Source organism: Enterobacter sp. HSTU-ASh6 (genome assembly GCF_026319105.1).
GTDB classification, from domain to species: Bacteria; Pseudomonadota; Gammaproteobacteria; order Enterobacterales; family Enterobacteriaceae; genus Enterobacter; species Enterobacter sichuanensis.
The window spans coordinates 173,015-288,357 of record NZ_WSPD01000003.1 but is presented as its reverse complement, the minus strand read 5'-3'; the positions used below and the strand labels follow the sequence as shown (position 1 = coordinate 288,357).

Genomic DNA, 115,343 nt, shown 5'->3' with positions numbered 1-115,343 from the left:
GGCAAAGAAATGGATGAAGTCAGAGGAGAAACGCGCGGCCCGCTGACGCAGTGTTGCACAACGCGTTGGATCGACATCGACCATGAGCTTCGCGTAGATCAGGCCATAGAAATGGAAGCCCATCGAGATGTAATAGTCGCGCGGCCGGCCCGGACCATCGGAGTACCAGCCATCGCCGAGATAGTAGTGCTCCATGGCAGCAAAATGGTCTTCCAGCGCCTGCGGGTTGGTGGGCATGCCGCAATAATGGAAGCCGACCTGCACCAGAATCGGAAAGAAGTGCCAGTTGTTATCGGGGATTTCCTGGGTCTCGCACTGCTTTAGCCAGCGCCATAAATTCACTTTCTCCGTCTCAGTGAAGTGTGCCAGTACGGTTTCCCCCGCCAGCGCCAGCAGCAGCCCGTAGGCCGCCATCTCGACAATTCGCTGATCGTAAGGCGCGACGTCGCCCCAGTAATCGGCATGCTGCGGATCAGTGCCGTTTTTTATCGCCTGTAAATAGAAAGAGAAGTGTTGTGGCTCACTGCCGCCAGCCAGCAATGGCGTCACGCCCCACAGCAGGCGGGAAAATGTTTCCATGCTCGCGACCTGCTGGCCGTAGTGAGCGGTAAAGTTCGCTAAATCAATGCGGCTGGCGTCTTTTTTAAAATAAGGCGCCACCGCGTTCAGCATATCGTTGACCAGCCGTAGTACCTCTTCCCGGCTTGTCAGTGGGTTATCCAGATGAATGTTTTCAGGTTGCACAGGGTCCTCCCGCATAACACGAGGGTAGAGATAAGTTATTGTTATTAGGCTTTTTATAGCCACGAGTGCGACGTCTGGATGAAGAGTAACTGCTTTTATTCACGGTGCTGAGTGAGCAGAATCACAAAATTGAACCGCCATTTCATTTTTTCTGGATTTTGTCGACCGCGAGGGGGATAAATTACAAATGGTGGCCTAAAAATTTAAATCTGTTGTCCTGGAGGTAAAATGGGTGAAACGCAGCTGCTGGAACGCATTATGCTCGATCAGCAGGCCATTTCTTTTAACCGCATGTACGCCACCAGCGCGATTTACTACCACTGGCATCAATGTGTTGAATTGCTCTATATTTCCAGCGGCTACGGCATCGTGGTGGTGGATAATCAACACTACACCGCCCGTCCGGGGCGATTATTTATCTTCCCGCCCTTTCGTCTGCACAAAGTGCAGGTCGATCATAGCGATAAGAACCCCTATCACCGCACCACCATGCACATTGAGCAATCGGTCGTCGAAAGCGCGCTCAGCGCCTTCCCGCGCCATCAGGCCCGGTTCGCCGCGCTGGCGGCCAGCAATCTGCCCGCGCAAATATACGATCTCAGCGAGCACGCGGCATTTATCGAGAGGATCCTGGAACAGTTTCAGCGCCTGGAGGGCAACGAGCAGACCGAGGCCTGCGAGGTGGCATTTCTGGTGATGCAGCTCATGACCTTTCTGCCCGAGCAGCCGCAACCCTACCCGCCGCGTCAGCAGACCGTCGCCTCGCGGATCATGAGCTGGGTCGAAGCCCACTATGCCAGCAAGTTTTCGCTCGACCAGCTCGCCCACGACCTGGGGCTCTCACGCAGCTATACCTCACGCATTTTCCGTCAGCAGACCGGCGGTTGCATCCAGGAATATTTGCTGACCCGGCGGATCAAAAGCAGTTGCGATCTCTTGCGGTACAGCGATGAGCCTGTTGACACCATTGCGCTGGCTGTCGGGTTTAGCGAGGTAACCTATTTCATTACCTGCTTTAAAAAGATGATGCGTCAGACACCGCTGCAGTATCGACGTAGCCTCCGCTGCAGCAGAACGTCTGACGGGATCACCTTGCAGTGATCGGACTGCAAGGTGGCTTTAACAAATCAAACGTATCGCATTCCGTCACGCCGGAACCGGCAACTCAATGCCGCTTTGCGCCAGTAGCCCCATCTCGCAATACATCGCGCATGCCGCACTGACGATAGACATTGCCAGCGCGGCACCGCTCCCTTCACCAAGACGCATGTCAAGGTGGATAAAGGGCGCCAGCCCAAGGTGCTCCAGCGCACGTCTGGCCCCTTTTTCGGCGGAAAAATGAGAGGGAATACAGTAGTTCTTAACCTCTGGCGCAATCTGGCAGGCGGCGATGGCTGCGGCATACGAGAGAAAACCGTCCAACACAACGGGCAGTCCGCATGCGCCAGCGCCTAATATCACCCCGGTCATACCCACCAGGTCATAGCCGCCAACTTTGGCCAGAACGTCAACCGCGTCGCGCGCATCCGGCTGGTTAATGCGTATCGCCTGCCGAACAATGGCTTCCTTATGCTGTACCCGGTCCTGCGGCAAATTTGCCCCAATCCCCACCACCTCATGCGGATCGCTGTCGGTCAGTACGCTGATGATTGCCGAGGCCGGCGTCGTGTTCGCAATACCCAGCTCGCCAACGCCAAAGACGGAAATCCCCTCCTGAGCGCGTTTTTTAACGAGGCTGGCGCTCGCCAGCAGCAGGTGTTCGGCATCCTGACGGCTCATCGCAGGCCCCTGGGCGATATTCCCGCAGCCACGAGACAGTTTAAGGCTGAGCATATTGTCAACAGGCTCACCGTCAATGCCGATATCAACGGGGAGTACCGACGTCTGGCTATTGCGGGCCAGCACACATACCCCGGTCAACCCCTTTTGCATATTGACGGCCTGAAGCCTGGTCACCACTTTCGGCGTCACAGCCACGCCTTCATCAAACACGCCATGGTCGGCGCACATCACGATAATCTCTTTTTGCAGATTATCGAGCCTGTCGATTCCCCACATTCCCGCAAGCTGTATTGCCAGACTCTCCAGCCGACCGAGGCTATTTGTCGGCTTGATTAAGCCATCAACATGCCGCGAGGCCGCCTCGATCTTCTGTTTATCAAGCGGTCTGATGGCCGCCGCCAGCGCCTTCACTGTCCCCATCCTCATCACCCTCACTCTTCAGTTTGCCAAACGCTTCTGCCATTAAATACGCGTAATACCCAATGCCCGGCCCGATTTTCAACGACCGTGTAGGCATCATGACTGAACGGGAAATGCCACATCGCTGCCGGGGGCATCCCTAACCAGGTTGCCAGCAGCAGGCTCAGCACACCCTGATGCGCCACAATGAGCATCTCGTCGTGCTGCTGCAGTTGACTCATCTCATCCGCCGCCGCCCTGACTCGTGCGGCGAAATGCGGGAAGGCTTCGCCACCGTCGGGCGTGGCGTTTTGCCAGTCATCCAGCCAGCGCTGCCACGACGCGGGATTTTCTTTTTCAATGTCGCTGTAGTGCCGCATCTCCCATTTGCCAAAATCCAGCTCGTTAAGACGCGCATCCACTTGAACATCATGGGCAGTTGGCACGATAAGCCGCGCCGTTTGCTGAGCACGCTGCAGCGCGCTGACGCGCGTCTGCCCGAACGCGACCCCGGCCAAAAACCCGGCAACACGCTGGCTTTGCGCAATGCCCTGCGGCGAGAGCGACAAATCGGTACTACCGTAAAATACACCGCTGAGGTTAGCGGTGGTTTGACCGTGCCGGACCAGAAAAATACGCATACGTCAGACCCACAGAAGCGCCAGAAGGAAGACCATTTCGCCTATCTCCTCCATCGCACCCAGGGTATCCCCCGTTAGCCCGTTCAGTCGGCGGCTTAAAAAAGTCTTTACCGCGTTGACGACAATCCAGGCGATGATGCTGGCGACAAGCCCCTGCATCCCCGCCATCAGCCCCACGAGCGCTACGCCGATGCAGAGGGTGATGATGGTCTCTTTGCCGCTGATATGGCCGAGATAGGCGTTTGCCATGCCTGCACCCTCACGCGCATAGTGCTGCCGGTACATGGCCAACACCATTCCCGTGCGCCCGACGATCGGCGCACACACCAGCAGTGCAAAGAGGGTATTAACGGGAAGCTGAGCCAGGGAGATCGCCGTAGCGACTTTGATAAGGATGCAGAATACGATGGCCAGACCGCCGTAAGTCCCCAACCGGCTATCGCGCATAATCTCCAGCATCCGTTCACGGGTGCGGGCAGAAAAAACGCCATCGCAGGTGTCCGCCAGACCGTCCAGATGAAACCCGCCGGTCAGCAGCACCAGCGCCAGCACCCAGGCAACCGCACCGATAATGATGCCCCCGCCGGTCTGGCTCACCGCCAGATAGCTTACGGCGGCCAGGCCACCAACGATCAAGCCCACCACGGGGAACCAGGGAACGCCACGGCCATACTGCGAAAATTCAACGCCGTCGCTCCATTTTTGCGGCACCGGTATACGGGTAATAAATCCCAGCGTCGCCCACAACATTTTTAACGACATTTAATCTTTACTCCAATTCCCGAGACAACCAGCCACACGTCCTGCGCCGCCCGCGCCAGCTTCTGGTTCGCGCGCCCGGCAATATCAACAAAATGACGCGCCAGCCGATTCTCTGGCGTGATGCTCATGCCCAGCTCATTGGTCACAATATAAACCGGCGCCGCCGACTGCTGACAGGCCGCTATCAGGTCGTCCACCTGCTCTTGCAACACCGCCTCAAGCGCGGAAAAATCGAGAGTTTCTGGCGACGCGCCGCCGCTGGCGTCATAGAGCAGGTTCGACAACAGGGTGGTGACGCATTCCAGAACAACGCCTTCGCCCGGCTGCACCTGGTGGCGAATCACATCGCCCAGATCGCGATACCCTTCCCAGGTTCGCCAGTGCGCAGGACGCTGGGCGCGGTGCTTGTCAACGCGCAGCGCCATTTCTTCATCGGTAATCACTGACGTCGCGATATACAGCACGCGTTCGCACTGCTGCGCCGCCAGTTGTTCGACGTGCGCACTTTTCCCGCTGCGCGCGCCTCCGGTGACTAATATCATGCGACCTCCTCCTGATGCTCCCGCATAATTTGATAGATCTTTTTAATATCAATATGTTCTCGCATCGCGCTCGCCAGGATATCAAACTGTTGCGCTTTATAAGCTGCGTAATCTACCGCAACGTCTAATGGCGCCAGTCCTTTGCGCTGGCGTAAGCCATCCACCATGGCGCGCGTGAACGCATCGTTATCGAATAACCCATGGAGATACGTTCCTATCACCTTCCCGTCAGCGCTGATGGCACCATCCGCTATGTGCGTGCCCCCTTTTTCCAGAAACAGCGCCGGGTCACCGTCGGATATCAGCCGGGTCTCTCCCATATGAATCTCATAACCCTGCACCTTCATGTCTGATAACGGGGCAAGCCACGTCGGCAGCGCCGACGCCATCCGCCCGGAAACCTGCGTCGTGGTTTTTCGCTGCGCAAAGCGAGTCACGGTATGAAGTAGACCAAGCCCTGGCTGGGTTCCCATTCCCGATTCCACCTCATCAATGATGGTGTCGCCAAGCATCTGGTAACCGCCGCAAATGCCCATGACGGGCACGTTCTGTTGGTGGGACTGCAGCACCGCGTGCGCCATGCCGCTTTCCCGCAACCAGGCCAGATCGCCCAGCGTATTTTTACTGCCGGGGAGAATCACGAGGTCAGCCCCCGCCAGCTCCTGGGGAGAGCGAACATAGCGCACGCGCACATCGGGCTGCGCCGCCAGGGCGTTAAAGTCGGTGAAGTTGGAGATATGCGGAACCTGCACCACGGCAATGTCGATATCACGCGGCGCGGTTCGCAGGTATTTTCCCTTTTGCAGCGCCACGCCGTCCTCATCTTCCAGATCCACATCCAGCCACGGCATAACCCCCAACACCGGCACGCCGGTCAGGTTTTCTATCTGTTCAATGCCCGAACAGAGCAGCGCAACATCGCCACGAAATTTATTGATGATGACCCCTTTCACGCGCGCCCGCTCGTGGTCGTGCAGCAGCGCCAGCGTCCCGTAGATGGCGGCAAACACGCCGCCTCTGTCAATGTCCGCCACGAGGATCACCGGGCACTGCGCCATTTCGGCCATCCCCATATTGACGATATCGCGATCGCGCAGGTTAATTTCCGCCGGGCTACCCGCGCCTTCCAGCACCAGCACGTCATACTCTCTGGCCAGGCTGTTGTAGACATCACGGATCTGCTCCCGCAGACGCGGTTTGTACGCGTGGTAGCTGACCGCGTCCATATCGGTCGCCACCTGCCCCATCAGCACCACCTGCGCTTTACGGTCACTGGTCGGTTTTAACAACACCGGATTCATCCGTACGTCCGGCGTGATTCCCGCCGCCTGGGCCTGAAAAATCTGCGCGCGGCCCATCTCTTTTCCCTCCGGGGTGATACCGGAATTGAGCGCCATATTCTGCGATTTAAACGGCGCGGTACGCAGGCCATCCTGATAAAAAATCCGGCACAGCCCTGCCACCAGGACGCTTTTACCGACGTCAGAAGCGGTTCCCTGCAACATAATTGCCTGCGTCATGAGGCCTCCTTCATTACGTTTTTTTGTCGCATACGGCTGAAAAATTCATCTTCGGTTTTGCATAACGGCAGGCCAAGTTGCGCATGCAGTTTGACGAGCCAGGGCTGCGTTAATCCGGCCCGTTCAATCAGTTCGCTGCGGGCAAACACCTCGCCCGGCGCACCGTGCGCCAGCACTTCTCCCTGACGCAGCACGTAGACGGCATCGCTGACATCGTAAATCAGGTCAATATCATGACTGGAGATCACCACGTGGTTCCCCTGCGCCACAATACGTCTGATAATCTCGATCATCTGCGTGCGTCCTGAAGGATCAAGCCCGGCCGTGGGCTCGTCCAGCAGAAGATAGCGCGCCCCCAGTACCAGTGCCCCAGCGATGGCGACTCGCTTCTTTTGCCCATGGCTCAGGCACTGGATCGGCTGCTGACGAAAACGCTGCGCGTCGACCAGCGTCAGCGCATCGTCGACGCGCCGCGCGATCTCCGGCTCAGCCACCCCCAGGTTGCGCAGGCTAAAGGCGATGTCGCTATCAATATCGGTATAAAAGATCTGCTGATCGGGGTCCTGAAACACCGTTGCGACCTGTTGACGGAGCGCCAGCAGTCCGCGTTTGCTGTAGTCCAGCGGCTTCCCCTGCCACAGCACCGCTCCCTGCTGCGGCCTCAGCAGGCCGCTCAGGTTCATAAATAACGTCGACTTTCCACAACCGTTAGCCCCGACCAGCCCGGTGACGGCATGGGTCGAAAAATCCAGCGTCAGCCCTTTAAGTACCTGCGCCTCCTGATAGCGAAACCAGAGATTGGTGGTGGTCAGCATGGTGCGATTCCTTACAGGGGAAAATCACCCTGGTAGAGTTTAATATCCAGCGTGGTCGCCATCTGCTGATAGCGAATCAACACCCGGGTAAACAGCAAACCGACCAGCATCGCCAGAGAGCGATAGCATTTTGGCAGGCTGCAATAGCCAAAACGCAGGGTCTGCGCGCGATGAATCGCCAGCGCTTCGTCCAGCAAAATAAAAATAAAGCGCCAGGTCAGCAGAATCTGTTCGGTAAGCAGACGCGGCACGCGTGCCCGCTTAAGCAGTACAATCAGCTGCGGAAACGGCAAATTCAGTACCAGCCAGAACGTCGCCGCCAGCGCGGCAAGGCTGCGCCAGAAGGTTTCACTGGCGGCGGTCATCCCGGAAACGGTGATCCCCAGCCAGTAGTGCCCCACGGGGACGCTGACCATCAGCGTGTGCGGGTCTCGGGTGACGCTAAAGAGGATCGTCAGTACCCCGACCAGCAGAAAGCCAAACGGCAGCGCCATCCAGCGGCACCAGCGCCAGAAGCTCATACGCAGCAGCCAGCAGGTCAGTCCCGCCGTCAACGCCACTACGATCCCCTGTCCCAGCGGCGGCAGCACAAACGCCAGCATCATCAGCGCCAGCCAGAGCAGAAACTTGCGTTCCGGCGCAACGTGAGCCCAGCGGCTCTGGTAGCTAAGCCTGTCAAGCCCGGTCATCACGGCGCTGTCTGCCTTTCGTGTAGCCCAAAATATAGAAAATCACCGCTGCGCCAATGGAGCCCTGGAGCGTAAACAGCAGACTTTCAATTTCGCCGCTGGCGGGCTCATAGAGCGGCGTGAACCATGGCGTGTACTGCGGCGCCACCACCTGGATTTGATTTTCGGCTTCACCATCCGAGCCGCCAAATTCCCCCCCGTGATCGATAAAAAATGGCAGTACGATCAGGGCAAGCACCATCGCCAACAGCATCAGCGTTTTTTTCATCTCAGTATCCTTGCGCGGTAATCAGCTGACGTTTGGTCAACTGGTCATAAATCATGACGGTTAACAATCCCTCTGCGATGGCGATGGGGATCTGCGTCAGGCAGAAAATGCCCATGAATTTCACCATCGAGCCCGTGGTACCCGTCGCCGGGTCCGGGAACGCCGCGCCAAGCTGAACCGAAGTCACAAAATAAGTCACCAGATCCGCCAGCATCGCGCACAAAAATACCCCGACATCACGACGGAGCCCGGCACGGCAGGCCATCTTCCACACCATATACCCAACAACCGGCCCAATCACCGCCATCGACATGCCGTTCGCGCCAAGCGTGGTCAAACCGCCGTGTGCCAGCAGCAGCGCCTGAAACAACAGCACGATGGCGCCGAGGATGGCGACGACCCCAGGCCCGAACAGAATCACGGCGAGTCCCACGCCGGTGGGATGCGAGCAGCTGCCGGTTACCGATGGGATCTTCAGTGCCGACAGCACGAAAATAAATGCCCCGCACAGCGCCAGCAGGACTTTCTGGTGGCTATCCTCCTGCACGATACGGCGCAAGCGCACCAGTCCGTACCACAAACACGGTAAGAAGAGCAGCCACCACGCCAGCGCCCACATCGGCGGTAAAAACCCTTCCATGATGTGCATTGCGAACGCCTGCTCCGGCACCACCATCAGCAATAGCGCCGCCGCCAGGCCACCAAATGACAGCTGTTTAAGCTGTTGTTCGAGTTTCATTACGCATACTCCCACTGTTTGTTGACCAGAATGGTCGAGAAATAGGGTAACGGCTGGTCATCAGCAACCTCATCCAGATGCCGCCAGCACTGCTCGCCAGGGAGCGTGGCCTCTGACATCATCAGTGCGCAGTTCAGCAGCCCGGCCTGCGCCAGCAGCGCTTTGATGCGCGCAAACCGGCCATACACCTTCATCAGCACCAGACTGTCGTGCTGCTGCAGCGCCTGTGCAATCTCCGCTTCCGGCGCGGTACAGGCGATCACAGCCAGCGACTGCTGTTCCATCGCCAGCGGCGTTTTGGACCGCGCGGCAATCGCGGCAAACGACGTCACCCCGGGCACAATTTCCAGCCAGTCCGGATTACCGATGCGTCGCAGTAAGAACACCCAGGTGCTGAACAGCATGGCGTCGCCCAGGGTGATAAAGCCAACCTGTTTTCCGTCGTTCACCGCCCTGACTAACGCGTCGGCCACCTCATCCCACACCGCCTCTTTTTCAGCATCGTCGGCGCTCATGGGAAAGTGGCAGCAGCGGATGTCGGTCTGTTGGCCGATAAACGGCCGGACGATAGAGAGCGCCAGGCTATCGCCGCCTTTGCGACCGGCCGGGGCATAGAGAATATCCAGCGAACCGAGGATCCGTGAGGCGCGCACGGTGATAAGGTCAGACGCGCCCGGACCGGTACTCAGGGCATACAGTTTGCCGCTCATGCTGCCTCCTCCATCGCGACGCTCAGCGCCTGCTGCAGATGGGCGACGAACATCGCGCGCACCGCCAGGTTTTCTCCCAGCCCGCTCAGCCACGGCGTCGCCGCGATCCCGGCTGCGTTAAACAACGTCTTCCAGGAATCCTCGGCATCAGAGGCCATATCATTAATGGCGTGATCGCCTGCCACCAGCATCAGCGGCATCAGATGCACGGCGGTGACGCCCTCTTTACCGAGGCTCTCAATCAGGATGTCGACTTCCGGGTAGCTCTCCACCGCGCCGACGCGGGCAGGGAAACCCTGGACCATCATCATGTGGTCAAGGCAGGCATAGGCCGCAAAGGCGTGATGGCTGGCGCCGTGGCCCATAAACACCACTTTTTCCGTAGCCCCAAGCGCTGGCATCTGCTGTTGCAATGCGCGTATCAGCTGCGCGTAATCGTCGTGGCTGCTCAGGAGCGGAACCCCCAGCGTCAGGCGGGTGAACAGCGGGCGCAGGCTCTGCACTTCACGGACGATTTTCTCGTACTCATCGCCGTTGATGATATGCAGGGACTGAATCGCCACATCCTGATATCCCTGAGCCGCAAGCTTTTTCAGCGCCTGCAGCGGCGTATCGATCTCAATGCCGTCACGCTGTTTCAGCTTGCGAATAATCATCCCGGAGGTGAATGCCCGAAAAAGCTCACGGTCAGGGCAGCTTTCTGCCAACGCACGCTCGCAGGCCACAATGTTCTTCTCGCAGGTATCGTGGTAGCTGGTACCAAAGCTGACCACCAGAAGCGCCTTTTTCATCACTATCTCCTTAAGCAACGGCCATCCAACGCGCTAAACGCCCGGCGAATGCGGCCTGACTTTCCAGTAACTCGTCTCCCGTCACCAGCGGTGCCGGGCGTGTAATCACGATGCAGGGAATGCCCGCATCCAGACAGGGTTGAACCTTTTCCCGATAACCGCCTTCCGCCCCGGACGCTTTGGTTATCATCACGTCAGCCCGGCACTGACGATAAAACGCCGCGTTAAACTCAGCGCTGAATGGTCCGCACAGGGCGAAAATCTCGGTAACACCAAAGCCAAGCCCGGCGCATTGCTCAAGGACCTCGGGCACCGGCAGTACCCGGGCCAGCAGCGTTTTCTCCGGCAGCGCGGTACGCCAGCGCGCAAGATCTTTACTCCCGGTAGTCAGCAGCACGCGTTCGCCAAGACGCCGCGCGATGTCGCAGGCCTCTTCAATTCCCGGCACGCTGTAGAGCAGCGGATGCGTCAGCTCGCTAAGCTGTTCAGGGCGCTGATAGCGGCTAAGCAACACGCCCACCGTTTCACAGGCCGTCAGGATGTTGCGGCTGACCACTTCAGCGTAGGGATGCGAAGCGTCAATCACCCAGCGGGTCCTGTTTGCCGTAAGCCAGTCAACCATCTGTTGCGGCTCCAGACGACCACAGCGCACGCGCCCCTTAATGTCGCCCGCCAGCCGCTGCCCGGTGGGCGTCGCCACCGACAGGGTGTAGGCCACGCCAGCCGCATCCAGCTGGTGGCAGATCGCGCGGGCATCGCTGGTGCCCCCCATGACCAGCACGTCGCCATATTTCACAGCACATAACCCCGCGGTGTGATCATCAGCCCCTCCTGCACATACGTGGCTTTATTTCCGACAATCACCAGACTCGTCATATCGACCGGCTCAAAGTCCATGTCACCCAGCGTGGTTAGCCACTTCTCCTGCTTTTTACGCCCGGCAGATTTCACTACCCCTACCGGCGTTTGCGGACTTTTACTGGCGCGCAGCAGCTCAAATGCGCGTGCCAGATGGCCCTCGCGACCCCGGCTGCGCGGGTTATAGAAACAGATGACAAAGTCCGCTTCTGCCGCGGCGACAATGCGTTTTTCGATGACGGGCCACGGCGTCAGCAGATCGCTTAAGCTGATGTGGCAAAAATCGTGCATCAGCGGTGCGCCAAGCAGAGAGGCAGCGGCGATACTGGCCGTCATCCCGGGGATCAGGCGAACCTCAACGTCCAGTTTCTGTTTGCTGACCAGCTCCAGCACCAGCCCCGCCATGCCATAAATACCGGCGTCGCCGCTGCTGATAAGCGCGACATTATGCCCGGCCTGCGCCAGCTCAATCGCCGCCTGGCAGCGTTCAATCTCCTTACACATACCGGTTTTGATGACCTGTTTGTCGCCCGTGAACGCCTTCACCAGATGGGTGTAGGTTTTGTAGCCAACGATGATTTCTGCCGCCTGTAACGCGTCTACGGCTTCCATGGTCATCATGGCCTGCGAGCCCGGGCCGATTCCAATTACGCTTAACATCAGTGTGAAACTCCCAAAGTGATAGTGACGCCCTGTTCGCGCAGGGTTTCTCCTCGTAGTTGCCCATGGCTCAGCAGCCACGCTGCCGGACCCGAGACGCTCCCCACCCCAACCGTCTGGCGTACAAAGGGTGAGGCCGCAAAGCGATGTTCGTGCTCACGCAGCGCGTCAGCGGTAAAGGTTTCAAAAGGAACACGCCAGCAGGCGGCAAGCTGAAGCAGGCCCGCTTCGTCTTTTTTAAGGGAGACGCTGCCAATCGCTTTCAGCGCCAGCGGATCGAACTGCTGCGCCTCAAGCTGACGCGCCAGCAGCGTCGCCAGTAGCGAATACGGCGTGTTGCGTCGACAGCCGATGCCTGCCACAACCCGCTGCGGGACCAGCTTCCAGTGCGGCAGCGGCAGTTCCGGCAACGTATTTCGCAACGTAATACACACCAGCGCATCCAGTTCAGGGAGGTGCTGCAGGTCGCTCACGGTAATAAATCCGCGCCGATCGCACTGACTGACGTCGCTATCGAGTTCGACATCCCACCACAGCCCTACCCGCTGGTGGCTCACCAGCATCTGGTTGACGATTTTTACCGTCGTTCGGAAATCGCGCATTCGGGCATTGAGCTGAATGGCAAGGGTATCCAGCGCGGCCATCTCGTTGACGTCCGTGGCGGTGGTTATCACCGGGTCAGCCCCCAGTATTCCCGCCAGGTAGCGAGTCAGCGCATTCGCGCCGCCGGCATGGCCGGAAAGCAGGCTAATCACGTGCTGCCCACGCTCATCGATCACCACCACCGCCGGGTCGCTCAGTTTGTCGTCGATCAAAGGCGCCAGGACGCGAACCGCAATGCCGGTTGCGCCGATAAAAATCAGCGCCGGGTAGTGCGTGAACGCCTCGCGAAGCGCCGGGGCAAAGCCGCCGTTGAAGGAGACAAAGCCCTCTTCCTGCAAATGCTCGCTGGCAAAGCAGGTTACCGGCAGCATCAATGCCAGGCGTTTCGCCAGCTGCACGCCACCCGGCGTCAGACAAAACAGCGCGATGGACTCAGGCCTGGCGGTATTCATGGCTAAAATCCGCAGCATAGAGTTTTGAGTAGTGATACTCCTCGCCCAGGAACTTCCCGACCAGAATGAGCGCCGTTTTGCGGATCCCCGCCTCGCGTACCTTGTCGGCGATATCCGCCAGCGTGCCGCGTACGGTGTGGCTTTCCGGCCAGGTCGCTTTATAAATGACGGCAACGGGCGTGGTGTCCGGGTAGCCACCTTCTATCAGACGTTCCGCCACCCGGTGAATACGCTGGACCGAGAGATAAATCGCCATGGAGGTCTGATGGCTGGCAAATGACTCCAGCTGTTCTCGCGCCGGTACCGGCGTACGGCCTTCGAGGCGGGTAATAATCAGGCTCTGTGAGACTTCAGGAACGGTGTATTCGACCCCAAGCTCCGCCGCGGCGCCGAGGAAGGCGCTGACGCCGGGCACCACCTGCCAGGCGATGCCGCGTTTGGTCAGCTCTTCGCCTTGCTCACGGACGGAACCATAGAGCGAGACATCACCGGTTTGTAAACGTACCACCGTTTTTCCGGCCTTCACGCCTGCCGCCATCAGGTCAAGGATCTGTTCTAAATGAAGTTCCGCGCTGTCGTGGCATTCGGCCTCCTGCGGGCAATAGGCCAACAGTTCGGTATTGATAAGCGAGCCGGCATAGATAACCACCTGCGCCTGCTGCAGCAGCCGATATCCCTTGAGCGTGATGAGTTCACGATCGCCGGGACCTGCACCGACAAACCACACACAACGGGAATCAAACGTCTCAGACATGGTGTTCTTCCTTCTGACAGGCGATAACATAAACAGGATTATTCGGTTTGAAATAGTGGCCGCTGCCGAGCGGGGTCAGCGCGGAGCTCTGCATTTGCAGGCAATCAATGTCCTGCACGCCGATCTGCTGCAAATGGGTCAGCGCGGTGGTGAGGTTTTCCATCAGGATAAAGGTCATGACCAGACGTCCGCCTGGATGTAACTGCCGCATGGACCAGTCAATAAGCGATGTCAGATGGCCACCGCTGCCGCCCATAAATACCGCATCGGCCTTATCCGCCACCGGTAACGGTGCAACGCCCGGCAAAATCGTGATATTGCGACAGGCAAAATGCTGGCAATTTTCCGCAAGCAGTTGCAGAGCCGCAGGGTTACGCTCAATGGCCGTTACGCGCAGAGAGGGAAACAGCAGCGCAGCCTCTATCGACACGCTCCCGGTCCCCGCGCCTACATCAATCAGATGGCTGACGCGGTGCAGTTCCAGTTTCGCGAGGGCAAGCGCGCGTACCGCCTCTTTGGTCATCGGCACCGTTTCGCCGCGCAGAAACAGTTCATCTTTCATCGAGGATCACCAAAGCATTCATCTCATAGTCAGCGCTGACCTCACTGACGGGAAGCCAGTGGATCCGTTCGTTTGCCATCGCCAGGTTTTCACCAATCACCATCCAGCGATGCCCCTTACCACGTGCGACCAGCTGCGCGGCAATCTCTTTCGGCCCGCACTGGCTATCGGTGACCATTGCCACTTTGCGATGCCGTACCAGTTCATCAATATTCACGCTGCGGCCATGGCTGCTGGTGAGCCATATCTCATTCATATCAATGCCCGCCTGCGCGCACAGGTACTGCACCGCGCTGATGCCGGGAATCACGCGCACGCGCGCAATACCAAAATGCGCCACCATCCGCGATCCGATGCCGTAAAACAGCGGATCGCCGGAGGCGACAATCACCACCTTTTTCTCCTGACGCGCCTCAACCCAGGCCAGCAGCTCCGGAATGTTGGCGCCGAGGACAAACGTCTCGCCGCCAAACGCCGGAAACGCCTGCAGGTGGCGTTTTCCGCCAACCAGCGCATCGGCGCGCTCAACGGCGTCTCGCGCAGCGGGCGTCATCAGGGAGAGTCCCGCTGGCCCCATTCCCACGACCGTTAACATTGCAGCTCCCGGGCTATCGCCTCGACCGGGCGGTTGCTGCCCAGCACCTGGTTATCAAAGGAAAACAGAATGGCGTCACAGGCCGGCGGATTTTTGGTAAAGCGCAGCATCTGCATCACGCGCAGGCAGATACGTTCGGCAAGGTGGCTGTAAAGAACCTGAAAACCCCAGGTTTCGATATGTTCCATCGCCGCTTCGGTGGTATCGCAATCGCTGACGGCGGTCAGTAATTCCAGCGGCGCGCCGAGTAGCGCCAGATGCGCCACCAGCGTTTCCATGCGTGCATCAGCGATATGGCTGTGGGTGTGGAAAATCCCGGCGGCAACTTTGATCAGTTTGCCAGGATGGCCGACCAGCACTATCTGGCGAAATCCCAACCGCACCGCCTCTTCGATCATGTAGCCGACAAAATTGCTCATGGTGACCACGACATCTTCATCGATGCCCATCTGCTCACGCACAAAACGCTCGCCATGATTGCCCGGTACCAGTACGACCCGTTCCAGCCCGGCCGCGCGTTTAATCTCCAGATCAAGAGAAAGCGATCGTTTCCAGCTCTCCTCTGACATCGGAGTCACAATGCCAGTTGTGCCGATGATCGAAATGCCGCCCAGGATCCCGAGGCGTGAGTTGTAGGTTTTCCGGGCCCGTTCTTCCCCTTCAGGCGCAAAAATTGTTATGTCGGCCCCGCGGGTCGGGCCAATCGCCTCACGCACCGCGGCTTCAATGGTGTGACGCGGTGTGCGGTTGATCGCCGCGCTGCCGAGGGGCAGGCCAATTCCTTTGCGCGTCACGATCCCTACGCCTTCGCCGGCCGACAGCGTAATCTCGCCGCTGTCGTTGAGCGTCACGCGAGCAAAAATCAGCATGCCGTGCGTGGCGTCGACGTCATCACCGCCGTCTTTGCGGATGGCGGCAATCGCCTGCTGTCCTTCAATGTGCGGCGATTCCACGTTCAGACACAGCGTAACGCCGGAGGGCGTGACAATGGAGACCTGATGAATGAGGTGCTGGCGCAGCACCATCAGCGCGGCGACTTTCGCTGCCGCGGTCGCGCAGGAACCGGTGGTGTAGCCTTTGCGTAACGCCTTCCCGTTATGCCATACCGGGGCATCGAAGGTTGAATCGCTCATCGCGCCCCCTGCAGGTAATAGAGCATGGCGTTCACAATCGCTGCTGCCACATTGCTGCCGCCTTTGCGCCCGAGTGCCGCAATAGCGGGCAAATGGCTGTGCGTCAGCGCCTCTTTCGATTCCGCCGCCCCCACAAACCCCACCGGGACGCCCACCACGCCACTGACGGCAACATCATGCTCAAGCAGGCGAAACAGTGCCGTTGGCGCATTGCCAAAGACGAAGACCTTCTCACTCTCTTCCGTCACCGCGATATCAACGGCCGCCATCGAGCGGGTGATTCCCTGTGCTTTTGCCTGTGCTACCACCCGCGGGTCGCTGATATAGCAACGACATTCGCCCCCGAATGTGGCCAGCAGCGTTTTGTTGATCCCGGAGAGCGCCATCGTGGTATCGGTATAGATGACGGAGGGGCGACGGAGCGCCGCGCAAAGCTGCTCTATGGCGTCATCTGAAAACCAGAGAATATCCAGCCAGTCAAAATCTGCAGTGGTATGGATTACCCGCTTGACGATCGCCTCATGCAGCGGGCTGGCGAACCGGTACTCCGGCCGCGTTTCGCGAATGATCTCGCCAATGATGTCGAAACTTTTGGCTTCAATCGCCTGGGGTTGCTGGATGTATTGCATTGTCTCTTGTCCTCAGGCCACGCCAACCATCAGCCAGCGTGCTGCGATAAACAGCACCAGCGCCAGGGTGGAGGAAACCCACATCAGTCGAATCGTTCGGGAAATATCGTCTACTGCAATCGGGCGCAGCGCGTCGCCAATCCAGGGCTTTTCCACGCGCTGACCAAAATAGGTGTTGGGTCCGCCAAGCCGGACGCCCAGCGCGCCGGCAACCGTCGCTTCAGCCCACGCGCAGTTGGGGCTGCTGTGGTTGTAGCGGTCGCGCCAGCCGACGCGCAGCGCGCGGGAGGGTCCCTCGCGGCATAGCCACGCCGCAATGCTCAGCAAGAGCCAGCTCAGGCGCGCGGGAATTGCGTTCGCCACGTCATCCATACGGGCGCTGACCATGCCGATCGCGCGGTATTTTTCGTGCCTGTAGCCCACCATTGAATCGAGGGTATTCACCGCTTTATAGGCCATCGCCAGCGGCGCCCCGCCCAGCAGAAGGAAAAACAGCGGGGCGATAATGCCGTCGACCGTGTTCTCCGCGACGGTCTCCACCACCGCCCGGTTGATCTGTTCCGGCTGAAGCTGAGAGGTATCGCGCCCCACTATCCAGGAGAGTTTTTCGCGGCTTTCATCAAGGTCGCCCGCTTGCAAAGGGCGTTGAACGTCCCGTGCGGCGTTTGCCAGACTGCGTCCGGCCAGCACGGTAAAAATCATCCACACTTCAATGGCCCAGCCCAGCCAGGGATGTACCATCCGTCCGAGCGTCAGCACGCCCCAGGCCACGCCCCAGGTCAGCCCCACCACCGCCAGCCACATTACGCCGCCGCCAATGCGTAACGCCGCGTCACTATGGCAGCAGTGGCGTATGCCGCGCTGCACCGCATTAATCAGGTTGCCTATCCAGCGCACCGGGTGCGGCCAGTTTTGTGGGTCGCCGATGATGACATCAAGCAGCCACGCGACGCACCATGCCAGCAGAGTCATCGCGCCCCCCTCGCCGCCGCCAGCCAGCGGCTGAGCATCATGGGACGTTGGGCAAAGTGGAGGTGCAGGTAGCTTGCGAACGTGTTGCCAACCTGCCAGCCGCCCGCCCATTCCTGCATCGTCACGCCATCGCGCACTTTTCGGCACGCCAGCACCGCTGGGGTATCGGGGAAGAAGTCGGAATAGTGGAATTCATGCCCACGCAGCACCTCCCCGCCATCGGCCAGCAGCGTGGGCTGGCGCGCCTGCGCCTCACAATAGCCAAAACGGGTCAGCCGTTTACCCATCCGGCTGTAGCCGGGGAGAATGTCGGCCATCCGGTGGGTCACTCCCTCGCTATCTTCCAGCGCGCTGCCGAGATACATCAGCCCGCCACATTCGGCGTAGATCGCCACGCCGCGCCGGTGCGCCTCCTGCAGGCTGGCGAGCATTGTGGTGTTTTCCGCAAGCCGTGCCGCATAAAGCTCCGGGTAACCGCCCCCGAGCCAGACCATCTGGCAGTCAGGTAAACGGCTCTCCCGGAGCGGACTAAAGCGGATTATCTCGACCCCGGTACGTTCGAGCAGCATGATGTTATCCGGGTAATAGAAGTTGAAGGCGTCGTCGTCAGCCATCGCGAGCGTTAACCCGCGCCCGGCGTCCCCATCAGGCAGCGCAGGCCAGGCACCCTGCGGCAGCGACGCCATCTGGCTGAGTGCGAGAAGTTGTTCGATATCCAGCGTACGTTCGAGAAGGGCGGCAAAATTCTGCCAGGTCTGCGAATCCGCAACCGACTCCCGGGCGGTGACCAATCCCAGATGGCGCTCGGGTAAACTGACACCCTCAACGCGAGGCACATAACCCAGGACGGGTACCGTGCAGTAGTGTTCAATTGCCGCTTTGAGCAACTGATAATGTGATTCGCTGTTAACCCGATTAACAATCACCCCGGCAATATTGAGGGTGGGATCGAATCGCTGAAAACCCATTATGGTCGCGGCAATCGACGTAGAAACCGCCTTGCCGTCTACCAGCAGAATCACCGGACAGCCCAGCTGTTTTGCCATCGCGGCGGTGCTGCAATAATTCGGATCGGTGCCGTAGCCGTCATACAGCCCCATCACGCCTTCAATGACCGCGATATCCGCCTGCTGCATATGCTCGCAAAACAGCGCGTTGAGGATCGGTTCAGGCAGCATGAAGCTGTCGAGGTTGCGGGAGGCGGTACCGCTGACTTTGGTATGCCAGCCGGTATCAAGATAGTCAGGGCCCACTTTGTACGGCTGGACGCGTAACCCACGCTGTTTTAACAGACTCAACAGGCCAAGCGTCACCGTGGTTTTACCACAACCGCTTCCTGTACCTGCCAGAACAAACGCGTACTGCTTTGGCTCCATGACCCTGATCCTGTTCAGGGTGGATGAGTGGTATAGATACACGTCGCCCCAGTCTTTCGACTGTATGCATCAGTACAACCCACTTCCCACCGAAGTTGTTGAACGTTCCCGACAGGCAGGTCTTCTGGCTTAGCGTCCTCCTCGCCCGTCCTTCCCAATCTCACGATCAGTGGTCATTACGGGGTCGTCAGCATCACAGCAGCGGGGGCTGCGGGGGATTGTCACCCCCTTCCCTGCCACAAATGTGGCAAACCTGTCGGCTTACATTATGAGAAAGAAAACAGCAATGCTATTTACGGCGTTTCAATTCACCTTAGGTAATTACTTAACCGTAAAAAAAATACCTGCTGAGTAAAACGTGGCATCAGAGTAATTGACGCCTTTCTCAATAACTCAACGTTTTATCACAAAAAATAAAAAGCAAAGATAATTACGCTTAAAATCTCGATATTTATTGCGCTACGACAAGTTATTGCATCACTTGATATTTTTTCATTTTATCGTGATCAAAATTCATTAAGATATTAAAAACTGGCAATAACATAATATGGCTGTTAAACGTAAGCCCGTGCGATTTTATTGATGCATTACGCGTTCAGCGGGATCGCAGAATAATATGTAGGTTATCCAGAAAGGGAATTTGCGGTATATCAAGGTAAGAGGATTATCCTCATGACACTATGTTTCAGAAATGACTGACCAGAAAGGTGAGAACGTGGCTGTTGCGCAATGCCCCGCGTCGTGCGGTGAGCTTATCCAGGGCTGGATTTTGGGCAGTGAAAAGCTGGTCTCCTGCCCTGTCGAATGGTACAGCACTGTTGAGGTGAGCCACGGCTCACCTCTGGCGGATGAACGCCCGCTGTCGCGCGCGATGGTTGAACGGTTATTGCAGTACTGGCACTACCCGGCGCAGTTGAGCCAGGATATTCGCATTGATGTGCACTCGACCATCCCGATTGCCAAAGGGATGGCCAGCAGCACCGCAGATATTGCCGCCACCGCCGTCGCCACCGCTCACCATCTGGGGTATCAGCTCGACGAAAGCGCGCTGGCAACGCTTTGCGTTTCGCTCGAACCCACCGACAGTACCGTGTTTCGCCAGTTAACCCTTTTCGATCATAACGACGCCTCTACCCAAATTCCCTGTGACGCCCAGCCCACTCTCGACCTGCTTGTTCTGGAAAGTCCGCAAACGCTGCGCACGGCCGATTACCACCGCATCCCGCGTCAGGCGGGGTTACATGCCGGTGCGCCAGCGCTGAAACGCGCATGGGAAAAGGTACAGGAAGCCTGTATGACGCAAAGCCCTTACCGGCTGGGCGAAGCGGCCACCCTCAGCGCCATCGCCAGTCAGACGCTGCTGCCGAAACCGGATTTTGACGCTCTGCTCTCACTGGTGGAGGAGTGCGGTATCTACGGGGTCAACGTGGCGCACAGCGGAAGCGTCGTGGGGCTAATGCTGGACAGAAATAAAGACGATGTCGATTATGTGAAATGGCTGTTAGCGAAAAAACAGCTCACCCGCCACTGGCCTGAACAACACCTGCTGCGGATGGTAAAAGGCGGCGTGACGCTACTCTGAGAGCAACCTGTGCTGAATGAGCCACTCCACCTGCTGCCTGACCTCGTGTTCGTGTTCCTGCGCCAGGGCCTGTTGCAGCGGAACATGCCGGAAGAACGCGGCCCAAAATGCACGCTTGCGCTCCCGGTCACTGCACACACCGTTTACCCTTTCACGAAGCGCTCCCGCCAGCCGCACGCTTTCCTGCATACCTGGAGGAAGATGCGCGGCGACATGCGCTTTGAGGATCTTACTATACACCGGCGCGTTGCCCCCACAGCTGAGCGCAATAATAACCGGTGAATGGTCAATAATGGCCGGTGAAATAAAGGTGGCGGCAGAAAGGTCGTCTGTGACATTGCAAAACAGATGCCTCGCGCTGGCAGCCCCGGCGACCTGACGGTTCACCTGCGGATCGCTGGTCGCGGCGATGACCAGCCAGCAGGCGTGCAGATACTGCGGCGCAAACGTTGCCGGGAACCATTCGATGTCACCGCACGCGTGCAGAGTGGCAAGTTCTGGCGTCAGGGTGGGGGCAACCAGACGCAGCACTGCCCCGGCTGCCAGCAAACTCTTCGCCTTATGCGTCGCCACCTGCCCGCCACCGACGATCAGGCAGCGTTTACCCTTCAGGTTGCAAAAAATCGGGAAATAGTCCATCGCCTTAGCCTTCTAAAACCTGACTCAGCGCGGCAATAAACCGGCGGTTCTCCGCTTCGGTACGCACGGCAATTCTATAGTAGTCACGATCGAGCCCTGGGTAGTTTTCACAGTGGCGGATAAGGATGTGATGGCCGAGCAGCGCTGCCTTCAGGTTGAACCCCTGACGCAGGCAGCGGAAGAAGATAAAATTGGCTTGCGGCTCCCAGACCACCAGCGATGAAAAGCGCGTCATTGCCTGCAACAGGAAATCCCGCTCCCGGGCGATACAGGCATGGCTGCGAGAAATATAGTCCTCATCCAGTAACAAATGCTGCCCCACCAGCGCCGATAACGCATTCACGGACCAGGGTTCACGGGTGCGTTTCATCTGGCGAATAGTGTGCGTATTTCCGCTCAGCAGATATCCCAGGCGCAGTCCGGGAATGGCAAAAAACTTGGTCAGGGAACGCAGCAGGTAAAGATAGCGTGACTCAGCCAGCCGTGGGGCCAGCGTCGAGCCCTGCGGCATAAAATCGATGAATGCTTCATCAACAATCAGCGCAATCTGCAGCGCTTCGCACAGCGAGGCCAGGCGGTCGAGTAGATCGGCATCAGGCATTAACCCGGTAGGGTTGTTCGGGGTCGCGATGAACAGGCAATCGGGCCGGTGCGCGCGAACGGCATCCAGTAGGGAAAAATCCACCTGGAACCCGTTCGACTCACTCAGTACATAATCGATTATCTGGCATCCCTGCTGCTGCAATGCCCGGCGATACTCGGCAAACCCCGGCACCAGCAGCATTGCCCGGCGAGGGGCAAGCGTTCGCACCAGGCCATAGATCAACTCCGTTTCGCCATTCCCGGCAATCGTCTGGTCATACTCACACCGACTGGCGCTGGCCAGCGCCTGGTGAAGATGGCGGTATTCAACGTCCGGATACTGCATGATGATATCCAGATGGGACACAATGAGCGACCTGACGCGCTCGGGTAGCCCTAACGGATTGATGTTCGCGCTAAAGTCCAGCAGCAACCCGGGATCGATCCCCAACTGCAGCCCCGTTTCCAGAACGTTACCACCATGCTCACTCATTCGTTTCACTCGGCTATTTCGCTAGATGTGAGGATAACATCAGACAGCAACCTCATTCAGCGCAAGATGTGATGCGGAAAACGCCAGTATCTCCTGCAGGTTGACGACCTCACCGACGACAATAAGCGCAGGGGCATGCAGTTTTTGACGTTCAACCTCAAGATGGATATCGGTCAGCGTACCTTTGGCGATCTGCTGACGAGACTGGCTGGCATACATCACTACCGCCACCGGCATCGCAGCGGACATGCCTCCCTCGATCAGCTGCTGGCAGATTTCCGTCAGCCAGGTCATTCCCATCAAAACGATCAACGTTCCGTTGACTTTCGCCAGCGCATGCCAGTTTTGCGGGTCGTTCCCCTGGCACATATGACCGGTCACTATATGAAAACTGGAGGCGTAATGACGGTGCGTGACCGGGATCCCGGCATAGGCCAGCCCGCCAATCGCAGAACTGATCCCCGGCACAATTTCGAACGACAGGCCGTCTTTCGCCAGCTGCTCGGCCTCTTCACCCCCGCGACCAAAAACGTAAGGGTCCCCGCCTTTCAGGCGCACCACCTGCCGTCCCTCCCCGGCATGCCTGACCAGCAGGGCATTGATTTGTTCCTGAGGAACCGGATGATGGCTCGGGGTTTTACCGACATCAATAATCAAACAGCCTGCCGGAGCCTGCGCCAGGAGTTCGGGGTTAACCAGGCGATCGTGGACAATCACTTCCGCGTGGCGGATACAGTGCAGACCTTTTACCGTTATCAAAGACGCATCGCCAGGCCCTGCCCCTACAAGCCAAACTTTCCCTTTACTCATCATTATATCCTCAGATTAAATATTCAAAGACGCAAGAAAACGGATATTTAAAATTAGCGCTGAATTATATATCCCCTCCACAGGTCAAAAAGTTGATGTGTTTATCACTCTCTCTTAATTGTACGAATGGTATTTATGACCAATATCAATAAAACCGCAAATAACGTCCCCGCCCTGCCCGCACGACAATATCGAGATGCCTGTTACGCTTAAAAACATTATTAAACGCCTTCAGCAATAAAACAGGCGCGCGATCACAAATATTACATTGGTTTTGTCAGCAACGTTTACAGATAAATATCAAAGCAATAATAAGCCACACGCAAGACCTTGATTTAACAGACTTTGCAATGACAATGAATCACCATCATCGTTTTAGGAAGGATTTTTTGAAAATAGATCAATTGCTTCCTTTTCCTCTTCCAAACACACTTCAACACCATTAGCAGACCCTGAGTACATTATTCATTTTTAATACCCATTGTATTTTCACAATCAGCCCTACAGAGGATTACCCATGAAGAAATCAACACTTGTCATTGGCGTCATTGGTGCTGACTGCCATGCGGTAGGCAATAAAGTTCTGGACCGCGTTTTTACTTCTCATGATTTTCACGTTATCAATCTTGGTGTCATGGTGAGCCAGGATGAATATATTGATGCGGCCATCGAAACAGGTGCTGATGCTATTGTCGTTTCATCCATCTACGGCCATGGCGACATCGACTGTCTGGGGCTGCGTGAGCGCTGCATCGAACGCGGTATCGGCGACATTCTGCTTTTTGTTGGCGGTAATCTGGTCGTGGGTAAGCACGATTTTGCCGATGTCGAAGCCAAATTCAAAGAGATGGGTTTCAACCGCGTGTTCGCCCCGAGCCACGACCTGGAAGACGTCTGTCAGCTGATGGCGAATGATATCCAGCAGCGTCAGCGCGTTGAAGAGCTCTGTCTTGAAGAGGGCTTCTGATGCAAATCGTCTCAGTCGACATTGGCTCGACGTGGACCAAAGCCGCACTCTTCACGCCGGAAGGTGATGCGCTTACGTTGGTCAACCACGTGCTGACCCCAACGACGACCCACCATCTGGCGGAGGGCTTCTTTACCAGCCTGAACCAGGTGCTAAACGTTGCCGATGCGCGACCGTTGCTGAACAGCGGGGACGTTACGCTGAAATACTCTTCGTCGGCAAAAGGCGGCCTCGCCGTTGCCGCAATGGGGCTGGTGCCGTCGATAACCCTGGAGTCGGCCAAAGTCACCGCCCATTCAGCGGGCGCCAAAATCGCTCAGTACTACTCCTACAAACTGAATCGCCACGATATCCAGGCGCTGGAGGACTCCCCGCCGGACATCCTGCTGTTCACAGGCGGTACGGACGGCGGAGAAGAGAGCTACGGTCTTGCCAATGCCCGCGCGCTGGCAGCGTCCTCGCTGGATTGCGCCATTATTTACGCCGGAAATCGCGATATTCAGGACGACGTGCAGGCCATTCTTGGCCATAAAGATTTGATCACCGTCGACAATGTGTTGCCTGACCTCGATCACCCGAATCCTTATGCCGCCCGCAAGGCCATCTGCGATGTGTTTCTTTCCCGCATCGTGAAGGGGAAAGGACTGGACGTTATCGTCGGGGAAACCGGCGAAGAGCCGATGCCCACGCCATGGACCGTCTACGAGCTGGTGAAAGCGATCAGTGAGGTCGACAGCGCGTGGAAAGAATTCATGCTGATCGACATGGGCGGTGCCACCACCGACGTCTATTCCGCCAGCGCCAACACGCTCTCGCCGGATACCGTTCTGCACGGCGTGCCTGAGCCATTTGTGAAACGCACCGTAGAGGGAGACCTCGGCATGCGCGTCTCGGCGGTCGTGGTCGGTGAAAGTACGCAGGAACTGGTGAACGCGGTGTTCGCCCATCAGCCTCTGCGCAAGGACGCGTTTTATGGCTATCTGCGTCATCTGGTCGCACATCCGGATTATCTGCCTGTCACCGAAGAAGAAAAACATTTCGACACGCTACTGGCCGGGCTGTGCGTGGGGTACGCCAGCGAACGCCATGCCGGCACCAAAAAACAGGTCTGTACCTGCGTCGGCAACGTCGATTTGCAGGTGGGGCGCGATCTCACCACCGTGCGCAAAGTGGTGGGTTCCGGGGGATGGCTCTCCCGCGCCAGCCAGTTCGATGTGCACCGCTGGCTGAAGTACCGCGAGCTGGACGACAGCAGCAGACGCATTCTTTTACCCGGGCAGTTTGATTATTACCGCGATGCAAAAGGTCTGCTTCCTCTGCTGGCGAATGTCGCCAGGCTGGACCCGCAGGCGGCGGCTCGCACCAGTATTCATTGTTTAACCCTATAAAACCTAAGGCAGCAACGAATGGAACTTCGAAATAAAAAGCTAACCCATGACGAATTCATGACTGAGCGGCAACAGGTCTTACAAACCTGGCATACCGGCAAGGACGTTGAGAACTTCGAAGATGGCGTGAAGTACCAGCAAACCATTCCTGAGCAAAAACGCTTTTCTCACGCACTACTGAAGGCCGACCAGGAAGGTAAAACCCTGAGCCAGCCGCGCGCAGGCGTAGCGCTCATGGATGAACATATTGCCCTGCTGAAAACGCTGCAGGAAGAGTGTGATTTGCTGCCCAGCACCATCGATGCCTATACCCGTCTGAATCGCTATGAAGAGGCCGCGGTAGGGATCCAAAAATCCATCGAAGCGGGTACCTCCAAACTGAACGGCTTACCGGTCGTCAACCATGGCGTCGCCGCGTGCCGCCGCATGACCGAAGCGCTGGAGAAACCGATTCAGGTACGTCACGGCACGCCGGATGCGCGCCTGCTGGCGGAGATCGCGATGGCCAGCGGCTTTACCAGCTATGAAGGCGGCGGTATCTCTTACAACATTCCGTACGCCAAGCGCGTCACTCTGGAAAAATCTATCCGCGACTGGCAGTACTGCGACCGCCTGATGGGCCTGTACGAGGAGAACGGCATTCGCATTAACCGTGAACCGTTTGGCCCGCTGACCGGCACCCTGATCCCGCCGTTTGTCTCCCACTCGGTGGCGATTATCGAAGGTCTGCTGGCGCTGGAACAGGGCGTGAAGTCAATCACCGTTGGCTACGGCCAGGTGGGTAGCCTGACGCAGGATATTGCTGCTATTCAGGCTCTGCGTGAACTGTCCCACGAATATTTCCATAACCACGGTTTTGACGATTACGAGCTGAGCACCGTCTTCCACCAGTGGATGGGGGGGTTCCCGGAAGATGAGTCGAAAGCGTTTGCCATTATCTCCTGGGGCGCAGCGGTGGCCGGGATGTCCGGAGCGACCAAAGTGATCACCAAGAGCCCGCACGAAGCATTCGGTATACCCACCGCCGCCGCCAACGCCCAGGGACTGAAAGCCTCGCGTCAGATGCTCAACATGGTGAGCGATCAGAAATTCCCGCCGTGTGCCGCCGTCGAGCAGGAAGTCGAGCTGATTAAGAGTGAAGTCCGCGCCGTGCTGAAGAAAGTCTTCGAGCTGGGCAACGGCGATGTCGCGCGCGGTACGGTGCTGGCGTTTGAAGCTGGCGTGCTGGACGTGCCGTTTGCCCCCGCCTCCTGCAACGCGGGCAAAATTCTGCCGGTTCGTGATAACGCCGGTGCCATTCGCGTGCTGGAAGCCGGCGCGGTTCCGCTGCCGAAAGATATCCTCGACCTGCATCACGATTACGTCGCCGAGCGCGCGCGTTTTGAAGGACGTAAACCCTCATTCCAGATGGTTGTTGATGACATCAACGCGGTATCCCACAGTAAATTAATAGGAAGACCATAATGAAAATTAAACAGGCCCTTTTCACCGCAGGCTACTCCTCGTTCTATTTTGACGATCAGCAGGCAATTAAAAACGGTGCCGGGCATGACGGATTTATCTATACCGGCAACCCGGTCACGCCTGGGTTTACGTCAGTTCGTCAGGCGGGTGAATGCGTCTCCGTGCAGTTGATTCTGGAAAACGGCGCGGTGGCGGTGGGCGATTGTGCAGCGGTGCAATATTCAGGTGCAGGCGGTCGCGATCCGCTGTTCCTGGCTGAACACTTCATTCCGTTCCTTAACGATCACATCAAGCCGCTGCTGGAAGGCCGCGACGTTGACCGCTTCCTGACGAACGCCCGATTCTTTGACGAACTGCGTATCGACGGCCATCTGCTGCATACCGCCGTACGTTATGGCCTGTCGCAGGCGCTGCTCGACGCGACGGCACTGGCGACCGGTCGTCTGAAAACGGAAGTCGTTTGTGATGAATGGCAACTGCCGTGTGTCCCTGAAGCCATTCCGTTATTCGGACAGAGCGGCGACGACCGCTATATCGCCGTCGACAAGATGATCCTCAAAGGCGTTGACGTACTGCCGCATGCGCTTATCAACAACGTGGAAGAGAAACTGGGCCTGAAAGGGGAAAAACTGCGTGAGTATGTGCGCTGGTTATCCGACCGCATCTTAAGCCTGCGCACCAGCCCGCACTATCGCCCGACGTTGCACATCGACGTGTACGGCACTATCGGTTTGATTTTCGATATGGACCCGGTACGTTGCGCCGCCTATATCGCCAGCCTCGAAAAAGAGGCCCAGGGCCTGCCGCTCTATATTGAGGGACCGGTGGATGCGGGTAATAAACCGGATCAAATCCGCCTGCTGACCGCCATCACCCACGAGCTGATGCGTCTGGGCTCTGGCGTGAAAATCGTTGCCGATGAGTGGTGTAACACCTATCAGGACATTGTGGACTTCACCGATGCGGGCAGCTGCCACATGGTGCAGATTAAAACCCCGGATCTGGGCGGTATTCACAACATCGTTGATGCGGTGCTGTACTGCAACAAACATGGCATGGAAGCCTATCAGGGCGGTACCTGTAACGAAACGGAAATCAGCGCCCGCACCTGCGTGCACGTGGCTCTGGCCGCTCGCCCGATGCGCATGTTGATCAAACCGGGCATGGGCTTCGATGAAGGTCTTAACATCGTGTTTAACGAAATGCACCGCACCATCGCATTGTTGCACACTAAGGATTAAATGATGGCACGTACATTTAAGATCTTATCGCCAACGGCAATCCTGGGCTATGGCTTCCCGGAAGAGAGTTTTCGTAAGGCCATGGAAGCCTCGCCGGATCTTATTGCTGTTGACGCGGGCTCATCCGACCCGGGTCCCCACTACCTGGGGGCAGGTAAGCCTTTCACCGACCGGGCGGGGGTAAAACGCGATCTGCGCTATATGATTGTGGCTGGCGTTAAGCACAACATCCCGGTGGTGATCGGCACCGCCGGAGGGTCCGGTGCCGCACCGCATCTGGAGTGGTGCCGGCAGATAATCCTTGAGATTGCTCAGGAAGAGAAGCTCTCATTCTCGATGGCGCTGATCCCATCGGATGTCGATAAAGCCACGGTGCATCAGGCACTGGACAACGGGAAAATCACAGCTCTGGATTTCGTCCCGGAACTGACCCACGAGGCCATCGAAGAGAGCACCTATATCGTGGCGCAGATGGGCATTGAGCCTTTCCAGCGGGCGCTGGCGGCCGGGGCACAGGTGGTACTGGGCGGGCGGGCGTACGATCCGGCCTGCTTTGCCGCACTGCCCATTATGCAGGGCTTCGATGAAGGTCTGGCGCTGCACTGCGGTAAGATCCTTGAGTGCGCGGCGATTGCCGCTACGCCAGGGTCCGGCTCCGACTGCGCGATGGGCATCATTGACGAGCACGGCTTTACGCTGAAAACGTTTAATCCGAAGCGTAAATTCACCGAAACGTCGGCCGCGGCGCACACCCTGTATGAGAAATCCGACCCGTACTTCCTGCCGGGGCCGGGCGGCGTGCTGAACCTGAAAGGGTGCAGCTTCAAAGCGGTCAATGAGGGCGAAGTGTACGTCAGCGGTTCCCGCCACGAAGAAACGCCGTATGCGCTGAAGCTGGAAGGCGCTCGCCGGGTCGGCTTCCGCTGTCTGACCATTGCCGGTACGCGCGACCCAATCATGATTGCCGGGATCGATAACATCCTCGAAGAAGTGCAGGTCAGCGTGAAGCGCAACCTCTCGTTGAATGACGACAGTATCCGCATGACGTTCCACCTGTACGGAAAGAATGGCGTGATGGGCAACCATGAGCCGGTGCAGTCTGCCGGGCACGAGCTGGGTATTTTGCTGGATGTGGTGGCTCCCACCCAGGATATCGCCAACAGCGTCTGTTCGCTGGTGCGCTCTACCCTGCTGCATTACGGCTATGAAAACCGGATCGCCACAGCGGGCAACCTCGCGTTCCCGTTCTCCCCTTCCGACATTCAGAGCGGCCCGGTGTATGAGTTCTCAATCTATCACCTGATCGAAGCGAGCGACGCGCTGCGATTTGATTTCCACCTTGAGCAGGTCACGCCAGAAGGGGTTCGGTTATGAAACAGAGTATTCGCTCACTGGCACAGGTCATTCGCTCAAAAAACGCCGGACCGTATGAGCTGGTTCTGGATATTTTATTTAAAACGCATGAAGACTATCAGCGGGTAAAAGCCTCGAAGCAATTAACGCCACAGCTTATCGCCCGTTTATATAACGTGAAGCCTGACTTTATACATCGCATTGTCTGGTTCGACCCGGCCAATGCGGTCAAAATCGTCATGCCTCGCGATATTATCTCCGGCAACATTGGTGACAATGATGTTTATGGTGCCCAGCAGCATGCACCGTTATTAAGCATTGAGTTTGATCTGTAACACTACAAATACAACAACGTCCATTGGGATATAGATATTTGCTGTATCACTGTATTCCAGATAATTCATGCGGTTGGCCACAACAAACGTGCGCCTGAGCGGCTCGTCAGGGCTCAGGCGCACGCGACCCTACACCTTAACCAACCTTTATCCGATGGAGTAAACATGAAAAAAATAAGCTTAACAAAAATGATCATATTAGGTTTGATACTCGGCATGATAGCCGGGGTGGTCATTAATAATATGGCATCAGCAGATACAGCAAAATCGTACGCACAGGATATTTCTATTTTCACCACGATATTCTTACGCATGGTGAAAATGATTATCGCCCCGCTGGTTATTTCAACCCTGGTGGTCGGCATAGCCAAAATGGGTGATGCGAAAACACTCGGCCGTATATTCTCCAAAACCTTTTTCCTCTTTATTTGTGCTTCGCTGCTGTCGATCGCGCTGGGGCTGGTTATCGTCAATATCTTCCAGCCTGGCGCAGGCATTAACTTTGTCGCTCATGACGCCGGGGCCGTAGCAGCCGTTCAGTCCGAACCGTTTACGCTGAAAGTGTTTATCTCTCACGCGGTACCGACCAGCATCGTTGATGCCATGGCCCGTAACGAGATTCTGCAAATCGTGGTGTTCTCGATTTTCCTGGGCTGCAGCCTGGCGGCCATTGGCGAGAAAGCCGAGCCCATCATTAAGGTGCTCGACTCTCTGGTCCACGTGATGCTCAAGCTGACGGGCTACGTCATGCTGTTTGCACCGCTGACCGTGTTTGCCGCGATCTCCGGGCTGATTGCCGAACGCGGTCTGGGTGTGATGGTCAGCGCCGGTATTTTCATGGGTGAGTTCTACATGACGCTCGGCCTGCTGTGGGCGATTCTGATTGGCCTGTCCACCATGATTGTCGGTCCGTGCATCCGTCGTCTGACAAAAGCGATCCTCGAACCTGCGCTGCTGGCTTTTACGACGTCAAGTTCAGAAGCGGCTTTCCCTGGCACGCTGAACAAACTGGAAAAATTCGGCGTCTCCTCCAGGATTGCCAGCTTTGTCCTGCCGATCGGCTACTCCTTTAACCTCGTCGGCTCAATGGCCTACTGCTCGTTTGCTACCGTGTTTATCGCCCAGGCGTGCAACATCGAACTGAGCATTGGGGAGCAGATCACCATGCTGCTGATCCTGATGCTGACCTCGAAAGGGATGGCGGGCGTGCCGCGTGCATCAATGGTGGTTATTGCCGCCACGCTCAACCAGTTCAACATTCCGGAAGCGGGCCTGATTCTGCTGATGGGCGTCGATCCGTTCCTCGACATGGGCCGTTCCGCCACCAACGTGATGAGTAACGCGATGGGTGCCGCTATCGTCGGTCGCTGGGAAGGCGAGCACTTCGGCGTCGGCTGCCGCGGCAAGGTTCCGGCCAAAGAAAGTACCGCTTCAGACACTGAAATCGCCATGTATTGATTACAAAGGCCAACGGTCGTTGGCCTGTCGTTATTCGATTTACAGGATAGCCCATGAAGATAAACATTTTCGGCGTCAGCCTCTTATCGGTCAGCCTGTTTTTTAGCGCTGCCACGCTGGCGCAACCCGCGCCGGATTACGCGCAGCTGCTGGAGCAGGCTCATCAAAAATTTAAAGATAATTTTGAGGGAAAAGTCGCCGACTACATTCCCGCCCTGGCGACCTATAGCCCCAATAATTTCGCCATCACCCTCGCCACCGTTGACGGCAACATTTACCAGGTTGGCGATGTGAAAAAAGCATTTCCCATGGAGTCGCTGAGCAAAGTTTTCACCCTGGCGCTGGCGATGGAGCAGCGTGGCCCACAGGAGGTCCTGGATAAACTCGGCGCCAGTGCGACCGGTCTGCCCTTCAACTCCGGCCTGGCGGTTGAGCTGACCAAAGGGGCGCCGGAAAACCCGCTGGTCAATGCAGGGGCGATGAGCACGGTAAGCCTGATTGAGGCGAAAGATAAGTCCGACCGCTGGAACAAAATTCTCGATAACCTCAACGCGTGGGCGGATGCCTCGCTGACCGTCAACGAGCCGGTGTTCAAATCAGAAATGGAGACCAATCAGCATAACCAGGCGCTGGCGATGCTGATGGCGTCCTATAACAGCTTTTATGGCGATACCCGGGATGCCGTCGAAATCTATACCCGCCAGTGTTCTGTAGACATCACCGTTGAGCAGCTCGCCAAAATGGGCGCGGTGCTGGCGAACAGGGGCAAATCGCCTTTCAACGGTAAGCAGTTGCTGAATGAACGCTACGTGCCGCAGGTTCTGGCGGAAATGGCGATTGCCGGGCTGTACGACGGCAGCGGCAAATGGCTGTACACCGTTGGGATCCCGGCGAAGAGCGGCGTCGGCGGCGGCATGGTTGCCATCGTGCCCGGCCAATACGCCATCGCGGTCTATTCGCCACCGCTGGATGTCGCCGGGAATAGCGTCCGCGCCCAGCAGACGATTGCGTATGTCGCTGAGGCGACGCAGGCCAGTCTCTTTTTAGCCCATTGATCCCAACCGGCTGTGATTCTGTAAGCCGGGCGCGGCAGTTGCGCCAGTGCCCGGTAAAAACAACCACAAAGTGAGAAGTACTATGTCTAAACCATTTGTCTGGCAGGACCTGTTTGTTCAGAGTGAAGATACGACGGAATATGAACTCCTCAGCGCGCAACACGTTACGGTGACGGAGCTGGAGGGCGAGGAGGTCATTAAAGTGGCGCCTGAGGCATTGACCTTGCTGGCCCAGCAGGCGTTTTATGAAGCCTCATTTTTCCTGCGCGCCGGACATTTACAGCAGATAGCCAGCATCCTGCACGACCCGCAGGCCAGCAGTAACGATAAGTATGTCGCTCTGCAGCTGCTGCGCAACGCCGAAGTATCGGCAAAAGGCATACTGCCAAACTGTCAGGATACCGGCACGGCCACCATTGTGGCGAGCAAAGGCCAGCACGTCTGGACCGGTGGGGACGATGCCGAAGCGCTGAGCAGAGGGATTTACGCCACCTTTAGCGAGTGTAACCTGCGCTATTCGCAAAACGCACCGCTGGACATGTATACCGAGGTAAATACCCAGACCAACCTGCCGGCGCAGATAGACATCAGCGCCACACCGGGGAGCGAATACCGCTTCCTGTTTGTCAATAAAGGCGGCGGTTCTGCTAACAAAGCCGCGCTGTTCCAGGAAACGAAATCCATTTTGCAGCCGGAGAAACTCACCGCGTTCCTGATCGAGAAGATGAAGTCGCTCGGTACTGCAGCCTGTCCACCGTATCACATTGCCTTTGTGGTCGGCGGCCTCTCTGCCGACCAGGCGCTGAAGGTCGCGAAGCTGGCTTCAACAAAATATTATGACAATCTGCCCACCAGCGGGAACGAGCTGGGTCAGGCGTTCCGCGACACGGCGCTGGAAACCACGCTGCTCAACGCCAGCCGCGAATTCGGCATCGGCGCCCAGTTTGGCGGCAAGTACTTCGCCCACGATATTCGCGTCATCCGCCTGCCGCGACACGGCGGTTCCTGCCCTGTCGCCATGGCACTTTCCTGCTCCGCAGACCGAAATATCAAAGCGAAAATCAATAAGCATGGTATCTGGCTGGAGAAGCTGGAACATAACCCAGGGAAATACATTCCGGACGCCTGCCGTGAGGAAAACGACGCCCGGACCGTACAGATCAACCTGAACCGCCCGCTGCGCGAGATTCTGCGCGATATGTCCACCCTGCCGATCGGCACCCGGTTGTCGTTAAGCGGCCCGATCGTGGTCGCCCGCGATATTGCTCACGCCAAAATCAAAGCGCGGCTGGATAACGGCGAACCGATGCCGGAGTATATGAAAAACCATATCGTCTATTACGCTGGCCCGGCGAAAACACCGGAGAATCAGGCCTGCGGTTCCCTCGGTCCGACCACTGGCGGGCGCATGGATGGCTACGTCGATGCTTTCCAGGCCGCGGGCGGAAGCCTGATCATGCTTTCCAAAGGCAACCGCAGCCAGCAAGTCACCGATGCCTGCCATAAGCACGGCGGCTTCAACCTCGGCAGTATCGGCGGTGCGGCGGCTCTGCTGGCGCAGCAGTATGTGAAAAGCCTGCGCTGCCTTGAGTATCCCGAACTGGGCATGGAAGCGGTGTGGATGATGGAGGTCGAAAATCTGCCCGCCTTTATGCTGGTTGACGACAAAGGAAATAATTTCTTCAGCCAGTTTGAGCAGCAGCATCGCTGCGCATCCTGCCCTGCCGGACATTAAGGAGCCATTATGGAAGCGCGAGCTAACGCAGACAGGCACCGCCAACGGCAGCAAAAGCGTAAAGAGCAGGTTGACAGCCGCGTAGCGGCGGCAACGGAGAAGAGAGGCATTCTGATCGTCTTCACCGGCAACGGAAAAGGAAAGTCCACCGCCGCCTTCGGCACGGCGACGCGTGCCGTCGGGCACGGTAAAACCGTTGGCGTCGCGCAGTTTATTAAAGGTCAGTGGGATAATGGCGAATACAACACCCTGCATCCGCTCGGCGTCGAATTTCACATTATGGGCACCGGTTTTACGTGGGAAACACAAAACCGGGAAACGGATATTCAGGCCGCAACGGCGGTGTGGCAGGAGAGCAAACGCATGCTAGCTGACCCACGTTATGACCTGGTGGTTCTGGATGAGCTCACCTATATGCTGGCTTATCACTATCTGGACAGTCAGGAGGTGATCGCGGCGGTGGAGAACCGTCCGGTACAGCAGACCGTGATTGTCACCGGACGCGGCTGTCACTCGCAATTACTGGCGCTTGCCGACACGGTCAGCGAAATGCGCCCGGTTAAACACGCATTTGACAGCGGTATCCAGGCGCAGGAGGGCATCGACTGGTAAGCGTGTCTGCACCGGATGGCGCGCTGCACTGCCGCCATCCGGCATTATGACTCAACCGGGGATACCACTGATTTTTGCAACAGCCACTCGCGGAAGAGTTGTAACGGCTGTGCCTGAGACTTTTCTTCCCGCCATGTCATGATAAAGCGGTTGCCGGTGCGGATAGGCACATCACAGGGGATTACCATCTCGCCGCAGTCCAGGTCATGCTGGATGGCGAAGCGGGGAAGCAGCGCAACCCCAAGATTCGATCGTACTGCGGCAATCAGCATCGAGAGAAGGTCAAAACGCGGGCCCAGATTCACGTCCGGACTGGTAATACCGGAAAGTGCAAACCACTCCTGCCAGCCATTGATGCGAGTGCTTTGATGTAACAGCGGGAACTCCCTTAGCAACTCCTCAACCCCCAGCTTCTGCTCCGCATGAGGAAGCAAGCTGCGGCTGCAGACCGGCAGGATCTCCTCTTCAAATAAATAATCGACTTCCGACCACGGAGAACAAAAATCTGCGCGCATAATAGCCGCATCATATTCACGATTCAAAAAATCGCCGATATTGGCCAGCGAGTGAATATTAACAATAATATCAGGATTTAATTTATTAAACTCCCATAAATTGGGGATCAGCCAATGCGTACTGAAGGTGGGATTGACCGCCAGCTCCACTACCTGAACAGCAGGCTGCCAATTCATTATCATATTTGTATCGCGTTCCAGCTTATTCAGCGTCTCTTTGACGATATTCAGATAATGCTTTCCTGCCGCATTCAGAAAAATCCGTTTTTTGGCATGGTTAAATAATGAGGTGTGTAAAAACTCCTCCAGGGCCGTCACCTGTCTGAACACTGCACTTTGCGTTAACGCCAGCTCTTCTGCGGCGCGGGTATAGCTTTCGTGACGTGCCACAACTTCGAACGTCACCAGCAACTCGCTCTTGGGGATTTTTCCTCTCATCATGTCTTCCATTCATGGTGGGTAACAGTATTTTTTTGAAGCGAATAAACCCTGCTTCAGAACGATACCGCCATTATATTTTAGTTAGGCTTTGTCGGCAGTGATCCATACCATGATTTAATCAGTTTTGCGGCTCAGGCCAAACTACTTGCAGAAAATGAAATGAAACATGAAAGATTATTAAGAACCTGTTCACTTTTGTGTCTCGGGTAATGGAGGCAGCGGTTTATTATACGAAAAAACGTATGGCCATTAAAATCAGGAATAACCAGGGACTGGATGTTAAAAAATATAAAACAAAACGTTGAGCTATAAATAGAGCAGGGTTTTGTGTGTCCTGCTGATAACGCTTTTCGCTCCCTGACTGCGCCAGCGTGACGGGAGTCAGAACGCCGTTCCTGCGCCTCGTCAGCATGCATGCTGAAACCGACAGAAAACAAAAAACCCAGGTCGCATAACGACCTGGGTTTCGAATTTGGCGGAAGCGTAGAGATTCGAACTCTAGAACCCTTTCGGGTCGCCGGTTTTCAAGACCGGTGCCTTCAACCGCTCGGCCACGCTTCCAAAGTGAGGCGCACTATAAACATCTATTAGCGCCTTGTAAAGCAGGAATTTTTCTATTTTTGACTACCGAGGGTTGATTGCTCAAAAAGCCACCGAGCCGGGGTCCCCGTTCTTTCTTCGCCCCCTTGTACATACCGTTACACAGCAACGCTCATCCTTTTAAAACACTCTGGTATAGAATGCCAAAAAAAATAGACCGCCATTTGTTGTGTAATTGTTATGAATTTGATTACCCACAGATTGTAGAAATTACTGCCATGTAGTCTTACTGGTTGATGATGAAAATCAAAAATACGCTTTGCTTACATATCCTGATGGCGACCCTGGCCACGTTGTTCCTTTGTGTTCATCCGTTCGTGTCGGGCGTTAATCCGCCCCTCACCTTCCAGCCGCTGATTAAATCAATGGCGGGCACGCCGAAAGAACAAGCGGAAAAAATAGCGACTATTTCCCATGCCTTAGAAGGGAATGCGATTTTTTTCATTGGTGCGTCTGAGGTTGCAACCTCGGAAGATGAACATTACGCGGTATATAATTACTTTAATAAGCAATTGCACCAACCCGTTGTGGCGTATGGCGATGCCTTTGTCGATGACGAAACGCAATTTTTGCTGCTCTCACGTTTTAAAAATAGCCTTAACGCAAACAGTAAAGTTGTTTTGCTTCTGGCACCGGACAGCTTTTATTCAAAAGGTTTGCCTCCTGCTATCTATACCGATAATTTCCCGGCCTCTGTTTTTAATCCGCTGATGCAGGATCCGCAGGCGCGCCCGTTGCTGGTAAATTACTTAAAGCATATTGATGCCAAAGAAATAAGTCATTTAACCTTTGGTCAAATGCGCGTCTTTGGCTGGCACCCCGGTCTGATGTGGGACGAGCTGAGTTACCAGTTTGCCAATATCTGCACCCTGATTAAAAACGACTGGCTGGCGCTGCTCCACGTCACGCCCGGGACGGCGCAGCCCTGGCCGCAGCAGCCCACACCCCACATCACCCCGGACTGGGATAAAGAGCTGGCTCATGCACGCGAGCTCAATAAAAAACGCCAGCAGAGCGCGGCCACTCTGTGGATGGACAAAACGATTTACGAGGAGGACGGTACGCGACAGCAGTGGGATGACACACCGGTCGTACCTGCGCAAATCGACGCGTTCAGAAAAACTGTCCAGTTGCTGAAAGACCGTCACGTGCAGGTGATTGCTATCGTCGACCCGGTGAATCCCTGGGCGCTTTACAATACCGATACCTTCCGTCCGGTTGATAAGCAAATTCAAACCATTCTGGAAGCGAACCAGATCCCTTATTTCGATATGTACGCCATGCCTTATCAGAATGGCTGGAACTGGGATCGTTTGCACCCTTCCGAGCTGGCTTGGGTTCCTATGATTCGCTTTATTGCACAGAGTTTTAAATAATGAAAATTGCGATCCGTCTTTTTTTCCTTTATCTCCTGCTGGCGATCACCATCGTCGCGTGGACCTCTGTCGATGACAGCATGAGTATGCAGCTGCATTTTGAATATCAAAAGTTCTGAGGCCGAATGATGTATAGCTCAGGCATGTTTTTTGTCTATTTATTTTCATCCGCCCTGGCGTTTTCGCTGATCAATCGCGTATTACGTCATCGCCTGACGTATTTATCGGCGTTATCCGTCCTCGCCGCATTAGGCTGGGGCTATATTTTTCAGGGTGATTACCGTGTTCCCGCGGTCGTTTTTTTCAGTTTTTACCTTGTCGCCACGTTAAAAGAAAAAGGCAGGTTAAAAACCTGGCAGGCGATTGTGTTAACGCTGCTGCCTTTATTTTTGGTGAAACTGCATCTTAATCATCATCTCGGCATGATCGGCCTCTCGTTTATGACGTTCCGCGCGGTGGACGTGCTGCTCTATCGCAGTAAAAAAGAAGGACAGAATTTCCTGCATTATTTCTGCTATCTGTTTATGCCCTTTATTATTCTGGCGGGCCCAATGTATCGCTGGCGGACATGGATGAGCGATGTCAGTAAGCCCGTCTTTGCCCTTAACCGCGAACAGTTTTTAGTGGCGCTGGAGCAAATCATTACCGGCATTGTCCAGAAGTTCCTGTTTGCCATGCTGGTTGATTCACTTGTCGTGCAGCCCTGGAGCCATAAGCCGTTTACGCTGACCGTGGGCCTGGTGATGTCACTGGCCTATAGCGCCTATCTCTATTTTGATTTTGCGGGTTACAGCAATATGGCCATCGGCGCAGGCCGCCTGTTTGGGTTGAACATTCCGGCAAACTTCAATATGCCGCTTCTGGCAAAGAATCCGCAGGATTTCTGGCGCCGCTTCCACATTAGCCTGTCTGAATGGCTGCGTGATGTGGTGTTTATGCCCGTCTATATGAACCTGATGAAGTTTACTTTTTTCCGTCAGAACAAAACGCTGGCGCAAAATATCGGCATTTTTTGCACCCTGTTCTGCATGGGCGCGTGGAATGGCCTGGAACGCCATTATGTCATCAGCGGCGCGCTGTTTGGCGCGATTTCGGTGGCCCATAACATGCTGTTGTGGTCAGCCAAACGCAGCCCGGCATTACAGCGCGGATTGCAGTATCCGGCTGTTGCTTTTTTGGGGCGAATTCTGACGCTGGGAAGCGCGGCAGGGTCCCTTTACATCTTTAGTGGAATGTCACCTCTATGAATAATCACGCCGACCTTCAGGCACTGCAGGATTTCTTACGTGCGGCATTATGCGATCCCGCGCGTCCGCAACAGCTGGCCATCAGCGGCAGCGACGAATCTCTAAGCTGGGAACAGCTTTCCGCAGCCGTGACGGACTGGGCGCAGCGCTATCAGCGTTGCCGGCCTGTTGCAGGTACGCCGGTCGTCTTGTACGGACACCAGCAGGCGGAATTTGCCGTGGCGATTTATAGCTGCCTGCTGCATAACATTCCGTATATCCCGGTCGACTGCATCTATCCGCAGGAAAGGCTGAAGGAGATCTGCCATCTGGCCAGTGCCCCTTACTATTACAACGTGGCGACCCGGCAGTTCATCGCCACCGGTGAGACAGGCAAGGTGCTGGAGGAGCAGGATCTGGCCTATATCATGTTTACCTCGGGCAGCACCGGCAAGCCTAAAGGCGTGCAGATTGGGCGTGAGAGCGTATGGCACTTTATGAAATGGGTCAGCAAAGATTTTTCACTGCCGGAACAACCGGTGCTGATGAACCACGCGGTATTCAGTTTTGACCTCTCCCTGATCCCGTTACTGGCGAATCTGGCAATGGGGGGACACATCGTACTGAACGCCAAAGAGGATATTCAGAAAGCGAACTGGCTGGCGCGGCTGAAAAGCAACGCGGTGTCCGCCTGGGTTTCTACCCCCTCTTTTGCTTACCAGCAGCTGCTGTCCCCGCAGTTCAACAGCGAGTATTTGCCAGCACTCAAGGTCTTTATCTTCATTGGTGAGGTGTTAAATAAAGCGCTGGTTAAGCAGCTACGCCGCCGTTTCCCGCAGGCCAACATCATTAACGCCTATGGCCCGACGGAAGCGACCATTGCGACAACCGTGGTGGAAATAACGGATGAGATCCTCAACAGCGACAGCGCCGTGCTGCCGGTGGGGGTCATGATGCCAGAGAGCAAAATGGAAATTACCGCCGAGGGCGAGCTGATTATCTGGGGTAAGAACGTTATGCGCGGCTACCTCGGCCTGCCGCAGGAGAACGCGGCAAAATTGCTCCGCCGTGAAAATGAAGCCTTTCGTGGCTACCGGACCGGCGATCTGGGTTATGAAGCAGGGCTCATCTATTGTCAGGGCCGCAATGACAGCCAGATCAAACTGAATGGTTACCGTATTGAAATCAACGAGATCGAAAACCGTCTGCTGGCCATGTCCGGCATCAACGAAGCGGTGGTACTGCCGCTGATGAAATCCTGTGGCAGCGTACTGCGCATTGCCGCCTTCTGCGTGACGGAGCTGGCACCGGATACGATCAAAACCGCCCTGTCGAAGGTGGTTCCACCCTATATGGTACCGTCACAAATTATCGTCAAAGACGCTTTACCGTTGAATCCTAACGGCAAAATTGACCGCAAACTGCTGGACGCTTACGCCCGCACACATTAATGACACCAGGAAAAAATGATGGAACAAGAAATTCTCGCCCTGTTCGAAAACGTATTATCCCGTAAGGTCGGTTTCCACGATGAGCTGATTGACTCAGACATTCTCGACTCCATTCTGGCGGTCGACATGGTACTGGAAGTGCAGGACGTTTACGGCTGTATGATCCCGCCAACAGACGTGGCGACAGTGCTGAAAACCCCGGCGGACCTGGCCCGCTATATTGAAGAACACCGTTAACCCGGCAGGTACAAAAAGTTATCTAAGGCTCCATAATGGATGAGTGCTTAACTTTTTGACAGGAAGAGAATATGCCGCCACGTACCGCCAGTGACCTGTGCTCAGAAATGAAAAAGATGTCTGTTGAAGAACGGATCCGCTTTTTCTCTCTTTCGCTTGAGGAAATGCACCGCGAACTGCAGGAGAGCATCCGCCAGATTGAGTCGATGAAGCGTGCGCTGGAAGAGAGTGAAGAGTACCATCGCCAGCTGGTTGAGACCGCCCAGGATGCTGTGATTACCATCGATCAGGCTGGCGTCGTTGTGAACTGGAACCAGGCCGCAGAACGCATGTTCGGCTGGACTGCCGGAGAAGCGATAGGCAACAGCCTTGGCGAGATGATTGTACCGCAAGCGTTTCGCGAGCAACACGCGCGCGGCCTGATGCGCTTTAAGGCCGCGCAACCGTCGAATATTCTTAACCGCACTATCGAGATCGCTGCGCTGCATCGCACCAAAGGTGAGTTCCCTATTGAACTGTCGATATGGCCGCATCAGCAAGGAGGGAAGCAGATATTTTCGGCATTTATCCGCGATATTACCGATCGCAAACAGCGCGAACACATCGCCTGGCTGCATGCCAACTTTGATGCCCTGACTGGATTACCGAACCGGAGATTACTCGTTAACCGTCTGGAACTGGCAATCACCCAGGCTATCGCCAACAGCAGAGAAGTGGCGCTGCTGTTTATCGACCTCGATCGGTTTAAACCGGTGAACGATCTCCACGGTCATGCCGTCGGCGATGAACTGCTTCGGCTTGTGGCATTTCGTCTGCAAAGTCTGCTGCGCGAAGGTGACACGATTGCCCGCCTCGGTGGCGATGAGTTTGTCGCCCTCCTCCCCGATTTAGCTGCCAGCGATCCCTTACCCACACAAACGGCCGAAAAGGTCAGCGCTGCACTGGCGCAGTCATTTTTGATTAACGAACAGGTGATTACTATCTCGGGCAGTATCGGTATTGCCCGCTTTCCTCACGACGCCGTAGATGCCGACACGTTGCTCAATAGCGCAGACAAAGCGATGTATACCCGTAAGCGGGTAGCGCCGGGGGATCGGTGACGGGGTTTATGCGTGCCGTTAACAAAAATGAAACCGCCTGCTTTTACGCTTTATCCTACACTTTAGGAGTACTGTCGGTACGGGAAACAGAAAAAAGCCAACTTAATTAAGGCATTACTGATCTGCACTGCGTTCAGTCGGCACGCGTTTTGCCTTTAACAGAGGAGTCAGCGGTATGGCATTCGTTACCACGAAAGATGGCGTCAACATTTACTACAAAGACTGGGGTCCAAAAGAGGCGCAGCCCATCGTCTTCCACCACGGCTGGCCGTTAAGTGCCGATGACTGGGATAACCAGATGCTCTTCTTCCTCGCGGAAGGCTATCGCGTTATCGCGCTCGATCGCCGCGGTCATGGACGTTCGGATCAGGTGAGTGAAGGGCATGATATGGATCACTATGCGGCCGATGCGTCAGCCGTTGTTGAAAGCCTGGACTTACGCAATGCCGTGCACGTCGGTCACTCTACCGGCGGCGGCCAGGTCGCCCGCTATGTGGCGAAGTACGGCCAGCCGCAGGGTCGCGTCGCCAAAGCGGTGCTTGTCAGCGCCGTCCCTCCTCTGATGGTCAAAACGGACGCTAACCCCGGCGGCACGCCGATTGAGGTTTTCGATGGCTTTCGCCAGGCGCTGGCGGCTAACCGCGCCCAGTTTTACCTCGACGTCGCCAGCGGTCCTTTCTACGGTTTCAATCGCGATGGCGCCGAGGTTTCGCAGGGAACGATTCAGAACTGGTGGCGTCAGGGCATGATCGGCAGCGCCAAAGCGCACTACGAAGGGATCAAGGCGTTTTCAGAGACCGACCAGACGGAAGATCTGAAAGCCATTACGGTTCCCGTTCTGGTGATGCAGGGCGACGACGATCAGGTCGTGCCGTATAAAAATGCCGCCCTTCTGCAGGACCAGTTGCTGGCGAACAGCGTACTGAAAATTTATCCGGGCTTCCCACACGGGATGCATACCACCCACGCGGATACCATCAACGCGGATATTCTGGCTTTTATCCGCTCTTAACGCCGCGTTTCTTGCCGGGTGGCGCTGCGCTTACCCGGCCTACATTCCGTTCAATGTATGAACGCCACCCGAGGGTGGCGTGATTTCTTCTGCTTAGCGATTGTCCAGCTGGGCGCGAACGTTATTCAGCCCGGTGGTATTGATGCGGTAAGGCTGCCCGTTCACGGAACGGATCAGCTTTTTAGTGCGGAGTTTTTTGAAGACGCTGAGCGTGCAGTCGCTCAGCACCAGCCCTTCACGGGTGTAGCACTCAACGGACGTGACGCGGCCAGAACTGTCGCGGACGTGCACAATACGTCCACCTTTGGCGAGAACGTGTAAGGTACGTTGTTCCTGACGGGATAAATTCATACTGGAAAACCTGTGTAATCATCATGCGTAAAAACGAGCCCACACCAGCAGGTGCGTGCGTAAGGTTTAAGCGCAGCGATAACCAGTCCGTCCTGAGAAGGACGGGAAGCTGATTATCTGATGAAAACATTCTCCAGCATCAAAGCCTCGGTAAGAGATGAAAAGGTATTTACGGGGTGAATGATAACGCCTGATTTTGACCGGGAAACAGCGGAACCCGAAAAGTGTGACCTGAATCATTCAATCCAAAAGAAAAACCCCAGGTTAACAAGTAACCTGGGGTTTATATCTGGCGGAAGCGCAGAGATTCGAACTCTGGAACCCTTTCGGGTCGCCGGTTTTCAAGACCGGTGCCTTCAACCGCTCGGCCACACTTCCTGAGTGAGGCGAACTATAAACACCTCACCGCGCGCTGTAAAGAGTCGCGGCATTCGTTCGCTGTAAAAATAGTCAAAACGTGTTTAATCGGTTGAACTGACAACACATCGACGATTTTATCAGCACAGGCTTAGTGTTTTTTGATGTACATGTCCTTCGTGTAATAGTACCCCAGCTTATCCGGCGTAAATCCGCCCACCCACGGTTTGACCAGATGCGTACGGACGTAGTGATACACCGGAATGGCGGGCACATCACGTCCCAGCAGATCTTCCGCCTGCTGGTAGAACTTACCCCGCTCTTCCGTTGTTTTGGCTTTTGCGGCATTCATCAGCGCCTGGTCGTATTCCGGATTGCTGTACTGACTGGTGTTTTCGCTGTCGCCGGTGCGGAAGGTGTTCAGGAAGGTCGCCGCGTCGTCGTAGTCGGCAATCCAGGCGTAACGCACCGCGTCAAAGTTGTGGGTATGCATGGTATCCAGCATGGTTTTCCACTCCTGATTTTGCAGCTTCGCCTCCACGCCGAGGTTCTTTTTCCACATCGAGCTGGCCGCAATCGCAATACGCTGGTGCGATTCAGAGGTGTTATAGAGCAGGTTGAAGCGCAGAGGATGGCTGGCGTTATACCCGGCCGCTTCGAGCAATTTTTTCGCCTCAGCGATGCGCTTGTCCTGCGGCCAGCTGGCGTAATCCGGGTTCTGTAACTTAACGCCACCGATATCCGGCTGGCTGATGAGCCACGCCGGACGCTGCCCCTGCCCTAAAACTTTCCCGGCAATGATGTCTTTATCGAGCGCCATGTTCAGCGCCTTGCGCACGCGGACGTCGTTGAACGGCGGCCGGGTGGTATTAAATTCGTAGTAATAGGTTGCCAGCTGCGGAGAGACATCCAGCTCGCTGCCGAGCGTTTTTTTGAGCTGAGCGAACTGGTTGATCGGCACCGTGTAGACAATATCAATTTCGCCCGCTTTATAGCGGTTCACATCTGCGGCCTCGGAGGTGATAGGCAGATACGTCACCTTATTAATTACGGTATGGTCATTATCCCAGTAGCGCGGGTTGCGCTCCGCCACAATGCGTTCGTTGACCACCCACTGGGACAGCTTATAGGCCCCGCTGGTGACGATATGTTCAGGCTTGGTCCACTTGTCGCCAAAGCGGCCAATCAGCACTTTGTCCACCGGAACCAGTGACGGGTGCGCCAGCATGGCCAGGAATGCCGCATTAGGCTGCGTCAATGTGACTTCCAGCGTGGTGTCGTTTATCGCTTTCACGCCCAGCGTATCGGGGGCTTTTTTCCCCTGCGCAATATCCGCACCATTCACAATGTGCATGTTGCCTGGATAGCTGGCATACGGTGAAGCGGTTTTAGGATCAACCAGACGCTGCCAGCTCCAGACCACATCTTCCGCGGTGATGGCAGTGCCGTCGCTCCAGGTGATGCCCGGACGCAGATGGAACGTCCAGACGGTGTTGTCCTTGTTCTCCCATTTTTCCGCCAGCCGTGGCTGAATGTCCCCCGCCGGGGAGACACTGACCAGCCCATCGAATAAATCGCTGATAATATTGAATTCGACGTCGCTTTCGACTTTATGCGGGTCGAGCGAGGCCGGCTCATTACCGTTGTTCCTGACCAGTTCCTGCTTATCGGCCAGCTGCGTTCCTGCCGGCACGTTCGCCGCCCAGGTTGCCGTGCTGGCGCACAGGATCCCTGCGGTAAGTAAAGAGAGCGTAAAGCGCGTGCGTGTTTGTGGTTTCATTTCCTTCGCCTTATTGTCTGTTTTTGTGACGATCCGGAAATAACTCTTAGCGGCCTTATGGTAATAACGCAATAATTTTCAGTAACCTATAAGAGGTTGATCTGATTAATCGCGTCAAACCGCTGTTCATACTGGTGAAACGTATTTATGCAGAAGAAACAACCAGCTTCCGCCCTAACCTGCTGAGTAAAGATGGGTAAAACCACTTTGAGAGTGACGCGCCGTTTCCTATTCTTTCCGTTAATTACATCTGTCATAAGAGAGTGACTCATGGATCGTATAATTACTTCTTCCCGCGACCGCACATCGCTACTCAGCACCCACAAGGTGCTGCGCAATACCTATTTCATGCTCAGCCTGACGCTGGCGTTTTCGGCGATCACCGCAACCGCCAGCACCGTGCTGATGCTGCCGTCCCCGGGGCTGATCCTGACGCTGGTGGGAATGTACGGTCTGATGTTCCTGACCTACAAAACCGCTGACAAACCGGTCGGTATTCTCTCCGCGTTTGCCTTCACCGGCTTCCTGGGTTACATCCTGGGGCCAATCCTGAACGCGTACCTGTCCGCCGGCATGGGCGATGTGATTGGTATGGCGCTGGGCGGAACCGCGCTGGTGTTCTTCTGCTGCTCGGCCTACGTGCTCACCACCCGCAAGGACATGTCCTTCCTCGGCGGTATGCTGATGGCGGGTATCGTGGTGGTGCTGATTGGTATGGTGGCTAACATCTTCCTGCAGCTCCCTGCCCTGCACCTGGCGATTAGCGCGGTGTTTATCCTGCTGTCATCCGGCGCAATCCTGTATGAAACCAGCAACATCATTCACGGCGGTGAGACGAACTATATTCGCGCCACCGTGAGCCTGTATGTGTCGCTGTACAACATCTTCGTCAGCCTGCTGAGCATCCTGGGCTTTGCCAGCCGGGATTAAGCCGCAACGATGTGAACCTGGCCCCGCTTATGCGGGGCTTTGTTTTTTGGTACACTGCAGCGTTTTTGACTGACGCGTGAATGACTATGTTGAGTTTTGAAGGCAAAGAGATCGTGACCGATAACGACGGTTATCTGAAAGAAAGTGGCCAGTGGAACGAAGCGCTGGCAGAAGTCATTGCTGAGAAAGAAGGCATCGCCCTCTCCCCCGAACACTGGGAAGTGGTGCGTTTTGTGCGCGAGTTCTATCTCGAATTCAACACCTCTCCGGCCATCCGCATGCTGGTCAAGGCGATGGCCAATAAGTTCGGTGAAGAGAAAGGCAACAGCCGCTATCTCTATCGCCTGTTCCCGAAAGGCCCGGCAAAACAGGCCACCAAAATTGCCGGCCTGCCTAAACCGGTGAAGTGCATTTAATAGCGAATACCGAAGTTAACGTACTCCCGGCCGGGTTGATGCGGTTCCGTTAAGACCTTATCAACCCGTGCGCTGCGCGGCCCACCCGCTTTCAGCCACGCCACCAGCTTGTCGACCTGCTCCGCTTCGCCACAGGCGACCACCTCAACGCTGCCGTCATCCATGTTACGCGCGTATCCCGTTAACCCAAGCTGAACGGCCTCGCGCTGAGTGCTGTAGCGGAACCCCACACCCTGAACGATGCCGTGAACCCAGGCAATAGTGCAGACTTTTGCCATTTTTCTTCTCCTTAACGTAGCGTTTTCGGCAAACAACCATAGTGTTGCCGGAAACGGGCGGTGAAACGAGAGCTGGAAAGATACCCACATTGTAATGCGATTTCGCCAATCGGTAATCGGGTTGACTGTAGCTGTGACAACGCCACGGCCATCCTTACCTCCTCCACAATCTGACGAAAGCTCTGCGACTCCTCGCGTAACCGCCTGCGCAGCGTCGGCACGCTCAGGGCGAGACGGCTGGCAATGTCCTGCGCGGTCCAGGCTCTGGCAGGCGACAGCATAATGAACTGTCGCACCTGCTCGGTCAGGTTATTACTTCGCTCGATAAGCAGCGGACCTGCCACGCCGTCATGCAGCAATGCCAGCAACAGACCGAAGGCCTGATGTTTTTGCAACGCCTCCGGAAAATCCTGACGCACGGCGTGTAGCAGGTTATCCCACATAAACGCCAGCCCCTCGCTCAGCGGAGCGCAGAGCGAATGCAGCGTCGTGCGCGGCCAGGATTTCAGGTAATGCGCTTTAAACCCGGCAACGATTTCCGGCGATAACATCAGCAAGTCCGAGCGAAACATGCCGTTCGCGGGCTGATTGATAATCTCCATCACCGTATTGGCAGGGATAATGATGAGTTCATCCCGGGTGGCCACCAGACGGTTATCGTCCTGCACAATCACCTTACTGCCGTGCGTGATATGACAAATGGCCGGAAAAAAGAGTTTAACCTGGTGCAGGCGATGCATTTTGCTGGCAGTCACTTCACCCGCCGTGAGATGTTTATGTCGAAAATGAAACTCCTGCACCGGTTCATCCTTATCTGCTGTAGGTTGCGGTTAACTGCGCCTTTGCCAGAACATGACTGTTGAGCATAAAGCCGACCAGCGCGCCGCTGGCATTGTTGTCGACAGGCAGTTTATCCACGTCCAGCGCCCAGACGGTCATCTGATAGCGGTGAGGCTTATCTCCTGCGGGCGGACATGCGCCGCCGAATCCAGAATACCCGAAATCATTACGCCCCTGCACAGCGCCGGCAGGTAATTTTTCGCCATTTGGGTTACCGGCATCAGCGGGCAGCGTCATTGTCTTCGCGGGAATGTTGGCTACGGTCCAGTGCCACCAGCCGCTGCCGGTAGGCGCATCCGGGTCATAGACCGTGACGGCAAAACTTTTCGTACCCGCGGGCGGATTTTTCCACGCCAGCTGTGGCGAGGTATTCCCACCGTGGCAACCAAATCCCTCAAACACCTGCGGTGACGCTAACCGCCGTTCGCCGGAAATATCCCGGCTGGTCATGCTGAAAGGCGTTGCGGCGAAAACCTGAAAACTCATTGCCGTCAGAGCGGCCATTGCTATTACACTGTGCTTTTTCATGGGGGATCCCTTTGCTGTACTGGAAGCTCCACTGTATATCCCTCGGCAATCGTGTAATGTGCCTAAGCGATTTGATTTTGTGCCGAAACGCTCAAGGGTATCCGCAGATGATTGCGCCTTGCTGAAAGTGCTACTCTACGCGCAGTGAGTCTGTTCGTGTACAAACAGTAAATGGAATGCTATGCGCGAAAGGAAAACGATATGAATGTTACTGATGAAGACCTGTTGCGTTCTGGTTTTACACTGTCTGATTTGCAGAAGATAAAAAATAACGTTGAGAGGTACGGCGGAACGCCTGAAGAAGCAGTTTACGATCTCGCCCGTCGATTCAATACCCTACTCTGGGTAATCAGCGTATGCTTCATGTTCCTGATTGTTCTTGTCGTTTTCAGTTCACCTGTCAGGGCATTGGCGTGGGGGCTGGCGATCATCGTAGGGGTTAGCATTATGACTCTCGCACAACCTCCTGTGCTGTCCTATAAATCCTGGCGTTATCGAAAAATCATCAGAGATTTTGAGAAGCTCTGATCCGTTTTGATGTGCTACTCTACGCGCCATTTCCCTGAAATCGACAGAACAGCAAATTATGAGTGTACGTTTAGTGTTAGCCAAAGGGCGCGAGAAGTCTTTACTGCGCCGTCATCCCTGGGTCTTTTCCGGCGCGGTTGCCCGCATGGAAGGCAAAGCCAGCCTCGGTGAAACTATTGATATCGTTGACCATCAGGGGAAATGGTTAGCGCGAGGCGCCTACTCGCCAGCGTCCCAGATCCGTGCCCGCGTCTGGACCTTCGATAAAGATGAAACCATTGATATCGACTTCTTCGTTCGCCGTTTGCAGCAGGCGCAGCAGTGGCGCGACTGGCTGGCAAAACGCGACGGGCTGGACAGCTACCGCCTGATTGCCGGTGAGTCTGATGGTCTCCCGGGCGTCACCATTGACCGCTTCGGCAACTTCCTGGTGCTGCAGCTTCTGAGCGCCGGGGCGGAATATCAGCGTGCCGCGCTGATTAGTGCCCTGCAAACACTGTTCCCACAGTGCGCCATTTACGACCGCAGCGATGTGGCGGTGCGCAAAAAAGAGGGCATGGAGCTGACGCAAGGCCCTGTGACCGGTGAACTGCCGCCTGCCCTGCTGCCGATTGAAGAGCACGGCATGAAGCTGCTGGTGGATATTCAGGGCGGACACAAAACGGGTTATTACCTCGACCAGCGCGACAGCCGCCTGGCGACGCGTCAGTACGTTGCCGACAAACGCGTGCTGAACTGCTTCTCCTACACCGGCGGGTTTGCCGTTTCAGCGCTGATGGGCGGTTGTGCCCAGGTGGTGAGCGTGGACACCTCACAGGAAGCGCTGGACGTGGCGAAACAGAACGTCGAGCTGAATAAGCTTGATCTGAGCAAAGCCGAATTTATTCGTGACGACGTCTTTAAGCTGCTGCGTAAATATCGCGATCAGGGCGAAAAGTTCGACGTCATCGTGATGGATCCACCGAAGTTTGTGGAAAACAAAAGCCAGCTGATGGGTGCCTGCCGTGGATATAAAGATATCAACATGCTGGCTATCCAGCTGCTGAACCCGGGCGGGATTCTCCTCACCTTCTCTTGCTCAGGCCTGATGACCACCGATTTATTCCAAAAAATCATCGCCGATGCCGCAATAGATGCTGGTCGTGATGTACAATTTATAGAGCAGTTCCGTCAGGCAGCCGATCACCCGGTGATTGCTACCTACCCGGAAGGGCTCTATCTGAAAGGGTTTGCCTGTCGCGTCATGTAACTTGAAAAGAGAAATATTGCCCGCACATAACGTGTAAGTCGTATTTCCCGGGAGGTGACTATGATTGCCAGCAAATTCGGTATCGGCCAGCAGGTCCGCCACACTTTGCTAGGGTATTTGGGTGTGGTCGTGGATATCGACCCGGAGTATTCCCTTGATGAACCGTCAGCAGACGAGCTGGCGGTGAACGCCGAGCTTCGCGCCGCGCCCTGGTACCATGTGGTAATGGAAGGTGATGACGGACAACCCGTTCACACCTATCTTGCTGAAGCGCAGCTCAGCAGTGAACTGCGGGAAGAACATCCGGAGCAACCTACGATGGATGAACTGGCTCAGACTATCCGCAAACAGTTACAGGCTCCGCGCCTGCGGAACTAAGCGTGTAAAAAAGCCCGATGAACGGGCTTTTTTTATTACTTCGCCAGCCCCAGACGGGGGATCTCAATGGCCGGGCAGCGGTCCATGACCACCTTCAGACCCGCCTCACGCGCCAGCACCGCAGCCTGCTCGTTAATCACCCCGAGCTGCATCCACAGCGTTTTTGCTCCAATCGCAATGGCTTCCTGAGCCACGCCCCACGCCGCCTCCGAATTACGGAAAACATCCACCATATCGATTTTTTCCGGTACGTCGTTGAGCGTGGCGTAGCCCTGCTGGCCCAGTAAACTTTTACCGGCCACTTTCGGCGAGACAGGGATAACGTGATAACCCTGATCGAGAAGGTATTTCATGACCCGATAGCTTGGACGATCGGGTTTATCGCTCGCGCCCACCAGCGCAATGGTGCGCGTGGATGTCAAAATCTCGGCAATATCGTTCTCTTTCATGGTTTTTCTCCTGGCTTTTTTCAAAGTGTACGCCAAAGGGCACATCTCAACCATCCATCCCATACAGATGTATGAGGGCAAAACGGCCAAATATGTCTATATGTTAGTAAACGTGATTATCGAAAAATTTAGATACATTCATGCGCCGACAGAATTTCTGACAGGAGCCTTCTATGAAAACCGGTATTGCCACTGCTCTGATTGCATTAGTGATGCCGGTCTGCGTCTTTGCTACCACGCTTCGGCTCTCTGGCGATATTGATCTCCTGGTGCTGGATGGAAAAAAGGTCTCCAGCTCCTTATTGCGCGGTGCCGACAGCATCGAGCTGGATAACGGCCCGCACCAGCTGGTATTCCGGGTGGAAAAATCGATCGGCCTCGCCAATCATGAGCAAAGGATGTACATCTCCCCGCCGCTGATTGTCAGCTTTAATACCCGGCAAATCAGTCAGGTCAACATTACCCTGCCGCGTATTGAAACAGAGAAAGAGAGTGCGGCCTTTGACGCGTCACCGCGTATTGAACTGCTGGACGGGGATGCAATGCCGATTCCGGTAAAACTGGATATTCTGGCGCTGACTACCTCACCGAAAGGACCGGATTACGAGGCCGCGGCCCAGGCCTATAACAAAGCAGGCAAACGCGCCTCGCTTCCGCAGTTTGCCACCATGATGGCTGACGACAGTACGCTGTTATCGGGTGTCTCTGAGCTGGACGTTATTCCCCCTCAGTCCCAGACCCTGACGGAACAACGCCTCAAATTCTGGTTTCAGCAGGCCGATCCCGATACGCGCGCCCGGTTTTTACAATGGGCAAAACAACAACCTTCCTCATAAGCCACATTTTTTACGCCTTGCTCTTGCAGCGTCAGGCGGTTCCCGTCATCGTGTAGTCAGTTAACCTGATGGATATGATTATGGAACTGACAACACGCACGCTACCGGAACGTAAACACATTGCTCTGGTTGCGCACGATCACTGTAAACAAATGCTGCTTAACTGGGTTCGCCGCCATCAGTCTTTGCTGGAGAAGCACGCCCTGTCGGCGACCGGCACAACCGGTAACCTGATTCAGCGCGAAACGGGTCTGGAGGTAAATGCCATGCTGAGCGGCCCGATGGGCGGCGATCAGCAGGTCGGGGCGCAGATTTCCGAAGGAAAGATTGATGTGCTGATCTTCTTCTGGGATCCGCTGAATGCGGTTCCGCACGATCCGGATGTCAAAGCGCTGCTGCGTCTGGCGACGGTGTGGAATATCCCGGTGGCGACCAACCTCTCGACGGCGGATTTCATTATTGAATCCCCGCAGTTTAACTCCCCGGTTGAGATCCTTATTCCGGATTATCAGCGCTATCTTTCCGAGAGACTGAAATAGTTTTTTGCCGGGTGGCGGCTACGCCTTACCCGGCCTGCTCCTCTTTACCCGTCGTCGTTATGGCTTTCTCGCCACCGGCACATCAATACTCTTCAGGATATCCACAAATACGGATGGCTCTTCTTTGTTGAACAGCAGCCACACGCGGTGGCGGGCACGGGTCATGGCCACATACAGCAAACGCCGCTCTTCGGCGTCCGGGAAGTCTTCAGGTTCAGGCAGTAAGGCCTCCTCCATCACCGACTCGCGAGCCGGAGCCGGGAAACCATCGCTCCCCTCTTTCAGCCCCACCACGATGACATAATCGGCCTGCTGACCTTTGCTGGCGTGAATGGTCATAAATTCAATCTGCAGCTTCGGCCAGCGGGTGGCGGCTTTTTCCAGCGCCGCAGGTTTGAGGTGATGGTAACGCGCCAGCACCAGGATACGTTCATCGGGCTTCGCATAGCCGCTGAGCTTGTCCAGCAGCGGCTCCAGCTGATCATCCGCCAGCAGGGTGACAGCTTTTTTATCACCAGACCGCAGGCTATTGAGCGGCTTGGCCAGCTGATGCGGGTTCTGCTGGATAAAGCGGTTAGCAATCTCACCGATTCGGGAATTGAAGCGGTAGGTCGTGTCCAGATCGCTGCGATCCCCTTCGCCAAAATAGTGGTGGAACGCGGTCGTCAGGGAGAGCTGCGCGCCGCTGAAGCGATAGATGGCCTGCCAGTCGTCCCCCACCGCAAACAGTGAGGTATGCTTATTCTGCGCCCGCAGCGCCGAGAGCAGCGCGGCACGCTGCGGGGAGATATCCTGAAACTCATCCACCAGAATATGTTTCCACGGGCTTACAAAACGCCCTTTCTCAAGAATGATAATGGCCTGGTGGATTAACCCGGAGAAGTCGACGGCGTTTTCCTCCTTCAGCGCCGTTTTCCAGGCTTTCAGCAGCGGCGCCATCAGTTTGACGCGCTTTGAAAACAGATCGCAGATCCCCTCCGGCGCGCTCTCAATCATCTCCGACTGCGACCCACCGTGCATTCGCATCAGACTTACCCATCGGTCAAGCCGCGACCCCAGCCGGCGCGCCAGTTTGTCATCCTGCCAGAAACTGCCCTCTGGTACCGTCCAGTTGAGCTCGTCCTCCAGCCACTGACGCCATCCTTTCGCCTGCGCCTTTTTCTCGCTGCACTGCTGACGCCAGGTTTTGATAAACAGCGCCTGACGCGCCTGCGTATCGTTTTCCAGTTTGCTGATGGAAGGCACTTTTTTACTGCCCTGCTGAATAATATGCAGCGCAAGCGCATGGAAGGTTCTGGCGGTGATATCCCGGGTATGCAGGCGCGCCTGAATACGCTCGTCCATCTCCTCAGCCGCCTTGCGGCCAAAAGCCAGGAGCAGAATTTGATCGGGTACGGCTTCTCCGGTCGTCAGCAGCCAGCCAGCACGCGCCACCAGCACCGACGTTTTACCGCTTCCGGCGCCCGCAAGCACCAGCAGCGATTGCTCACCATTCACCACCGCACGCGCCTGCGCCGGATTGAGGGGGGAAGATTCCACCGTACTGAAGAAATCAGCGTATTGGGTAAGCATGGCATCCGTCCAGGCCTGGTTATGGGCAAGCCGGCTTTTATCCACGTCATTCAGCCAGGCCTGACACTGGCGCCAGGCGTCACGACAATTGTCAAACTCATCGAGACGCGTCACGGATATCGGCAGCGCCGAGAGTGCCTGCCTGATCTTTTGCTGTAGCCCGGCCGTCTGCTGACGGGTCAGCCAGGTTTGCTGCGCGTTGCTTTGCGCGATGTCGTCCAGCACCTGCTGCAGCACCTGGGACGCAATCACGCTCATCTCCTGGCTCCACTGCTGCCAGAGCGCGTTCAGGTGATGGTGGAAGCGCTGGGTTTCCGCCCACTCGGTGCCGTGAAGTCGCACGACTTTATCGTCTGGCAGAACGAACTCCAGTTCGCCCCACACCAGCCCGCGTTTGCAGTGGATAGCCAGAAGCTGATTAAACGGAATAAGGTATTCGTGGCGTTCTCCGGAGACTTTCACCCCGGCATTAAGGAGAACCACCCTGTCGTAAGGGTGTTGCGCCAGGCGTTTGCCCATTGAAGTTGCTTTCAGTTCCATGTCCCGCCAAATCCACGAAGAGATAATTTGTCTGATAGTTTAACTGCCAGTTTTAAGGTGCTCCAGCCTAAAAAAACGTTACAATCATTGGGCGTTAATTTATCGAAAGGAAGTGAGGGTTTATGCGTACCGTTCTGAATGTGTTGAATTTTGTGCTGGGCGGTTTTGCCACCACCCTTTCCTGGCTTTTTGCCACGCTGGTGAGCATCGTTCTGATTTTCACGCTTCCCCTGACCCGTTCCTGCTGGGAGATCACCAAACTCTCGTTTGTCCCCTACGGGAATGAGGCCATCCACGTTGACGAGCTGAATCCGGAGAGCAAAAACGCCCTGATGAATACGGGCGGGACCCTGCTGAACATTCTGTGGCTGATCTTCTTCGGCTGGTGGCTGTGCATCATGCATATTTTTGCGGGGATTGCGCAGTGCGTCACGATTATCGGTATTCCGGTGGGGCTTGCGAATTTCAAGATCGCCGCGATCGCTCTCTGGCCCGTCGGGCGCAGGGTGGTTTCGGTAGAAGTGGCCCAGGCCGCGCGTGAAGCAAATGCTCGTCGTCGTTTTCAGTAAATAAGGACTGGCCGCGTTTATGCTAAGCCCACTGCTTCGCCGTTATACCTGGAACAGTACCTGGCTCTATAACGTCAGGATTTTTATCGCCCTTTGCGGCACGGTTGCGCTGCCCTGGTGGCTGAATGATGTCAAACTCACCATCCCGCTCACGCTGGGCGTGGTGGCCGGGGCGCTGGCGGACCTGGACGATCGTCTGGCCGGGCGTTTACGTAACCTGGTCATTACGCTCATCTGCTTTTTTATTGCTTCCGCATCCGTTGAGCTGCTTTTCCCGTGGCCCTGGCTGTTTGCCCTGGGTCTTACGCTCTCCACCAGCGGGTTTATTTTGCTGGGCGGCCTTGGGCAGCGCTATGCCACCATCGCGTTTGGCGCATTGCTGATCGCCATCTATACCATGCTGGGAGTGTCGCTTTACGATCAGTGGTATCAACAGCCTGTCCTGCTGTTGCTGGGTGCCATCTGGTATAACCTGCTGACGTTAACCGGTCATCTGATCTTCCCGGTTCGCCCTCTGCAGGATAACCTTGCCCGCAGCTTCGAGCAGTTAGCCCACTATCTGGAACTGAAATCCCGGCTGTTTGACCCCGATATCGAAGAAGAAAGCCAGGCGCCGCTCTACGATCTGGCGCTGGCGAACGGTCAGCTGGTCGCCACCCTTAACCAGACCAAAGCCTCGCTGCTGACCCGTCTGCGCGGGGATCGCGGCCAGCGCGGAACGCGACGAACCTTACACTACTATTTTGCCGCCCAGGATATTCATGAGCGCGCCAGCTCCTCGCACGTTCAGTATGCCGCCCTGCGCGAGAAGTTCCGCTACAGCGACGTAATGTTCCGCTTCCAGCGCCTGCTCTCCATGCAGTCCCAGGCGTGTCAGCAACTCTCGCGCTCTATTCTGCTGCGCACACCCTATCAGCATGACCCACGCTTTGAACGCGTATTCAGCCACCTGGATGCGGCGCTCGACCGCGTTCAGGCCAGCGGAACCTCACCGGAACACATCAAAGCCCTGGGTTTCCTGCTGAACAACCTGCGGGCGATCGATGCTCAGCTGGCGACCATTGAGTCCGAACAGGCGATGGCGCAGCCGGGCAGTGAGGTCGATAACCAGCTCGCGGATGACAGCGTGCACAGCGTGAGCGATATGTGGCTACGGCTGAGCCGCAACTTTACGCCCGAGTCGGCGCTCTTTCGCCACGCGGTGAGGATGTCCCTGGTGCTGTGCGTAGGGTATGCGCTTATCCAGATCACCGGGTTACATCACGGTTACTGGATCCTGCTCACCAGTCTGTTTGTCTGTCAGCCCAACTATAACGCCACCCGGCACCGGCTGGCGCTGCGTATTATCGGTACGCTGGTGGGCGTCGCGATTGGCCTGCCGGTACTCTATTTCGTGCCGTCCATTGAAGGTCAGCTGATTCTGATCGTGATCACCGGCGTATTGTTCTTCGCGTTTCGCAACGTGCAGTACGCGCATGCCACCATGTTTATTACGCTGCTGGTGCTGCTCTGCTTTAACCTGCTGGGTGAAGGGTTTGAAGTCGCCCTGCCCAGGGTGATCGATACCCTGATAGGCTGCGCCATCGCCTGGGCGGCAGTCAGCTTTATCTGGCCGGACTGGCGTTTTCGTAATTTGCCGCGCGTGGTTGAGCGGGCGTTGAACGCCAACTGTCGATACCTTGACGCCATTCTGGAGCAGTACCACCAGGGGCGCGATAACCGCCTGGCCTACCGGATAGCACGCCGCGATGCACACAACAGCGATGCTGAGCTGGCTTCTGTTGTTTCGAACATGTCAACGGAGCCTCGCGCCACCGCAGAAATTCGTGAGACAGCCTTCCGTCTGCTGTGCCTGAACCATACCTTTACCAGCTACATTTCGACGCTGGGTGCCCACCGCGAGAAGCTCACCAACCCGGGTATTCTCAACCTGCTGGACGACGCCGTATGCTACGTCGATGACGCACTTCATCACCGACCGGCGGATGAACCGCGGGTGCAACAGGCACTGGATGAACTGGCTCAGCGCATTGCGCATCTTGATCCGGGTAACGACAGCAAAGCGCCGCTGGTTCTTCAGCAAATCGGCCTGCTCATCGCTTTGCTGCCTGAAATTTGCCGGCTGCAGCAGCAAATCGCTACCTGGAGGAGTGATTATCCTTTGCCTCAGGTAGCGCATTAAACCACTCCGTCAGCTCCCGGCGAATACCTGCCGGGAGCGCCGCCTCATGCAGCCCCTCAATCGCCCCTTCCAGCGCGAAGAGCACTTTTATACTCAGCGCTTTATTTTTCGCCCGCATCTTCAGCCAGCTGGCTCTGGCGCCCAGCGCCCGGAGTGTCTCTTCATTGGTGATACCGGCTTCAAACAGCAGGACTTCAAGCTGAAAAGTCAGGTTCGGCAGATCCTTAAGTCGGTTTCGTTGATGCCGCAGGTTGCGCTCTTTTCTTGCGGCACTGAGGGCATACGAGGAGAGCTGAAGCAGCCGCTCTCTGTCCTGCCATAAGCCGTCGTCAACACGATAATAGTTGAGCAGTACCGGACGACCTCGCTTCATCAGCGTTAAAAACGAGGCGGCATTTTTTACACAGTATTTTGCACTTTCCTCACACGCACGAAGATAAAGTTCGCCGTCTGACACCATGGCAAAGACCGCATCATCCACCGCCAGGGTGTAACCGCCAAACAGCGCACGATGATGGATTTCGCCCAGCGGAGAGAGGTATTCCTGGGATTGATAAATCCGTTCATAAGATATCTTTTTCATGATATTTCCCTTGAAAATCATATGCTAACCACGACTTTTCTTACTAACGGATCCGTTAGCAGGAAAATAGGCAACTTGTCGCCGTTGAGCAAGATGATTTTTCGAGGGGCATCAAGATTGAATGAATTTTGCGAGTCGCTTTCCGAAAATGAGGTTGATCTTTATGCATACAGGGGTTACTGTATATTCATACAGTAACTACAGGGCTGGAATGAATATGTACACTTCAGGCTATGCAAATCGCTCAACCTCTCTCTCTTCTACCGCAGGCAATGTCGCGCAGAATTCCGTCGAGCGTGTGTCCACGGGGCTTATCAGTGAAGTGGTTTATCGTGAAGACCAGCCCCTGTTGACGCAACTTCTGTTGTTGCCGTTATTGCAACAGCTCGGCCAGCAATCGCGCTGGCAGCTCTGGCTCACGCCTCAGCAAAAGCTGAGCCGTGAGTGGGTTCAGTCCGCGGGCCTCCCGCTGACAAAGGTTATGCAGATTAATCAACTCTCGCCTTGCGATACCGTTGAGTCGATGATCCGTGCGTTACGCACTGGAAATTACAGCGTGGTGATTGGCTGGTTGCCAGAAGAACTGACGGAAGAGGAACATTTCCGTCTGACGGAAGCGGCTGAAGAGGGGAACGCGATCGGGTTTATTATGCGTCCGGTTCGTTCGGATTCTTACCGCAGAGGACAACTTTCTGGGCTAAAAATTCACTCAAATTTGTATCATTGAGTGAAATTAAGATTATTCCTGGAATTTTTTTTGACAGCGAGATGGGATTTTAGTTCCCCACCTCAAAACTGCGGCAAGGCTTGTCTGGTGCGGTTCTCCTTAATTTTATTGCACAAAATTCGTTCAGAAAATGTTAAATATTAGGTATACGGAACTTTTTTTTTCATATGCCTGACGGACTTCACACTTGTAAGTTTTCAGCTACGTTGTAGACTTTACATCGCCAGGGGTGCTCGGCCTAAGCCGAAGATATCGGTAGATTTATATTTGACCACGCCCCCCGGTGAAGGATTTAACCGTGATTCTCTCTTGAGACTTTCATGGCGAATTTTGGATGATAACGAGGCGCAAAAAATGAAAAAGACAGCTATCGCGATTGCAGTGGCACTGGCTGGCTTCGCTACCGTAGCGCAGGCCGCTCCGAAAGATAATACCTGGTATGCAGGTGGTAAACTGGGCTGGTCTCAGTTCCACGACACCGGCTGGTACAACAGCGCAAACAACAATGATGGCCCGACTCACGAGAGCCAGCTTGGTGCAGGTGCGTTCGGTGGCTATCAGGTTAACCCGTATGTTGGTTTTGAAATGGGTTACGACTGGTTAGGTCGTATGCCATACAAAGGCGACAACACCAATGGCGCTTTCAAAGCACAGGGCGTTCAGCTGACCGCTAAACTGGGTTACCCAGTAACCGACGATCTGGACGTATACACCCGTCTGGGCGGCATGGTATGGCGCGCTGACTCCAGCAACAGCAACGCTGGCGACGACCATGACACCGGTGTTTCCCCAGTATTCGCTGGTGGCGTTGAGTGGGCTATGACCCGTGACATCGCTACCCGTCTGGAATACCAGTGGGTTAACAACATCGGCGACGGCAACACCGTTGGTGTTCGTCCAGACAACGGCATGCTGAGCGTAGGTGTTTCCTACCGTTTCGGCCAGCAGGAAGAAGCAGCACCAGTTGTTGCTCCAGCGCCGGCTCCAGCTCCAGAAGTACAGACCAAGCACTTCACTCTGAAGTCTGACGTTCTGTTCAACTTCAACAAAGCTACCCTGAAACCAGAAGGTCAGCAGGCACTGGATCAGCTGTACACCCAGCTGAGCAACCTGGATCCTAAAGACGGTTCTGTAGTGGTTCTGGGCTTCACCGACCGTATCGGTTCTGACGCTTACAACCAGAAACTGTCTGAGAAACGTGCTCAGTCTGTTGTTGATTACCTGATCTCTAAAGGTATCCCAGCTAACAAGATCTCCCCACGTGGTATGGGCGAAGCTAACCCAGTTACTGGCAACACCTGTGACAACGTGAAAGCTCGCGCTGCACTGATCGACTGCCTGGCTCCAGATCGTCGCGTTGAGATCGAAGTTAAAGGCATCAAAGACGTTGTAACTCAGCCTGCGGCATAAGTTATCGTCTTATAAAAAAACCCCGCAATGCGGGGTTTTTTATTGTCCGAAGAAAGTAAAATCTACTTTTTGCCCAACAGAGCTTGAAGATCGTTCTTCAGTGACGACATCTGGTTGGCGTACTTCTCTTTATGTTCGGCATCCTCAATCAGCTGCACGATGGTTTCCGACAGCGTTTTGCCCCGGCGCTGCGCCAGCCCTGCCAGGCGTTGCCAGACAACAAACTCCAGATCGATTGATTTTTTGCGCGTGTGTTGATGCTCAGCATTGAAATGCCGTTTTCGTCGCGCGCGGATAGTTTGCTTCATCCGGTTTAACAGCGCAGGATTAATGTGTTTTTCAATCCAGCCGTTAACCTGTACCGGTTCGTTTTCGAGGGTCAGCAAAATATCCACGGCTTCTTGCGCCGCGCTGGCTTCGATATAGCAGGTGATCAGCTCCCCTTCACGGTGCTTTTTGACCAGGTACTTCCATTTCCAGCCGCTTTCGAGATTTTCCAGTTGTTGATATTTCATTGCGATCTCAGTGTTACCACGTAACTCTGTTCAGAATATCAGTTTTTTAGCAATCTGCTGAAAAGAAATCATATCCTGTGATGGAATGCAGCCCGTCCCGCATTCGAAATCCCCAATCCTGCTTGGGTAGAGCCCCCCGCTTACGGTATACTCCCCCCTTTTACATCTGACTAAAAAACATCAACTTTGACCATTACGAAACTTGCATGGCGTGACCTTGTTCCGGATAGCGAAAGCTATCAGGACGTGTTTGCACAGCCAGATCTCGCAAAAGAACACGAATTCATCCTTAGCGATACGCAGCCACGTTTGCATTATGCGCTGGAGCAGGTGTTGAGCCCATGGGCAACAGCGCCCTTCATGTTGCTCAAAGCCCCGGAAGAAGCGGAATACCTGACGCTGATTGGGGATGCTGTGCGCCAGTTGCAGCCGGAATCGAACGCAGTCTTTGGCGGCCAATATCGTATCGCGGGACATGATGTCACTTTCGAACCCTCAACCCAGGCTGATGACCGTTTTGCCGCTAAGGGCGAGGTGATTACCGCTAACTGGGTCGAGGCTGAACAACTCTTTGGTTGTCTGCGCCAGTTTAACGGTGAGCTGTCCCTGCAGCCAGGGCTGGTGCATCGCGCAAATGGCGGTGTCCTCATCATCTCATTGCGTACCCTGCTCTCGCAGCCGCTGTTGTGGATGCGTCTGAAAACCATCGTAAACCAGCAGCGCTTCGACTGGGTTGGCTACGATGAGTCTCGTCCCCTGCCGGTCGCTGTGCCGTCTATGCCGCTGTCGTTGACCGTCGTGTTGACGGGCGACCGTGAATCGCTGGCGGATTTCCAGGAAATGGAGCCGGAGCTGGCTGAGCAGGCGGTGTATAGCGAATACGAAGATAACATCCAGATTGCCGATGCCGATGATATGACCCAGTGGTGTCAGTGGGTGATGACGGTGGCGGAACGTTTTGCGTTGCCAGCGCCTGCGGCCGACGCGTGGCCAGGCTTAATGCGCGAAGCGGTGCGCTATACCGGCGATCAGGAAACCCTGCCACTCTGCCCGCTGTGGATCGGCAAACAGCTGCGTGAAGTGGGTGTTATCAGCGGTAACGGTACGTTCACCGGAGAACAGCTTGCTCAGATGCTGGCGCAGCGCGAGTGGCGAGAAGGCTACCTTGCTGACCGTATGCAGGATGAAATCCTGCTGGAACAAATTCTGGTGGAGACCGAAGGCGAACGCGTCGGGCAGATTAACGCCCTGTCGGTGATTGAGTTCCCTGGCCACCCACGGGCGTTTGGGGAGCCTTCCCGTATCAGCTGCGTGGTGCATATTGGTGATGGTGAATTCACCGATATCGAACGCAAAGCCGAACTGGGCGGGAACATTCACGCGAAAGGCATGATGATCATGCAGGCGTTTTTAATGTCTGAGCTGCAGCTTGAGCAACAGATCCCCTTCTCCGCCTCGCTGACGTTTGAGCAGTCCTACAGCGAAGTGGATGGCGATAGTGCCTCTATGGCAGAGCTGTGTGCCTTAATCAGCGCCCTGGCGGACGTGCCGATCAATCAGAACATCGCAATCACTGGTTCGGTGGATCAATTTGGTCGTGCTCAGCCCGTAGGAGGCCTCAATGAAAAAATCGAAGGCTTCTTCTCCATCTGCCAACAGCGTGGTTTAAACGGTAAACAGGGTGTGATTATTCCTGCGCCTAACGCACGCCATTTAAGCCTCAGTCAGGATATTCTGGATGCGGTTGAACAAGGGCAATTCACGCTCTGGGCCATCGAAGGGATTGAGGATGCACTACCCTTACTGACAAACCTGGTTTGGGATGGCGAAGGGCAAACAACCCTGATGCAGACCATCCAGGAGCGAATTGCTCAGGCGACACAACAGGATGCTCGTCATCGTTATCCATGGCCGTTACGCTGGTTAAGCTGGTTTAGTTCGAACTGATCGGACTTGTTCAGCGTACACGTGTTAGCTATCCTGCGTCCTTCACTAAAATAAGGCTTACTGAGAACATGGTAGATAAACGCGAATCCTATACAAAAGAAGATCTTCTTGCCTCTGGTCGCGGTGAACTGTTTGGCGCAAAAGGCCCGCAGTTACCGGCCCCGAACATGCTGATGATGGACCGTGTCGTGAAAATGACCGAAACCGGCGGCAACTTCGATAAGGGTTACGTAGAAGCAGAACTCGATATCAATCCGGACCTGTGGTTCTTCGGTTGCCACTTTATTGGCGATCCGGTAATGCCTGGCTGTCTGGGCCTGGATGCTATGTGGCAGCTGGTTGGCTTCTATCTGGGCTGGCTGGGCGGCGAAGGTAAAGGCCGCGCGCTGGGCGTGGGCGAAGTGAAATTCACGGGTCAGGTGCTGCCTACCGCGAAGAAAGTGACCTATCGTATTCACTTCAAGCGCATCGTGAACCGCCGCCTGATTATGGGCCTGGCAGATGGCGAAGTGCTGGTAGACGGTCGTCTGATATACAGCGCGAGCGACCTGAAAGTGGGTCTGTTCCAGGACACCTCCGCGTTCTGATAGTGCGTTTCGCAACGCCAGACCAGAAAGGCGAAACCTCCGCATTGCGGAGGTTTCTTTTTTTAAAGAGACGTTATCAGGCTATGAGTGCCCTGTCGCCGATGGCTTCTCGCCAGCCTCCAAGCCATTGTGACCTTTGATTTATCGTCTGATAAGGACACATTTCTTTAGAACGTCCAGCGATGCCGGCCTGATAACCACGTTGATGAGCCCGTTCCAGGCGATCTCGTTTCTGTCTCTTCATGCCTCGTTTCCCTCATTCTTTTGTCTGGTGGAAAGAAAACAGTGTCTGCACTCTATGTACAGGCACAGATAACGAATACCCCGAATTAGTCGCAGCGTCAATGTTCAAAATTCATACGGGTGTCATATTTGTGAGCTAGCCAGAAGATCATTTGTACAAAAAATGTGATGCGGCACAAGTAACAAACTGAAGTCAAAACGAAAAAAAACCGCAATCAGCGACGGGCCGGTTGCGGTTTTTGATGATGAATTTTACTTATGGCAGCCGGGATATTTCCCTGGCGATACTGGCCGACTCCTGTGCCCAACCCTGAGCCAGGACTTTCACCATTTCGTCATAACCATCTTTCTGCTGTTTCAGCTCCAGATGGAAAGGACGCTTGATCAGTTGCCCCTGATGATTCAGCAACCACTCTCCGCTGATCACCACCGCACCGTCATAACGGCCATGGAAGCCCGTTACCGTAACATTCAGCGTATCCTGATCGTTACCCAGCGGCTGCGATGCGACAACCCAACCCGGAAGCTGGCTGCCCAGATTGGCCACCAGCGTGTTGCGCAACTGCTGATCCAGCGGGCTGGCCCACAGATTGTTCGTCGCAATCACGTATTTAACGTCGCTGGTCTGATAAACCACGCCGTTTCCGGCGAGGTAATCCGGCACGTTAACCTGCTCAACCCACAGCTGGCGGCTTCCCAGACTGGCCGTGCTTTGCCCGCCACTCTGGGTCGCCACAGGAAGCTGATAGTAGCTTTTGTTATCTACGCCTGAACTGCATGCCGTTAACAGCAGAGCACTCACCATCACTAGCCACTTATTCATTCTTTTGCCCTCTTCGGCTCAGGATCCTTTTTATCTTTCGCTTCGAATACCAGCGCGTTGCTCTTCTCGTTGAGCGTTTTCAGAACGGGCTGCAGTTCACGCAAGACCTGATCAAGACGCTGCATATCTGCCACCATCTTGTTATAGGCCGCAGAGCCAGGCTGGAAGCCCTGCATACTGCGGTTCAGCTCACGCAGCGTTTTCTGCATGTCCTGCGGCAGCTGCTGCATACTCTGGCTGGCGGTGATCTTGTTGATATTATCCAGCGTGGTCTGCAGACGTTGCATTGTCTCCTGGCTCTGGTGTAACGAACCGGTCGCCGCTTCAATCATCGGATTCAGTGGCAGATTGTTAATCTTATCCAGGGTTTCCATCAGACGCTGCTGGATCTGAGCCAGACCGCTGCTCACCGTTGGGATAATTTTGTAGCCCCCAAATTCACGGATACCGGTAATCGGCGGCGCTTTTGGATAGAAGTCCATATCCACATACAGCGCACCGGTCACCAGGTTACCGGTTTTCAGCGATCCACGCAGACCGCGTTCCATCAGCTGGGTGATATGGGTAGCAATATCCTGATTTTCGCCAATCTGGTTAAGCAGTCGTTCCGGTTCAATGCGGATCAGCACCGGGATGCGGTAATCATCATCCAGTACCTGCTGAAGACCCGGGACGAAGAACGGAACTTGCCCCACCGTACCGAGACGAATGCCGCGGAACTCAACAGGCGCACCCGGCTGCAGGCCGCGAACGGAATCTTTAAAGAACATCAGGAAGTCAACGTGATCGGTATAGAGCGCATCCTGAATACTTTTTTGATCGTCAAAGAGTCGGAAGGCGGTGTTCTCTGTAACCGGCTGCCCCAGATCAAGGCCTTCCGGCACGTCAAAGCTTACACCTCCGCCAAACAGCGTGGTCAGCGAGCCCATTTCAACGCGCATGCCTGCCGACGTCAGATCCACCGCGATCCCGCTGTCTTTCCAGAAACGGACATTGCTGGTGACCAGTCGATCGTTTGGCGCATTGATGAAGAGCTGATAGCTGATCGCTCTTTTCTGCGGATCAAAGGTGCTTTTCTCAACCGACCCGACGCGATAGCCACGGAACAGTACCGGGTCGCCCGCCGTGAGCTGGCCTGCTTTTTTGCTGTCGAGGATCACGCGGATACCCTTGGCATCAGGCGGCGCAAGCGGTGGTGAATCCAGAAGCTGGTATTTGGCTGGCTGGTTACCCTTAGCGCCGGGCTGCAGCTCAATATAGGCCCCCGACAGCAGCGTCCCTAAACCGCTGATCCCTTCACGTCCCACCTGCGGTTTAACGACCCAGAACACGGAATCGCCATGCAGCAGTTTTTCCATGCCGGCATTAAGGCGTGCCTTAATCTCCACATGGGTTAAATCGTCGGTCAGGGTTGCGCTTTCAACCACCCCCACATCCACGCTACGGCTTTTGATGGTCGTTTTACCGCCCTCAATCCCCTCGGCATTGGTGGTTATCAGCGTCACTTCCGGTCCCTGATGACTGTAATGATAAAACAGGATCCAGGCACCGATCAGCGCAGTCACGATGGGAAAAATCCACACCGGTGACCAGTTTTTGACCTTCTGCACTTTCGCCTCTCCACTCTTATTTTCCATGCTCTTACTCTTCCTCATGGCTTGATTCAGGCTCACGATCCCACGATAAACGAGGGTCGAAGGTCATGGCCGCAAACATGGTCATAATCACAACCAGCGCAAACATTAAAGCCCCCATCGCGGGATAAATACTCATCAGACCGCCCATCCGCACCAGCGCAGAGAGAACGGCAATCACAAACACGTCAATCATTGACCAGCGTCCGACAAACTCGACCACTTCATAAATCAGATGCATGCGTTCACTGTCGCGTTTTCCGTGGCCTTTCGCATCCCAGCAGAGCCAGGCGATGGCGATCATTTTTAACGTTGGCACCATAATACTGGCGATAAAGATAACGCCGGCGACCGGGTAGGAACCCTCCCCCCACAGCAGTATGACCCCGGCGAGGATCGTCGAGGGCATTTTATCCCCGAGCAAATCAGTGATCATGATCGGCAGAATATTGGCCGGCAGATAGAGCATGATGGAGGTCACCAGCAGCGCCATCGTCCACTGCAGGCTATTTTTACGGCGTACATGACCTTTCGTTTCACAGCGCGGACAAACGTCAAGATCGGCGGGCAGCACAGCGGTACAGCACGGGCACGAACGCAGCCCCTGCCGAATACCCGGTACGCCAACTTTCACCGTCTGCGCAAGCGTCGGTGCCGGCGCGATATCGTCCCACACCCAGCGCCTGTCGACGCACTGGAAGGCGCGCAGCTGCAGGACGCAGTACAGACACCAGGGAATAAAACTGCTGCCGATCCCCACGTCACCGTACGCCATCAGCTTCACGAAACTGACCAGAATGCCCGCCAGGAAGATCTCGGCCATCCCCCAGCTTTTGAGCTGAAAAAGGATACGCGCGAGTTTGATTTTCAGTGATGGCGGCATCCTGACGCGGTTTACCAGCATCAGGATAACGACCAGACAAAAAGCCGGGACTATCTGAACGAAGAGCAGAAAAAAGGTACCGAGGCTGGCGTAATCTTCTGAGAACATGACGCCCGGAATTTCAAGCAAATCCACCTGGCTGGTCATCCCCCCCACCTTCATATAGATGAACGGGAAGAGATTGGAGAGCAGCAGCATGAACAGTGCCGCCAGTGCGTAAGCGGTGGGACGCTGCCGCGGCGCGTCCCACTCGGTTGTCAACGTCGTACCGCAACGTGGACACAGGGCTTTATGTCCGTGACCAAGCTCTGGCAACGCCACGAGCATATCGCATTGCGAGCATAATATATGCCTGTCGGCATGGTGCTGGTCACACATATGTTATCCCTGTTTATGCGCCGTTTTTCAGAGACTCAAGGTACTCCCAGCGCTCAAAGGCGTCTTCCAGGGCTTTTTCAGCCGCGGAAAGTTCAGCCAATACTTTCTGAGTATAGTCATGCGATTGGGTAAAGAATGACGCATCAGCAACCTGTTTTTGCAGATCCTCAAGCGCGGCCTCCAGCTCTTCAAGACGCTGCGGTAGCCCCTCCAGTTCGCGCTGCAGGTTATAGCTTAGTTTAGCCGAGGTTTTCTTGACAGTTTCTGCTTTTGTTACAGCAGGTTCAGAACTTATTTTGGACTTTGCCTGTTTCTGCGCCAGAGACTGCGACTGCTGCCCTTTTGCATCGTGATAGCCGCCGACATATTGTCCAATTCGACCTTCACCTTCGAAAATCCAGCACTCGGTCACGGTGTTATCAACAAACTGACGATCGTGGCTGACGAGCATCACGGTTCCCTGATAGCCATCAATCAGTTCTTCCAGCAGTTCCAGCGTTTCGACATCCAGATCGTTGGTCGGTTCATCGAGGATCAGCAGGTTGCTTGGCTTCAGGAACAGACGTGCCAGCAGAAGACGATTTCGCTCACCGCCTGACAGGGCACGTACCGGCGTCATCGCACGTTTCGGATGGAACAGGAAGTCCTGCAGGTAGCCCAGCACATGGCGCGGCTTGCCGTTCACCATCACCTCCTGCTTCCCTTCGGCGAGGTTATCCATCACCGTTTTGTCCGGATCCAGCTCCGCGCGGTGCTGATCGAAGTAGGCCACTTCGAGTTTCGTACCGCAGTGAATGCGCCCGCTGTCGGCCTGAAGCTGTCCGAGCATCAGTTTCAACAGCGTGGTTTTACCGCAGCCGTTCGGGCCAATCAGGGCGATTTTGTCGCCGCGCTGGACCTGAGCCGAGAACTCTTTCACCAGGACTTTACCGTCAACCTGATAGTTCACGTTTTCCATTTCGAAGACAATCTTGCCGGAACGGGAGGCCTCTTCCACCTGCATTTTGGCACTGCCCATCACTTCACGGCGTTCGCTACGCTCACGGCGCATGGCCTTCAGGGCACGCACGCGGCCTTCGTTACGGGTACGGCGGGCTTTAATCCCCTGGCGGATCCACACCTCTTCCTGCGCCAGTTTGCGGTCGAACTCGGCATTCTGCAGCTCTTCCACGCGCAGGTTTTCTTCTTTCTCCAGCAGATAGGTATCGTAATCGCCAGGATAGGTCACCAGCTTACCGCGGTCGAGATCGACAATACGCGTCGCCATATTGCGAATAAACGAACGGTCGTGAGAGATGAAGATGATGGTGCCGCTGAAGGTTTTCAGGAACCCTTCCAGCCAGTCAATCGCTTCGATATCCAGGTGGTTGGTGGGTTCGTCCAGCAGCAGCACCTTCGGCCCGCTGACCAGCGCGCGGCCCAGGGCCGCTTTACGCAGCCAGCCACCGGAGAGCGCGGACAGCTCCATATCCGCTTCGAGACCGAGCTGCGCCAGCACCTCATTAATACGGTTTTCAAGCTGCCACAGGCCGTGGTGATCGAGCATCTCCTGCACTTTCGCCAGCTCGTTGAGATTCTTGTCGCTCGGGTCGGTCATCACCAGATGCGAAATCTCATGATAGCGCTTCAGGTATTCAGCCTGCTCAGAGATGCCTTCCGCAACGAAATCGTACACGCTGCCGGTCACATGGCGCGGTGGATCCTGCTGCAGGCGGGAGACAATCAGATCCTGTTCGTAAACAATCCGCCCGTCATCCAGGCCCTGTTCACGGTTGAGGATTTTCATCAGCGTGGATTTACCCGCGCCATTACGGCCCACCAGACAGACGCGCTCGTTATCTTCGATGTGCAGTTCGGCATTATCGAGAAGCGGTGCGTCGCTGAAGGAGAGCCACGCGCCGTGCATACTAATTAAAGACATTTATTTTTCCTTTCAGACCGCGGTAATCAACCAGCAGTTATGGATTTGACGGTTACGGGCAAAGTCCTGAGACAGCGTTTTTTGGCTGATTTCTTGTGCTTTCAGTCCCAGGGCTGCTAAGCCGTCATGATCCATACGGAAGCCGCGTTTGTTGTTCGAGAACATAATCGTGCCGCCTTTACGCAGCAGGCGTTTCAGGTCGGTCATCAGGCGCAGGTGATCGCGTTGTACATCAAAGCTATCTTCCATACGCTTGGAGTTGGAGAAGGTCGGCGGATCGATAAAGATCAGGTCGAACTGCTCATCGGTATCACGCAGCCAGCCCAGCACGTCGGCCTGCATCAGACGATGCTGACGTCCGGTTAAGCCGTTCAGGCGCAGGTTGCGCTCTGCCCACTCCAGATAGGTGCGGGACATATCGACCGTGGTGGTGCTGCGCGCGCCCCCCAGACCCGCATGCACGCTGGCGCTGCCGGTATAGGAGAACAGGTTGAGGAAATCTTTACCCTTGCTCATCTGGCCCAGCATACGGCGGGCGATACGGTGGTCAAGGAACAGGCCGGTATCGAGGTAGTCGGTCAGGTTAACCCACAGACGGGCGTTGTATTCGCCCACTTCGATAAAGTCGCCCTTCTCGCCCATCTTCTGATACTGGTTTTTCCCTTTCTGGCGTTCACGGGTTTTGAGCACCAGTTTGTTTGGCGCAATCCCCAGCACGGCAATAGTCGCCGCAATCACGTCCAGCATGCGCTGACGCGCTTTTTGCGCATCAATGGTTTTTGGTGGCGCATATTCCTGAATCACCACCCAGTCCGCGTAGCGGTCAACCGCCACGTTGTACTCCGGCAGATCGGCGTCATACAGGCGATAGCATTCAATGCCTTCCTGCTTCGCCCATTTTTCAAATTTCTTCAGGTTTTTACGCAGACGGTTGGCGTAATCTTCCGCCACGCCCGACGGTTTGCTGTCCGCCGCCTTCTCCGCCAGATGGTAGTTTTTCTGCACGCAATCCAGCGGGCCATTCTTCGCCTTAAACTGGCGATCGGCGCGCAGCTGCAGGCAGCTCAGCAATTCCGGCGAGGCGCTAAAGAGGGAGAGATTCCAGCCGCCAAAGTAATCTTTCATGTTGCGGCCGAGCAGGCTGTGCAGGGCAATTAGCGCCGGTTCGCTGTCGAGACGCTCACCGTATGGCGGGTTGCTGATAACCGTACCGTAAGGCCCTTTCGGCAGCGGGTTAGTCAGGTTGGCGACATCTTTCACCTCGAAGGTGATCAGCTCGCCGATACCGGCACGACGGGCGTTGCTGCGCGCACGTTCAATCACGCGCGGATCGCTGTCCGAACCGTAGAAGTGGGAGGTGTACTCCGCCAGGCCTTTACGTGCCCGGGCCTGAGCGTCCGCTTTCACCTCTTTCCAGATAGCTTCATCGTGCTGCGCCCAGCCTTTGAAGCCCCACTGGCCGCGGTGCAGTCCCGGCGCGCGGTCGGTGGCCAGCATAGCCGCTTCAATCAGCAGCGTACCGGAGCCACACATCGGGTCGAGCAATGGCGTGCCAGGCTGCCAGCCGGAGCGCATCACGATGGCGGCGGCCAGGGTTTCTTTGATCGGTGCCATACCGGTGCGATCGCGGTAGCCACGCAGATGTAAGCCCGCCCCGCTCAGATCGAGAGAGATACTTGCTGTGTCGCCATTGAGCCAGACGTTAATGCGCAGATCCGGGTTTTCACGATCGACGTTTGGTCGTTCCTTATTTTTACGCGTGAAACAGTCCACAATGGCATCTTTGACGCGCAAGGCACCGTACTGGCTGTTGCGGATCTCGTCGTTCACGCCGTTGAAATGCACCGCGAAGGTGGCATCTGGAGTGAAGATCTCTGTCCAGTCGATCATCTGAACGCCGGTATAGAGGTCAAGGTCACTGTAAACCTTACACTCCTTCATCGGCAGCATGATGCGCGATGCCAGACGGCTCCACATCAGGCTCTGGTAAATAAGCCGTGTGTCGCCCTCAAAATGGACACCACCCTGAACTACCTGGCACTCTTGCGCGCCCAGGGCTTCCAGTTCAGTTTTTAACAGCTCTTCCAGCCCACGGGCCGTACTGGCAAACAGAGAATTCATATCGTCACTTTTACTCTAAGAAAATTGTCGCGCATTATAGCTAATATGGCGTGTATGTCATAAAGTTGAAGGCTTATTTTCATTCGAGGGACTGTGCAGTGGCGACCTTATCCAGGCTTTTTATTCATCCGGTGAAATCCATGCGCGGCATCGGCGTTTCTCACGCCCTGGCCGACATGAGCGGATTTGCCTTCGATCGTATCTTCATGGTCACCGAGCCGGACGGGACGTTCATTACCGCACGCCAGTTCCCGCAGATGGTTCGCTTTACCCCTTCCCCGCTTCATGACGGTTTGCACCTGACCGCACCGGATGGTGAAAGTCGGGTGATCCGCTTTGCTGATTTTGCGCCTGTCGATGCGCCAACGGAAGTGTGGGGCAATCATTTTACCGCGCGCATTGCCCCGGAAGAGATTAACCGCTGGCTGAGCGGCTTTTTCTCCCGCGACGTGCAGCTTCGCTGGGTTGGGCCGGAACTGACGCGTCGCGTGAAGCGTCACGATGCGGTTCCGCTCTCCTTCGCCGATGGCTTCCCGTTCCTGCTGACCAATGAAGCCTCGCTGCGTGATTTACAACGCCGCTGCAAAGCCAGCGTTCAGATGGAGCAGTTCCGTCCGAACCTGGTGGTGACGGGAGCAGACGCCTGGGAAGAAGACACCTGGAAAGTGATCCGCATTGGCAGCGTTATTTTCGACGTGGTGAAGCCCTGCAGCCGCTGCATTTTCACGACGGTGAGTCCGGAGAAAGGGCAGAAGCACCCTTCCGGCGAGCCGCTGAAAACCCTGCAGTCCTTCCGTACCGCGCAGGATAACGGTGATGTCGATTTTGGCCAGAACCTTATCCCGCGCTCCAGCGGCGCGATCCGTGTCGGTGATGAGGTAGAAATTCTTGCCCGGGGACCCGCACGCGTTTACGGCGCAGGTCAGGAAGAGGAGTCTGTCGATATTGAGACGCCAGTCAGCTCAGCGGTGGATATTCACTGGCAGGGCAGCGTCATTCGGGGAAACAATCAGCAGGTTTTACTTGAGCAACTGGAACAAGCGGGGATCCGCATACCCTATTCCTGCCGCGCGGGGATCTGTGGCTGCTGTCGAATCAAACTGGTGGAGGGCGAGGTCAGTGCGCTGAAAAAATCAGCGATTGCCGAAGACGGGACCATTCTGTGCTGCAGCTGTATCCCAAAAACGTCGGTACAGCTGGAAGCTTAAACCGCCTGCTCGAGGCTGAACGAGTCCATACGCAACTGCGGTTTCAGCCTGTCGTTCATCACTTTTATGGCGTCCCCAAGCTGCATCGTCCGCCCGGCAATGGTCACGCCGGGCTGGGCCAGCAGACAGAGCGCGGCATTTTCGCCAGGCTCCACCACCAGCAAACTGACCTCTTCTGCCGTATCGCTCAGATTGACGCAGGCTGCGTCACCCGTTGCCGGGGTCCAGTTCATGTTGTGCGCAAGAAAGTGCCAGCTTTTCGGCATCTGTGGTTTCAGGAAACGGATCGCGACCAGCGCATTTAATACCAGTTCGGCACGCTGCTCTTTAGAGAGAACCAGATCGCGACATTTCTCCTCAAAGGAGAAATAAAGCGCAGCGTCATCCACGCAAAAGCCAGACGGGGAAAACGCATCCGGGGTTAACATTCGGCGGGCGAAACGAGAACGAAACAACATGCCATTGGCTAAATCGAGCATCATTCGATCGTGCTCGTCGCAAAAATACCAGCGCCAGTTATCGTCAGGTTTAATTCGCATGTTTCTCTCCCGTACCCAAACGTCCTGTACTAAAAATGTCCTGATTGCCGCTTCGTTTATAACACCATTAATAAAAGACCATAATGTCTAAATAAGCAACAGTGACGGAATATAAAACAACCAGGGCTGGAAATAAAGCCCTGGTTGTCTGATTAGGAGAAAAGATTAGATATGAGTAACGATTTCTTTAATCAGCGGCGGCCCTTTAAAAATAAAGCCGGAATAGATTTGCACCAGTGACGCACCTGCCGCCATCTTCTCGCGCGCAGCTATCACGGAGTCAATGCCACCGACGCCAATAATCGGCAGGCGTCCTTTTAATTCCGCAGACAGGGCACGAATAATTTCGGTGCTTTTTAATTGTACCGGACGACCGCTTAACCCACCCGCTTCATCACAGTTTTTCATTCCCTGTACGAGGGAGCGATCGAGGGTGGTATTGGTCGCAATCACACCATCAATATTATGGCGAACTAAACTGTCAGCAACCTGGATCAATTCTTCCGCAGAAAGATCCGGGGCGATCTTAACCGCCACCGGAACATATTTATGGTGGATCGCCTGCAGGGCATTTTGTTTATTTTTAATGGCGCTCAGAAGATCGTCCAGCGCTTCACCATATTGTAAGGATCGCAGGCCCGGAGTATTGGGTGAAGAAATATTCACCGCGATATAACCGGCATAGGCGTAGACTTTTTCCATACAAATCAGGTAGTCATCTTTACCCTGCTCGACTGGCGTGTCTTTATTTTTGCCGATATTGATGCCTAATACCCCATCAAAATGGGCTTTTTTTACGTTCTCCACCAGGTGATCCACACCGTGGTTGTTAAAGCCCATGCGGTTGATCAACCCTTCGGCTTCGACCAGGCGGAACAGGCGCGGCTTGTCATTTCCCGGCTGCGGACGCGGGGTGACGGTACCAATTTCGATGGAGCCAAAGCCCATCGCGCCCAGGGCATCAATGCACTCGCCATTTTTATCCAGACCTGCCGCCAGACCCAGCGGGTTTTTAAAAGTCAGTCCCATGCACTGCACAGGTTTTTCCGGCACGTTCTGGCGCACCAGCGCCGCCAGCGGCGTTCCGGTAATACGACGTAATTGCTGGAATGTAAATTCATGAGCGCGCTCAGGATCGAGCTGGAAAAGGGCTTTACGAACGAAGGGGTAGTACATGAACTCTCCTGGATTCCCGGTGTGCAAACCGGGAGGGGATTATGGGCGATCCCGGCGCGAAAGGGAATTGACCTGTGGCAAAAAAAGCCGCGTAAAACGCAATCGTTTACCTGCCCGGGGATTTCTTATGCTCTTTTTCGCATTTTAATTGCAGATAAATCATTTAGTGGAATAACCGCGCGATGTCACACTCCTGAAAATTGTTATGAATGTTAGATAAAAGCAAACAATTGGTTATAAGGAGGAAGTATGCGCGTCATTACTCTGGCCGGAAGTCCACGATTCCCTTCGCGCTCCAGCGCCCTGCTGGAATATGCCCGTGAAAAGCTCAATGCCCTGGATGTGGAAGTGTGCCACTGGAACCTGCATAACTTCGAACCTGAGGATCTGCTTTACGCCCGTTTTGACAGCCCCGCGCTCAAAACCCTGACAGAACAACTTAAAGACGCGGACGGCTTAATCGTCGCCACGCCGATTTATAAAGCCTCTTTTTCCGGCGCACTGAAAACCTTGCTTGATTTGCTTCCTGAACGCGCACTGGATGGCAAGGTGGTGTTACCGCTGGCCACAGGCGGCACAGTCGCCCATTTACTGGCGGTGGATTACGCCCTGAAGCCGGTCCTGAACGCGCTGAAAGCGCAGGAGATCCTCCACGGCGTCTTCGCGGATGACTCCCAGGTCATTGACTATCAGCACAAACCACACTTTACGCCTAATCTGCAAACCCGCCTCGATAACGCTCTGGAAACCTTCTGGCATGCCCTGCATCGCAGGGATATTCAGGCCCCGGCGTTTGGTCAGCCTCAAGGAGTCGCTCATGTTTAAAATCTTATCCCGCGTCGGACTGGCAGGTCTGATGGCACTGACGTCGCTGGCCCATGCCGCAGATAACGCCCCTGAGAGCTTACGCATCGGTTACCAGAAAGGCAGCGTGAGTATGGTGCTGGCCAAAAGCCACCAGCTTCTGGAAAAACGCTTCCCGGACACCAAATTCTCCTGGGTTGAGTTTCCCGCTGGACCTCAGATGCTGGAAGCCCTGAATGTCGGCAGTATTGATCTGGGCAGTACAGGCGATATTCCGCCAATATTCGCCCAGGCCGCCGGAGCGGACCTCGTCTATGTGGGCGTTGAGCCGCCTAAACCGAAGGCCGAAGTGATTCTGGTACCGGAAAAAAGCGACATCAAAAGCGTCGCCGATCTTAAAGGACATAAAGTTGCGTTCCAGAAAGGTTCCAGCTCGCATAATCTGCTGCTGCGTGCCCTGCAGGAAGCCGGGCTGAAGTTCACCGATATTCAGCCCGTCTATCTGACCCCGGCTGATGCGCGCGCCGCCTTCCAGCAAGGGAATGTGGATGCCTGGGCCATCTGGGATCCATACTACTCCGCCGCACTGCTGCAGGGCGGCGTGCGGGTACTGAAAGACGGTACCACCCTGAAACAGACCGGCTCGTTCTACCTTGCCGCAAAACCGTATGCGGAAAAAAACGGCGCATTTATTCAGAACGTACTGGATACCTTTACCCAGGCCGATGCCCTGACTCAAAGCCAGCGTCAGGAGAGTATTGCCCTGCTGGCAAAAACCATGGGCTTACCTGAACCGGTGATCGCGAGCTACCTCAGCCACCGTCCACCGACCACCATCTCCCCCGTAGATGCACACGTTGCCGCACTTCAGCAGCAAACCGCTGACCTCTTCTATCAAAATCACCTGGTTCCTAAGCAGGTGGATATTCGTGAACGTATCTGGCAACCCGCAGGCAAAGAAGGAACAAAATCATGAGTCTGAATCTTTTCTGGTTTTTACCCACCCACGGTGATGGACACTATCTTGGTACAGAAGAGGGTTCACGCCCGGTTGACCACGGCTATCTGCAGCAGATAGCGCAGGCGGCGGATCGCATCGGTTTCACCGGGGTACTGATCCCAACCGGACGATCCTGTGAAGATGCCTGGCTGGTCGCCGCCTCGATGATCCCGGTGACTCAGCGGCTGAAATTCCTGGTCGCGTTGCGCCCGAGCGTCGTCTCCCCCACCGTGGCGGCGCGTCAGGCGGCAACCCTCGACAGACTGTCCAACGGTCGCGCCCTGTTTAACCTGGTGACGGGTAGCGATCCCCAGGAGCTGGCGGGTGATGGCGTGTTCCTCGACCACACCGAGCGCTATGAGGCCTCTGCCGAGTTCACCCGCGTCTGGCGACGTCTGCTGGAGGGTGAGACCGTGACCTTCGAAGGCAAGCATATTCACGTTCGCGACGCGAAGCTTTACTTCCCGCCGTTGCAGCAGCCGCGCCCTCCCCTCTATTTTGGTGGTTCGTCAGATGTGGCGCAGGACCTGGCGGCAGAGCAGGTTGATCTGTATCTCACCTGGGGCGAACCGCCTGAGCTGGTAAAAGAAAAAATTGACCAGGTCCGCGCCAAAGTGGCCGCCCATGGCCGCAAGGTGCGCTTCGGTATTCGTCTGCATGTGATTGTGCGTGAGACCAATGAAGAAGCCTGGCAGGCGGCCGACCGTCTGATTTCTCATCTGGATGATGAGACCATCGCCAAAGCGCAGGCCGCGTTTGCCAAAACTGACTCCGTCGGACAGCACCGGATGGCATCCCTGCACAACGGCAAACGCGAGAATCTGGAGATCAGCCCGAACCTGTGGGCAGGCGTGGGTCTGGTGCGCGGCGGTGCGGGTACGGCGCTGGTCGGCGACGGTCCAACCGTGGCCGCGCGGATAAATGAATACGCAGAGCTTGGGATCGACAGCTTTATTCTCTCAGGCTATCCGCACCTGGAAGAGGCGTATAAGGTGGGCGAACTGCTGTTCCCGCATCTGGATGTGGCCATCCCGGAAATTCCCCAGCCCCGCCAGCTGCAGCTGCAGGGCGAAGCCGTGGCCAACGAATTTATCCCGCGAAAAGCTGCGCAAAGCTAAGGAGTAACCATGTCTGCCACCTCACAAAAATGGTTGCTGCGCGCCGCGCCGTGGTTTTTACCCGTCGGTATTGTGGCTATCTGGCAGCTCGCGTCGTCCACCGGCTGGCTGTCGAGCCGCATTCTGCCCTCCCCGGAGGGCGTTATCGAAGCGTTCTGGTCGTTAAGCGTCAGCGGCGAGCTGTGGCAGCATCTGGCGATCAGCTCCTGGCGCGCGGTGATTGGTTTTTCCATCGGCGGCAGCATCGGCCTGGTGCTGGGGTTGATCAGCGGTCTGTCCCGCTGGGGTGAGCGGCTGCTGGATACGTCCATTCAGATGCTGCGCAACGTGCCGCATCTGGCGCTGATCCCGCTGGTGATTTTATGGTTTGGTATTGATGAGAGCGCCAAGATTTTCCTCGTGGCGCTGGGCACGCTGTTCCCGATTTACATCAACACCTGGCACGGCATCCGCAACATCGATCGCGGTCTGGTGGAGATGGCGCGCAGCTACGGCTTATCAGGTTTCGCGCTCTTTACCCATGTCATTCTGCCCGGCGCCCTGCCCTCCATTATGGTCGGGGTGCGTTTTGCGCTCGGCCTGATGTGGCTGACGCTGATTGTCGCGGAAACCATCTCTGCCAACTCCGGCATTGGCTATCTGGCGATGAACGCCCGCGAATTCCTGCAAACGGATGTGGTCGTGGTCGCCATCATCCTTTACGCCCTGCTCGGCAAACTCGCCGATGTCAGCGCCCAGTGGCTGGAACGCAGCTGGCTACGCTGGAATCCAGCCTATACCACTTCGGAGGCGAAAGCATGAATACAGCCCGACTGACTCAGGGTACCCCGCTGTTGCTCAGCGGTGTCACCAAACGCTACGGTGAAAACACCATTCTTAACGGACTGGATCTGCACATTCCCGCCGGGCAATTTGTGGCCGTTGTCGGCCGCAGCGGCGGCGGCAAGAGCACACTGTTGCGTCTTTTAGCGGGGCTGGAGTCCCCCAACGGCGGCGACATTCTGGCGGGCACGACGCCGCTGGCCAATATTCAGGACGATACCCGTATGATGTTCCAGGACGCGCGGCTGCTGCCTTGGAAAACGGTCATCGACAATGTCGGGCTCGGTCTTAAGGGCAACTGGCGGGATGAAGCCCGCCAGGCGCTGGCCGCCGTCGGGCTGGAACATCGTGCAAATGAATGGCCTGCGGCGCTGTCGGGTGGACAGAAGCAGCGTGTAGCGCTGGCTCGGGCGTTGATTCACCGTCCGGGCCTGCTGTTGCTCGATGAACCGCTGGGCGCGCTCGATGCCCTGACGCGAATCGACATGCAGGATTTGATTGCATCCCTCTGGCAGGCGCACGGCTTTACGGTGCTGCTGGTGACGCATGACGTGAGCGAAGCCGTCGCAATGGCCGACCGGGTGCTATTAATAGAAGACGGGAAAATTGGTCTGGATCTGACGGTAGACCTTCCACGCCCTCGTCGCGTCGGTTCCGCAAGACTGGCGGAGCTCGAAGCTGAAGTGCTGGATCGGGTGATGAAACGGGGGGGGAATGAGCGCGCATTGATCAAAGCTAATGCCTGATGCCCTCACCCCGGCCCTCTCCCACAGGTAGAGGGAGAAAAACCTATGTAGGCCCGGTAAGCGTAGCGCCACCGGGCTTTTACATCAGGCCAACGCTTTAGCAATCTTCTCGTACAGATCGCCTGACAGGTTTTCCAGCCCTTTCAGTTGCTCAAGCGCGGCACGCATCTTCGCCTGACGCTTCTCGTCGTAACGTTTCAGACGGATCAGCGGCTCAATCAGACGTGACGCCACCTGCGGGTTACGGCTGTTCAGCTCAGTCAGCATTTCCACCATAAACTGATAACCGCTGCCATCTTCGGCGTGGAACGCCGCCGGGTTGCTGCTGGCAAACGCGCCAATCAGGGAACGCACGCGGTTGGGGTTGCTCATGGTAAAGGAGCGATGCTTCAGCAGGCTGCGAACGGTGCTGAGGGCATCGGCCGCCGGACTGGTCGCCTGCAGAATGAACCACTTGTCCATCACCAGACCATCCTGATGCCATTTGTCGTCGTACTCCTGCATCAGCGCATCACGGCAAGGCAGTTCAGCTGCAACGCTTGCCCCCAGCGCGGCCAGCGCGTCGGTCATGTTATCCGCGTCGTGATACTGCTTGCTCACCAGGGTGTTCGCCAGCCCGGTTTCACCAAACGCCAGATAGCGCAGGCAGGTGTTACGCAGAGAACGTTTACCGATATCCGCATGCTCCACGCGATACGCGTCAAGCTTATTGGCGTTGTAGACCGCCAGGAACTCATCGGCCAGCTCGGTCGCCAGTGTGCGGGTCAGCGCTTCACGCACCGCCACGATGGCGATCGGGTCAATAATGTCAAACAGCTCCGCAATTTCCGTCGCGGACGGCAGAGTCAGGATTTCAGCCGCCAGTGCCGGATCAATCTTCTCGTCCAGCAGGATGGCGCGGAACGCGTCAGCCACATGAACCGGCAGCGTCAGCGGCTGGCCCTGCTGGTAACGGTTCACGTTCAGCTTGATGTAGGTTGCCAGCAGGCTTTGTGCCGCATCCCAGCGGGAGAAGTCGTTGCGCGCGTGACGCATCAGGAACGTCAGTTGCTGATCGCTCCACTTGTACTCCAGCTTCACTGGCGCAGAGAATTCACACAGCAGCGCAGGTACCGGCTGGAAGTAGACGTTATCGAAGATAAAGGTCTGCTCGGCCTGGGTCACGTTCAACACGTGGTGCACCGGGTGGCCACCCTTCTGCAATGGGATGACTTTGCCTTCGTTGTCGTACAGTTCAATACTGAACGGAATATGAAGTGGATATTTCTCTTCCTGCTCTGCCGTCGGCGGCGTACGCTGACTGATGGTCAGCGTGTACTGCTCGGTTTCCGGATTGTAATCGTCTTTGACGGTCACAATTGGCGTACCGGCCTGGCTGTACCAGCGGCGGAAATGAGAGAGATCGACATTGGAGGCATCTTCCATCGCCTGCACAAAGTCGTCGCAGGTGGCCGCACTGCCGTCATGACGCTCAAAGTACAGCTGCATCCCTTTCTGGAAATTCTCCTCACCCAGCAGGGTGTGGATCATACGGATAATTTCCGCCCCTTTTTCATACACCGTCAGGGTGTAGAAGTTGTTCATCTCAATGACTTTATCCGGGCGGATCGGGTGCGCCATTGGGCTGGCATCTTCCGCAAACTGCAGGCCACGCATGGTGCGCACGTTGTTGATGCGGTTTACCGCACGAGACCCCAGATCGGAGCTGAACTCCTGGTCACGGAAGACGGTCAGGCCCTCTTTCAGGCTCAGCTGGAACCAGTCGCGGCAGGTGACGCGGTTACCGGTCCAGTTATGGAAATACTCGTGGCCGATGACGCGCTCGATATCGAGATAATCTTTATCGGTGGCGGTATCGGTACGCGCCAGCACATATTTGGAGTTAAAGACGTTAAGGCCTTTGTTCTCCATTGCACCCATGTTGAAGAAGTCGACAGCGACGATCATATAGATGTCGAGGTCGTATTCGAGGCCGAAGCGCTCTTCGTCCCACTTCATGGAGTTGATGAGCGAGGTCATCGCCCATGGGGCGCGGTCCAGGTTGCCGCGATCAACAAACAGCTCCAGCGCCACCTCGCGACCCGAACGTGTTTTGAAGGTGTCGCGCAGCACGTCGAAATCTCCCGCTACCAGCGCAAACAGGTAGCACGGTTTCGGGAACGGATCCTGCCACTGAACCCAGTGACGGCCATTTTCCAGCTCGCCTTCACCGACGCGGTTACCGTTGGAGAGCAGGAAGGGATAAAGCTTTTTATCGGCGATGATTTTGGTGGTGAAGCGCGCCAGGACGTCCGGGCGGTCCAAATACCAGGTAATGTGACGGAACCCTTCCGCTTCGCACTGGGTGCACAACGCCACGCCAGACTGATAAAGCCCTTCCAGCGCCGTGTTGGCGGCCGGGCTGATTTCATTCACGATGCGCAGCGTAAACTTTTCAGGCAGGTTGTCGATGACCAGTTGGTTGTTTTCTTCTTTATAGTCAGACCACGCTTCATCATTAATCTGCAGGGAGACCAGCGTCAGGTCTTCCCCATCCAGACGCAGCGGCACGGCCGTTGCGCTGTGGCGCGTCACCTGGCTCACCGCCGTCACAACGGTTTTAGTGGCATCCAGGTCAAAAGTCAGATCGATATCGCTAATCAGGTAATCCGGCGCACGGTAGTCGTGGCGGTATTTGGCTTGTGGCTGTTGTGTCATAGAAAACCTTATGCATCGTTTGTCGAGTAACGTTTCAATATATTCCTGTTGTGTAAAACGCGCTATGCAGAATGTTCATCTTTTCAGGAACAAAACCCTTTTTTGCTACATTTATATAACACGGGGCACAAAATGCCCTCGACCCTTAAACGCGCTTATGTTGTGATCGGGGTTCAATAAATCACTAAACAAGGTATACTCCGGAGTTGTTTATTGTACTAAACGCTCCTGTGAGAGGATGCTACTGCGCACCTATGACTCAATTCGCTTCTCCTGTTCTGCATACGTTGCTGGATACCGACGCGTATAAACTGCATATGCAGCAAGCCGTTTTCCACCATTACTATGACGTTCATGTCGCGGCGGAATTCCGCTGCCGTGGCGACGACTTGCTCGGTATCTACGCAGACTCCATTCGTGAACAGGTCGATGCTATGCAGCATCTGACGCTGCAGGACGACGAATATCAGTGGCTTTCTGGCCTGCCTTTCTTCAAAACCGACTATCTGAACTGGCTGCGCGATTTCCGCTATAAGCCGGAGCAGGTGACCGTGGTTAACGATAATGGCAAGCTGGATATTCGCCTTGAAGGCCCGTGGCGGGAAGTGATCATGTGGGAAGTGCCGCTTCTGGCGGTTATCAGTGAGCTTGCCCACCGCTACCGTTCGCCGGAAACCGGCGTCGCCCAGGCGGTTGCCTCTCTGGAAAACAAACTGGCTGGCTTCGCCACGATGACTGAAGGGCTGGATATGTCCCGCTTCCGTCTGATGGACTTTGGCACCCGTCGCCGTTTCTCCCGCGACGTTCAGGAGGCGATTGTAAAACGTCTGCAGCAGGAGCCGTGGTTCGTGGGCACCAGCAACTACGACCTGGCCCGTCGTCTCGACCTGACGCCAATGGGAACCCAGGCGCACGAGTGGTTCCAGGCGCACCAGCAGATAAGCCCCGACCTGGCTAACAGCCAGCGTGCGGCACTGGCCGCGTGGCTTGAGGAGTACCCGAATCAACTCGGGATCGCCCTCACCGACTGTATTACGATGGATGCTTTCCTGCGCGACTTCGGTCCCGAGTTCGCCGAGCGTTACCAGGGGTTACGCCACGATTCCGGAGACCCGGTTGAATGGGGCGAGAAGGCGATTGCCCATTACGAAAAGCTGGGCATTGACCCGATGAGCAAAGTGCTGGTCTTCTCCGATAACCTCGATCTTGCGAAAGCCGTTGAGCTCTACCGTCATTTCAACGCCAGAGTGAACCTGAGCTTTGGGATTGGTACCCGTTTGACCTGCGACATTCCCCAGGTGAAACCGCTGAATATCGTCATAAAACTGGTGGAATGTAACGGCAAGCCGGTGGCGAAGCTCTCCGACAGCCCGGGCAAAACCATCTGTCATGACAAAGCGTTTGTTCGCGCGTTACGCGAAGCGTTCGATCTCCCCCAGGTTAAAAAAGCCAGTTAAGCGCTCACGGGAGCCTTAACTGGCTCCCCTCTTCTTATTTATTTCTTAAATCTTCTCTTTTGACTGCGAAATTTACTTGTCTGATAGCGGATGGCAGGTAACATAGATATCCCCCATAAGGGTGGACAAGTGTTTATTTTTTCCGACTATTAACAGAGAGAATATTATGAGCGTTGTGCCTGTAGCCGACGTACTCCAGGGCCGTGTCGCCGTTGACGCCGAAGTCACCGTGCGCGGATGGGTGCGTACCCGCCGAGATTCTAAAGCTGGCATCTCCTTCCTTGCCGTCTATGACGGTTCCTGCTTTGATCCTGTACAGGCCGTCATTAATAATTCTCTGCCCAATTACAATGATGACGTTCTGCGCCTGACAACGGGTTGTTCCGTAATTGTGACTGGCGTTGTGGTGGCATCACCGGGTCAGGGCCAGAGTTTTGAAATTCAGGCCACGTCCATTGAGGTTACCGGCTGGGTTGAAGATCCGGACACCTATCCGATGGCGGCAAAACGTCACAGCATTGAGTACCTGCGTGAAGTCGCGCACCTGCGTCCGCGCACTAACCTGATTGGTGCGGTGGCCCGCGTGCGTCACACGCTGGCGCAGGCGCTGCATCGTTTCTTCGATGAGCAGGGTTACTTCTGGGTTTCGACTCCGCTGATCACTGCGTCTGATACAGAAGGTGCAGGTGAAATGTTCCGCGTCTCTACGCTGGATCTCGAAAACCTGCCGCGCACGCCAGAAGGCAAAGTGGACTACGACAAAGACTTCTTTGGTAAAGAAGCCTTCCTGACGGTCTCTGGCCAGCTCAACGGCGAAACTTACGCCTGTGCGCTGTCCAAAATCTACACCTTCGGCCCAACCTTCCGCGCCGAAAACTCCAACACCAGCCGTCACCTGGCGGAATTCTGGATGCTGGAGCCGGAAGTGGCGTTCGCTAACCTGGACGATGTCGCAGGTCTGGCAGAAGCGATGCTGAAGTATGTCTTCAAAGCGGTGCTGGAAGAGCGTCCGGACGACATGAAATTCTTCGCTGAGCGCGTAGACAGCGATGCGGTGGCTCGTCTGGAGCGTTTCGTCTCCGCTGATTTTGCACAGGTAGACTATACCGACGCGGTGGCAATCCTCGAGAAGTGCGGTGAGAAGTTCGAAAACCCGGTTTACTGGGGCGTTGACCTGGCGTCTGAGCACGAACGCTATCTGGCTGAGAAACACTTCAAGGCTCCGGTTGTTGTTAAAAACTACCCGAAAGACATTAAGGCTTTCTATATGCGCCTTAACGAAGACGGTAAAACCGTGGCAGCGATGGACGTGCTGGCGCCGGGCATCGGTGAAATTATCGGTGGTTCGCAGCGTGAAGAGCGTCTGGACGTGCTGGACGCGCGCATGGAAGAGATGGGTCTCAACCCTGCAGACTACAGCTGGTACCGCGATCTGCGCCGCTACGGCACTGTACCGCATGCCGGTTTTGGTCTGGGCTTCGAGCGTCTGATCGCTTACGTGACCGGTGTTCAGAACGTTCGTGACGTGATTCCGTTCCCACGTACTCCGCGTAATGCCAGCTTCTAATCGGTAAAACAGAAAATGGCCAGCTCATGCTGGCCATTATTTTATTCTGAATTGTCAGTTTTCGTCAGCGTAAAGTCAGCATCTTTAAACCTTCTCCCCGTCACAACCACTACCTGTTACGTTTTGTTTCCGTGAAATATCCAGCCACAAAAAATAAACCCCATTCTTATTGCGATTAATGCATCCTCAAGCAATAGCACAAATTTCAACCACTTTTTAAGCCATCCAGACGTCTTTACTGCGCCATAAGAAAAAGTGAGTCGTTTAAGGTCTGTTTATATGAAATGCCTTTATCCAAATTAATCATAAGGAATTCATATATATAGGAAACGCTCTGTTGTTTAATTCGCCAGTGACTTCTGAAGTTTGAGATGGTTCACAAAGTTCCGAAAAATACATATTTAGTTACACATATTTTCTTGTTGTTACTTAATCTTGATATTTGTAGCACTTTGAGGCTAGCGAAACGCTTCGGTGAATGGAAAGATGCCTGTCAGATACATAAAGACACCAAACTCTCATCAATAGTTCCGGAAATATTTATTGACAGAATTTATTGACGGCAGTGGCGAGTGTCATAAAAAAACCAATGAGGGTAATAAATAATGATGAAGCGCAATATTCTGGCAGTGGTAATCCCTGCCCTGCTGGTAGCCGGTGCAGCTAACGCTGCAGAAATCTATAACAAAAACGGCAACAAACTGGATCTGTACGGGAAAGTGGTTGGTGAGCACGACTTCGTAACTTCAGGTGACAACACTGACAGCAGCGACGCAACCTATGCTCAGATCGGTTTCAAAGGCGAAACTCAAATTAATGACCAGCTGACCGGTTACGGTCAGTGGGAATACCGTGCGCTGGCAAGCCAGGCTGAAAGCAACCAGACTCAGCGTACCCGTCTGGCGTTCGCTGGTCTGAAAGCCGGTGATGCGGGCTCCATCGATTACGGCCGTAACTACGGTATCGTATACGATGTAGAATCCTATACCGATATGGCCCCATCCTTCTCTGGTATGACCTGGGCTAACTACTCTGATAACTTCATGACTGGCCGTAACTCTGGTCTGCTGACCTACCGCAACTCTGACTTCTTCGGTCTGGTTGACGGTCTGAGCCTGGGCCTGCAGTATCAGGGTAAAAACGAGCGTACCGACGTGAGAACGGCTAACGGTGACGGCTTCGGTACCTCTCTGGGCTATGAATTCGGCGAAGGTTTCGGCCTGATCGGTGCTTACAGCAACTCTGACCGTACTAATGCGCAGAGCGCAGACGGCAAAGGCGAGAAAGCTGAAGCATGGGCAGTTGGCGCGAAATACGACGCGAACAACATCTACCTGGCGACCACCTATGCTGAAACCCGCAACATGACCCGTGAAGCTGACGGTTCATTCGCGAACAAAACTCAGAACTTCGAAGTGATCGCTCAGTACCAGTTCGACTTCGGTCTGCGTCCGTCCGTGTCCTACGTTCAGTCTAAAGGTAAAAACCTGGCACAGCGTGGCACCTTCTCTGGCGGCGATGCTGACCTGCAGAAATTCGTTGAACTGGGTGCGACTTACTACTTCAACAAAAACTTCAACATCTATGTTGACTACCAGCTGAACCTGATCGACGACACCGACTACTCTCGTAACGTCGGCATCGTGAACGGTAAAGACGACCAGGTTGCAATGGCTGTGACCTACCAGTTCTAATCAGAACACCACTATGTTATATGCTTAATGAACAGGGCTTCGGCCCTGTTTTTTTATGCCCGACAGAAAATAATAGCGACTTTTGAAAAGCCGCACGCTTTTCGTCGCAAACGGTTGGCATTTTGTAAATCTACCGTTAACCTGATAGCGGATTTCACTTCTGTAATCACAATGGAACTTCGTCATGTTTGAGAACATTACCGCCGCTCCTGCCGACCCGATTCTGGGCCTGGCCGATCTGTTTCGTGCCGACGACCGCCCTGGCAAAATCAACCTGGGTATTGGTGTATATAAAGATGAAACCGGCAAAACTCCGGTACTGACCAGCGTCAAGAAAGCTGAGCAGTATCTGCTGGAAAATGAAACCACCAAAAACTACCTTGGTATTGATGGTATCCCTGAATTTGGTCGCTGCACCCAGGAGCTGCTGTTCGGTAAAGGCAGCGCAATTGTAAGTGACAAACGTGCCCGTACAGCACAGACCCCTGGCGGTACCGGTGCTCTGCGCGTGGCGGCGGATTTCCTTGCGAAAAACACCTCTGTTAAGCGCGTCTGGGTGAGCAACCCAAGCTGGCCAAACCACAAGAGCGTCTTCAACTCTGCGGGTCTCGAAGTGCGCGAATATGCTTACTATGATTCGGCAAACCACTCTCTTGACTTTGACGGCCTGCTGGCAAGCCTGAGCGACGCGCAGGCAGGCGACGTGGTGCTGTTCCACGGCTGCTGCCACAACCCAACCGGCATCGATCCAACGCTTGAGCAGTGGGAACAGCTGGCTAAGCTTTCTGTTGAGAAAGGCTGGCTGCCGCTGTTTGACTTTGCCTACCAGGGCTTCGCCCGTGGTCTGGAAGAAGACGCAGAAGGTCTGCGCGCGTTCGCAGCCGTCCATAAGGAACTGATTGTCGCAAGCTCCTACTCCAAGAACTTCGGTCTGTATAATGAGCGTGTAGGTGCCTGTACGCTGGTTGCGGCGAACGAAGAGACTGCCGATCGTGCATTCAGCCAGATGAAGTCAGTTATCCGTGCGAACTACTCTAACCCACCAGCACACGGTGCCTCTGTTGTTGCCACTATTCTGAGCAACGATGCGCTGCGCGCTATCTGGGAACAAGAGCTGAACGATATGCGTCAGCGTATCCAGCGCATGCGTCTGCTGTTTGTGAACACGCTGGCGGAGAAAGGTGCTGACCGCGACTTCAGCTTTATCACCAAACAGAACGGTATGTTCTCTTTCAGCGGCCTGACCAAAGAGCAGGTTCTGCGTCTGCGTGAAGAGTTTGGCGTGTACGCCGTGGCGTCTGGCCGCGTGAACGTTGCGGGTATGACGCCTGACAACATGGCGCCACTGTGCGAAGCGATTGTCGCCGTACTGTAAAATGCGCCCATAAAAAAGCCTGCGTTATGCAGGCTTTTTTTATTTCGGGTTACCAGACAGGCATTTCATCCTGAAGGAACGGGTTGTGGAGCCGTTCATAGCCCAGCGTCGACATCGGGCCGTGTCCAGGGATAAACGTCACGTCATCACCCAGCGGCAACAACTTCTGTTTAATCGACTGAATCAACTGCCCGTGATCGCCGCGCGGAAAATCGCTGCGTCCTACGCCACCTTTGAAAATCACGTCGCCTGAAATCAGCAGACGGGACTGGTCATCAAAGAAGACAATATGGCCTGGCGTATGCCCAGGACAATGCAACACCTGTAAAGTCACATTCCCTACGTTAACGCGCTCTCCTTCGTTTAGCCAGCGATCGGGCGTCAGAGGCTGACACTCATCAAGGCCAAACATGCGGCTTTGGGCAGGTAACCCCTGCAGCCAGAACTCATCTTCTTTTTCCGGACCAATCACCGGCACACCATAATGTTGTGCCAGCTCCGCCGCTGCGCCAACATGATCAAGGTGACCATGCGTCAGCAAAATTTGCATCAGCGTCACACCGCTGTCGGCGACTTCCTGCTTGATTTTCTCAGCGTCGCCGCCGGGATCGACAAGCGCGGCCAGTTTAGTTTGTTCGCACCAGATAAGTGAACAATTCTGGGAGAACGCGGTAACCGGAATAATACGATAGTTCATACTGCTCCTGTGTTTCGTTATTACCAGTGCCGGACCGGACCGGTATCAATATGCACAAAGTTGCTGCTGGGGTAATATCCTACACCACCTGCGCGCATAGATAACGCAGCTTTGCGAATATTGGCTAACGAAACGCCCTCAATATGGAAATCCATTGCCTGTCCCTTCGTGTGGTAGCTTTTTTTCGCTACCCCGCGACTGTGGGCGCGCAGCTCATTATTGGTATCAATGGAACGATAACCCGAAATAAGCTGCACCGGCTTGCTGGTACCCAGCAGGCCCTGAAGGCGGAAAAGCTGGTCAAACAGTCCTGGATCGATGGCTTTTACTTTATTCGCGCGGAAATCACGGAAAAAATGGTTAAGTCTTGCTAATTCATCCTGAATATAGCCTCTGCCATCGAAGAACTCCGCTTTTAGCGACTCACCGGTGTGAAGATTGTTGAGCGTTAAAACTCGCGGACGAGGTGTCGAGAGGGTGGCAAATGCTGGCGTCGGCAAGATGGCCGCTGCGCCAAGCGCAACACCACCTAACGCCAGCAGTTTGCGGCGATTAGCGTCAAATTTGTCCATGATAATCAGATCTACAGGTCAAAGAAATCGTAATATGCTTAGCGCACGAAGGGCACCATAACTGGCAAAACCGGGTACGTCAAGGCGCCCAACCCCAGTGAACACGCGGCTTACAGCGATATCGCCCCGTGTTCATCATAACTTACGACAATCATTTTTCCCGAACTGCTTCATTTACCTGATTAATTGTTCCGCTTTTGGCAAAATTTGTGCACCGGATCGCGCGGTGAGATCATAATTGTAAATATCTGTACGGTACTGGGTACGCCCGTCTTCACCAACAAACGCCGTCAGGTAGTAGAGATTGACCGGAATATTGTGTCGGATATTCACGTAACGCGTATCCCCCTGTTTCAGGGCATCCGAAATACGGGTGTCGTTCCAGCCCGCATCCTGCAGCAGCATGTTGGCCAGCTCCGAGGCTTTGTTCACGCGTACACAGCCAGAACTTAGCGCACGAGTCTCTTTCTGGAACAGGTTGTGATTCGGAGTATCATGCAGATAGATCGCTTCTGAACTCGGCATATTGAATTTGTAGCGCCCCAGCGAGTTATGCGCCCCGGGAGCCTGCTGGAAACGGAACGGCAGATTCGCCGGCGTGATCGTCGACCAGTCGACCATATAAGGATCAATCGCTTCTTTGCTGTTCCAGCCGCGCATCACCGTATAGCCATGACGTTCCAGATAACCCGGATCGTTCCACACCTTCGGCAGAATGTCTTTACGCGCCAGCGTCGGCGGCACATTCCACGGCGGGTTGACCACCACGTTATTCAGCGCGCTGCTCATCAGCGGTGTTTTGCGATCCGGCCGCCCGACAATGACGCGCGACGCCAATACTTCGCTTCCGTTCTGGTAATAGACCAGCGAATACGCCGGAATGTTAACCATTATCCCGGTGGAGAGCGTGCCCGGCAGCAAGCGCAACCGCTGGATATTCAGCGCCAGCACCCCGGCGCGTTGCGCAGGTGAAACGTTCAGCCAGTCACGCGTTGATTTGCCGATTACGCCATCCGCGCCCAGCCCCTGAGCCGCCTGGAATTGTTTAACTGCCGCAACCAGTTCCCGAACGTAAGCCGCGGGCTTATCACTCAACGTCTTCTCTTTTACGGAGGCTGACGGGCTAACCACCGCGTCTTGCGCCTCATCGCCTGGAAGGGCTATCTTCGGTCCGCTTTCCAGCAGGCCGGAGCGTTTCAGAATTTCACGCAGGGCGGGAACATCGCTGCTCCATTGTCCCGGACGCAGCGTCGCGGTACCGCGCATTTGCGGCCACGGGCGAGAATCCGCCACCAGCGTAAGCAGCGACTGATGCATCGTGGCATATTGCGGATGCGCCGGCGCGAGGCTGGCAATAAACTGCGGCAACTGGCCGTTGTCCAGGGCCAGTTGCCACTGATTAATCACTGACAGGGCTGGCGTCGCCAGCTTATAAGGCTTATCACTGTACAACCAGCGGTTGCCGTTGACCGGAATACCTGCCACAAACTGCAGGTAGCCCATCATGGCGTCAGACAACACCACATCCCGTGCCTGACCGGTAACCGCCGGGTCGGTTAACAGTTCCACCCACTGCGTAAACTGAGGCTGGAAACCTGCTATCGCCACTTCCGCCAGCTGTTGCTGGAAGGCGCGCACGGCATCCCGGTTTTCCCACATGGGTTTCATATCGCGCGCAGCATACAGCAGCGTAAGCTGGTTAATATAGGCGGGTGTATATCCGGCAGGAAGCCCTGAGCGCAGTTGCTGACTAAGAGACGCTGCGTCGATACCTTCCGGTAACGGTCTGATGCCGGCCATAATAGCCGTCGCCGGAGATTGATCCAGCGGTTGCGACAGCGACGTCGGCTGTGCGCCGGTCGTGGCGGAGCTGTCAGTCGGCACGATTTCAGGCTCATCGGCCTGAGCGGTTAACAGTGGAGCAAACATCACTGTCAGGCACAAACCGAGTGCTGACAGCTGACGACCACATTTATTCTTTAGCAACATCCCTTGCCCCCTGTTTTCTCACGACATGCCCATCACTCTGGGGCTTTTCTTCATTATAGAAAGGCTTAAACAGTGTTGCCTTACCTTATGTAAAGAAGCTTAAAGATAACGCAGCGGAAGAAAGAAGTTAAGTGATAAGAGAAAACCCCCGCAGCAGGAAAGCTGCGGGGGAAGACATTACTCTACGGTTAAGAGAGTATTGATGTGATAACTTAATAGCCGGGTCCGGGTATTGTAGTCCTGCCCCTCAAACGTTATCACGCCCTGATAACTCCCCTCAGGTAACGACGGATTGTCGCTTGCGTAATAATCCAGTTGCGGTTTATTACGTGAAGTTTCGCAGACAACTGCGTTGTTAAACGGAACAGTGACACATCCCTCTGTCTGTCTGACACCTTTAAATACCACACGATAAACTACACCGTTCTCATCTCTCATCGGCACGGTCAAGGTCGTGGCTGGCTGATTTGAACGTCCGCTTACATATAAAGATGTTGGGCCATCCGTATCACCTGTGGCAATAAATCCGACCGAGATATAATCCGTAATAACGTCACCTTTATAGCGTCCTGATGCCCCTGTGATATTCCAGTCATAAGAGACAACATCAAAGAAAGTCACACTGCTGTCTTTCAGCGTGGTAGCGCCTGCCGTAGCCGTTACCGTCACCGCCCCCCGGGTTCCGCCTTTCAGGGTGATGCTTGTTTTACCGGAACTGTCAGTCGTGCTTTCCGTTGCAGACAATGTATTCATAGTGGTTGTCCAGGTGACAATTCCCCCCTGTACCGGGTTACCGTTAGCATCATTTACTACTGCGGTATAGGTAACCCCAGTCCCGTTTATCATCACACGGGTGGAAGACGGCGTCAGAGAGACCAGCGCTGCTGTTTTAACATCCCCGATAAATGTCACCGCACCGTCGGTTTTCTTACCGCCGGGATTCATCGCGGGCGTTGCCGTCACCTTCACCGTGCCCGCTTTCACTGAGGTTCCCGCAGTGGTCGCCGTGCCATTTACATCCGTATTGCTGCTGGCTGGCGCAAGCGTCACGCCGTCCTGAGAGCTGCTCCAGTTCAGGGGGGCCCCCGTCAGTACATTATCGTTCGCATCCGTCACCGTGGCTGTCCAGACGATCGCATCGGCACCGTCAGCCACCGCCTGCGTTTTATCTGCCTGGATGTCGGTGACCTTCGCCGTCGCCTGGTTACCCATGACCTGCAGCGTCTGCTCCTTATGACTGGTTCCAGTGGTGGCCGTTACGTCGATACTGCCCGCCTTCAGGGTGGTAAAGGTGACAACTGCCTGACCCAGCGTATCCGTCACCGACGAGTTGGCGCTAAAGTTGCTGCTGGATTCACTGCTGCTCCAGTTCACCGTCGCGCCGGCCACCGGATGGTTGTGCGCATCTCTGACCTGCGCCGTCAGCGTCACGGTATCTTTCCCGGCAACAATATCCGTCAGTTTGTCTGCCGTCAGGTCTGTAACCTGCGCCGTGCCGCTGTCCGCCGTAAAGCTCAGATCGGCAAGTGACTGAGTGGTCCCGTTAGAATCCGCTATCACGGTATATTTCGCCACCTCCTCTGAAGTGAGTTGAACCTGCGCTACGCCGCGGGCATCCGTTTTACTGCGATTGACCGACAATTTCCCTGTGGCGGGTGACACCTGCCAGTTCACATCCGAATCGGCCAGCAGGTTACCGTTTTTATCGGTAACCGTAGCGCTGACGATAATGGCATCCGAACCGTTGGCCAGTGCAGAAGGTTTATCGCGGGTCATGGAGGTGACCTGCGCTGTCGCAGCGTCCGCCATGAAGGTCACCTTATCCGCCGCCTTCGGCGTCGCCTCGCTGGTCTGTGCCGTTACCACCACATCGCCCGCCTTAACGGAGGTTATCGTAATCTGCGACGTGCCGTCTGAGGCGCTGAGGGTCTGTGCGGCACTGAGCTTCACCTCGCGGTTATCCGCCGACCAGTTCACCGTCGCGCCCGCGATCGCATTCCCTTTCGCATCTCTCACCGTGGCTTGATAGGTGATGCTGTCCGTGCCGTTTGCCAGCGCCTGCTTTTTATCAGGGATAATCTGGCTGATCACGGCCGAGTGGATATCCGCCACAAAGGTGATCGGGTTCGTTTCCTGAGTGGTCCCGTTGACTTCTGCATTCACCGTAATGGTGCCGGTTTTTGGCGATGTCAGGGACAACACCGCATTACCGCTGCTGTCAGTGGTCGATGTTTTTGTGGTAACCGGGGTATCGTCCATTTTCTGCACCGTCCAGTTCACCGTCACGCCGGAGAGCGGGTGGCTGTAGCCATCCGTGACCTGTGCCGTTACCGTGTTCGTGTCAGCATTATTCGCCACTACCCTGTCTTTTTCACTGTCAACCGCCACCACTTTTGCCGAGGACATATCAGCGGTGAACGTCATTGATGATGAACTGAGGGCATTGCCGCCCTGTAATTGCGCCGTCACCACCGTGGTGATGACATCCTTACTGGACACCTGGATTTGCGCGGCGCCGGTCTCATCTGTGCTGGTCTGAGAAGCAGACAGTACCGCCTGAGCACTGTCGGCAGACCAGTTCACCACGGCGTCTTTCAGCACCTTGCCGTACTGATCTGTCACGTGTGCCGTCAGGGTGATGGGCGCGTTGCCGCTCGCCAGCGCGCTGTTTGCGGAGGTTTCGAGCGTTGCCAGCTGCGGTAAAACGACCGTCGCCTCTTCAATCAGATTCGCGGTGGCCAGTGTTATGGCGCCATCAATTAGCGGTTGAATGGTCAGGGTGTCCGGCGTAGTGCCGCTGGCCAGTGTGGCCGAATAAATGCCTCTGCCGGATTCCGTAAAGGTCCCTATCGTCGGCGCCTTCCCGGTCGTTGCCTCCACGGCTTTCGCGGCAGCGGTGACCGTTGAGGTCAGCGTGGCCGTCAGCCGTGAAGCCAGGCCCGTTGCAGCTTCTCCCGCGCTGGTTTTAAGCGTTACGCTCACCACGGCAGGGCTTTTCCCGTCTGCCGGCACCTTCACCGGCGAAATGGTCGTTGTGGACTGCAACGTACTGATATCAATGCCGTTCACCGTGACGCTCATCTTCTCCGGCGACGAGGCATTGCCCTTTTTATCCCACGCAGTGGCGCTCAGGGTGTAGCTGTTACTGCCACTGCCCTGCCAGGCTGGCAGCGTCATGACAACCTGTTCCGGGCTGCTGCCCGCTGTGATTTTCCCGCCGTGGCTGAAGAAGCTGTCACCCTGCCATTCAATGCGGTCGAGACCGTGCTTCGCTTTCACTTTTACCGTCATGGCCTGCTTTGACTGCTCCGCCCCTTCCAGTTTCGCTGGCAGTGAGAGGGAAATCAGCTCCTGCTTGCGGTACTCCAGCACGATGTTGTTGTTGCGATCGACCAGATCCATTCGGCCCCCCTGCAAGGTGCGGCGCAGCGCCACCTGCGACGGGTCGAGCTGAGCACTCAGGGGCACACCCGGTGTCCAGGTCAGGGCCAGATTCACCTGGGTGTCATTTTCACCGCTCTTGCCCATCTTCTGGTTAAGCCCCATCGTCACCAGCGGTACCGGGGTGTAGTTCACGCCAAGCGTGACGGCATACGGATCTTTTTGTCTGTCGTCTTCGTCATCGCCAGACAGCCCGACGCTGTGACCAAAATATTGTTCGTACATAATATTCGCACCCAACTGCGGATATGCCGGTAAATAACCGGTGGCACGAATATCAAATCCGTTTGCAGCACGCTCGTCGTAATCGTCATAGCGGGAAGAGGAGATCCAGTCGCTCAGACGGAAATAACCGTTCGCGGACAGTTTCAGGTAATCCCATCCCAGTTCGGTACCAACACCAAGACGCTGATGCTGATTACCGGAAACCTGCCGGTCGTAGAAAATATTGGTTCCCCACATCCATTCCTCGTTAAAATGGCGATAGCCAAAACCGCCATTGATACTATTACGGTCATCGTGACGACGACCACCCAGTTGGGTGAAAAGCAGATTTTCTTTTTCGTTATATATCGGAACCAGTAAATCCAGTTCGGAATCATTAAGCGTGAAATGTTCGTCAGTACTGATATTCACCCGGGCGGTACCAAACTGGCTCAACCACGCCTGCACGCTGGAGGCCGCTTTGCCGGTAGCGGCGTTGACCACTGTGTTGCCCAGCGCGTAAGAGGCGTTGTCACTACTGAGCAGAGAACCAGCCTGCACTGCAGCCTGCGCGATATTGTCTGCTCGTTGCGCTGAATTTTTTTCCGTTTCTTTTTCAGGGGAGGAACGTGTTTCCTGGGCGCTGGCATTAAAGACCGGAGAGAGATAAAACAATGAGGAGGGCGGGAGTAACTGCAGTACAATCTGTATGCAGGCAAGTACTTTCCTGACGTTGGGTTGCATATAACGGGGTCCATGAATTATATAGTCCATATTAATCCCGAATCTTACCGTTCCATTAACGCCTCATTCAATCAACTCAGGGCGTAACCCAAAACAATAAAATACGTCTTTAATTCATGGACGAAATATCTGCATGCCGCTTCCGTTTAAAATTGCTTTAAGACATTAATATAAATAGATAGCATGAATACAAATAAACAATAAACTCATTTTTTACTGGGCTTATTTTTTCTTATTTTAATTTTCAGTACATTTAAATAAAAAACGCAACCCCGAAAGGTTGCGTTAAAAGAGAACGTATTGATTACGATGCGTCAGCCGTACCAGGCAATGATTCCGGCGGCTGCGGCGCAAAACCGCGCAACCCGACAACGTGTACGTGCTCACTGTTCTGGAACACCTTACGCACCAGTTTATAGGTGGTCCCTTTTTCCGGGCTGATGTTTTCCGGTGCCGCAATGATGAGCTGCATATCGAGACGTTCGCAAAGCTCAAACAGCGTGGCGATGGATCGGGCATCAAGACGCGCCGCTTCATCCAGGAACAGCAGTCGGCATGGGGAGATGTCTTTCCCGCGCAGACGACGCGCTTCATCTTCCCAGCTCTGTACAACCATCACCAGAATCGACATCCCGGTACCAATTGCTTCACCGGTCGAGAGCGCCCCGGATTCCGCACGCAACCAGCCGTCGGAGCCACGGTTTACCTCAACTTCCATCTCCAGGTAGTTACGGTAATCCAGCAGCTCTTCACCGATGGTTTGTGGCGTACGCTGCCCCATATCAATCTGCGGGTTCAGGCGCTGATACAGCTTCGCCAGTGCTTCAGAGAAGGTCAGACGGTTGCTGTTGAACAGGTCCTGATGCTGCTCATGCTGCTCAGACAGCACTTCCAGCAGCGTCGCGTGGGCTTCACGCACGTTGACGTTGAGGCGCACGCTGTTCACCTGACCAAACGACACGCTCTGCAGCCCCTGGTTCAGCTGGCGAATACGGTTCTGCTCGCGCTGAATGGTTTTGCGGATGATATTTGCCACGCTGCGGGAGCTGATCGCCAGCTTCTGCTCACGGGAGGTCAGCTCTTCCGTCAGGCGTCCCAGTTCGATCTCCATCTGCTCGATGGCTTCAACCGGATCGTCGGTACGGATAATGTCCTGACGAATACGCTCGCGCAGGTGCTGGTAAACCGCCACGAAGAACTGAATTTTACGTTCCGGACGTTTCGGATCCTCTGACATCCGCAGAACATCGCGCAGATGCTCGTTATCCGCCACCGCCAGACGCAGCGCACCCAGCGCCTTATCCGACATGGAACGCAACTCATCGGCAGAGAGGTAAGCCAGTTCACGGCGGTGCAGACGGCGCTCAACGTTATTGTCTTTCACCATCCTCATGACCGCGCACCAGCCCGCCTTCGCGCTCACGACCTGCTCACGCATTTCATGGTAGTCACGCTCCAGCTTGCGCAGGCGACGGGTCAGGTTATCCATTTCCGCTTCACAGAAGGTCAGCGCTTTTTCCAGCTGATTGCGACGTGCGCGGTTATTACTGAGCTGGGCATGCAATTCGTCACGACGAATGCGCGCCCGCTCTTCTGCCCCGCTATCAGCACGCACGCCGATGTCCTGAAGCTCTTTGTGCAGATCGTTGAGCAGCTCTTTCTTGGTATCGAAGGAGCTTTTCAGTGAAGCCAGCACCTGGTTGTACTGGTTCAGCTGAGCGGAGTGGCTGCGCATCGCTTCACGGGCGCGGGTACGTTCCGCTTCAGCCTGCTCAAGGCGCTGACGCAATTTTTCGTTCAGATCGCTGTTACCGCTCAGCATTTCGGCCGAGTCGGAGTAGCCGAAGTGGGCACGGCGCTGCACCACTTCCGTCAGGGCAAACGCCTGCTGGCGCGCTTCTCGCTGCACCTGCTGCGACCAGGCATAATCTTCTTTTAACTGCTCGAACTGTTCCGGGTCGCTCTGCAGCACAGACACGACGGGCTCCAGCTTCGCCAGCTGGTTACCGTGCTGCTGCACAAAGCGGGCGGCTTCCTGCGCTTCATCCAGACGTTCCTGGATCTCATCCACACGGTCAGCCAGCGTGTCATCGGCCAGCAGATTCAGGCGCGGCAGGATACGGTTAAGGGCCGCAACGCCCTCTTTCGCCTGCTCGAACTGGACGCGGCTCTGCTGGTTATCACTTTCGTGCGCGGCAATCGCACGCTCCAGCTCACCACGGCGGGTGTTGAGCTTGCGAATTTCCGCTTCCGGGTCAGCTTCAAAGGCCACGGCCAGATGGCTACCGATAAAGCGGCTGAACGCCTGGTGCAGACGCTGGGTTTTCTGGACGTCAAACGACAGGGTCGCAAAACGTTCAGACAGCGTTTCACGTTCGGCGTGCAGGCTTTCAATGCGGCTTTCACGCGCGGCGCGGCCAAACAGCGGCAGTTCGGGGAAGCGGGAATAACGCCACTGGCGATCGGCGATTTTCACCACCACCGCTTTTTCCAGCTCATCGACGCTGAATACGCTGTCATCAAATGACTGCGGATCCCCTTCAATCAGGTAGAGATCTTCCGGGCAATCTTCCAGACCGGCAAGCTGCTCAGAAATCAGCGACAGATCCGGAACCACAATCGCGTTACGCGACGGGCCATACAGCGCCGAGAAGTACGGCGCATCATCCAGACCGACATCGTCATAAATTTCAGACAGCAGCACGCCGCCAAAACGCTCCGCCAGGGCATTGAGACGCGGGTCTTCCGCACCGCCCGGCTGGCTTAAGCGCTCAATTTCTTCGTCGACGTCACGCTTGCGCGCGCCCACTTCATCACGCTCAACAATCGCCTCGCGCTCGCGCTCCAGCAACTGCTGCAGATATTCAGTGACTTCCTGGCTGGATTCGAACTGCTCGCCACACTGCTCACTCAGCTGGTTAAGGCTGCTCTGGGCCGCCAGCCAGACCGGTGCACGCTGCAGCAGCGCTTGCGAGCGGGACTGAAGCTGCTCCAGCTCCTGGCGCAGGGTCATGCGCTGTTCGCTGGCGCTGGATACGGAATCGGAGAGCGCGGCAATACGGGCTTCCAGCTCCTGATGCAGGGCTTCAAGCTCGTCGAAATCGTAATTTTTTCCCTGCCGCTTGCAGAACTCCGCCAGCAGACGCTCGGCTTCCTGCTGCTCGCGCAGGCGCTGCTCCAGCTCGTTAAGACGCATACGCAGCGGCTGAACCTGCTCGGCCAGATGGCGCTGGTTCACGCCATCGCGCAGCAGCTCGCGGGCAACGTCCCACGCTTCGTTACGGGCCAGTGGACCGTTAATCGCTACCACCAGCTGATAAGCCTGCTCAAACTGGCTGTGCGCCGTTTGCGCGACGCTCATTTTCTGTTCGAGGGAGAACAGTTTTTCCGTTGCTTCCTGCTCCTTTGCCTGGAAGGTTTCCAGCCATTCGTCGGCGCTGTCCGGCGTTAAGTCGGGCAGATGGCACAGCTCTTTTGCACGCTGTAACGCCTGCAGGGCCTGGGTGTACTGAATCGCACGCGTCTGCTGCACGTCCAGCGCCTGCTGGTAATCGGCAAGCTGGCTTTTCAGCTCATCCACTTCCAGCTCGGCGGCTTCGGCGCGGGCTTCGTTCTCTTCCTGCATCTCGGCGGCTTCGGCCACCACTTCATTTTGCTCTTCGAGACGAATTTGCAGTTCATCGAGATCCGCTTCATAGCGCTCGATTTTTTCCTGCTGACGCAGTGCGGTTTGCACCAGGTTCAGATGATCGCTGGCAGCCTGATAATCGGCTTCCAGATCGCCCTCAGCACCGTTGTGTTCGCCCAGTTCACGCGCCATTTCAACGTGCTTATACTGCTCGGCCACCAGCTGTTTACGGGAGGTAAAGAGCTCACGACGATACTCTAATGCCTGATCGAGATGCACCCGGCGCTCGTTGGCGTGACGCATGTAGTCCGCCGCCACGTAGTTGGTGGCCTCGCTGATCAGGTGTTTAAACAGATCGCGGTCAGACTGGGTAACGCGAATGGCTTCCAGCGTCATGCGGTTTTCACGCAGCGCCGCTTCCATATCCTGGAACGCCTTCCGCACCCCACTGTTTTCCGGCAACAGGTAGTCGCGCAGGGAGCGGGTAATGGCGCTGGAGATCCCGCCGTACAGGGACGCTTCGATCAGACGGTAGTATTTGCTACGGTCAGATGCCGTGCGCAGACGACGCGCCACCACGCCCAGATCGAACATCAGGGAGTGGTAGTCGGTAATCGAGTTGAACTGCTTGAACTGCACGCCTTCGATAGTCTCAAGCTTATCTTTCAGCTCCTGCAGCGTCAGTACGCGCGCCTGGCGTTCGTTCAGGGTTTCCGTCAGCAACGCCGTCGGCTGCATTGAGGTTGGCAGTCCCTGAATGGCGAACGGTTTAATATCGACTTTACGGTCGCGCCCGGCCACCTGCTGCAGTCGCACGCCCACCACCACACGCTGATGACGGGAGTTAATGACGTCCAGCACCGAATAACAGACACCGGCCTTCAACTTACCGTGGAGGCCTTTATCGCGGGAGCCGCTTGTCGCCCCCGCTTCGGTGGTGTTACGGAAGTGGAGCAGCGTCAGGTCAGGGATCAACGCCGTGACAAACGCCGCCATGGTGGTGGATTTCCCCGCGCCGTTACCGCCGGAGAGGGTGGTCACCAGCTCGTCCAGATCGAACGTTCGGGCAAAGAAACCGTTCCAGTTAATCAGCGTCAGTGAGCGAAATTTACCGCGTTCAATCATTACTCTTCCTCCCCGCTATCCGGCAGATTCTCTTCATGCTCATCATTGAGCTGCAAATGGTTTTCCACCGGCATCGCTTCACCGTCGCGGATCATGCGAAGCTGCGCTTCACGCGCGTCGTCACCCGCACGCACGTCGGCGCCGAAGCGGAAGACAGATTCCGTAATGCGGAATTTGCTGCTGTCGTGGCCCATAAACCAGACCATCCCCAGACGGCGCAGACGGTTCAGGGAAGAGCGGACTTTTTCCTGTAATTTCTGACGATCGAGATCCGACCCCGTTGAACGGTTATTGACCAGCTTAAGCAGCTTGCTCTCATCTGCCAGCGTTAACAGCTCATCGTAAAGCTCCTGCTGGGTGAAGATGCCTTCATTGGCCAGACGCTCAGGGCTGAGATAGAGGTAGCACAGAATTTTGCCGACCATCATATCCAGCTCGGAGAGTACGGAACGCGGAATCAGCGTCGTGGAGCGTGGGCGCAGGTAGAAAAACCCTTCCGGCGCGCGGATAAGCTCCACGTTGTAGCGTGCGTAAAACTCTTCCAGGTACTCCTGGAAGTCCATCAAAAAGGCGTGATTATCCAGCTCGTCGAGGCCAATGTGACGACCGGCACGCAGCTGGCTGTCCAGCGCCGGAAATAACGGATTCGCCAGCGCCTGTGCCAGCTTAACTGGCATCACTTGTTCAATATTTGTCAATGACATGCGCCTGTACCTTGGCTCCGTAATCGTTAATTGGCTGCCACTTCGGCGGCAGTCCGGTGAAATCTGCCTGCGCGATGCCCAGGCGTACCGCCTGGTCTACCACAATGCGGGCAATGTCGAAGTGGCGCGCGCGAGGATATTGCGCCAGATAGTCGCGCACCACGAGACCAAGATCCAGCGGCACTTGTCTGGTTTTGTAGACAGCGAGCTGTTCTTCGATCATGGCCGCAAGTTGCTCGCGAATTTCGTTAAATTCTTCATATTCCAGATCCGGTGGCAGTTCACCGGTCACCTCTTCATCGCGCAGCGCCATCTCTTCGTCGCGCATATCCAGCAGACGATCGGCGTTGGCGTAGGTCAGCGCCCATGGCGCATCGAAATAGGTCTGTACCGACTGGCGCAGACGCTGAGCAAAGACGCGGTTTTTATCCATATCGATCGCGGTACGGATAAATTTATGCACGTGGCGATCGTAGCCGATCCACAGGTCGATCGACTGCTGACCCCAGCTGATAATGCGATCGAGCTTGCTCTGCAAATCAAAGACCAGACGGTCGATAAAATGCAGATCGTCATGCGCCAGGGTCGCATCCTGAATGCGCAGCAGGTTCGCCTGCAGCTTGTCCCCCGCCGCCTCCAGCGTATCCTGCAGTTCGCGCAGCGTGCCGGAGGTTTCTGAGAGCAACAGTTCACAGCTGGAGATAGCCGCACGCCAGTCTTTATTCAGCAGTTGCGCGATATCATCTTTCACCTGCTGCTGCTGTTCGTCCATCAGACGCTGGGTCAGATCGATACTGTCGAAAATTTCCGCCACCGAGTATTTCAGCGGGGCGTAGACGTTACGGTGCCAGTGGAACTCATCACCGTTTTCATCCGCAGCATCGGCGGCACGCTTAAGCTCACCCGCCACAATCGAGAGCTGCATCGAGAGACGCAGCGTGGAAAATTCGCGCTGGCGGATGTAGTAATCGGTAATGCCGATGCCCAGTGGCGTCAGGCGATAGATGGCGTTTCCTTCCGCCTGCTCGCTGGTAAAGCGGTTCAGCAGACGTTGACGCACCATATCGTTGATTGCGTTGTTGGCACGCACGCTAATGGTTTCGCTGGTTTGCTCAAACGCATCACTGACATGGCGGAACGCGTCCACCAGTTCACCCTCGCTCATTTCCCCGTCCAGCCGTTCGCCGTTCAGCGTGGCCACCGCCAGCAGGAAAGAGAGTCTGTCTACCGGCAGCGAGATGGAGAAATCGTTTTTCCTGGCCCAGGCAACCAGTTCGGGGACTGTCTGGGAAAATTCACTCATAGGTTATCCTTGCATCTGCGGCTTGTGCGCGGTGACGTGAATATAGCGGCCAAGGCTGACAAAAGGCTCCTGACGGCAATACCGCGTTTCTAATTCTGTTAAGGTGTCAAAACAGTCACGCTGTTTGTGTTTTTCACGCAGATAATCATGAAACACCCTGACGCCCGTCTTCCCGGTTATCTTCCAGCCGATCGCTTCCAGCCAGCCATAAACCTGCTGCGGATCGCGCGGATAGTCCGGGGAAAGCGTGCGCTTTTTCTTTTTAGGCATCCCGACCTGAACATAGTCGAAGTTACCCGCAACCATGTTGTGCATCAGGAAGCCGTTAGCATTGTAGAACATCAGCGACAGCGTGCCGCCCGGGCGCAACATCGACCACAGGGTTTGTAACACGCTTTGCGGATCGGCCACCCACTCCAGCACCGCATGAAACAATATCAGATCAACCTGGGTTTCCAAATGCTGTGCAATGTCCTGAGCGGCGCATTGTATAAAATGCATGTTGTCGCTCACACCTTTCTCTTCCGCTGCACGCGTCGCACGGGCGACCATTTCAGCAGAAAGATCGCAAAGCGTGACGTGATGACCGCGTTCCGCCATTTTTATGGCCGTCTGTCCTTCACCGCCTCCGGCGTCCAGCACGCGCAACGTTTGCCCCCCGAAGGTGGCCAGAATCGTGTCCAGATCCTGCCAGAGGATCGTCTGCCGGAGCTGCCCTTTAGTGGTGCCATAAATGTTGCGCGAAAACTTTTCCGCGATGTCATCAAAATTGCGATCCCGCATTGGGAGAGTTCCACTCGCTAACTGCAAAACCGCTATTTTGTCACACCCGCGCGGAGAATGAACCTCTCTGGTGTAATATCACGGGTATTCACCTGCTATATGGTTAAAAAAGGAACCAAAAAGGATGCTTTTTACCCTGAAGAAATATGTGGGAGGGATGATGCTTCCCCTTCCGCTCCTGCTGCTCATCATCGCGCTGGGGTTGGCGCTGGTGTGGTTCAGTCGCTTTCAGAAAAGTGGCAAAACGCTTATTACGTTCGGCTGGCTGGTCTTGCTGCTGCTGAGCCTGCAACCGGTCGCGGATGGCCTGTTACGTCCCATCGAAAACAGGTACCCAACATGGCAGGGTAATCAGAAAGTGGCCTACGTCGTGGTGCTGGGTGGCGGCTATACCTGGGACCCGGACTGGGCCCCCAGCTCAAACCTGATCAACAACAGCCTGCCACGGCTCAACGAAGGCATTCGCCTGTGGCTGGCGAATCCGGGATCAAAAATGATCTTCACCGGTGCAGCGGCCAAAACCAACCCGGTAAGTACGGCTGAAGCGGGGGCCAGGGTGGCGGAATCGCTCGGCGTGCCGCGGTCATCGATCATTACCCTGGACCGCCCAAAAGATACCGAAGAAGAGGCTGCTGCGGTGAAGCAGGCGATTGGTGATGTCCCGTTCTTACTGGTGACCTCCGCCTCACACCTGCCAAGAGCGATGATTTTCTTTGAAAAGCAGGGCCTGCACCCGCTTCCGGCCCCGGCAAACCAGATGGCCATCGACGCGCCGCTCAACCCCTGGGAACGGGCGATCCCGTCCCCGGCCTGGCTGATGCACAGCGATCGCGTGGGTTATGAGACGCTTGGACGCCTCTGGCAGTGGATGAAGGGGTCCTCAGGCAAGCCAGGGCAGGAGTGATTTTGTCGCCAGATCGAAGTTGGCGCGATTGAAACGACCGGTATTCACCAGTTGCGCCACCTCGTCCCATAGCAGGTAGAGCCAGCGCCGCCAGAGAAACGCTTCGGCAACGGGCGCACGTTGAAGGTAGTGCCAAAGCAGACCTTCCGCCGCCCCGCTGTCGCTGAGCCTGAATAACTCATATTCGCGCGGTGCCCAGAGCATGACTCCCGGCCCCAGCATGGCCAGAAGCTGATCGCTGCGGGAGTCCTTGAGCATACTGCGCAGGGTGAAATTACCGTGGATCAGCACGCAGTTGTCGTTAAAACCTTCAAACAGCGCCGGTAAGCACTCGCGAGTGCGGAACAGAATACGTTTGTCCTGCATGGTTAAACCGGTGTTATTGAACTGGTTAAGCGTCCCCCACAGCACTTCGACCCGCTGGCGATACCACAGCGGCCACAGGTTTTCCTGGGTACTGTCGACCGGGCCAACGAGTCCACGGCTATCCTGACGATGCCAGGCCAGCAGCGCCTCGACAATCTGGTCCTTGAGCTGTTCCCAGCGCTCCGGCGTACGCGCCGGGGCTTCAACAGACACCCCGCGCAGCCGCTCAATCAGCAGCACATCCGGGCCAGGGTGCTCCTCATGCGTCATCACGCCGTAAACCGTCGGCATACGGACGGTTCCCTGCCGTGCGAGCATTGAAATTTTCCAGGCGAGCTGTCGGGCAACCCCCGGCGAGGTAAAGCTCCTGGCCATCAGCGGCATTGGGTTTCCCTGACTGTCGTACAACGACCAGAGCGCGGTATCAGCCTTTTCACTCACACATTCAACCCGGCTTAATTTCTCGCCAAGCAGGTGACTCAGTTCGGCACGCAGCTGTTCCATATGAGATTACCCCCATTAAGACTACTGCTTTTATAATGAGCGCGTAGAAAGCAGATGTCACCCTGCAGAGATCAATTATGGAAAAGATAGGAAAAAATAAACCGGAGAGTGCATCCCTCCATGAGGGATGCAGGCAGGATTAACGCAGTTCGGCGCGAACGCGCTCAAGATCTTCAGGAGTGTCAACGCCCGTGCCAGGGACCTCCTCGGCAACAGCAACGTGGATTTTCTCGCCATACCAGAGCACACGCAGCTGCTCCAGCATTTCGATATGTTCCAGCGGGCTCGGCGCCCAGCTCACATAGCGACGAATAAAGCCAGCGCGATAGCCGTAGATGCCAATGTGACGCAGGAATGTATCACCAATAGTCTCTTTTGAAACCGCAAAGCGATCGCGATCCCACGGAATGGTGGCGCGGGAGAAATAGAGCGCATAGCCCTCAGCATCCGTCACCACCTTCACCGCATTCGGGTTGAACGCTTCTTCTGCATGATGAATGGGTACCGCCAGCGTGGCCATTCCAACCTGACGCTGCGCCAGGTTTTCAGCCACCTGACGAATAATGACCGCCGGGATCATCGGCTCGTCACCCTGCACGTTGACGATGACCGTATCATCGCTGAAACCGCATTTCTCAACCACTTCCGCCAGACGCTCGGTGCCAGACTGGTGATCGGCGCGGGTCATACACACTTCCCCACCGGCAGCCTCAACCGCACGCGCGACATCGGGATGGTCGGTCGCCACGATAATGCGCTCAGCACCCGATTCACGGGCACGTTCAAGAACGTGCACAATCATCGGTTTGCCATTGATATCCACCAGCGGTTTACCCGGCAGCCGGGTTGAGGCGTAACGCGCAGGAATAATGACAACAAAACTCATGGTTTGCTCTCTTCTGCCACCAGAGAACGGGCTTCGTTTTCCAGCAATACCGGAATACCGTCACGCAGCGGGAAAGCCAGACTGTCCAGCTTGCAAATCAGCTCTTGTTTGTCCTGGCTGTAGTAGAGTTTGCCGTTGCATACCGGGCAGGCAATAATTTCAAGTAAACGGTGATCCATAGTTCCTCCGTATGGGTAATCGCTAAAGCTTAACACATTCCTTTTTCAGGGAGTGCCTGTTTCCCAGCCACTTCGACAGGATGTAAACAATCCATCAGGTACCCGCCCCAGCGTCACGTCGTGAGCCCCCTGCCAGCGCGCGAATTCGCTTATGGCGAGCGTTAACCCTTTTTCCAGAGCCGCCGTCACCCTGACGCCCTCTTCCAGATAAAGCGCTATGATTTCAAGCGTACCGGTCTTGCGGTGCATTTTGGCATCCATACGGCCGACCAGTTGCCCCTTGTGCAGCAGAGGTAAGACGAAGTAGCCATACTGGCGCTTGGGTGCCGGAGTGTAACACTCCAGCCGGTAGCTGAAACCGAACAGCTGCTCGGCCCGTTTTCTGTCCCAGACCACCGGATCGAAAGGCGACAGCACCGAGCTGTGGGTTGCCTGAAGTTTCTCTTCCAGCGCCTGAGGCAATAGCGGGAAGAGCTCCTTATGGAGCCACATTTCGCCCAGTGTTTCTACCATGACGGGGATTATGCGCTGTTCTTGCTGCCACATTTCCAGCAGCGGTTTTAGCGCAGGCTGGCGCAGACGGTAATAATCTGCCAGCCATTGTGAACGGAAGATACCCAGACTGCGGGCGCTGTTCTCCAGCATGATGGCCTCAGCGGCCTCACGGGAAAGCAGGTCGCGCTCGTCGTCCCAGTGCGGCATCACGCGATGCGTGAGGTCGTAAACGCGCTGAAAATTACGCCGTTCAATCACCATGACTTTGCCTGAGGTAAACAGGCCTTCCAGATGACGTTTGTGTGGCTTCCACTCCCACCAGCCGCTCGTGCCTTTCCGGGGATGTTCAAAATCGGCGGAACGTACCGGACCGTTCTCCTGAATATGTGCGATAAGCTGCTCGATTTCAGCCGCATGTTCCAGCATCCACGCCTGGCGGTATTTCCAGCCCATCTTCTCCGGCGCAAGCATACGGTGACGAACCAGGGCAAAGTCGCTACGGGGCAGGAAGCAGGCTTCGTGCGCCCAATACTCCATCAACTCCCCCTTGCTGAGCGACTCATCCAGCCACTGTGAAGGATAACTCCCCAGCCGGCTAAACAGCACCAGGTAAGGGCTGCGCGCCACGATGTTAATGGTGTCGATTTGAAGTAGCGACATGCGCTGGACGGTAGAGAGAATATCGGCAGGCTGCGCACGGCGACGGGGCTTTTTAAGCAGCCCCTGTGCGGCAAGATGTAAATGACGTGCGGCTGAAAGCGAGAGTTGCGGTAAAGACATGCGTTTTCCTGTCAGTCAAAGCGCCACCAGAACCGCATACGCGTTTATTTCACCAACGCCAGCAGTTCCTGGAGCAAGTGTTCCGGCTGCTCGCCGCTGAGTTCAGCGTCAACCGGCAGATACCACCAGTTATCTTTCGCAAAGAGACGGCATTTCACCGCATCTTTTTCAGTCATGATCAATGTCTGACCGGGCGTCGTCAGTGCGTCAACCTGTTCCACCGACAGCGCCTGATGATCGGCCAGCGGAACGCGTTTTTCAAGCCGGGCACCGCCCTGTTCCAGCGTCGAGAAGAAGCGGGGAGGATGACCAATACCCGCCATGGCGACCAGCGCAGGTAAATGAGAAACCGGACGACGTTCGCCCGTCACAAGATTGACGGCCATGCCAGGCTGGAGGTGCATAGGGATTTCGCCCGTTTTTGCCTCACCGCCGTTCACGATCACCGCATCCACGGACTTCAGCCGTGAAGCCCGTTCTCGCATTGGGCCAGCGGGCAGCCACCAGCCGTTACCAAAACGACGAACCCCATCAATGACCACAATCTCTTTATCACGCGCCAGCGCGTAGTGTTGCAGGCCATCATCCGTGATGATTATCTGTACCGCGTGTTCGGCAAGCAGGGCCCGGACGGCATCGCTGCGCACAGGCGAGACCGCGACAGGGGCGCCAGTACGCTGGTAAATCAATACTGGCTCATCACCCGCCTCGGCGGTCGTGGTTTCCGTCGTCAGCAACAGAGGGTATTTCGCCGCTTTACCGCCATACCCTCGCGACACCACGCCGGGACGGATACCGCGCTGTTGCAGTTGCTCAACCAGCCAGATGACCACCGGGGTTTTACCGTTGCCACCCGCCGTAAGATTACCCACCACCACAACCGGTACCGGCGCGCGCCATGCCTGCTTCAGCCCCAGACGGTAAAGCAGGCGAATAGCACCGCTCACCAGGCCATACAGCCAGGAGAGCGGCAGAAGCAGCAGCCACAGCGGAGATTCACCGGACCAGATGCGTGCAATCATTCGCCGAACTGCATCTTATGTAGCTGAGCATAAACGCCGCGGTGTTCCAGCAGATCGGCATGGCTTCCGCGTTCAACAATGACCCCATCCTCAACCACGACGATTTCATCAGCCTGCTCGATAGTCGACAGACGGTGCGCAATCACCAGCGAGGTACGGTTCTTTTGCAGCTCATCCAGCGCCGACTGAATCGCACGTTCTGATTCCGTATCCAGCGCAGAGGTCGCTTCGTCCAGGATCAGGATCGGGCTGTCACGCAGCAGCGCGCGGGCAATGGCGATACGCTGACGCTGACCACCGGAGAGCAGTACGCCGTTCTCGCCGATGATGGTATCGAGACCGTTATCCATCTTGTTGATAAAGTCCATTGCATAGGCCATACGCGCGGCATTCTCAATCTGCTCACGGCTGTACTCTTCAGTGCGCGCATAAGCGATGTTGTTTGCCACCGTATCGTTGAACAGGTGCACGTTCTGGGAGACCAGCGCCACCTGGTTACGCAGCGACTGCAGGGTATACTCGCGCAGATCGTGGCCGTCTAACAGAATTTCACCTTCGTCAATGTCGTAGAAACGGGTGATCAGGCTGGCAATGGTCGATTTACCGGAGCCGGAACGGCCTACCAGCGCAACGGTTTTTCCTGCCGGAATGGTCAGGTTGATATTGCGCAGAGCCGGTGTTTCGCGGCCAGGATAGGTGAAGGTCACATTGCGGAACTCAACGTCACCGTTCGCGCGCTCAATGATGCGCTTACCTTCATCTTTTTCCTGTTCGGAATCGAGAATGCTGAACAGGGTCTGACAGGCCGCCATCCCGCGCTGGAACTGGGCGTTGACGTTTGTCAGGGACTTCAGCGGACGCATCAGGGCGATCATGGAGGAGAAGACCACGGTGATGGTACCTGCCGTCAGCGTCTCCATCACGCTTGGGAAGCTTGCCGCATACAGAACGAACGCCAGCGCCAGTGAGGCAATCAGCTGAATAATCGGGTCAGAGATGGAAGAGGCTGACACCATTTTCATTCCCTGCAGACGCATTTTGTTGCTGACTTTATCAAAGCGTTTTGTTTCGACGTCCTGACCACCAAAAATCAGAACTTCTTTATGCCCTTTCAGCATCTGCTCTGCGCTGGTGGTCACCTGTCCCATCGTATTCTGCATATTCTTGCTGATATTGCGAAAGCGCTTTGACACGACGCGAATAGCCACGGACACGACCGGTGCCAGTACGATAAGGATCAGCGACAGCTGCCAGCTGTAGTAGAACATCATCACGAACAGCCCGATAATCGACGCGCCTTCGCGCACAACGGTAATCAGCGCGCTGGAAGAGGAAGAGGCAACCTGCTCGGAGTCGTAGGTAATACGCGACAGCAACGTTCCGGTCGACTGTTTATCGAAGAACGCAACCGGCATGCCCATCATATGACTGAACAGTCGACGGCGCATGGTCATCACCACTTTTCCTGAAACCCAGGAAATACAGTAGCTGGAGATATAGCTGGTGATACCGCGTAAGATCATCAGTCCGATCACCACCAGAGGCATCCATAGCAGCACTGAGCGATCCGTTTTACCAAAACCGTCGTCCAGTAACGGTTTAAGAAGCGATAGCATAAAAGTATCGCTGGCTGCGTTGAGGATTAACGCTACACCCGCCACGATCAAGCCTGCTTTAAAAGGAGCAATCATCGGCCAGAGTCGGCGGAACGTTTGCCACGTGGAGAGATCTTTGTCGTTATGCATTCAAAAAACCAGCATTGTTGAAATAGCCGCATATTCTACCCGTTATCTACGGGCGCGCCAAACCACTGATGATACCAGCGGGGTAAAATTTGTTCTCGCAAGCGTCGGATTTGCCAGTGATGTTGCGAGAATGTCACCGATATTTGTCCAGAATGAGGCGTATCGTGCCAGAGATACCCCTCTTTTCGATAACGCCGCACGACTTTAGCCGACGGGAAATGCCACGCGTTGTAGCGGGCCGCCGAATCCAGTGCAATCTGCCCTTCCGCCCGCTGTACCAGTGGCAACGATGAAGACGTATTGCTGCCATGATGGGGAACTTGTATGAGCGTGGTTCTCAGATGACGCCAGTAATGGCTAAGCATAGCCTGTTCCGCAGGCGCTTCAATGTCTCCCGTCAGCAGAACACTCTGCTCACCGTCATCAACTTTTACCACACAGGAAGCGTTATTCCCCTGGGAGGGATAATTCTCTGGTGGCCAGTGAACGGTAATGGTAAGTCCCTGCCATTGCCAGCGTTGTCCCCGGAAACAAGGGCGATGACCTGCCTGACGTAAGGGGCTTCTTATCCACATTTCAGGCCAGGCTTTTTTCAGCGATACCAGGCCCCCTGCATGGTCGAGGTGATCATGACTGAGAATGACGCCTTCCGGCCGCAAGTGATGCCAGCGAAGCCACGAAATAATTAACCGCTGCGCGCTGTCTCCGCCCGGCCAGGCGAGCCCGGTATCATACAGAAGGGCTTTTCCCTGCCGTTCAATGACCATAGCCAGCCCCTGCCCTACATCCAGCATATGTAGCGTCCAGCTATCGCTTTTTGTTGTTCGCCACAGGGGATATGTCAACAGGACGCTGCCTGCCAGACAAACGGCAGGAACGATTTTCCAGGCACGAAAACGCCAGCCCGCGATGGCAAGCCAGGGCAGCAATGACAGGTACTGCCAGCGTTGATCCACATTTTGCCAGCCATCAGGCAGGCGCATCAGTAGCCAAAAGAGTCCCGCAAGCGACTTATCGGCCGCAAACCAGACTGCACTTTCTACCGCCGCCAGCGGCAGCAGATGGAGCAGCATACCGAGCAGGATCAGCGGCACGGAGACAAACGTCACCAGGGGAACGGCAAAGAGATTGGCAATAAGGGACGAGAGGCTGAAACCATGGAAAATCAGCACCTGCAACGGCATAAGCAGCAGCAACATTCCGACCTGTAGATATACGAGGTTCAGGAGTGGTCGTATCCGACGAACCCGGTGCCAGTGAGGAAGCGGCAACCACTGAAACCAGAAAATCAACGCAGCGACGGCAAATGCTGACAGGGCCAGACTTTGCGACAGTACGGCTAACGGATCGCTTAGCAGGATCGCCGCGATACAGCAAAACCATACCTGCCAGGGAGACCATTGACGGGCCGTAATACGTAACGTCGCGAGTACAGCAAGGGCGATAACCGTTCGCATTGCCGGTGGCTGTAAACCGGTAAGCCAGGCGTAAAAAGCGGCAAACGCCAACCCGGCCAGGAGAGGCATTTGCCAGCGGATCTGATGGGCGGGTAATAACAACTGGAAACCGCGAGCCAGTAACCAGACGATGGATGCTGCCAGTGCGATATGCAGACCTGAAATCGCCATGAGATGCAGCGTGCCGGTTTCTCGCATCAGATCTTTTATTTCCCGTGGGACATCCAGACGCTCCCCCATCCCCAACCCGAGGATAACCGCTCCCCATTGATAAGCAGAAAGTCGCTTTTGCAGTGACATCAGGTATTGTGCGCGCAGGCTGCAGCGCCCATCGACGCGTTCCGCATGGGTGAACCGTCCGCTCAGCGTTTGATGTTGAGCAAGAGCGCTTCGCTGGGCATCATAGCCTCCGTCGTTCAGTTCGCCGTGCACTGGCCTGAGTCTGAGCGTCATGGCCCAGCGCTGACCGGCACATACGTTCTGTGGCAGATCGTTGCCATACAGGGTTACGCCCGTGGACGCCCACCAGCGTTGACCGTCCACGCTGAGAATGTTTCCCTGGAGCAGGGTTTTGCCATCTGTCGCGGTGATCTCGACCTCAGCCCGCACCGCTCCCGAGGTTAAATGCGCCATAGGCCAGACGCTCTCCTGCGCGGCAAGGATCCCCCATACACAAAATAACACCCCCATCCCCAAATACTTCAGTTGTACGTTTCGCCGTGCAGCCAGCACGACACCACCCACAATCATTATCCAGACGAGATGACGTGATGGCAGCTCAGGTAACCAGAGCAAAGGGGTTATTGCCAGAATGGCGCAGATGCTCAGCGCGGGTATGCCCATTGCTACCTCCCTGTTTCAGGATGGCAGTATGTAAGCAGGCAGAGCGTGTTGTCAGGTGGGAAGACCAGGTTTTACAGCACGTGCCGTACTGTTTTTATCCGTTTGCAGAAACGGAAATGAAAAATGCGGGAGCTCTTCAGAATGAAGATGTTAAGCACAAAAAAAGCACCCGCAGGTGCTTTCTTTCGAACCCAGTTTACCCCAAGGGATAAACTCAGTTGCCATAAATATTGGCGCGATCGCGCAGTTCTTTACCTGGCTTAAAGTGCGGAACGTACTTACCTTCCAGTTCGACTTTATCGCCCGTTTTCGGGTTACGCCCGGTACGTGGAGCACGATAGTGCAGAGAAAAACTACCGAAACCGCGGATTTCAATGCGCTCGCCCTGGGCAAGAGTGGAGGCCATATGCTCCAGCATCTCTTTTACGGCATCTTCCACTGCCTTGGCAGGGATATGCGGTTGCTGACTGGCAAGTCTTTCAATCAATTCTGACTTGGTCATGATTCCTCCGGTTCCTTTCAAACCAATTAGCTGAACAGCTCATTAAACAAGGGCGGCCGTAGCCGCCCTTTGTTATTGATTACAGGACGGATCCTGCAATCTGTCAAGTTTGCTCCTCATCCTTCGCGCTGTAAATGCGTTACAGCTCAAATGATGCTGAGAACCTGATATTACTCGCCTTTAGCTGCTTTGAAAGCTTCAGCCATTGCGTTGTTAGAGAAGTTTGCATCTTCCTGTTTGTTAACAGTTGCGATTGCATCTTTCTCATCAGCTTCGTCTTTAGCACGAACAGACAGGCTGATTGCACGGTTCTTACGGTCAACACCGGTGAACTTAGCTTCAACGTCGTCGCCTACGTTCAGAACCAGAGTGGCATCTTCAACGCGGTCACGGGAAGCTTCAGAAGCGCGCAGGTAACCTTCAACGCCGTCAGCCAGTTCTACGGTTGCGCCTTTAGCGTCAACTGCAGTCACTTTACCGTTTACGATTGCGCCTTTCTTGTTCAGTGCAACCCAGTTGTTGAACGGATCTTCCGCGAGCTGTTTAACGCCCAGGGAGATACGCTCACGCTCTGCGTCAACCTGCAGAACAACTGCAGCGATTTCGTCGCCTTTTTTGTATTCACGAACTGCTTCTTCGCCTGCAACGTTCCAGGAGATGTCAGACAGGTGAACCAGGCCATCGATGCCGCCGTCCAGGCCGATGAAGATACCGAAGTCAGTGATAGACTTGATTTTACCTTCAACACGGTCGCCCTTGTTGTGGGTTTCCGCGAACTGCTGCCATGGGTTGTTTTTGCACTGCTTCAGGCCCAGGGAGATACGACGACGTTCTTCGTCGATATCCAGAACCATCACTTCCACTACATCACCAACGTTAACAACTTTGGATGGGTGGATGTTTTTGTTGGTCCAGTCCATTTCGGAAACGTGTACCAGACCTTCAACGCCTTCTTCGATTTCAACGAAGCAGCCGTAGTCAGTCAGGTTGGTCACGCGACCAGTCAGTTTGGTACCTTCTGGGTAACGCTTAGCGATAGCTACCCATGGATCTTCGCCCAGCTGTTTCAGGCCGAGGGATACACGAGTACGCTCGCGGTCGAACTTCAGCACTTTAACAGTGATTTCGTCGCCCACGTTCACGATTTCGCTTGGGTGCTTAACGCGTTTCCACGCCATGTCGGTGATGTGCAGCAGGCCATCAACGCCGCCCAGGTCAACGAATGCGCCGTAGTCAGTGAGGTTCTTAACGATACCTTTGACTTCCATGCCTTCCTGCAGGTTTTCCAGCAGCTGATCGCGTTCTGCGCTGTTTTCGGATTCGATAACGGCACGACGGGAAACAACAACGTTGTTACGCTTCTGGTCCAGCTTGATTACTTTGAACTCAAGCTCTTTGCCTTCGAGGTGCAGGGTGTCACGGACTGGACGAACGTCTACCAGAGAACCTGGCAGGAACGCACGAATACCATTCAGCTCAACAGTGAAGCCACCTTTAACTTTGCCGTTGATAACACCGACCACAGTTTCAGCTTCTTCGTAAGCTTTCTCCAGCGTGATCCATGCTTCGTGACGTTTAGCTTTCTCACGAGACAGCAGGGTTTCGCCGAAGCCGTCTTCTACTGCGTCCAGAGCAACGTCAACTTCGTCACCCACCTGGATTTCCAGCTCGCCCTGGGCGTTTTTGAACTGCTCTGCCGGAATGGCGGACTCAGATTTCAGACCGGCGTCAACCAGTACTACGTCTTTGTCGATAGCAACAACAACACCGCGAACGATGGAACCCGGACGGGTTTCGATTTCTTTTAAGGATTCTTCAAACAGTTGAGCAAAAGATTCAGTCATGTTTAATCTTCAGGTTAATATTAACGTCCACCTGGCTCCGTGCCGGATGGGGTTGTTTCACATACCCGCCGTCAATCCATTGCAGCGGGGGTACTGCTAAATCGGTCGCGATTACGCGAGTGCCAGTTTTTGGCGCGCATATTGTAGCGCTTTTTCAATCACTTGCTCAATAGTTAAACTGGTGGAATCCAGAACTAATGCATCTTCTGCAGGAACAAGTGGGGCGACGGCGCGGTTACGATCGCGGTCATCGCGCTCTTTTATCTCGGATAAAAGGCGATCAAAGTTAACACTAAACCCCTTCTCCTGCAACTGAAGCATGCGGCGTTGCGCACGTTCTTCCGAAGAGGCGTCAAGGAAAATTTTCACCGGCGCATCAGGGAATACCACGGTTCCCATATCACGTCCGTCCGCAATCAGACCCGGGGCTTCACGGAACGCGCGCTGACGACGTAACAGCGCCTCACGAACGCGCGGGAATGCCGCCACCTGGGAGGCGGCATTCGCCACTTCCTGCGTACGAATTTCGCCGCTCACGTCTTCCCCTTCAAGGATGACTTCGAGGTTGCCATCGGTCGACACGAAACGCACATCCAGATGCGCCGCCAACGGAACCAGCGCCTCTTCAGAGGCTACATCCACATGATGATGCAGTGCAGCCAGCGCCAGCACGCGATAGATTGCTCCCGAATCTAAAAGATGCCATTGCAATGCTTCCGCCATCGCTTTGCACAGCGTACCTTTCCCTGCGCCACTAGGCCCATCAATGGTGATTACCGGGGCAACTGCCGTCATCTTTTTCTCCTTAAATAAGGCATACCGTTTACATAAACGCCGCGCATTATACGCGCCAACGTGCGCAACTGTTACCTTTGCGTGCAAATTAGGGAATTAATGAAGCAGAGTGTAGAAGAAATGCGCGTGAATGAACGTCAGGAAGCGTAAGCAAATGCCGCATCGGGCGATGCGGCACGCTGTTATCAGGCCAGAGTACTGATGCGGGCCAGCTGTTCGAAGTAGTCCGGGAAGGTTTTCGCCGTACATTTTGGATCGAGGATGGTCACCGCGGTATCGGACAGCGCCACCAGCGAGAAGCACATCGCCATACGGTGATCGTTGTAGGTCCCAATTTCCGCGAACTGCAGTTTTGCCGGAGGCGTAACGCGAATGTAGTCTTCGCCCTCTTCCACTTCAGCTCCCACCTTACGCAACTCGGTGGCCATTGCGAACAGACGATCTGTCTCTTTCACGCGCCAGTTGTAGATGTTACGCAGCGTGGTGGTGCCTTTTGCAAAAAGCGCCGCCGTGGCGATGGTCATCGCCGCATCCGGGATATGGTTCATGTCCATATCAATGGCCTTCAATTCACCGTGTGTACAGGAGATGAAATCATCGCCCCAGGTGACAATGGCGCCCATTTTCTCCAGCACGTCAGCAAAACGAATATCGCCCTGCACGCTGTTACGGCCAATGCCGGTCACTTTCACCGTGCCGCCTTTAATCGCCCCGGCAGCCAGGAAATACGAAGCGGAAGAGGCATCCCCTTCCACCAGGTAATGGCCCGGAGACTGATATTGCTGGGCGCCGCGAACGACAAAACGCTGATAAGCCTGGTTTTCAACCTCTACACCGAAGGTCTTCATCAGATGCAGCGTAATATC

The 115,343-nt window shown here is 55.5% G+C and carries 105 protein-coding genes, 2 tRNA genes and 1 riboswitch (2 of these 108 running past the window's edge); of the genes, 42 read left to right on the top strand and 65 right to left on the bottom strand.

All coding sequences use genetic code 11. The features are described from left to right. On the bottom strand, positions 1-744 hold the beginning of the coding sequence (locus tag GM298_RS05375) for a DUF2264 domain-containing protein (protein ID WP_266153758.1). Its footprint begins 1,095 nt before the window's first position; 744 of the gene's 1,839 nt are visible here — the first part of the coding sequence; the start codon lies at positions 742-744; its stop codon lies off the left edge, out of view. 228 nt (positions 745-972) lie between these two features. Here GM298_RS05375 and GM298_RS05370 point away from each other — a divergent pair, with 228 nt between their 5' ends. Further along, positions 973-1,845, top strand: a complete 873-nt coding sequence (locus GM298_RS05370) for an AraC family transcriptional regulator (protein ID WP_266153757.1) — start codon at positions 973-975, stop codon at positions 1,843-1,845. A 45-nt stretch (positions 1,846-1,890) separates the two neighbouring features. Here GM298_RS05370 and cobT read toward each other — a convergent pair whose 3' ends face one another. Genes cobT through GM298_RS05265 form a run of 21 tightly spaced genes read right to left on the bottom strand, consistent with a single transcriptional unit; the run spans position 1,891 to position 18,996 of the window. Further along, the gene (cobT, locus tag GM298_RS05365; protein WP_045284663.1) at positions 1,891-2,946 is read right to left on the bottom strand and encodes a nicotinate-nucleotide--dimethylbenzimidazole phosphoribosyltransferase; all 1,056 of its coding nucleotides are present in this window, start codon (positions 2,944-2,946) and stop codon (positions 1,891-1,893) included. Between the two features lie 11 nt (positions 2,947-2,957). After that, a complete protein-coding gene (cobC, locus tag GM298_RS05360; RefSeq protein ID WP_025755925.1) occupies positions 2,958-3,566 on the bottom strand; it encodes an alpha-ribazole phosphatase in 609 nt (202 codons plus the stop codon). Between the two features lie 3 nt (positions 3,567-3,569). Beyond that, positions 3,570-4,328, bottom strand: a complete 759-nt coding sequence (gene cobS / locus GM298_RS05355) for an adenosylcobinamide-GDP ribazoletransferase (RefSeq protein ID WP_025755926.1) — start codon at positions 4,326-4,328, stop codon at positions 3,570-3,572. Further along, entirely contained in the window at positions 4,319-4,870 is a 552-nt protein-coding gene (gene cobU, locus GM298_RS05350; RefSeq protein ID WP_045284666.1) for a bifunctional adenosylcobinamide kinase/adenosylcobinamide-phosphate guanylyltransferase, read from the bottom strand. Before cobU ends, cobS begins: the two co-directional genes overlap by 10 nt. After that, positions 4,867-6,390, bottom strand: coding sequence for a cobyric acid synthase (locus GM298_RS05345; RefSeq protein ID WP_025755928.1), 1,524 nt, complete (start codon positions 6,388-6,390; stop codon positions 4,867-4,869). The genes cobU and GM298_RS05345 overlap by 4 nt, the downstream gene beginning before the upstream one ends. Then, positions 6,387-7,205, bottom strand: coding sequence for an energy-coupling factor ABC transporter ATP-binding protein (locus tag GM298_RS05340; RefSeq protein ID WP_045284668.1), 819 nt, complete (start codon positions 7,203-7,205; stop codon positions 6,387-6,389). Before GM298_RS05340 ends, GM298_RS05345 begins: the two co-directional genes overlap by 4 nt. An 11-nt stretch (positions 7,206-7,216) precedes the next feature. Continuing rightward, positions 7,217-7,894: an energy-coupling factor ABC transporter transmembrane protein gene (locus tag GM298_RS05335; protein ID WP_266153771.1), complete on the bottom strand. Its 678-nt coding sequence runs from the start codon at positions 7,892-7,894 to the stop codon at positions 7,217-7,219. Further along, a complete protein-coding gene (locus GM298_RS05330; protein ID WP_045284670.1) occupies positions 7,881-8,162 on the bottom strand; it encodes an energy-coupling factor ABC transporter substrate-binding protein in 282 nt (93 codons plus the stop codon). The genes GM298_RS05335 and GM298_RS05330 overlap by 14 nt, the downstream gene beginning before the upstream one ends. 1 nt (position 8,163) lies before the next feature. Next, entirely contained in the window at positions 8,164-8,901 is a 738-nt protein-coding gene (gene cbiM, locus GM298_RS05325; RefSeq protein ID WP_045284671.1) for a cobalt ECF transporter S component CbiM, read from the bottom strand. Further along, positions 8,901-9,611 (bottom strand): cobalt-factor II C(20)-methyltransferase, encoded by a 711-nt coding sequence (locus GM298_RS05320; RefSeq protein WP_025755932.1) that lies wholly within the window; start codon positions 9,609-9,611, stop codon positions 8,901-8,903. Before GM298_RS05320 ends, cbiM begins: the two co-directional genes overlap by 1 nt. Further along, on the bottom strand, positions 9,608-10,402 hold the full coding sequence (gene cbiK / locus GM298_RS05315) for a sirohydrochlorin cobaltochelatase (protein WP_025755933.1): 795 nt from the start codon (positions 10,400-10,402) through the stop codon (positions 9,608-9,610). Before cbiK ends, GM298_RS05320 begins: the two co-directional genes overlap by 4 nt. A 10-nt stretch (positions 10,403-10,412) precedes the next feature. Next, a complete protein-coding gene (locus GM298_RS05310; RefSeq protein WP_126800336.1) occupies positions 10,413-11,198 on the bottom strand; it encodes a cobalt-precorrin-6A reductase in 786 nt (261 codons plus the stop codon). Next, positions 11,195-11,920: a precorrin-3B C(17)-methyltransferase gene (locus GM298_RS05305; protein WP_225286275.1), complete on the bottom strand. Its 726-nt coding sequence runs from the start codon at positions 11,918-11,920 to the stop codon at positions 11,195-11,197. Before GM298_RS05305 ends, GM298_RS05310 begins: the two co-directional genes overlap by 4 nt. Beyond that, positions 11,920-12,975, bottom strand: a complete 1,056-nt coding sequence (gene cbiG, locus GM298_RS05300) for a cobalt-precorrin 5A hydrolase (RefSeq protein WP_094918251.1) — start codon at positions 12,973-12,975, stop codon at positions 11,920-11,922. The genes GM298_RS05305 and cbiG overlap by 1 nt, the downstream gene beginning before the upstream one ends. After that, positions 12,956-13,729 (bottom strand): cobalt-precorrin-4 methyltransferase, encoded by a 774-nt coding sequence (locus tag GM298_RS05295; protein WP_047958201.1) that lies wholly within the window; start codon positions 13,727-13,729, stop codon positions 12,956-12,958. The genes cbiG and GM298_RS05295 overlap by 20 nt, the downstream gene beginning before the upstream one ends. After that, a complete protein-coding gene (locus GM298_RS05290) occupies positions 13,722-14,291 on the bottom strand; it encodes a decarboxylating cobalt-precorrin-6B (C(15))-methyltransferase (RefSeq protein WP_059385504.1) in 570 nt (189 codons plus the stop codon). The genes GM298_RS05295 and GM298_RS05290 overlap by 8 nt, the downstream gene beginning before the upstream one ends. Beyond that, the gene (locus tag GM298_RS05285) at positions 14,281-14,886 is read right to left on the bottom strand and encodes a cobalt-precorrin-7 (C(5))-methyltransferase (RefSeq protein WP_104557299.1); all 606 of its coding nucleotides are present in this window, start codon (positions 14,884-14,886) and stop codon (positions 14,281-14,283) included. Before GM298_RS05285 ends, GM298_RS05290 begins: the two co-directional genes overlap by 11 nt. Continuing rightward, positions 14,880-16,019 (bottom strand): cobalt-precorrin-5B (C(1))-methyltransferase CbiD, encoded by a 1,140-nt coding sequence (cbiD, locus tag GM298_RS05280; RefSeq protein ID WP_266153756.1) that lies wholly within the window; start codon positions 16,017-16,019, stop codon positions 14,880-14,882. The genes GM298_RS05285 and cbiD overlap by 7 nt, the downstream gene beginning before the upstream one ends. Continuing rightward, entirely contained in the window at positions 16,016-16,648 is a 633-nt protein-coding gene (locus tag GM298_RS05275; RefSeq protein ID WP_262783549.1) for a cobalt-precorrin-8 methylmutase, read from the bottom strand. The genes cbiD and GM298_RS05275 overlap by 4 nt, the downstream gene beginning before the upstream one ends. A 12-nt stretch (positions 16,649-16,660) precedes the next feature. Next, the gene (gene cbiB, locus GM298_RS05270; RefSeq protein ID WP_095451662.1) at positions 16,661-17,620 is read right to left on the bottom strand and encodes an adenosylcobinamide-phosphate synthase CbiB; all 960 of its coding nucleotides are present in this window, start codon (positions 17,618-17,620) and stop codon (positions 16,661-16,663) included. Next, positions 17,617-18,996 (bottom strand): cobyrinate a,c-diamide synthase, encoded by a 1,380-nt coding sequence (locus GM298_RS05265; protein ID WP_266153755.1) that lies wholly within the window; start codon positions 18,994-18,996, stop codon positions 17,617-17,619. Before GM298_RS05265 ends, cbiB begins: the two co-directional genes overlap by 4 nt. A 96-nt stretch (positions 18,997-19,092) precedes the next feature. Beyond that, positions 19,093-19,268: riboswitch (cobalamin riboswitch) on the bottom strand. A 443-nt stretch (positions 19,269-19,711) separates the two neighbouring features. Here GM298_RS05265 and GM298_RS05260 point away from each other — a divergent pair. Continuing rightward, a complete protein-coding gene (locus GM298_RS05260) occupies positions 19,712-20,578 on the top strand; it encodes an L-threonine kinase (protein WP_266153754.1) in 867 nt (288 codons plus the stop codon). Here the strand turns inward: GM298_RS05260 and GM298_RS05255 are convergent. The 3 genes from GM298_RS05255 to cobA are packed head-to-tail and all read right to left on the bottom strand — an operon-like array spanning position 20,570 to position 23,102. Next, a complete protein-coding gene (locus GM298_RS05255; RefSeq protein WP_128340278.1) occupies positions 20,570-21,217 on the bottom strand; it encodes a precorrin-2 dehydrogenase/sirohydrochlorin ferrochelatase family protein in 648 nt (215 codons plus the stop codon). The two genes, GM298_RS05260 and GM298_RS05255, sit on opposite strands and share 9 nt — an antisense overlap. 4 nt (positions 21,218-21,221) lie before the next feature. After that, on the bottom strand, positions 21,222-22,292 hold the full coding sequence (gene cobD / locus GM298_RS05250; RefSeq protein WP_266153753.1) for a threonine-phosphate decarboxylase CobD: 1,071 nt from the start codon (positions 22,290-22,292) through the stop codon (positions 21,222-21,224). A 39-nt stretch (positions 22,293-22,331) separates the two neighbouring features. Further along, the gene (gene cobA / locus GM298_RS05245) at positions 22,332-23,102 is read right to left on the bottom strand and encodes a uroporphyrinogen-III C-methyltransferase (protein WP_266153752.1); all 771 of its coding nucleotides are present in this window, start codon (positions 23,100-23,102) and stop codon (positions 22,332-22,334) included. Positions 23,103-23,619: 517 nt separating this feature from the next. Between cobA and glmS the strand changes: the two genes are divergently transcribed. The 10 genes from glmS (at position 23,620) to cobO (ending at position 34,710) form a co-directional block, all read left to right on the top strand. Next, the gene (gene glmS / locus GM298_RS05240) at positions 23,620-24,069 is read left to right on the top strand and encodes a methylaspartate mutase subunit S (protein ID WP_024907732.1); all 450 of its coding nucleotides are present in this window, start codon (positions 23,620-23,622) and stop codon (positions 24,067-24,069) included. Next, positions 24,069-25,457 carry a methylaspartate mutase accessory protein GlmL gene (glmL, locus tag GM298_RS05235; RefSeq protein WP_262747356.1) on the top strand — a complete coding sequence of 463 codons (1,389 nt, stop codon included), beginning with the start codon at positions 24,069-24,071 and terminating at the stop codon, positions 25,455-25,457. Before glmS ends, glmL begins: the two co-directional genes overlap by 1 nt. Positions 25,458-25,475: 18 nt before the next feature. Next, positions 25,476-26,921: a methylaspartate mutase subunit E gene (locus tag GM298_RS05230; protein WP_025755948.1), complete on the top strand. Its 1,446-nt coding sequence runs from the start codon at positions 25,476-25,478 to the stop codon at positions 26,919-26,921. Beyond that, positions 26,921-28,162: a methylaspartate ammonia-lyase gene (locus GM298_RS05225; protein ID WP_025755949.1), complete on the top strand. Its 1,242-nt coding sequence runs from the start codon at positions 26,921-26,923 to the stop codon at positions 28,160-28,162. The genes GM298_RS05230 and GM298_RS05225 overlap by 1 nt, the downstream gene beginning before the upstream one ends. 3 nt (positions 28,163-28,165) lie before the next feature. Beyond that, the gene (locus tag GM298_RS05220; protein WP_025755950.1) at positions 28,166-29,536 is read left to right on the top strand and encodes an acyclic terpene utilization AtuA family protein; all 1,371 of its coding nucleotides are present in this window, start codon (positions 28,166-28,168) and stop codon (positions 29,534-29,536) included. After that, on the top strand, positions 29,533-29,850 hold the full coding sequence (locus GM298_RS05215; RefSeq protein WP_025755951.1) for a DUF4387 domain-containing protein: 318 nt from the start codon (positions 29,533-29,535) through the stop codon (positions 29,848-29,850). Before GM298_RS05220 ends, GM298_RS05215 begins: the two co-directional genes overlap by 4 nt. A 165-nt stretch (positions 29,851-30,015) precedes the next feature. Beyond that, the gene (locus GM298_RS05210) at positions 30,016-31,308 is read left to right on the top strand and encodes a dicarboxylate/amino acid:cation symporter (protein ID WP_266153748.1); all 1,293 of its coding nucleotides are present in this window, start codon (positions 30,016-30,018) and stop codon (positions 31,306-31,308) included. 53 nt (positions 31,309-31,361) lie between these two features. After that, positions 31,362-32,363: a glutaminase A gene (gene glsA, locus GM298_RS05205; protein ID WP_095440955.1), complete on the top strand. Its 1,002-nt coding sequence runs from the start codon at positions 31,362-31,364 to the stop codon at positions 32,361-32,363. 82 nt (positions 32,364-32,445) lie between these two features. Next, positions 32,446-34,098, top strand: coding sequence for a class I fumarate hydratase (locus GM298_RS05200; protein ID WP_266153746.1), 1,653 nt, complete (start codon positions 32,446-32,448; stop codon positions 34,096-34,098). A gap of 9 nt (positions 34,099-34,107) precedes the next feature. Continuing rightward, complete coding sequence (gene cobO / locus GM298_RS05195) at positions 34,108-34,710, top strand: cob(I)yrinic acid a,c-diamide adenosyltransferase (RefSeq protein WP_059385495.1); 603 nt, start codon at positions 34,108-34,110, stop codon at positions 34,708-34,710. Positions 34,711-34,754: 44 nt separating this feature from the next. Here cobO and GM298_RS05190 read toward each other — a convergent pair whose 3' ends face one another. Next, a complete protein-coding gene (locus GM298_RS05190) occupies positions 34,755-35,663 on the bottom strand; it encodes a LysR substrate-binding domain-containing protein (RefSeq protein WP_266153770.1) in 909 nt (302 codons plus the stop codon). A 476-nt stretch (positions 35,664-36,139) separates the two neighbouring features. Then, positions 36,140-36,227, bottom strand: a tRNA-Ser gene (locus tag GM298_RS05185). A 278-nt stretch (positions 36,228-36,505) separates the two neighbouring features. On the opposite strand from GM298_RS05185, the gene GM298_RS05180 reads away from it, so the two are divergent. The 6 genes from GM298_RS05180 to GM298_RS05155 all read left to right on the top strand — a co-directional run bounded on the left by GM298_RS05180 (position 36,506) and on the right by GM298_RS05155 (position 42,668). Further along, positions 36,506-37,642 (top strand): D-alanyl-lipoteichoic acid biosynthesis protein DltD, encoded by a 1,137-nt coding sequence (locus GM298_RS05180; RefSeq protein WP_266153769.1) that lies wholly within the window; start codon positions 36,506-36,508, stop codon positions 37,640-37,642. A gap of 128 nt (positions 37,643-37,770) precedes the next feature. Then, positions 37,771-38,889 carry an MBOAT family O-acyltransferase gene (locus tag GM298_RS05175; protein WP_266153768.1) on the top strand — a complete coding sequence of 373 codons (1,119 nt, stop codon included), beginning with the start codon at positions 37,771-37,773 and terminating at the stop codon, positions 38,887-38,889. Continuing rightward, positions 38,886-40,319, top strand: coding sequence for an AMP-binding protein (locus tag GM298_RS05170; protein ID WP_095449462.1), 1,434 nt, complete (start codon positions 38,886-38,888; stop codon positions 40,317-40,319). The genes GM298_RS05175 and GM298_RS05170 overlap by 4 nt, the downstream gene beginning before the upstream one ends. Before the next feature lie 18 nt (positions 40,320-40,337). Then, positions 40,338-40,556: an acyl carrier protein gene (locus tag GM298_RS05165; protein WP_025755960.1), complete on the top strand. Its 219-nt coding sequence runs from the start codon at positions 40,338-40,340 to the stop codon at positions 40,554-40,556. A 71-nt stretch (positions 40,557-40,627) separates the two neighbouring features. Further along, positions 40,628-41,656 carry a diguanylate cyclase domain-containing protein gene (locus tag GM298_RS05160; protein ID WP_262747350.1) on the top strand — a complete coding sequence of 343 codons (1,029 nt, stop codon included), beginning with the start codon at positions 40,628-40,630 and terminating at the stop codon, positions 41,654-41,656. Between the two features lie 175 nt (positions 41,657-41,831). Further along, positions 41,832-42,668, top strand: a complete 837-nt coding sequence (locus tag GM298_RS05155; RefSeq protein WP_025755962.1) for an alpha/beta fold hydrolase — start codon at positions 41,832-41,834, stop codon at positions 42,666-42,668. A 93-nt stretch (positions 42,669-42,761) separates the two neighbouring features. Here GM298_RS05155 and GM298_RS05150 read toward each other — a convergent pair whose 3' ends face one another. The 3 genes from GM298_RS05150 to GM298_RS05140 form a co-directional block, all read right to left on the bottom strand. Continuing rightward, the gene (locus tag GM298_RS05150; RefSeq protein WP_021240841.1) at positions 42,762-43,019 is read right to left on the bottom strand and encodes a YjhX family toxin; all 258 of its coding nucleotides are present in this window, start codon (positions 43,017-43,019) and stop codon (positions 42,762-42,764) included. Positions 43,020-43,309: 290 nt separating this feature from the next. Beyond that, positions 43,310-43,397: transfer RNA gene (locus GM298_RS05145), tRNA-Ser, on the bottom strand. 130 nt (positions 43,398-43,527) lie between these two features. Continuing rightward, on the bottom strand, positions 43,528-45,156 hold the full coding sequence (locus GM298_RS05140) for an ABC transporter substrate-binding protein (RefSeq protein ID WP_088244146.1): 1,629 nt from the start codon (positions 45,154-45,156) through the stop codon (positions 43,528-43,530). A gap of 270 nt (positions 45,157-45,426) precedes the next feature. On the opposite strand from GM298_RS05140, the gene yccA reads away from it, so the two are divergent. Both yccA and tusE read left to right on the top strand, forming a co-directional pair. Next, positions 45,427-46,086 carry an FtsH protease modulator YccA gene (yccA, locus tag GM298_RS05135; RefSeq protein WP_013097244.1) on the top strand — a complete coding sequence of 220 codons (660 nt, stop codon included), beginning with the start codon at positions 45,427-45,429 and terminating at the stop codon, positions 46,084-46,086. A gap of 86 nt (positions 46,087-46,172) precedes the next feature. Next, positions 46,173-46,502 carry a sulfurtransferase TusE gene (gene tusE, locus GM298_RS05130; RefSeq protein WP_266153736.1) on the top strand — a complete coding sequence of 110 codons (330 nt, stop codon included), beginning with the start codon at positions 46,173-46,175 and terminating at the stop codon, positions 46,500-46,502. Here tusE and yccX read toward each other — a convergent pair. The 3 genes from yccX to GM298_RS05115 are packed head-to-tail and all read right to left on the bottom strand — an operon-like array spanning position 46,499 to position 48,148. Further along, positions 46,499-46,780: an acylphosphatase gene (yccX, locus tag GM298_RS05125; RefSeq protein ID WP_025755965.1), complete on the bottom strand. Its 282-nt coding sequence runs from the start codon at positions 46,778-46,780 to the stop codon at positions 46,499-46,501. The genes tusE and yccX overlap by 4 nt on opposite strands. An 11-nt stretch (positions 46,781-46,791) precedes the next feature. After that, a complete protein-coding gene (locus GM298_RS05120) occupies positions 46,792-47,580 on the bottom strand; it encodes a helix-turn-helix transcriptional regulator (protein ID WP_266153733.1) in 789 nt (262 codons plus the stop codon). A gap of 10 nt (positions 47,581-47,590) precedes the next feature. After that, entirely contained in the window at positions 47,591-48,148 is a 558-nt protein-coding gene (locus tag GM298_RS05115) for a kinase inhibitor (RefSeq protein ID WP_266153731.1), read from the bottom strand. Between the two features lie 201 nt (positions 48,149-48,349). Here GM298_RS05115 and GM298_RS05110 point away from each other — a divergent pair, with 201 nt between their 5' ends. From GM298_RS05110 to hspQ, 3 genes are read left to right on the top strand one after another with little or no spacing between them, the layout of a single operon-like run. Further along, the gene (locus GM298_RS05110; protein WP_126800350.1) at positions 48,350-48,676 is read left to right on the top strand and encodes a hypothetical protein; all 327 of its coding nucleotides are present in this window, start codon (positions 48,350-48,352) and stop codon (positions 48,674-48,676) included. A gap of 58 nt (positions 48,677-48,734) precedes the next feature. Beyond that, a complete protein-coding gene (gene rlmI, locus GM298_RS05105) occupies positions 48,735-49,925 on the top strand; it encodes a 23S rRNA (cytosine(1962)-C(5))-methyltransferase RlmI (RefSeq protein WP_008499917.1) in 1,191 nt (396 codons plus the stop codon). A gap of 60 nt (positions 49,926-49,985) precedes the next feature. After that, positions 49,986-50,303, top strand: coding sequence for a heat shock protein HspQ (gene hspQ / locus GM298_RS05100; protein ID WP_045284700.1), 318 nt, complete (start codon positions 49,986-49,988; stop codon positions 50,301-50,303). Positions 50,304-50,338: 35 nt separating this feature from the next. On the opposite strand, the gene GM298_RS05095 is transcribed toward hspQ, so the two are convergent. Further along, positions 50,339-50,752, bottom strand: a complete 414-nt coding sequence (locus GM298_RS05095) for a CoA-binding protein (RefSeq protein ID WP_025755969.1) — start codon at positions 50,750-50,752, stop codon at positions 50,339-50,341. Positions 50,753-50,925: 173 nt separating this feature from the next. Here GM298_RS05095 and csgI point away from each other — a divergent pair, with 173 nt between their 5' ends. Next, complete coding sequence (csgI, locus tag GM298_RS05090; RefSeq protein ID WP_045284701.1) at positions 50,926-51,588, top strand: curli synthesis inhibitor; 663 nt, start codon at positions 50,926-50,928, stop codon at positions 51,586-51,588. 80 nt (positions 51,589-51,668) lie between these two features. Beyond that, positions 51,669-52,127 carry a methylglyoxal synthase gene (mgsA, locus tag GM298_RS05085; RefSeq protein WP_025755971.1) on the top strand — a complete coding sequence of 153 codons (459 nt, stop codon included), beginning with the start codon at positions 51,669-51,671 and terminating at the stop codon, positions 52,125-52,127. A 57-nt stretch (positions 52,128-52,184) separates the two neighbouring features. On the opposite strand, the gene helD is transcribed toward mgsA, so the two are convergent. Beyond that, positions 52,185-54,239, bottom strand: a complete 2,055-nt coding sequence (gene helD / locus GM298_RS05080; RefSeq protein WP_266153725.1) for a DNA helicase IV — start codon at positions 54,237-54,239, stop codon at positions 52,185-52,187. A 122-nt stretch (positions 54,240-54,361) separates the two neighbouring features. Between helD and GM298_RS05075 the strand changes: the two genes are divergently transcribed. Together GM298_RS05075 and yccS are read left to right on the top strand one after the other, a co-directional pair. Next, entirely contained in the window at positions 54,362-54,808 is a 447-nt protein-coding gene (locus GM298_RS05075; RefSeq protein WP_025755973.1) for a YccF domain-containing protein, read from the top strand. A gap of 19 nt (positions 54,809-54,827) precedes the next feature. Next, positions 54,828-56,990: a YccS family putative transporter gene (gene yccS / locus GM298_RS05070; protein WP_266153723.1), complete on the top strand. Its 2,163-nt coding sequence runs from the start codon at positions 54,828-54,830 to the stop codon at positions 56,988-56,990. Here yccS and GM298_RS05065 read toward each other — a convergent pair. Next, positions 56,947-57,573, bottom strand: a complete 627-nt coding sequence (locus GM298_RS05065; protein ID WP_266153721.1) for a TfoX/Sxy family DNA transformation protein — start codon at positions 57,571-57,573, stop codon at positions 56,947-56,949. The two genes, yccS and GM298_RS05065, sit on opposite strands and share 44 nt — an antisense overlap. A gap of 217 nt (positions 57,574-57,790) precedes the next feature. On the opposite strand from GM298_RS05065, the gene sulA reads away from it, so the two are divergent. Then, positions 57,791-58,300, top strand: coding sequence for an SOS-induced cell division inhibitor SulA (gene sulA, locus GM298_RS05060; protein ID WP_025755976.1), 510 nt, complete (start codon positions 57,791-57,793; stop codon positions 58,298-58,300). Positions 58,301-58,654: 354 nt separating this feature from the next. After that, positions 58,655-59,710 (top strand): porin OmpA, encoded by a 1,056-nt coding sequence (gene ompA / locus GM298_RS05055; RefSeq protein WP_025755977.1) that lies wholly within the window; start codon positions 58,655-58,657, stop codon positions 59,708-59,710. Between the two features lie 62 nt (positions 59,711-59,772). Here ompA and matP read toward each other — a convergent pair whose 3' ends face one another. Further along, positions 59,773-60,225, bottom strand: coding sequence for a macrodomain Ter protein MatP (gene matP / locus GM298_RS05050; protein ID WP_023332611.1), 453 nt, complete (start codon positions 60,223-60,225; stop codon positions 59,773-59,775). A gap of 186 nt (positions 60,226-60,411) precedes the next feature. On the opposite strand from matP, the gene GM298_RS05045 reads away from it, so the two are divergent. Next, positions 60,412-62,172, top strand: coding sequence for a Lon protease family protein (locus tag GM298_RS05045; protein ID WP_266153718.1), 1,761 nt, complete (start codon positions 60,412-60,414; stop codon positions 62,170-62,172). A gap of 68 nt (positions 62,173-62,240) precedes the next feature. Further along, a complete protein-coding gene (fabA, locus tag GM298_RS05040) occupies positions 62,241-62,759 on the top strand; it encodes a 3-hydroxyacyl-[acyl-carrier-protein] dehydratase FabA (protein WP_008499931.1) in 519 nt (172 codons plus the stop codon). Between the two features lie 76 nt (positions 62,760-62,835). On the opposite strand, the gene rmf is transcribed toward fabA, so the two are convergent. The 6 genes from rmf to rlmKL all read right to left on the bottom strand — a co-directional run bounded on the left by rmf (position 62,836) and on the right by rlmKL (position 70,762). Continuing rightward, positions 62,836-63,003, bottom strand: a complete 168-nt coding sequence (gene rmf, locus GM298_RS05035; protein WP_013097261.1) for a ribosome modulation factor — start codon at positions 63,001-63,003, stop codon at positions 62,836-62,838. A gap of 255 nt (positions 63,004-63,258) precedes the next feature. Continuing rightward, positions 63,259-63,825, bottom strand: coding sequence for a membrane integrity-associated transporter subunit PqiC (pqiC, locus tag GM298_RS05030; RefSeq protein ID WP_025755979.1), 567 nt, complete (start codon positions 63,823-63,825; stop codon positions 63,259-63,261). After that, entirely contained in the window at positions 63,822-65,462 is a 1,641-nt protein-coding gene (gene pqiB / locus GM298_RS05025) for an intermembrane transport protein PqiB (RefSeq protein WP_025755980.1), read from the bottom strand. Before pqiB ends, pqiC begins: the two co-directional genes overlap by 4 nt. 4 nt (positions 65,463-65,466) lie before the next feature. Then, positions 65,467-66,720 carry a membrane integrity-associated transporter subunit PqiA gene (gene pqiA, locus GM298_RS05020; RefSeq protein WP_025755981.1) on the bottom strand — a complete coding sequence of 418 codons (1,254 nt, stop codon included), beginning with the start codon at positions 66,718-66,720 and terminating at the stop codon, positions 65,467-65,469. A 13-nt stretch (positions 66,721-66,733) separates the two neighbouring features. Next, positions 66,734-68,641 (bottom strand): ABC transporter ATP-binding protein, encoded by a 1,908-nt coding sequence (locus tag GM298_RS05015; protein WP_025755982.1) that lies wholly within the window; start codon positions 68,639-68,641, stop codon positions 66,734-66,736. A 12-nt stretch (positions 68,642-68,653) separates the two neighbouring features. Further along, complete coding sequence (gene rlmKL, locus GM298_RS05010; RefSeq protein ID WP_045284707.1) at positions 68,654-70,762, bottom strand: bifunctional 23S rRNA (guanine(2069)-N(7))-methyltransferase RlmK/23S rRNA (guanine(2445)-N(2))-methyltransferase RlmL; 2,109 nt, start codon at positions 70,760-70,762, stop codon at positions 68,654-68,656. A 98-nt stretch (positions 70,763-70,860) separates the two neighbouring features. On the opposite strand from rlmKL, the gene GM298_RS05005 reads away from it, so the two are divergent. Beyond that, positions 70,861-71,970, top strand: a complete 1,110-nt coding sequence (locus tag GM298_RS05005; RefSeq protein WP_047958171.1) for a YcbX family protein — start codon at positions 70,861-70,863, stop codon at positions 71,968-71,970. Here the strand turns inward: GM298_RS05005 and zapC are convergent. Both zapC and pyrD read right to left on the bottom strand, forming a co-directional pair. Then, positions 71,967-72,509: a cell division protein ZapC gene (zapC, locus tag GM298_RS05000; RefSeq protein ID WP_025755985.1), complete on the bottom strand. Its 543-nt coding sequence runs from the start codon at positions 72,507-72,509 to the stop codon at positions 71,967-71,969. The genes GM298_RS05005 and zapC overlap by 4 nt on opposite strands. Before the next feature lie 165 nt (positions 72,510-72,674). Further along, on the bottom strand, positions 72,675-73,685 hold the full coding sequence (gene pyrD, locus GM298_RS04995; protein ID WP_045284708.1) for a quinone-dependent dihydroorotate dehydrogenase: 1,011 nt from the start codon (positions 73,683-73,685) through the stop codon (positions 72,675-72,677). A gap of 249 nt (positions 73,686-73,934) precedes the next feature. Here pyrD and ssuE point away from each other — a divergent pair, with 249 nt between their 5' ends. Genes ssuE through ssuB form a run of 5 tightly spaced genes read left to right on the top strand, consistent with a single transcriptional unit; the run spans position 73,935 to position 78,175 of the window. Then, positions 73,935-74,510, top strand: a complete 576-nt coding sequence (gene ssuE / locus GM298_RS04990; protein ID WP_025755987.1) for an NADPH-dependent FMN reductase — start codon at positions 73,935-73,937, stop codon at positions 74,508-74,510. Beyond that, positions 74,503-75,465, top strand: a complete 963-nt coding sequence (locus tag GM298_RS04985) for a sulfonate ABC transporter substrate-binding protein (RefSeq protein ID WP_025755988.1) — start codon at positions 74,503-74,505, stop codon at positions 75,463-75,465. Before ssuE ends, GM298_RS04985 begins: the two co-directional genes overlap by 8 nt. Next, the gene (gene ssuD / locus GM298_RS04980; protein ID WP_266153715.1) at positions 75,462-76,607 is read left to right on the top strand and encodes an FMNH2-dependent alkanesulfonate monooxygenase; all 1,146 of its coding nucleotides are present in this window, start codon (positions 75,462-75,464) and stop codon (positions 76,605-76,607) included. The genes GM298_RS04985 and ssuD overlap by 4 nt, the downstream gene beginning before the upstream one ends. 9 nt (positions 76,608-76,616) lie before the next feature. After that, complete coding sequence (gene ssuC / locus GM298_RS04975; protein WP_025755990.1) at positions 76,617-77,408, top strand: aliphatic sulfonate ABC transporter permease SsuC; 792 nt, start codon at positions 76,617-76,619, stop codon at positions 77,406-77,408. Then, complete coding sequence (gene ssuB, locus GM298_RS04970; RefSeq protein WP_126800362.1) at positions 77,405-78,175, top strand: aliphatic sulfonates ABC transporter ATP-binding protein; 771 nt, start codon at positions 77,405-77,407, stop codon at positions 78,173-78,175. The genes ssuC and ssuB overlap by 4 nt, the downstream gene beginning before the upstream one ends. A gap of 84 nt (positions 78,176-78,259) precedes the next feature. On the opposite strand, the gene pepN is transcribed toward ssuB, so the two are convergent. After that, positions 78,260-80,872, bottom strand: a complete 2,613-nt coding sequence (gene pepN, locus GM298_RS04965) for an aminopeptidase N (RefSeq protein ID WP_094918159.1) — start codon at positions 80,870-80,872, stop codon at positions 78,260-78,262. 254 nt (positions 80,873-81,126) lie between these two features. Between pepN and pncB the strand changes: the two genes are divergently transcribed. From pncB to GM298_RS04945, 4 genes are all read left to right on the top strand, one after another. Next, positions 81,127-82,329 carry a nicotinate phosphoribosyltransferase gene (pncB, locus tag GM298_RS04960; RefSeq protein WP_025755993.1) on the top strand — a complete coding sequence of 401 codons (1,203 nt, stop codon included), beginning with the start codon at positions 81,127-81,129 and terminating at the stop codon, positions 82,327-82,329. Between the two features lie 166 nt (positions 82,330-82,495). Beyond that, a complete protein-coding gene (asnS, locus tag GM298_RS04955) occupies positions 82,496-83,896 on the top strand; it encodes an asparagine--tRNA ligase (RefSeq protein ID WP_025755994.1) in 1,401 nt (466 codons plus the stop codon). Positions 83,897-84,501: 605 nt separating this feature from the next. Next, positions 84,502-85,590, top strand: coding sequence for a porin (locus GM298_RS04950; RefSeq protein WP_047958165.1), 1,089 nt, complete (start codon positions 84,502-84,504; stop codon positions 85,588-85,590). Positions 85,591-85,774: 184 nt separating this feature from the next. Next, entirely contained in the window at positions 85,775-86,965 is a 1,191-nt protein-coding gene (locus GM298_RS04945) for an amino acid aminotransferase (protein ID WP_262747327.1), read from the top strand. 49 nt (positions 86,966-87,014) lie between these two features. Here GM298_RS04945 and GM298_RS04940 read toward each other — a convergent pair whose 3' ends face one another. The 8 genes from GM298_RS04940 to cmoM form a co-directional block, all read right to left on the bottom strand. Further along, complete coding sequence (locus GM298_RS04940; RefSeq protein ID WP_025755996.1) at positions 87,015-87,662, bottom strand: MBL fold metallo-hydrolase; 648 nt, start codon at positions 87,660-87,662, stop codon at positions 87,015-87,017. A 20-nt stretch (positions 87,663-87,682) separates the two neighbouring features. Further along, entirely contained in the window at positions 87,683-88,234 is a 552-nt protein-coding gene (locus GM298_RS04935) for a YcbK family protein (protein WP_025755997.1), read from the bottom strand. Between the two features lie 174 nt (positions 88,235-88,408). Continuing rightward, complete coding sequence (gene ldtD / locus GM298_RS04930; RefSeq protein ID WP_266153710.1) at positions 88,409-90,223, bottom strand: L,D-transpeptidase; 1,815 nt, start codon at positions 90,221-90,223, stop codon at positions 88,409-88,411. A gap of 177 nt (positions 90,224-90,400) precedes the next feature. Continuing rightward, positions 90,401-94,429, bottom strand: coding sequence for an Ig-like domain-containing protein (locus GM298_RS04925; RefSeq protein ID WP_266153709.1), 4,029 nt, complete (start codon positions 94,427-94,429; stop codon positions 90,401-90,403). Between the two features lie 487 nt (positions 94,430-94,916). Continuing rightward, positions 94,917-99,365 carry a chromosome partition protein MukB gene (gene mukB, locus GM298_RS04920; RefSeq protein ID WP_266153708.1) on the bottom strand — a complete coding sequence of 1,483 codons (4,449 nt, stop codon included), beginning with the start codon at positions 99,363-99,365 and terminating at the stop codon, positions 94,917-94,919. Then, entirely contained in the window at positions 99,365-100,069 is a 705-nt protein-coding gene (gene mukE, locus GM298_RS04915; protein WP_008499954.1) for a chromosome partition protein MukE, read from the bottom strand. The genes mukB and mukE overlap by 1 nt, the downstream gene beginning before the upstream one ends. After that, complete coding sequence (gene mukF, locus GM298_RS04910) at positions 100,050-101,372, bottom strand: chromosome partition protein MukF (RefSeq protein ID WP_025756001.1); 1,323 nt, start codon at positions 101,370-101,372, stop codon at positions 100,050-100,052. Before mukF ends, mukE begins: the two co-directional genes overlap by 20 nt. Positions 101,373-101,375: 3 nt before the next feature. Continuing rightward, positions 101,376-102,155, bottom strand: a complete 780-nt coding sequence (cmoM, locus tag GM298_RS04905; protein WP_025756002.1) for a tRNA uridine 5-oxyacetic acid(34) methyltransferase CmoM — start codon at positions 102,153-102,155, stop codon at positions 101,376-101,378. Positions 102,156-102,279: 124 nt separating this feature from the next. On the opposite strand from cmoM, the gene elyC reads away from it, so the two are divergent. Continuing rightward, complete coding sequence (gene elyC / locus GM298_RS04900) at positions 102,280-103,059, top strand: envelope biogenesis factor ElyC (protein ID WP_262747324.1); 780 nt, start codon at positions 102,280-102,282, stop codon at positions 103,057-103,059. Here the strand turns inward: elyC and GM298_RS04895 are convergent. The 11 genes from GM298_RS04895 to aroA all read right to left on the bottom strand — a co-directional run. Further along, positions 103,036-103,929, bottom strand: a complete 894-nt coding sequence (locus GM298_RS04895) for a YcbJ family phosphotransferase (protein WP_025756004.1) — start codon at positions 103,927-103,929, stop codon at positions 103,036-103,038. The two genes, elyC and GM298_RS04895, sit on opposite strands and share 24 nt — an antisense overlap. Positions 103,930-104,068: 139 nt before the next feature. After that, entirely contained in the window at positions 104,069-104,815 is a 747-nt protein-coding gene (gene kdsB, locus GM298_RS04890; RefSeq protein WP_094918150.1) for a 3-deoxy-manno-octulosonate cytidylyltransferase, read from the bottom strand. Further along, positions 104,812-104,994, bottom strand: a complete 183-nt coding sequence (gene ycaR, locus GM298_RS04885) for a protein YcaR (RefSeq protein WP_006174474.1) — start codon at positions 104,992-104,994, stop codon at positions 104,812-104,814. The genes kdsB and ycaR overlap by 4 nt, the downstream gene beginning before the upstream one ends. Positions 104,995-105,039: 45 nt before the next feature. Continuing rightward, the gene (locus GM298_RS04880; protein WP_266153704.1) at positions 105,040-106,269 is read right to left on the bottom strand and encodes a winged helix-turn-helix domain-containing protein; all 1,230 of its coding nucleotides are present in this window, start codon (positions 106,267-106,269) and stop codon (positions 105,040-105,042) included. 44 nt (positions 106,270-106,313) lie between these two features. Next, positions 106,314-107,291 (bottom strand): tetraacyldisaccharide 4'-kinase, encoded by a 978-nt coding sequence (gene lpxK, locus GM298_RS04875; protein ID WP_262747316.1) that lies wholly within the window; start codon positions 107,289-107,291, stop codon positions 106,314-106,316. Then, positions 107,288-109,036 (bottom strand): lipid A ABC transporter ATP-binding protein/permease MsbA, encoded by a 1,749-nt coding sequence (msbA, locus tag GM298_RS04870; RefSeq protein ID WP_045284485.1) that lies wholly within the window; start codon positions 109,034-109,036, stop codon positions 107,288-107,290. Before msbA ends, lpxK begins: the two co-directional genes overlap by 4 nt. 35 nt (positions 109,037-109,071) lie before the next feature. Then, positions 109,072-111,336 carry a ComEC family protein gene (locus GM298_RS04865; RefSeq protein ID WP_266153703.1) on the bottom strand — a complete coding sequence of 755 codons (2,265 nt, stop codon included), beginning with the start codon at positions 111,334-111,336 and terminating at the stop codon, positions 109,072-109,074. 214 nt (positions 111,337-111,550) lie between these two features. Further along, positions 111,551-111,838: an integration host factor subunit beta gene (gene ihfB, locus GM298_RS04860; protein WP_008499965.1), complete on the bottom strand. Its 288-nt coding sequence runs from the start codon at positions 111,836-111,838 to the stop codon at positions 111,551-111,553. Positions 111,839-112,008: 170 nt separating this feature from the next. Beyond that, on the bottom strand, positions 112,009-113,682 hold the full coding sequence (gene rpsA / locus GM298_RS04855; protein WP_008499966.1) for a 30S ribosomal protein S1: 1,674 nt from the start codon (positions 113,680-113,682) through the stop codon (positions 112,009-112,011). A 111-nt stretch (positions 113,683-113,793) separates the two neighbouring features. After that, the gene (gene cmk / locus GM298_RS04850; protein WP_013097305.1) at positions 113,794-114,477 is read right to left on the bottom strand and encodes a (d)CMP kinase; all 684 of its coding nucleotides are present in this window, start codon (positions 114,475-114,477) and stop codon (positions 113,794-113,796) included. Between the two features lie 185 nt (positions 114,478-114,662). Further along, positions 114,663-115,343, bottom strand: partial view of a 3-phosphoshikimate 1-carboxyvinyltransferase gene (gene aroA, locus GM298_RS04845; protein ID WP_045284487.1) — the 3' portion only. The gene runs 603 nt beyond the window's last position; the window shows 681 of its 1,284 coding nt (coding positions 604-1,284); its start codon lies off the right edge, out of view — the gene reads right to left on this strand; it ends in the stop codon at positions 114,663-114,665.

Bases quoted from the DNA above. Each gene is read 5' to 3' on its own strand.
- GM298_RS05370 (WP_266153757.1), top strand. From the start codon at position 973: ATGGGTGAAACGCAGCTGCTGGAACGCATTATGCTCGATCAGCAGGCC.
- cobT (WP_045284663.1), bottom strand. From the start codon at position 2,946: ATGGGGACAGTGAAGGCGCTGGCGGCGGCCATCAGACCGCTTGATAAA.
- cobC (WP_025755925.1), bottom strand. From the start codon at position 3,566: ATGCGTATTTTTCTGGTCCGGCACGGTCAAACCACCGCTAACCTCAGC.
- cobS (WP_025755926.1), bottom strand. From the start codon at position 4,328: ATGTCGTTAAAAATGTTGTGGGCGACGCTGGGATTTATTACCCGTATA.
- cobU (WP_045284666.1), bottom strand. From the start codon at position 4,870: ATGATATTAGTCACCGGAGGCGCGCGCAGCGGGAAAAGTGCGCACGTC.
- GM298_RS05345 (WP_025755928.1), bottom strand. From the start codon at position 6,390: ATGACGCAGGCAATTATGTTGCAGGGAACCGCTTCTGACGTCGGTAAA.
- GM298_RS05340 (WP_045284668.1), bottom strand. From the start codon at position 7,205: ATGCTGACCACCACCAATCTCTGGTTTCGCTATCAGGAGGCGCAGGTA.
- GM298_RS05335 (WP_266153771.1), bottom strand. From the start codon at position 7,894: ATGACCGGGCTTGACAGGCTTAGCTACCAGAGCCGCTGGGCTCACGTT.
- GM298_RS05330 (WP_045284670.1), bottom strand. From the start codon at position 8,162: ATGAAAAAAACGCTGATGCTGTTGGCGATGGTGCTTGCCCTGATCGTA.
- cbiM (WP_045284671.1), bottom strand. From the start codon at position 8,901: ATGAAACTCGAACAACAGCTTAAACAGCTGTCATTTGGTGGCCTGGCG.
- GM298_RS05320 (WP_025755932.1), bottom strand. From the start codon at position 9,611: ATGAGCGGCAAACTGTATGCCCTGAGTACCGGTCCGGGCGCGTCTGAC.
- cbiK (WP_025755933.1), bottom strand. From the start codon at position 10,402: ATGAAAAAGGCGCTTCTGGTGGTCAGCTTTGGTACCAGCTACCACGAT.
- GM298_RS05305 (WP_225286275.1), bottom strand. From the start codon at position 11,920: ATGTTAAGCGTAATTGGAATCGGCCCGGGCTCGCAGGCCATGATGACC.
- cbiG (WP_094918251.1), bottom strand. From the start codon at position 12,975: ATGAATACCGCCAGGCCTGAGTCCATCGCGCTGTTTTGTCTGACGCCG.
- GM298_RS05295 (WP_047958201.1), bottom strand. From the start codon at position 13,729: ATGTCTGAGACGTTTGATTCCCGTTGTGTGTGGTTTGTCGGTGCAGGT.
- GM298_RS05290 (WP_059385504.1), bottom strand. From the start codon at position 14,291: ATGAAAGATGAACTGTTTCTGCGCGGCGAAACGGTGCCGATGACCAAA.
- GM298_RS05285 (WP_104557299.1), bottom strand. From the start codon at position 14,886: ATGTTAACGGTCGTGGGAATGGGGCCAGCGGGACTCTCCCTGATGACG.
- cbiD (WP_266153756.1), bottom strand. From the start codon at position 16,019: ATGAGCGATTCAACCTTCGATGCCCCGGTATGGCATAACGGGAAGGCG.
- GM298_RS05275 (WP_262783549.1), bottom strand. From the start codon at position 16,648: ATGCAATACATCCAGCAACCCCAGGCGATTGAAGCCAAAAGTTTCGAC.
- cbiB (WP_095451662.1), bottom strand. From the start codon at position 17,620: ATGACTCTGCTGGCATGGTGCGTCGCGTGGCTGCTTGATGTCATCATC.
- GM298_RS05265 (WP_266153755.1), bottom strand. From the start codon at position 18,996: ATGGAGCCAAAGCAGTACGCGTTTGTTCTGGCAGGTACAGGAAGCGGT.
- GM298_RS05255 (WP_128340278.1), bottom strand. From the start codon at position 21,217: ATGGACTATTTCCCGATTTTTTGCAACCTGAAGGGTAAACGCTGCCTG.
- cobD (WP_266153753.1), bottom strand. From the start codon at position 22,292: ATGAGTGAGCATGGTGGTAACGTTCTGGAAACGGGGCTGCAGTTGGGG.
- cobA (WP_266153752.1), bottom strand. From the start codon at position 23,102: ATGAGTAAAGGGAAAGTTTGGCTTGTAGGGGCAGGGCCTGGCGATGCG.
- glmS (WP_024907732.1), top strand. From the start codon at position 23,620: ATGAAGAAATCAACACTTGTCATTGGCGTCATTGGTGCTGACTGCCAT.
- glmL (WP_262747356.1), top strand. From the start codon at position 24,069: ATGCAAATCGTCTCAGTCGACATTGGCTCGACGTGGACCAAAGCCGCA.
- GM298_RS05230 (WP_025755948.1), top strand. From the start codon at position 25,476: ATGGAACTTCGAAATAAAAAGCTAACCCATGACGAATTCATGACTGAG.
- GM298_RS05225 (WP_025755949.1), top strand. From the start codon at position 26,921: ATGAAAATTAAACAGGCCCTTTTCACCGCAGGCTACTCCTCGTTCTAT.
- GM298_RS05220 (WP_025755950.1), top strand. From the start codon at position 28,166: ATGGCACGTACATTTAAGATCTTATCGCCAACGGCAATCCTGGGCTAT.
- GM298_RS05215 (WP_025755951.1), top strand. From the start codon at position 29,533: ATGAAACAGAGTATTCGCTCACTGGCACAGGTCATTCGCTCAAAAAAC.
- GM298_RS05210 (WP_266153748.1), top strand. From the start codon at position 30,016: ATGAAAAAAATAAGCTTAACAAAAATGATCATATTAGGTTTGATACTC.
- glsA (WP_095440955.1), top strand. From the start codon at position 31,362: ATGAAGATAAACATTTTCGGCGTCAGCCTCTTATCGGTCAGCCTGTTT.
- GM298_RS05200 (WP_266153746.1), top strand. From the start codon at position 32,446: ATGTCTAAACCATTTGTCTGGCAGGACCTGTTTGTTCAGAGTGAAGAT.
- cobO (WP_059385495.1), top strand. From the start codon at position 34,108: ATGGAAGCGCGAGCTAACGCAGACAGGCACCGCCAACGGCAGCAAAAG.
- GM298_RS05190 (WP_266153770.1), bottom strand. From the start codon at position 35,663: ATGAGAGGAAAAATCCCCAAGAGCGAGTTGCTGGTGACGTTCGAAGTT.
- GM298_RS05180 (WP_266153769.1), top strand. From the start codon at position 36,506: ATGAAAATCAAAAATACGCTTTGCTTACATATCCTGATGGCGACCCTG.
- GM298_RS05175 (WP_266153768.1), top strand. From the start codon at position 37,771: ATGTATAGCTCAGGCATGTTTTTTGTCTATTTATTTTCATCCGCCCTG.
- GM298_RS05170 (WP_095449462.1), top strand. From the start codon at position 38,886: ATGAATAATCACGCCGACCTTCAGGCACTGCAGGATTTCTTACGTGCG.
- GM298_RS05165 (WP_025755960.1), top strand. From the start codon at position 40,338: ATGGAACAAGAAATTCTCGCCCTGTTCGAAAACGTATTATCCCGTAAG.
- GM298_RS05160 (WP_262747350.1), top strand. From the start codon at position 40,628: ATGCCGCCACGTACCGCCAGTGACCTGTGCTCAGAAATGAAAAAGATG.
- GM298_RS05155 (WP_025755962.1), top strand. From the start codon at position 41,832: ATGGCATTCGTTACCACGAAAGATGGCGTCAACATTTACTACAAAGAC.
- GM298_RS05150 (WP_021240841.1), bottom strand. From the start codon at position 43,019: ATGAATTTATCCCGTCAGGAACAACGTACCTTACACGTTCTCGCCAAA.
- GM298_RS05140 (WP_088244146.1), bottom strand. From the start codon at position 45,156: ATGAAACCACAAACACGCACGCGCTTTACGCTCTCTTTACTTACCGCA.
- yccA (WP_013097244.1), top strand. From the start codon at position 45,427: ATGGATCGTATAATTACTTCTTCCCGCGACCGCACATCGCTACTCAGC.
- tusE (WP_266153736.1), top strand. From the start codon at position 46,173: ATGTTGAGTTTTGAAGGCAAAGAGATCGTGACCGATAACGACGGTTAT.
- yccX (WP_025755965.1), bottom strand. From the start codon at position 46,780: ATGGCAAAAGTCTGCACTATTGCCTGGGTTCACGGCATCGTTCAGGGT.
- GM298_RS05115 (WP_266153731.1), bottom strand. From the start codon at position 48,148: ATGAAAAAGCACAGTGTAATAGCAATGGCCGCTCTGACGGCAATGAGT.
- GM298_RS05110 (WP_126800350.1), top strand. From the start codon at position 48,350: ATGAATGTTACTGATGAAGACCTGTTGCGTTCTGGTTTTACACTGTCT.
- rlmI (WP_008499917.1), top strand. From the start codon at position 48,735: ATGAGTGTACGTTTAGTGTTAGCCAAAGGGCGCGAGAAGTCTTTACTG.
- hspQ (WP_045284700.1), top strand. From the start codon at position 49,986: ATGATTGCCAGCAAATTCGGTATCGGCCAGCAGGTCCGCCACACTTTG.
- GM298_RS05095 (WP_025755969.1), bottom strand. From the start codon at position 50,752: ATGAAAGAGAACGATATTGCCGAGATTTTGACATCCACGCGCACCATT.
- csgI (WP_045284701.1), top strand. From the start codon at position 50,926: ATGAAAACCGGTATTGCCACTGCTCTGATTGCATTAGTGATGCCGGTC.
- mgsA (WP_025755971.1), top strand. From the start codon at position 51,669: ATGGAACTGACAACACGCACGCTACCGGAACGTAAACACATTGCTCTG.
- helD (WP_266153725.1), bottom strand. From the start codon at position 54,239: ATGGAACTGAAAGCAACTTCAATGGGCAAACGCCTGGCGCAACACCCT.
- GM298_RS05075 (WP_025755973.1), top strand. From the start codon at position 54,362: ATGCGTACCGTTCTGAATGTGTTGAATTTTGTGCTGGGCGGTTTTGCC.
- yccS (WP_266153723.1), top strand. From the start codon at position 54,828: ATGCTAAGCCCACTGCTTCGCCGTTATACCTGGAACAGTACCTGGCTC.
- GM298_RS05065 (WP_266153721.1), bottom strand. From the start codon at position 57,573: ATGAAAAAGATATCTTATGAACGGATTTATCAATCCCAGGAATACCTC.
- sulA (WP_025755976.1), top strand. From the start codon at position 57,791: ATGTACACTTCAGGCTATGCAAATCGCTCAACCTCTCTCTCTTCTACC.
- ompA (WP_025755977.1), top strand. From the start codon at position 58,655: ATGAAAAAGACAGCTATCGCGATTGCAGTGGCACTGGCTGGCTTCGCT.
- matP (WP_023332611.1), bottom strand. From the start codon at position 60,225: ATGAAATATCAACAACTGGAAAATCTCGAAAGCGGCTGGAAATGGAAG.
- fabA (WP_008499931.1), top strand. From the start codon at position 62,241: ATGGTAGATAAACGCGAATCCTATACAAAAGAAGATCTTCTTGCCTCT.
- rmf (WP_013097261.1), bottom strand. From the start codon at position 63,003: ATGAAGAGACAGAAACGAGATCGCCTGGAACGGGCTCATCAACGTGGT.
- pqiC (WP_025755979.1), bottom strand. From the start codon at position 63,825: ATGAATAAGTGGCTAGTGATGGTGAGTGCTCTGCTGTTAACGGCATGC.
- pqiB (WP_025755980.1), bottom strand. From the start codon at position 65,462: ATGGAAAATAAGAGTGGAGAGGCGAAAGTGCAGAAGGTCAAAAACTGG.
- pqiA (WP_025755981.1), bottom strand. From the start codon at position 66,720: ATGTGTGACCAGCACCATGCCGACAGGCATATATTATGCTCGCAATGC.
- GM298_RS05015 (WP_025755982.1), bottom strand. From the start codon at position 68,641: ATGTCTTTAATTAGTATGCACGGCGCGTGGCTCTCCTTCAGCGACGCA.
- rlmKL (WP_045284707.1), bottom strand. From the start codon at position 70,762: ATGAATTCTCTGTTTGCCAGTACGGCCCGTGGGCTGGAAGAGCTGTTA.
- zapC (WP_025755985.1), bottom strand. From the start codon at position 72,509: ATGCGAATTAAACCTGACGATAACTGGCGCTGGTATTTTTGCGACGAG.
- pyrD (WP_045284708.1), bottom strand. From the start codon at position 73,685: ATGTACTACCCCTTCGTTCGTAAAGCCCTTTTCCAGCTCGATCCTGAG.
- ssuE (WP_025755987.1), top strand. From the start codon at position 73,935: ATGCGCGTCATTACTCTGGCCGGAAGTCCACGATTCCCTTCGCGCTCC.
- GM298_RS04985 (WP_025755988.1), top strand. From the start codon at position 74,503: ATGTTTAAAATCTTATCCCGCGTCGGACTGGCAGGTCTGATGGCACTG.
- ssuD (WP_266153715.1), top strand. From the start codon at position 75,462: ATGAGTCTGAATCTTTTCTGGTTTTTACCCACCCACGGTGATGGACAC.
- ssuC (WP_025755990.1), top strand. From the start codon at position 76,617: ATGTCTGCCACCTCACAAAAATGGTTGCTGCGCGCCGCGCCGTGGTTT.
- ssuB (WP_126800362.1), top strand. From the start codon at position 77,405: ATGAATACAGCCCGACTGACTCAGGGTACCCCGCTGTTGCTCAGCGGT.
- pepN (WP_094918159.1), bottom strand. From the start codon at position 80,872: ATGACACAACAGCCACAAGCCAAATACCGCCACGACTACCGTGCGCCG.
- pncB (WP_025755993.1), top strand. From the start codon at position 81,127: ATGACTCAATTCGCTTCTCCTGTTCTGCATACGTTGCTGGATACCGAC.
- asnS (WP_025755994.1), top strand. From the start codon at position 82,496: ATGAGCGTTGTGCCTGTAGCCGACGTACTCCAGGGCCGTGTCGCCGTT.
- GM298_RS04950 (WP_047958165.1), top strand. From the start codon at position 84,502: ATGATGAAGCGCAATATTCTGGCAGTGGTAATCCCTGCCCTGCTGGTA.
- GM298_RS04945 (WP_262747327.1), top strand. From the start codon at position 85,775: ATGTTTGAGAACATTACCGCCGCTCCTGCCGACCCGATTCTGGGCCTG.
- GM298_RS04940 (WP_025755996.1), bottom strand. From the start codon at position 87,662: ATGAACTATCGTATTATTCCGGTTACCGCGTTCTCCCAGAATTGTTCA.
- GM298_RS04935 (WP_025755997.1), bottom strand. From the start codon at position 88,234: ATGGACAAATTTGACGCTAATCGCCGCAAACTGCTGGCGTTAGGTGGT.
- ldtD (WP_266153710.1), bottom strand. From the start codon at position 90,223: ATGTTGCTAAAGAATAAATGTGGTCGTCAGCTGTCAGCACTCGGTTTG.
- mukB (WP_266153708.1), bottom strand. From the start codon at position 99,365: ATGATTGAACGCGGTAAATTTCGCTCACTGACGCTGATTAACTGGAAC.
- mukE (WP_008499954.1), bottom strand. From the start codon at position 100,069: ATGTCATTGACAAATATTGAACAAGTGATGCCAGTTAAGCTGGCACAG.
- mukF (WP_025756001.1), bottom strand. From the start codon at position 101,372: ATGAGTGAATTTTCCCAGACAGTCCCCGAACTGGTTGCCTGGGCCAGG.
- cmoM (WP_025756002.1), bottom strand. From the start codon at position 102,155: ATGCGGGATCGCAATTTTGATGACATCGCGGAAAAGTTTTCGCGCAAC.
- elyC (WP_262747324.1), top strand. From the start codon at position 102,280: ATGCTTTTTACCCTGAAGAAATATGTGGGAGGGATGATGCTTCCCCTT.
- GM298_RS04895 (WP_025756004.1), bottom strand. From the start codon at position 103,929: ATGGAACAGCTGCGTGCCGAACTGAGTCACCTGCTTGGCGAGAAATTA.
- kdsB (WP_094918150.1), bottom strand. From the start codon at position 104,815: ATGAGTTTTGTTGTCATTATTCCTGCGCGTTACGCCTCAACCCGGCTG.
- ycaR (WP_006174474.1), bottom strand. From the start codon at position 104,994: ATGGATCACCGTTTACTTGAAATTATTGCCTGCCCGGTATGCAACGGC.
- GM298_RS04880 (WP_266153704.1), bottom strand. From the start codon at position 106,269: ATGTCTTTACCGCAACTCTCGCTTTCAGCCGCACGTCATTTACATCTT.
- lpxK (WP_262747316.1), bottom strand. From the start codon at position 107,291: ATGATTGCACGCATCTGGTCCGGTGAATCTCCGCTGTGGCTGCTGCTT.
- msbA (WP_045284485.1), bottom strand. From the start codon at position 109,036: ATGCATAACGACAAAGATCTCTCCACGTGGCAAACGTTCCGCCGACTC.
- GM298_RS04865 (WP_266153703.1), bottom strand. From the start codon at position 111,336: ATGGGCATACCCGCGCTGAGCATCTGCGCCATTCTGGCAATAACCCCT.
- ihfB (WP_008499965.1), bottom strand. From the start codon at position 111,838: ATGACCAAGTCAGAATTGATTGAAAGACTTGCCAGTCAGCAACCGCAT.
- rpsA (WP_008499966.1), bottom strand. From the start codon at position 113,682: ATGACTGAATCTTTTGCTCAACTGTTTGAAGAATCCTTAAAAGAAATC.
- cmk (WP_013097305.1), bottom strand. From the start codon at position 114,477: ATGACGGCAGTTGCCCCGGTAATCACCATTGATGGGCCTAGTGGCGCA.